At 70.1% G+C, this 94627-nt stretch carries 88 protein-coding genes (1 of these 88 running past the window's edge); 45 read left to right on the top strand and 43 right to left on the bottom strand.

The features are described from left to right. Positions 1 to 128: 128 nt before the first annotated feature. Positions 129 to 2276 carry a serine/threonine-protein kinase gene (locus ABT025_RS03205; RefSeq protein WP_350989231.1) on the bottom strand — a complete coding sequence of 716 codons (2148 nt, stop codon included), beginning with the start codon at positions 2274 to 2276 and terminating at the stop codon, positions 129 to 131. Between the two features lie 209 nt (positions 2277 to 2485). Beyond that, positions 2486 to 4153 carry a chitinase gene (locus tag ABT025_RS03200; RefSeq protein ID WP_502971882.1) on the bottom strand — a complete coding sequence of 556 codons (1668 nt, stop codon included), beginning with the start codon at positions 4151 to 4153 and terminating at the stop codon, positions 2486 to 2488. Positions 4154 to 4926: 773 nt separating this feature from the next. Between ABT025_RS03200 and ABT025_RS03195 the strand changes: the two genes are divergently transcribed. The 16 genes from ABT025_RS03195 to ABT025_RS03120 all read left to right on the top strand — a co-directional run bounded on the left by ABT025_RS03195 (position 4927) and on the right by ABT025_RS03120 (position 18184). Beyond that, the gene (locus ABT025_RS03195) at positions 4927 to 5787 is read left to right on the top strand and encodes a hypothetical protein (RefSeq protein ID WP_350989227.1); all 861 of its coding nucleotides are present in this window, start codon (positions 4927 to 4929) and stop codon (positions 5785 to 5787) included. A 169-nt stretch (positions 5788 to 5956) separates the two neighbouring features. Further along, a complete protein-coding gene (gene cpaB / locus ABT025_RS03190) occupies positions 5957 to 6667 on the top strand; it encodes a Flp pilus assembly protein CpaB (RefSeq protein ID WP_350989225.1) in 711 nt (236 codons plus the stop codon). Positions 6668 to 6674: 7 nt separating this feature from the next. Continuing rightward, a complete protein-coding gene (locus ABT025_RS03185; RefSeq protein ID WP_350989224.1) occupies positions 6675 to 7922 on the top strand; it encodes a CpaE/TadZ family protein in 1248 nt (415 codons plus the stop codon). Positions 7923 to 8040: 118 nt separating this feature from the next. Then, on the top strand, positions 8041 to 8511 hold the full coding sequence (locus ABT025_RS03180; RefSeq protein ID WP_350989222.1) for a TadE family protein: 471 nt from the start codon (positions 8041 to 8043) through the stop codon (positions 8509 to 8511). Next, a complete protein-coding gene (locus tag ABT025_RS03175) occupies positions 8505 to 8909 on the top strand; it encodes a TadE family protein (RefSeq protein WP_350989220.1) in 405 nt (134 codons plus the stop codon). Before ABT025_RS03180 ends, ABT025_RS03175 begins: the two co-directional genes overlap by 7 nt. Before the next feature lie 36 nt (positions 8910 to 8945). Further along, positions 8946 to 10286, top strand: coding sequence for a TadA family conjugal transfer-associated ATPase (locus ABT025_RS03170; RefSeq protein ID WP_350989218.1), 1341 nt, complete (start codon positions 8946 to 8948; stop codon positions 10284 to 10286). 61 nt (positions 10287 to 10347) lie between these two features. After that, positions 10348 to 11286, top strand: a complete 939-nt coding sequence (locus tag ABT025_RS03165; protein ID WP_350989216.1) for a type II secretion system F family protein — start codon at positions 10348 to 10350, stop codon at positions 11284 to 11286. Positions 11287 to 11314: 28 nt separating this feature from the next. After that, positions 11315 to 12202, top strand: a complete 888-nt coding sequence (locus ABT025_RS03160; protein WP_350989214.1) for a DUF5936 domain-containing protein — start codon at positions 11315 to 11317, stop codon at positions 12200 to 12202. A 53-nt stretch (positions 12203 to 12255) separates the two neighbouring features. Then, positions 12256 to 13626 carry a sensor histidine kinase gene (locus ABT025_RS03155; protein WP_350989212.1) on the top strand — a complete coding sequence of 457 codons (1371 nt, stop codon included), beginning with the start codon at positions 12256 to 12258 and terminating at the stop codon, positions 13624 to 13626. 65 nt (positions 13627 to 13691) lie between these two features. Beyond that, the gene (locus ABT025_RS03150; RefSeq protein ID WP_350989210.1) at positions 13692 to 14774 is read left to right on the top strand and encodes a response regulator; all 1083 of its coding nucleotides are present in this window, start codon (positions 13692 to 13694) and stop codon (positions 14772 to 14774) included. A 203-nt stretch (positions 14775 to 14977) separates the two neighbouring features. Continuing rightward, a complete protein-coding gene (locus ABT025_RS03145) occupies positions 14978 to 15211 on the top strand; it encodes a hypothetical protein (protein ID WP_350989208.1) in 234 nt (77 codons plus the stop codon). Positions 15212 to 15219: 8 nt separating this feature from the next. Continuing rightward, on the top strand, positions 15220 to 15813 hold the full coding sequence (locus ABT025_RS03140; RefSeq protein WP_350989206.1) for a pilus assembly protein TadG-related protein: 594 nt from the start codon (positions 15220 to 15222) through the stop codon (positions 15811 to 15813). 77 nt (positions 15814 to 15890) lie between these two features. Continuing rightward, a complete protein-coding gene (locus tag ABT025_RS03135) occupies positions 15891 to 16436 on the top strand; it encodes a hypothetical protein (protein WP_350989204.1) in 546 nt (181 codons plus the stop codon). Beyond that, entirely contained in the window at positions 16436 to 17080 is a 645-nt protein-coding gene (locus tag ABT025_RS03130) for an OmpA family protein (protein WP_502971880.1), read from the top strand. The genes ABT025_RS03135 and ABT025_RS03130 overlap by 1 nt, the downstream gene beginning before the upstream one ends. A 167-nt stretch (positions 17081 to 17247) precedes the next feature. Beyond that, complete coding sequence (locus ABT025_RS03125; RefSeq protein ID WP_350989202.1) at positions 17248 to 17583, top strand: hypothetical protein; 336 nt, start codon at positions 17248 to 17250, stop codon at positions 17581 to 17583. 88 nt (positions 17584 to 17671) lie between these two features. Continuing rightward, positions 17672 to 18184, top strand: coding sequence for a hypothetical protein (locus ABT025_RS03120; RefSeq protein ID WP_350989200.1), 513 nt, complete (start codon positions 17672 to 17674; stop codon positions 18182 to 18184). 64 nt (positions 18185 to 18248) lie between these two features. Here the strand turns inward: ABT025_RS03120 and ABT025_RS03115 are convergent, their stop codons facing one another. Together ABT025_RS03115 and ABT025_RS03110 are read right to left on the bottom strand one after the other, a co-directional pair. Continuing rightward, positions 18249 to 18440 (bottom strand): hypothetical protein, encoded by a 192-nt coding sequence (locus ABT025_RS03115; protein ID WP_350989198.1) that lies wholly within the window; start codon positions 18438 to 18440, stop codon positions 18249 to 18251. An 11-nt stretch (positions 18441 to 18451) separates the two neighbouring features. Further along, positions 18452 to 19303, bottom strand: coding sequence for a helix-turn-helix domain-containing protein (locus ABT025_RS03110; protein ID WP_350989196.1), 852 nt, complete (start codon positions 19301 to 19303; stop codon positions 18452 to 18454). Positions 19304 to 19614: 311 nt separating this feature from the next. Here ABT025_RS03110 and ABT025_RS03105 point away from each other — a divergent pair, with 311 nt between their 5' ends. Next, a complete protein-coding gene (locus ABT025_RS03105) occupies positions 19615 to 20055 on the top strand; it encodes a hypothetical protein (RefSeq protein WP_350989194.1) in 441 nt (146 codons plus the stop codon). Positions 20056 to 20296: 241 nt separating this feature from the next. Beyond that, complete coding sequence (locus ABT025_RS03100) at positions 20297 to 20566, top strand: hypothetical protein (RefSeq protein ID WP_350989192.1); 270 nt, start codon at positions 20297 to 20299, stop codon at positions 20564 to 20566. A gap of 132 nt (positions 20567 to 20698) precedes the next feature. Here ABT025_RS03100 and ABT025_RS03095 read toward each other — a convergent pair whose 3' ends face one another. Both ABT025_RS03095 and ABT025_RS03090 read right to left on the bottom strand, forming a co-directional pair. Then, on the bottom strand, positions 20699 to 21355 hold the full coding sequence (locus tag ABT025_RS03095) for a hypothetical protein (protein WP_350989190.1): 657 nt from the start codon (positions 21353 to 21355) through the stop codon (positions 20699 to 20701). Between the two features lie 44 nt (positions 21356 to 21399). After that, on the bottom strand, positions 21400 to 22122 hold the full coding sequence (locus tag ABT025_RS03090) for a TetR/AcrR family transcriptional regulator (RefSeq protein WP_350989188.1): 723 nt from the start codon (positions 22120 to 22122) through the stop codon (positions 21400 to 21402). Positions 22123 to 22243: 121 nt separating this feature from the next. On the opposite strand from ABT025_RS03090, the gene ABT025_RS03085 reads away from it, so the two are divergent. Then, positions 22244 to 23266, top strand: coding sequence for a glycoside hydrolase family 113 protein (locus tag ABT025_RS03085; RefSeq protein ID WP_350989186.1), 1023 nt, complete (start codon positions 22244 to 22246; stop codon positions 23264 to 23266). 17 nt (positions 23267 to 23283) lie between these two features. Here ABT025_RS03085 and ABT025_RS03080 read toward each other — a convergent pair whose 3' ends face one another. The 4 genes from ABT025_RS03080 to ABT025_RS03065 all read right to left on the bottom strand — a co-directional run bounded on the left by ABT025_RS03080 (position 23284) and on the right by ABT025_RS03065 (position 25135). Continuing rightward, complete coding sequence (locus ABT025_RS03080) at positions 23284 to 23580, bottom strand: hypothetical protein (protein WP_350989184.1); 297 nt, start codon at positions 23578 to 23580, stop codon at positions 23284 to 23286. Next, a complete protein-coding gene (locus ABT025_RS03075; RefSeq protein WP_350989182.1) occupies positions 23577 to 23981 on the bottom strand; it encodes a hypothetical protein in 405 nt (134 codons plus the stop codon). The genes ABT025_RS03080 and ABT025_RS03075 overlap by 4 nt, the downstream gene beginning before the upstream one ends. Continuing rightward, positions 23978 to 24796 (bottom strand): hypothetical protein, encoded by an 819-nt coding sequence (locus tag ABT025_RS03070; protein ID WP_350989180.1) that lies wholly within the window; start codon positions 24794 to 24796, stop codon positions 23978 to 23980. Before ABT025_RS03070 ends, ABT025_RS03075 begins: the two co-directional genes overlap by 4 nt. 186 nt (positions 24797 to 24982) lie before the next feature. Continuing rightward, on the bottom strand, positions 24983 to 25135 hold the full coding sequence (locus ABT025_RS03065; protein WP_350989178.1) for an NIPSNAP family protein: 153 nt from the start codon (positions 25133 to 25135) through the stop codon (positions 24983 to 24985). Positions 25136 to 25503: 368 nt separating this feature from the next. Here ABT025_RS03065 and ABT025_RS03060 point away from each other — a divergent pair, with 368 nt between their 5' ends. Further along, entirely contained in the window at positions 25504 to 26448 is a 945-nt protein-coding gene (locus ABT025_RS03060; RefSeq protein WP_350989176.1) for a YihY/virulence factor BrkB family protein, read from the top strand. Positions 26449 to 26451: 3 nt separating this feature from the next. On the opposite strand, the gene ABT025_RS03055 is transcribed toward ABT025_RS03060, so the two are convergent. Then, the gene (locus ABT025_RS03055) at positions 26452 to 26955 is read right to left on the bottom strand and encodes a DinB family protein (protein ID WP_350989174.1); all 504 of its coding nucleotides are present in this window, start codon (positions 26953 to 26955) and stop codon (positions 26452 to 26454) included. A gap of 438 nt (positions 26956 to 27393) precedes the next feature. Between ABT025_RS03055 and ABT025_RS03050 the strand changes: the two genes are divergently transcribed. Continuing rightward, positions 27394 to 27987 (top strand): hypothetical protein, encoded by a 594-nt coding sequence (locus ABT025_RS03050; RefSeq protein WP_350989172.1) that lies wholly within the window; start codon positions 27394 to 27396, stop codon positions 27985 to 27987. A 35-nt stretch (positions 27988 to 28022) separates the two neighbouring features. Here the strand turns inward: ABT025_RS03050 and ABT025_RS03045 are convergent, their stop codons facing one another. Next, entirely contained in the window at positions 28023 to 28658 is a 636-nt protein-coding gene (locus ABT025_RS03045) for a DUF7373 family lipoprotein (RefSeq protein WP_350989170.1), read from the bottom strand. 159 nt (positions 28659 to 28817) lie between these two features. Continuing rightward, positions 28818 to 29354 carry a hypothetical protein gene (locus ABT025_RS03040; RefSeq protein WP_350989168.1) on the bottom strand — a complete coding sequence of 179 codons (537 nt, stop codon included), beginning with the start codon at positions 29352 to 29354 and terminating at the stop codon, positions 28818 to 28820. A gap of 364 nt (positions 29355 to 29718) precedes the next feature. Here ABT025_RS03040 and ABT025_RS03035 point away from each other — a divergent pair, with 364 nt between their 5' ends. Continuing rightward, positions 29719 to 31341, top strand: coding sequence for a polymorphic toxin-type HINT domain-containing protein (locus ABT025_RS03035; RefSeq protein ID WP_350989166.1), 1623 nt, complete (start codon positions 29719 to 29721; stop codon positions 31339 to 31341). A 50-nt stretch (positions 31342 to 31391) separates the two neighbouring features. After that, a complete protein-coding gene (locus tag ABT025_RS03030; RefSeq protein WP_350989164.1) occupies positions 31392 to 31916 on the top strand; it encodes a hypothetical protein in 525 nt (174 codons plus the stop codon). A gap of 36 nt (positions 31917 to 31952) precedes the next feature. Here the strand turns inward: ABT025_RS03030 and ABT025_RS03025 are convergent, their stop codons facing one another. From ABT025_RS03025 to ABT025_RS03015, 3 genes are all read right to left on the bottom strand, one after another. Next, the gene (locus tag ABT025_RS03025) at positions 31953 to 32750 is read right to left on the bottom strand and encodes a hypothetical protein (RefSeq protein ID WP_350989162.1); all 798 of its coding nucleotides are present in this window, start codon (positions 32748 to 32750) and stop codon (positions 31953 to 31955) included. A gap of 105 nt (positions 32751 to 32855) precedes the next feature. Then, positions 32856 to 34052 (bottom strand): hypothetical protein, encoded by a 1197-nt coding sequence (locus ABT025_RS03020; protein WP_350989160.1) that lies wholly within the window; start codon positions 34050 to 34052, stop codon positions 32856 to 32858. A gap of 614 nt (positions 34053 to 34666) precedes the next feature. Next, positions 34667 to 35038, bottom strand: a complete 372-nt coding sequence (locus ABT025_RS03015; RefSeq protein ID WP_350989158.1) for a DUF192 domain-containing protein — start codon at positions 35036 to 35038, stop codon at positions 34667 to 34669. A gap of 104 nt (positions 35039 to 35142) precedes the next feature. Here ABT025_RS03015 and ABT025_RS03010 point away from each other — a divergent pair, with 104 nt between their 5' ends. The 3 genes from ABT025_RS03010 (at position 35143) to ABT025_RS03000 (ending at position 37490) form a co-directional block, all read left to right on the top strand. Next, entirely contained in the window at positions 35143 to 36048 is a 906-nt protein-coding gene (locus tag ABT025_RS03010) for a prepilin peptidase (protein ID WP_350989154.1), read from the top strand. A gap of 83 nt (positions 36049 to 36131) precedes the next feature. After that, positions 36132 to 36962 (top strand): class I SAM-dependent methyltransferase, encoded by an 831-nt coding sequence (locus ABT025_RS03005; protein WP_350989152.1) that lies wholly within the window; start codon positions 36132 to 36134, stop codon positions 36960 to 36962. A gap of 69 nt (positions 36963 to 37031) precedes the next feature. Further along, positions 37032 to 37490, top strand: a complete 459-nt coding sequence (locus ABT025_RS03000; RefSeq protein ID WP_350989150.1) for a hypothetical protein — start codon at positions 37032 to 37034, stop codon at positions 37488 to 37490. Between the two features lie 36 nt (positions 37491 to 37526). On the opposite strand, the gene ABT025_RS02995 is transcribed toward ABT025_RS03000, so the two are convergent. Together ABT025_RS02995 and mgrA are read right to left on the bottom strand one after the other, a co-directional pair. Beyond that, complete coding sequence (locus ABT025_RS02995; RefSeq protein ID WP_350989148.1) at positions 37527 to 38681, bottom strand: winged helix DNA-binding domain-containing protein; 1155 nt, start codon at positions 38679 to 38681, stop codon at positions 37527 to 37529. A gap of 438 nt (positions 38682 to 39119) precedes the next feature. Then, positions 39120 to 40160: an L-glyceraldehyde 3-phosphate reductase gene (gene mgrA, locus ABT025_RS02990; protein ID WP_350989146.1), complete on the bottom strand. Its 1041-nt coding sequence runs from the start codon at positions 40158 to 40160 to the stop codon at positions 39120 to 39122. Between the two features lie 194 nt (positions 40161 to 40354). Between mgrA and ABT025_RS02985 the strand changes: the two genes are divergently transcribed. The 4 genes from ABT025_RS02985 to ABT025_RS02970 all read left to right on the top strand — a co-directional run bounded on the left by ABT025_RS02985 (position 40355) and on the right by ABT025_RS02970 (position 45525). After that, entirely contained in the window at positions 40355 to 41116 is a 762-nt protein-coding gene (locus tag ABT025_RS02985) for an isoprenyl transferase (protein WP_148020469.1), read from the top strand. 417 nt (positions 41117 to 41533) lie between these two features. Further along, entirely contained in the window at positions 41534 to 42856 is a 1323-nt protein-coding gene (phoH2, locus tag ABT025_RS02980; protein WP_350989143.1) for an RNA 5'-3' helicase PhoH2, read from the top strand. Positions 42857 to 43244: 388 nt separating this feature from the next. Further along, positions 43245 to 43952: an aggregation-promoting factor C-terminal-like domain-containing protein gene (locus ABT025_RS02975; RefSeq protein ID WP_350989141.1), complete on the top strand. Its 708-nt coding sequence runs from the start codon at positions 43245 to 43247 to the stop codon at positions 43950 to 43952. Between the two features lie 136 nt (positions 43953 to 44088). Further along, positions 44089 to 45525: an AI-2E family transporter gene (locus ABT025_RS02970; protein WP_350989139.1), complete on the top strand. Its 1437-nt coding sequence runs from the start codon at positions 44089 to 44091 to the stop codon at positions 45523 to 45525. Between the two features lie 170 nt (positions 45526 to 45695). Here ABT025_RS02970 and ABT025_RS02965 read toward each other — a convergent pair whose 3' ends face one another. Together ABT025_RS02965 and ABT025_RS02960 are read right to left on the bottom strand one after the other, a co-directional pair. Then, positions 45696 to 46229 carry an alkyl hydroperoxide reductase gene (locus tag ABT025_RS02965; protein WP_018550318.1) on the bottom strand — a complete coding sequence of 178 codons (534 nt, stop codon included), beginning with the start codon at positions 46227 to 46229 and terminating at the stop codon, positions 45696 to 45698. A gap of 12 nt (positions 46230 to 46241) precedes the next feature. Next, on the bottom strand, positions 46242 to 46796 hold the full coding sequence (locus ABT025_RS02960) for a peroxiredoxin (protein WP_123461343.1): 555 nt from the start codon (positions 46794 to 46796) through the stop codon (positions 46242 to 46244). A 132-nt stretch (positions 46797 to 46928) separates the two neighbouring features. Here ABT025_RS02960 and ABT025_RS02955 point away from each other — a divergent pair, with 132 nt between their 5' ends. Then, positions 46929 to 47894 (top strand): hydrogen peroxide-inducible genes activator, encoded by a 966-nt coding sequence (locus ABT025_RS02955; RefSeq protein WP_350989136.1) that lies wholly within the window; start codon positions 46929 to 46931, stop codon positions 47892 to 47894. Positions 47895 to 47921: 27 nt separating this feature from the next. Here the strand turns inward: ABT025_RS02955 and ABT025_RS02950 are convergent, their stop codons facing one another. The 5 genes from ABT025_RS02950 to ABT025_RS02930 form a co-directional block, all read right to left on the bottom strand. Next, on the bottom strand, positions 47922 to 50318 hold the full coding sequence (locus tag ABT025_RS02950; RefSeq protein WP_350989134.1) for an ABC transporter permease: 2397 nt from the start codon (positions 50316 to 50318) through the stop codon (positions 47922 to 47924). Then, positions 50315 to 51001 (bottom strand): ABC transporter ATP-binding protein, encoded by a 687-nt coding sequence (locus ABT025_RS02945; RefSeq protein WP_350989132.1) that lies wholly within the window; start codon positions 50999 to 51001, stop codon positions 50315 to 50317. Before ABT025_RS02945 ends, ABT025_RS02950 begins: the two co-directional genes overlap by 4 nt. Further along, entirely contained in the window at positions 50998 to 51522 is a 525-nt protein-coding gene (locus ABT025_RS02940) for a PadR family transcriptional regulator (RefSeq protein ID WP_350989130.1), read from the bottom strand. Before ABT025_RS02940 ends, ABT025_RS02945 begins: the two co-directional genes overlap by 4 nt. A 164-nt stretch (positions 51523 to 51686) precedes the next feature. Then, positions 51687 to 51935, bottom strand: a complete 249-nt coding sequence (locus tag ABT025_RS02935; protein ID WP_327709086.1) for a type II toxin-antitoxin system antitoxin — start codon at positions 51933 to 51935, stop codon at positions 51687 to 51689. Beyond that, entirely contained in the window at positions 51932 to 52903 is a 972-nt protein-coding gene (locus ABT025_RS02930; RefSeq protein WP_350989128.1) for an SPFH domain-containing protein, read from the bottom strand. The genes ABT025_RS02935 and ABT025_RS02930 overlap by 4 nt, the downstream gene beginning before the upstream one ends. A gap of 222 nt (positions 52904 to 53125) precedes the next feature. Between ABT025_RS02930 and ABT025_RS02925 the strand changes: the two genes are divergently transcribed. Continuing rightward, the gene (locus tag ABT025_RS02925) at positions 53126 to 55426 is read left to right on the top strand and encodes a transglycosylase domain-containing protein (protein WP_350989126.1); all 2301 of its coding nucleotides are present in this window, start codon (positions 53126 to 53128) and stop codon (positions 55424 to 55426) included. A gap of 538 nt (positions 55427 to 55964) precedes the next feature. On the opposite strand, the gene ABT025_RS02920 is transcribed toward ABT025_RS02925, so the two are convergent. The 3 genes from ABT025_RS02920 to ABT025_RS02910 form a co-directional block, all read right to left on the bottom strand. After that, positions 55965 to 57878 carry a SpoIIE family protein phosphatase gene (locus ABT025_RS02920; RefSeq protein ID WP_350989124.1) on the bottom strand — a complete coding sequence of 638 codons (1914 nt, stop codon included), beginning with the start codon at positions 57876 to 57878 and terminating at the stop codon, positions 55965 to 55967. 386 nt (positions 57879 to 58264) lie between these two features. Next, a complete protein-coding gene (gene fomD / locus ABT025_RS02915) occupies positions 58265 to 58984 on the bottom strand; it encodes a cytidylyl-2-hydroxypropylphosphonate hydrolase (protein WP_350989122.1) in 720 nt (239 codons plus the stop codon). A gap of 44 nt (positions 58985 to 59028) precedes the next feature. Further along, a complete protein-coding gene (locus ABT025_RS02910; protein WP_350989120.1) occupies positions 59029 to 60444 on the bottom strand; it encodes a class II fumarate hydratase in 1416 nt (471 codons plus the stop codon). 104 nt (positions 60445 to 60548) lie between these two features. Between ABT025_RS02910 and ABT025_RS02905 the strand changes: the two genes are divergently transcribed. Beyond that, positions 60549 to 62066 (top strand): ricin-type beta-trefoil lectin domain protein, encoded by a 1518-nt coding sequence (locus ABT025_RS02905; RefSeq protein ID WP_350989115.1) that lies wholly within the window; start codon positions 60549 to 60551, stop codon positions 62064 to 62066. Positions 62067 to 62164: 98 nt separating this feature from the next. On the opposite strand, the gene ABT025_RS02900 is transcribed toward ABT025_RS02905, so the two are convergent. Beyond that, entirely contained in the window at positions 62165 to 63466 is a 1302-nt protein-coding gene (locus ABT025_RS02900; RefSeq protein ID WP_350989113.1) for a M18 family aminopeptidase, read from the bottom strand. Between the two features lie 1457 nt (positions 63467 to 64923). Next, the gene (locus ABT025_RS02895; RefSeq protein WP_350989111.1) at positions 64924 to 66591 is read right to left on the bottom strand and encodes a fumarate hydratase; all 1668 of its coding nucleotides are present in this window, start codon (positions 66589 to 66591) and stop codon (positions 64924 to 64926) included. Between the two features lie 206 nt (positions 66592 to 66797). On the opposite strand from ABT025_RS02895, the gene ABT025_RS02890 reads away from it, so the two are divergent. Together ABT025_RS02890 and ABT025_RS02885 are read left to right on the top strand one after the other, a co-directional pair. Then, complete coding sequence (locus tag ABT025_RS02890; RefSeq protein WP_350989109.1) at positions 66798 to 67463, top strand: DUF1707 SHOCT-like domain-containing protein; 666 nt, start codon at positions 66798 to 66800, stop codon at positions 67461 to 67463. Between the two features lie 174 nt (positions 67464 to 67637). Then, entirely contained in the window at positions 67638 to 68009 is a 372-nt protein-coding gene (locus ABT025_RS02885; RefSeq protein WP_350989107.1) for a WhiB family transcriptional regulator, read from the top strand. Between the two features lie 167 nt (positions 68010 to 68176). Here the strand turns inward: ABT025_RS02885 and glpX are convergent, their stop codons facing one another. Beyond that, positions 68177 to 69208, bottom strand: a complete 1032-nt coding sequence (glpX, locus tag ABT025_RS02880) for a class II fructose-bisphosphatase (RefSeq protein ID WP_250967899.1) — start codon at positions 69206 to 69208, stop codon at positions 68177 to 68179. A 193-nt stretch (positions 69209 to 69401) separates the two neighbouring features. Between glpX and ABT025_RS02875 the strand changes: the two genes are divergently transcribed. Then, complete coding sequence (locus ABT025_RS02875; RefSeq protein ID WP_350989104.1) at positions 69402 to 69920, top strand: DUF4245 domain-containing protein; 519 nt, start codon at positions 69402 to 69404, stop codon at positions 69918 to 69920. Positions 69921 to 70016: 96 nt separating this feature from the next. On the opposite strand, the gene ABT025_RS02870 is transcribed toward ABT025_RS02875, so the two are convergent. From ABT025_RS02870 to ABT025_RS02855, 4 genes are all read right to left on the bottom strand, one after another. Next, positions 70017 to 70607 (bottom strand): malonic semialdehyde reductase, encoded by a 591-nt coding sequence (locus ABT025_RS02870; protein ID WP_350989102.1) that lies wholly within the window; start codon positions 70605 to 70607, stop codon positions 70017 to 70019. 301 nt (positions 70608 to 70908) lie between these two features. After that, the gene (locus ABT025_RS02865) at positions 70909 to 71172 is read right to left on the bottom strand and encodes an exodeoxyribonuclease VII small subunit (RefSeq protein ID WP_350989100.1); all 264 of its coding nucleotides are present in this window, start codon (positions 71170 to 71172) and stop codon (positions 70909 to 70911) included. A gap of 103 nt (positions 71173 to 71275) precedes the next feature. Then, the gene (gene xseA / locus ABT025_RS02860) at positions 71276 to 72487 is read right to left on the bottom strand and encodes an exodeoxyribonuclease VII large subunit (RefSeq protein WP_350989098.1); all 1212 of its coding nucleotides are present in this window, start codon (positions 72485 to 72487) and stop codon (positions 71276 to 71278) included. A gap of 199 nt (positions 72488 to 72686) precedes the next feature. After that, positions 72687 to 74108 (bottom strand): APC family permease, encoded by a 1422-nt coding sequence (locus ABT025_RS02855; RefSeq protein ID WP_350989096.1) that lies wholly within the window; start codon positions 74106 to 74108, stop codon positions 72687 to 72689. A 74-nt stretch (positions 74109 to 74182) separates the two neighbouring features. Here ABT025_RS02855 and ABT025_RS02850 point away from each other — a divergent pair, with 74 nt between their 5' ends. Both ABT025_RS02850 and ppgK read left to right on the top strand, forming a co-directional pair. Beyond that, positions 74183 to 75172: a 4-hydroxy-3-methylbut-2-enyl diphosphate reductase gene (locus ABT025_RS02850; protein WP_350989094.1), complete on the top strand. Its 990-nt coding sequence runs from the start codon at positions 74183 to 74185 to the stop codon at positions 75170 to 75172. A gap of 92 nt (positions 75173 to 75264) precedes the next feature. Continuing rightward, positions 75265 to 76002 carry a polyphosphate--glucose phosphotransferase gene (ppgK, locus tag ABT025_RS02845; protein ID WP_350989092.1) on the top strand — a complete coding sequence of 246 codons (738 nt, stop codon included), beginning with the start codon at positions 75265 to 75267 and terminating at the stop codon, positions 76000 to 76002. 99 nt (positions 76003 to 76101) lie between these two features. Here the strand turns inward: ppgK and ABT025_RS02840 are convergent, their stop codons facing one another. Further along, entirely contained in the window at positions 76102 to 76761 is a 660-nt protein-coding gene (locus ABT025_RS02840) for a DUF6542 domain-containing protein (protein WP_502971879.1), read from the bottom strand. Positions 76762 to 77038: 277 nt separating this feature from the next. On the opposite strand from ABT025_RS02840, the gene ychF reads away from it, so the two are divergent. Next, positions 77039 to 78127, top strand: coding sequence for a redox-regulated ATPase YchF (gene ychF / locus ABT025_RS02835; RefSeq protein ID WP_350989090.1), 1089 nt, complete (start codon positions 77039 to 77041; stop codon positions 78125 to 78127). Positions 78128 to 78307: 180 nt separating this feature from the next. On the opposite strand, the gene ABT025_RS02830 is transcribed toward ychF, so the two are convergent. Then, a complete protein-coding gene (locus ABT025_RS02830) occupies positions 78308 to 79501 on the bottom strand; it encodes a permease (RefSeq protein WP_350989423.1) in 1194 nt (397 codons plus the stop codon). Positions 79502 to 79860: 359 nt separating this feature from the next. Between ABT025_RS02830 and ABT025_RS02825 the strand changes: the two genes are divergently transcribed. The 4 genes from ABT025_RS02825 (at position 79861) to ABT025_RS02810 (ending at position 84437) form a co-directional block, all read left to right on the top strand. Further along, positions 79861 to 80094 carry a hypothetical protein gene (locus ABT025_RS02825; RefSeq protein ID WP_350989088.1) on the top strand — a complete coding sequence of 78 codons (234 nt, stop codon included), beginning with the start codon at positions 79861 to 79863 and terminating at the stop codon, positions 80092 to 80094. Positions 80095 to 80932: 838 nt separating this feature from the next. Then, positions 80933 to 82645 carry a CDP-glycerol glycerophosphotransferase family protein gene (locus ABT025_RS02820; protein WP_350989086.1) on the top strand — a complete coding sequence of 571 codons (1713 nt, stop codon included), beginning with the start codon at positions 80933 to 80935 and terminating at the stop codon, positions 82643 to 82645. Positions 82646 to 82650: 5 nt separating this feature from the next. Beyond that, on the top strand, positions 82651 to 83367 hold the full coding sequence (locus ABT025_RS02815; RefSeq protein ID WP_350989084.1) for an IspD/TarI family cytidylyltransferase: 717 nt from the start codon (positions 82651 to 82653) through the stop codon (positions 83365 to 83367). Further along, positions 83364 to 84437 (top strand): NAD-dependent epimerase/dehydratase family protein, encoded by a 1074-nt coding sequence (locus tag ABT025_RS02810; protein WP_350989082.1) that lies wholly within the window; start codon positions 83364 to 83366, stop codon positions 84435 to 84437. Before ABT025_RS02815 ends, ABT025_RS02810 begins: the two co-directional genes overlap by 4 nt. 130 nt (positions 84438 to 84567) lie before the next feature. Here the strand turns inward: ABT025_RS02810 and ABT025_RS02805 are convergent, their stop codons facing one another. Both ABT025_RS02805 and ABT025_RS02800 read right to left on the bottom strand, forming a co-directional pair. Next, positions 84568 to 85377, bottom strand: coding sequence for an acyltransferase (locus ABT025_RS02805; protein WP_350989080.1), 810 nt, complete (start codon positions 85375 to 85377; stop codon positions 84568 to 84570). Between the two features lie 277 nt (positions 85378 to 85654). Beyond that, on the bottom strand, positions 85655 to 86701 hold the full coding sequence (locus ABT025_RS02800) for a glucose 1-dehydrogenase (protein ID WP_350989078.1): 1047 nt from the start codon (positions 86699 to 86701) through the stop codon (positions 85655 to 85657). Positions 86702 to 87005: 304 nt separating this feature from the next. On the opposite strand from ABT025_RS02800, the gene ABT025_RS02795 reads away from it, so the two are divergent. Beyond that, the gene (locus tag ABT025_RS02795) at positions 87006 to 88436 is read left to right on the top strand and encodes a sugar porter family MFS transporter (RefSeq protein ID WP_350989076.1); all 1431 of its coding nucleotides are present in this window, start codon (positions 87006 to 87008) and stop codon (positions 88434 to 88436) included. An 80-nt stretch (positions 88437 to 88516) separates the two neighbouring features. Here ABT025_RS02795 and ABT025_RS02790 read toward each other — a convergent pair whose 3' ends face one another. Next, positions 88517 to 89065, bottom strand: coding sequence for a MarR family winged helix-turn-helix transcriptional regulator (locus tag ABT025_RS02790; protein ID WP_350989074.1), 549 nt, complete (start codon positions 89063 to 89065; stop codon positions 88517 to 88519). Positions 89066 to 89114: 49 nt separating this feature from the next. On the opposite strand from ABT025_RS02790, the gene ABT025_RS02785 reads away from it, so the two are divergent. Then, on the top strand, positions 89115 to 90005 hold the full coding sequence (locus tag ABT025_RS02785) for a DMT family transporter (protein WP_350989072.1): 891 nt from the start codon (positions 89115 to 89117) through the stop codon (positions 90003 to 90005). Here the strand turns inward: ABT025_RS02785 and ABT025_RS02780 are convergent. The 3 genes from ABT025_RS02780 to ABT025_RS02770 all read right to left on the bottom strand — a co-directional run. Then, positions 89992 to 92592: a discoidin domain-containing protein gene (locus tag ABT025_RS02780; protein ID WP_350989070.1), complete on the bottom strand. Its 2601-nt coding sequence runs from the start codon at positions 92590 to 92592 to the stop codon at positions 89992 to 89994. The genes ABT025_RS02785 and ABT025_RS02780 overlap by 14 nt on opposite strands. Before the next feature lie 97 nt (positions 92593 to 92689). Beyond that, positions 92690 to 93793 (bottom strand): pyridoxal-phosphate dependent enzyme, encoded by a 1104-nt coding sequence (locus tag ABT025_RS02775; protein ID WP_350989068.1) that lies wholly within the window; start codon positions 93791 to 93793, stop codon positions 92690 to 92692. A 76-nt stretch (positions 93794 to 93869) separates the two neighbouring features. Further along, positions 93870 to 94627, bottom strand: partial view of a glycoside hydrolase family 18 protein gene (locus tag ABT025_RS02770; protein WP_350989066.1) — the 3' portion only. It continues 640 nt past the right edge of the window; the window shows 758 of its 1398 coding nt (coding positions 641-1398); its start codon lies off the right edge, out of view; the stop codon is at positions 93870 to 93872.

The raw sequence follows: 94627 nt of genomic DNA, 5'->3' as shown, positions 1-94627 counted from the left end.
GTGTCGCGGTGTCGCGGTGTCGCGGTGTCGCGGTGTCGCGGTGTCGCGGTGTCGCGGTGTCGCGGTGTCGCGGTGTCGCGGTGTCGCGGTGTCGCGGGCGCCCGGCCCGGGGCGCCGCGCGTGCCGGTTCAGGCCGCCGACGCGCAGATGATGCTCCGGCCCTGGTTAACCGGCCAGTACCAGAACCGCTCGCCGTTCACGGACGGACAGGTCCAGTTCTGGCCCGCCTCGGGGGCCCGGTAGAACCCGGTGATCCGCAGGATCGACTGGCCGGCCTCGGGGACGGCCGACGCGTCGCAGTCCCAGATCGCCGTCAGGTCGGCACTGGTGGCCCCTGTGACGTCAGCGGGGAAACACTGGCCCACCTGGTACACCCGGTCGAGGCAGAGCGTCCTTTCGACCCCGTCGTCACCGGACTTGCTCCACCAGGTGAAGCCCGCCCCGCTGTCGCAGGAACCGGAGCCGCCGGAAAGGGTACTGACTCCGTTGACGTGCATGTACGCGTTCGAGGCGCTGCAGCTCACCCGGATCGGGCGGTCCGCGCTCATGTCGTCGTGCCCGTCGTTGTACACGTTGAGACAGTCACCGGCGCTCACCGCTGCGAACGCCCGGTCGGTGGCATCCGGGGTGGGGGCCGGCGTGGGCGTGGAGGCGGGCGTCGGGGCGTCCGCGGTTTCGCTGCCGGGGCCGTTGGATCCGTCGGTGCTGCTGTCCGTGTCCGTGCCGGAGTCGTCCGAATGCGTATCGAGGCCGCTGCCGGACGACACGGCGCCGGAACTGCTGCCGGCGGACGAACTGCCGCTGCTGCCGGCTTCGTTGCCCGTGGTCCCCCAGGGCTGCCAGACGAACAGGGCGACGACTGCGGCCACGGCGATCAGCCGGCCCAGCCCCCAGGAGTTGCCCGAGGAACCGGAGCGCGGGGGTGCCGGGCGCGTGGTGCCCGGAGTGGGCGGGGCGGTGCCGGGGGAGGACGTCCGTGCCCGGGCGGCCCGACGGGACGCCTCGCGCTCGGCCCGCCGCAGGGCCTCCTGCTCGGCCTGTTCGCGCGTCGCGCGCTCGGCCTCCTGGCGCTGGTCGGCGAGCCGCTCGGTCTCCATGCGGGCTGCCTCGGCGCGCTCCCGGTCGGCGTGTTCCTGCTCGGCCTGTTCCGCCCGCTGCCGCTCCGCCAGTTCCGCGAGCGCCGCCAGGTCCGGCCGTGCCCGGTCGCGACGGGCACGGCCGCGGGCCGCGCGGGCCTGCCGCTCCGGCGGGTACACGAGCGTCGGGGGCGGGGGCGGCACCACGCGAGCGCGCTGGACGACGGTCGGGGCCGCCGGGCTCGCCTCCCCCGACCGGCTCTGCCGGCTCGCGCGGCGGTCGTTCGAGAGTTCCAGACCCTGGGTCGCGTACGCGCCGATCAGCGCCGTCCACCGCGGCGGCAGCCACCGGGCGCCGCCGCGGGACTCCGGCAGACCGGCCTGGGCCTCGCGGAAACGGGCCAGCAGCTCCGCCGGTTCGGGCCGCCGGTCCGGGGCGACGGACAGGCACGGCCGGATCGTCGCCACGAGCTCCTTCGGCAGCCCGCCGAGGTCGAGCTCGCCACGCTGGACGCGGGCCAGCAGCCGCAGGGTGTCCCCGTCCGTGCGGTAGGGCGGCCGGCCGGTGGCGAGCAGGAAGAGCGTCGCGCCCAGGGAGTAGACGTCGGACGCGGCGGTCGACTCCTCGCCGCGTGCCTGTTCGGGCGAGGTGAAGGCGAGCGTGCCGAGGGTGAGCCCGGTGAGTGTGAGGTCGCTGGCGTGCGAGATGCCGAAGTCGATGACCCGGGGGCCGTCCAGCGGAAGCAGCACGTTCTGCGGCTTCACGTCACGGTGGACGATGCCCACCCCGTGCAGGGTGACCAGGGCCTCCGCGGTCCCGGCGGCTATCCACCGTACCGCGGACGCCGGCAACACCCCGCAGTTCCGCACGAGTTCGGAGAGCGGCGGAGCGGCGATGTAGTCGATGGCCATCCATGGCCGCTCCGCGTCGGGGTCGGCGTCCCGGACCCGTGCCGTGTACGCGCCGGCGACGCGCTGCGCGACCGCCACCTCGCGCGCGAAGCGCCGACGGTCGGTGTCGCCGACGGCCCCCTCGGCCGGCAGCGTCTTCACGGCGACCAGGGCCCGCCCGCCGCGCTCGCCGCTGCGGGCCAGGTAGATCCGCCCCATGCCCCCGGACGCGAGTCGTCCGATCAGCCGGTACGGTCCGAGCGTCGCCGGATCGTCCCCACCAAGCGCCCGAACCCGCGCCCCGGCCATGTCGTTCCCCCTGTCGTTCCCTCCTGGCAACGGTGCCACGAGGCGGCCCGGACAGCCATGGGATGCGGCGGCTCCCGGGCACTCTGTTGCGGGTCCGATACAGGTCAGGGACCGTCGGACCCCGGACATGCAGCAGCGCCACCGGGGGAGCGGCGGCGCTGCTGGTCAGTGATGCCGGCCGGGTTCGACGGAACCCGGACCGTGCGGTGCTACGGCAGGGCGTGGACGTGCGGGCCGACCGCGTTCGACCAGGCGTTGCCGGACTTGGCGTCCCAGTTGGTCGACCAGGTCATCGCGCCGCGCAGGCCCGGGTAGGTCTTCGACGGCTTGAAGGTGCCGCAGCCGGTTCCCTTCGCGAGGCAGTCCAGGGCCGCGTTCACGACCGAGGGAGCGACGTAGCCGCTGCCCGCGCCACTGGTGGAGGCGGGGACACCGAGGCCGACCTGCGACGGGTCGAGGCCACCCTCCAGCTGGATGCACGCCAGCGCGGTGAGGAAGTCCACCGAGCCCTGCGAGTAGACCTTGCCGTCGCAGCCGAGCATCGAACCGCTGTTGTAGTACTGCATGTTGACGACGGTCAGGATGTCCTTGATGCCGAGCGCCGTCTTGAAGTACTCGCCCGAGGTGGACTGCATGTCGATGGTCTGCGGAGCCATCGTGATGACGAGGCCGGAACCCGCCTTCTGCGACAGCGAGCGCAGCGCCTTCGTCATGTACGTGGAGTTGAGGCCGTTCTCCAGGTCGATGTCGACGCCGTTGAAGCCGTACTCCTGGATGAGCGAGTAGAGCGAGTTGGCGAAGTTGGTGGCGGAGGCGTCGCTGTTGACCGAGACGGACCCCTTCTCACCGCCGACCGAGATGATGACGTTCTTGCCGGCTGCCTGCTTCGCCTTGATGTCGGCCTTGAACTGGTCGACGGTGTAGCCGTTCAGGCCCGCCGAGTCCAGGTTGAAGGTCACGGCACCGGGCGTGGTCGTGGCGTCGGCGAAGGAGACCGCGATGATGTCGTAGTTCGCGGGCACGTCGCTGAGCTTCTGCACGGTCGCGCCGTTGTTGAAGTTCTGCCAGTAGCCGGTGACCGCGTGCTTGGGCACGGACGTGCCCGGGTTCGGGTTGCCGGTGCCGGACGTGGCCGTACGGCCGCTGACGGTGGCGGACTTGACCGACTCACCGGCCGCGTTGGTGGCGGTCACCGCGAACTGGTACGCCGTGTCGGCGGCCAGTCCCGTGATCGTCGCCGAGGTCCCGGTGGAGGTGGTGGCCTTCGCGCCGTCCTTGTAGACGGTGTAGCCGGTCGCGCCGGACACCGAGTTCCAGGACAGGGCGAGGGACGAGGACGTGGCCGTGCCGACCGCGAGACCGGCGGGGGCCGCGGGGATCGTCGGGGCGGGGTCGGTGCCACCGCCTCCGTCGGGGCCGCTGACCGAGACGTCGTCGACGAGGTAGGCGGCCTGCCCGTACCAGCCGTGCGTGTACACGGTGACGGACGTGGTGCTGGGCCCGGTCGTGAAGCTCGTCGAGAGCTGGGTCCAGCTGCTGGAGCCGGGGGTCCAGGTCGACACGTCGGTGGTTCCGGTGCCGCCGGCGCCCAGGTAGGCGTAGCCGCCCTGGACCCAGGAGCTGAGCGCGTACGTCGAGTTGGGCTTCACCGCGACGGTCTGGGTGCACTTGGCGTTGTCCTGGCCGGCCGGGGTGGCCTTGAGCGCCGAGGTGCCGCCGTGCACGGGGGAGGAGACGGTGGCGCCGCTGCCGCCGGAACAGGTCCAGTTGGCGAGGCCGGACTCGAACCCGGCGTTCTTGGCGACGTTGACATCGGCCGCCTCGGCGCTGCTGACGAGACCGGTGAGGGTCAGCGCGCCCGCTGCGACGACGGCCATGGCGGAACCGAGGAGCGGGCGGTTGTGCCGTCGTCTGTGGCTGGTTGCGGGGGAACGTTCCACTTGCTGCCTCCGTGGGGGAGTCGGGGATGGCGGGGAACGGCACGGGGATGCCGGGGCCGGACACGGGGGTGCCGGGGTGTGGAGTCGAGGAACGGTGGCCACCGCTGGGCGATAAAACTGGTCCAGACCAATCAAGTTGTCAAGACCTCTGGCGTCGAACGGTCGCAACGCGCCCCCGTGGAGGGGCTGGTGGACGGAGGCGTGGGCAGGATTTCGCGCGGGCGCGAGGTTCCGGTTCGTCAGTTCCCGAGGGGGGTTGGGGGCGTCCCCTCGGGGGTCCCGGACGGCGAAGCCGCCGGTCGCGTCAATCTCGCCGATCGCTCTGGGCCCGGGGGACCCAATCCGGGCCCAGAGTTCACATTGGGCCCACCGGGAACACCGAGGGCTGTCGCGTGAATGCGCTCCCACGCCTCTGACGTGCATAAAGACTGATGAGGATCATGAATAACACACGTGGGGAATGGGTATTCGATTAAATGGTACGGACTTTAACAACTAGTCACTTGGGCTGATTTGTCACGCGAACGCCCCGTGAGGGGTCGTGGGCCCGTCCGTACTGGGTCCTGGAAGGTGTTCTCTACCTCGCATTACGTGGATAAAGTGCTGATGCGGGAGCGCCTGAGTGATGGAGCCCCTGACGTGAGCGATTGCGGCCGGCGGTACGCGGCGGCCGGAGCCGAACGGGGAACAGCGTGCCGACAGCAATAGCAGTGACAAGCGCTGATCTGGTGCTGTCCCCGGCCGATCAGCAGACGCCGACGGCGGTGGTCCTGCGTGCACCCGAGGACCAGTCGCTGGAACAGGCGGTGGGCGACATGCACCTCCTCCTGGAGCAGCACGGCTACGTCATCGCGGTCTATCCCGCCAGCATCAAGCCTGCCCATGAGCGGCGGATGCACGCGATTCGCGCGGTGATGGAGAGTGACCGCATTGCGCTGCTCAAGGTGGATCTGCCCCCCTTGGGGGTCGCCGTACTGGTGCGTCAATTGCGGCAGTTGTCCATCTGTGACTTCAGTGCCGGGGTCGTCGCCTCCGCGGCGAGGCTGCTCTCCCACTACATCCACTCCGGTGCGCTCCTGAACTCGGTCACCAAGCTCGACCGGGTGCCGGTCAGCCTGAAGACCCATGCGAAGTCCTGGGTCCCCGGGTCCCAGTTCGGCGTGCTGGCCAACCCGAGCCCCGAGCTGATCAAGATCGGCTCGGGAGAGCTCGCCGGACCCGAATTCGCCACCCATCTGCTGGTCGCGAAGGGGCAGTTGCAATCCGACTGGGTGACGACCACCCTCGCCCCGGCCTGGCAGGTGCAGGAGGTGCACGAAGCCCCGCTGCCCGCGGATTCGCCTTCCTGGTGGGGCACTTCGAAGATGGTCGAATTCGCCGCCTTTCTGCCCGATATTTCACTGATCTATCAGCTTGTTTCCTCGGTTCGCAGGGAGGTCTGTACCTGGTGCGGTAATGAACTCATCGGCGACCGCTGTGGTCTGTGCTCGGCCCCACTGAAACCACCGGAGAACCAAACACGGGGTTCCGGTGTCCTGAGCCAAGGAACACCGACGCACCACGGGTCGTGAGCCACCGCGACGGCGGTGCTCCCCTGCTGCACCCACAGCCCGGAGAACAGCGCACGGCACCCGCCCGTCCCTCACGGGCGACGCCACAGAGAGACCCGCGACGGCTCGATCCCGCTCCGCTTCCCAGTCCGCTCATCGGCCCACGTCTCCCAACGAGGTTGCTCCGCTCATGAACTCACGGCAACGCCGCGGCGTCATCCTTCTTCTCCTCTCGGTCCTCTGCGCCTTCGGTGCGTTCGCCGGTGTGCTCTCGGTGATCAGTGATGTGAACTCGAAGGTCGGTCCGGAGGTGACTGCCTACCAGGTGAAGTCGGACATAGCCCCCTACCGGCCCCTGGAACCCGGGCAGTTCGAGAAGGTCTCGATGCCGAAGCGGTGGCTGTCCAAGAACGCGGTCACTGATCTCTCGGTGCTGAGCGGAAAGATCGCCGTCACCAACCTCCGCAAGGGCTCCTTGCTCCAGGACGACATGATCGTCAAGCGTCCCAAGCTGGAGAACGGTCAGCAGGAGATCGCCATCATGATCGACGCCGCGACCGGCGTCGCCGGCAAGATCCGGCCGGGCAACCTCGTCAACATCTACGCGACCTTCGCGGGCCAGACCGACAAGGACAAGCCCACCTCACGCGTGATCGTCCCCAACGCCAAGGTGCTCGACGTCGGCCAGCTGACCTCGCTCGAACCCAAGGGCGACGACCGGGGCGGCCCCACCGAGGCGGTGCCGATCACCTTCGCCCTGGACACCACCGACGCGCAGCGCGTCGCCTACGCCGAGTCCTTCGCGGAGCACGTGCGGCTGGCCCTGCTGCCCGACGACAGCCCGACCACCCTCCGTCCCGGCGAGGGCAGTTACAACCTCGACGAAGACAAGAACAAGTGAGGACCGGATGAGCACTCGAATCCTCCCGGCTGTCGGCGACGCCGACGCTGCCCGATCCATCACCACGCTGCTCAGCCAGCTCCCCGATGCGGAGCCGGCCGCACCACTGGGTGACTCGACCACGCTGCTCGACACACTGGCCCGGCTCGCCGCCGAGTCACTCGACGAGCTGCCCGAGGTCGTGCTGGTGCACGAGCGGATCGGTCCGGTTCCGGCACTTGAGCTGATCCGGGAGGTGGCCCTGCGCTTTCCGGCGGTCGGGGTCGTGCTCGTCACCGCGGACATGAGCCCCGGGCTCTACTCGGCAGCCATGGACTCCGGCGCCCGCGGCCTGGTCGGCCTGCCCCTCTCGTACGAGGAGCTGGCCCAGCGCGTCCAGGCCGCCGCCGGCTGGTCCGTCGGAGTCCGCCGCCACCTCAGCGCCGGTGCCGAGATGTTCACCGGCCCCGGCGGCACGGTCGTCACGGTCAGCGGCGCGAAGGGCGGCGTCGGCGCGACGGTCGTAGCCGTGCAGCTGGCCCTCGCCTCGGCGGCGTCGGGCCACACGGTCGCCCTCGCCGACCTGGATCTCCAGTCCGGGGACGTGGCGTCCTATCTGGATGTGCAGTTCCGCCGGTCGATCGTCGACCTCTCCACCATCCAGGACATCTCGCCGCGCGTCCTCCAGGACGCCCTGTACAGCCACGACAGCGGGCTGGCCCTGATGCTGGCACCGAGCGAGGGTGAGCGGGGCGAAGAGGTCAGCGACCGGGTCGTACGCCAGACCGTCAGTGCCCTGCGGCACCGCTTCGAGGTCGTCATCATCGACTGCGGTACGCACATGAACTCGGCGAACGCCGCGGCCATCGAGATGGCGGACCGGACCCTGCTGGTCACCACCCCGGACGTGATCACCGTCCGGGCGGCCAAACGCATGGTCCGGCTCTGGGACCGCCTCCAGGTCCGCAAGGCCGAGGAGACGGTCACGGTCGTCAACCGCTACACGCGTAACACGGAGATCCAGCCACCACTGATCGAGAAGATCACGGCCACGAAGGTGGCACGGGTCGTGGTCCCCGCGAACTTCAAGGAACTCCATGCGGTGATCGACGCAGGCCGCTTGCAGGACCTGGAGGCCAAATCCACGGTGAAGCAGGCGCTGTGGGGGCTTGCGGCAGATCTCGGACTGGTGAAGAACTCCGAGAACGCCGACAAGCAGGGCAAGTTCAAGGGCGACCGCGGTTCGTTGGGCGGCCGGCGGGGACGTACGAAGTGAGCGGCGGCGGGTCGGTTGCGTCGGCCGGTTACATCGGTGAAGTGATCTGTGCAGCGAGCGGTGAAGTGTTCAGCGAAGCGATTAATGAAGCGATGAGACCGAGGAGGACCGTTGAATCATGAATCTTCTACGAACGGGCCGGCCACCGGCGGGGCCGGGCAGCGCGAGGGCTGAGATATCCGGCTCCGTCTCCGGCGGACGGCGCCGGCGCACGCGGAGCGACCGCGGGCAGACGGCCATCGAGTTCGTCGGCACGCTGCCGTTGATCCTGGTGACGCTGGCGGTGATGTGGCAGGCCGGACTGGTCTGTTACACGTGGGTGCTCGCGGGCAACGCGGCGGACAAGGGCGTCAGGGCGGCCGCGGTCGCGGAATCCAGCCCGGAGAGCGCCTGCCGGCAGGCCGTACGCGAGGACGTGCCCGACGCCTGGGACACCACCGCCCTGCGCTGCGGCGGCGGATTCGGTGACCTGGTCACCGCGAAGGTACGCGTCAAGGTGCCCCTCATCTTTCCTGGGGTGTTCAACGTGCCGTGGTACGCGACGGGCGACGCCAAGGCCAAGAGGGAGAAGGGCGGGTGGGGGTGGTGAGGCACACATGGGCGAGGAACCCAGGCACCGGACGCACGACCGCCTCCCGCTCGGACAGCCGACGGGGCCAGGCCGCCATCGAGTACGTGGGTGTCCTCACCCTCCTGCTCGTCATATCGCTGGCCGTGGTTCAGCTCGGCATCGCGGTATACGCGGCCCAGCAGGCCGGCACGGCCGCACGGGCGGGGGCGCGAGTGGGCTCGGACAAGTACCAGTTCGGGCGCGCACAGTCGGTAGCGCTGGATTCGCTGAGCGACTGGCTGGCCGACGGCGCCACAGCCGTCCCATCCGGTGGTGCGAACGACGTGACCGTACGGGTGAAGGTGCGCATCCCCTCTCTCCTGCCGATGTTCAAATTCGGATCCGTCACGAAGAAGGCCACCATGCCGCGCGACTGATCCAGCACTGCCGTAACACACAAGGGAGTTGAGGGCATGAGCCTGCGGGCGCGCATTACCAGTCCCGAGCCGGCGAACGGGCTGAGCGAAGAGAGTCGGCTGGTCCAGGTCTACCGCGCCAAGCTCCTGGAGGAGATCGACCTCGCCGAGATGTCCGCCCTCGCGGCGGCCGAGCGCAGGGCGCGGCTCGAACGCGTCCTGGGCCACATCATCAGCCGCGAGGGCCCCGTGCTCTCCTCCATGGAGCGCTCGCAGCTCATCCGCCGGGTCGTCGACGAGTCCCTCGGGCTCGGCATCCTGGAACCGCTGCTCGAAGACGCCTCCATCAGCGAGATCATGGTGAACGGACACGACCAGGTGTACGTGGAGCGGCGGGGGCGCCTGGAGCTGCTCCCGATGCGCTTCTCCTCCAACGAACAGCTGATGCAGACCATCGAACGCATCGTCTCCACGGTCAACCGCCGTGTCGACGAGGCGAATCCGATGGTCGACGCGCGACTCCCCTCGGGTGAGCGTGTCAACGTGATCATCCCGCCGCTCTCCCTCAGGGGCCCGATCCTCACCATCCGACGGTTCCCCAAGGCGTTCACGCTCCAGGAGATGATCGGGCTCGGCTCGCTCGACGAGCACATGCTGATGCTGCTCGCCGGACTGGTCCGCGCCAAGTTCAACGTCATCGTCTCCGGGGCCACCGGTACCGGCAAGACGACCCTGCTCAACGCGCTGTCCGGGCTGATCCCGAACGGCGAGCGCATCGTCACGATCGAGGACTCCGCCGAGCTCCAGCTCCAGCAGTCCCACGTGATCACGCTGGAGAGCCGCCCCTCCAACGTGGAGGGCAAGGGCCAGATCACCATTCGCGACCTGGTCCGCAACTCCCTGCGTATGCGCCCCGACCGCATCATCGTCGGTGAGGTCCGTGGTGGCGAGACGCTCGACATGCTCCAGGCGATGTCCACCGGTCACGACGGTTCGCTCGCCACCGTCCACGCCAACAACGCCGAGGACGCGCTGATGCGGCTTCAGACGCTGAGCTCCATGTCCGAGGTCGAGATCCCCTTCGTCGCGATCCATGACCAGATCAACAGCGCCGTCGACGTGATCGTGCAGCTGACTCGTCACGCCGACGGTTCCCGCCGGATCACCGAGATCGCGATCGTGGACTCGCACGGACGCGAGGACTACCGCATCGTCTCGGTCTGCCGTTTCCATGCCCAGCCGATGGCCGCGGACGGCCGCATCTACGGAAAGTTCGAGTACTACCCGCTGCCCCGCCGGGTGGCCGATCGCCTCTTCATGTCGAGTGAGGCAGCCCCGGCGGCCTTCGGTGTCGCCGAGACGGAGGAAGAGCTGCGCATGCGCAAATCAGCAGCCTGATTCCACTCTCGCGCCCCGCTACGTCCCCAGCCCGCCGCTCACCCAGAAGGCCTCGTCCGAAATGGATAATCTTCCGCTCCTGACGATCGGCGTCACACTCCTCGCCGGTCTGTTCGCCGTCATAGGCGCGCACATCTTCTCCTCGGGCAGAGCTCAGCAGCAGATTCTGGCCGACCGGATGTCCCAGACGGGCCAGCTCACGATCGGCGGCCGCAACCGTCGCTTCCGAGGCGTGGACCGGCGCCTGCGCAAAACGAATCTGGGGAAGCGGATCGAGCGGAAGATCGCGGCGACGGGCCTGGACCTCACGCCCGGCGAGTACTTCGTCTACGTCGTGGCGGCGCTGCTCGGCCTCTACTTCGTGGTCGGTTCGATCTTCGCGCCGTTCTTCGGACTCATCGCCGCGCTCATCGGCCTGTGGGGAGGGAACGCCTTCCTCAACTACCAGCGGGCCAAGCGCACCGAGGCGTTCATCAACCAGCTCCCCGAGCTGACCCGCGTCCTCGCCAATGCCACCCAGGCCGGTCTCGCACTCCGGACGGCCATCAGCATGGCGGTGGACGAACTCGACGAGCCGGCGCACGAGGAGCTCCGCCGGGTGGCCGACCGACTGGCCGTGGGGCACTCGCTCGACGACGCGATGAACGAGCTCGTCGAGCGGCTGCCGTCGCGCGAACTGACCGTGCTGGTCTCCACGCTCATCCTTTCCAACCGGGCGGGCGGCACGATCGTCTCCTCGCTGCGCAACCTCACGGGGACGCTGGAGGAGCGCAAGGAGACCCGGCGAGAAGTCACCACCCTCCTGTCCCAGGTCAAGGTGACCGCGGTCGCCGTCCCGATCCTCGGAATGGGCTTCCTGCTCATCATCAACAGCATGCGGGCGGGCGCGCTGGACGACATGACCGCCGCCACTCCCGGCCGGATCGCAGTCCTTGTTGCCGCAGGCCTCTACGCCCTCGGGTTCTTCCTCATCAGCCGACTCACTCGCGTCCGTATATGACGGCCGGAATCAACAAGGAGAGGACATCATGGATCTTCTGATCGCGGCCGTCTTCGGACTGGGCGTGTACGGAGCCTTCCACGGAATCCGCATGTACCGCGCCGAAGCCAAGCTCCCCGGTGACATGGAGCTCGCGCTGGAGATCGGCGCGAGCCGCACCACGGCCGCCGGTGGCCTGGCCGACCGCATGGGCATGCGCTACGCACCCCGAGTGCTGTCGATGATGGGTCCCAAGCGCGTCGACAAGGTGCGGCGCAAGCTGGACATGGCCGGAAACCCCGGGGGCATGACGGTCGACCGTTACGCGGCGCGGCGGGCCTTCTACGGCGGACTCGGGACGATCGCGGCCCTGGCCATGCTCATGAACGGCCAACTCATCCTGGCCATCCTCCTGTTCGTCTACGGCCTCTTCTGGACGGACGTGATCATCAGGTCCGCCATCTCGCGTCGCAAGGACGACATCGACCGGACGCTCCCGGACTTCCTCGACGTCCTCGCGGTCGTCGTCTCGGCCGGACTCGGGTTCCGGCAGGCACTGGAGCGGGTCGCGGAGAAGTACCAGGGGCCGTGGGCCGACGAACTCCGCATCACTCTCCGGCAGATGGACATGGGCGTCAGTCGACGCGAGGCCTTCGACCAGCTCCGCAAGCGGAACGAGTCCGAGCAGGTGTCGATGTTCGTCTCGGCCCTCCAGCAGGGCGAGGAGCTGGGTGCGCCGATCGTGGACACCTTGATCCAGATCGCCAACGACATGCGCCGGACCGACTCCCAGAACGCCCGCCGGAAGGCCTCGAAGGCCGTCCCCAAGGCCACGCTGATCGTCACCAGCTTCATGTTGCCCGGGACGATGATCCTGATCGTCGTCGGCTTCTACTACGCGTCTCAAGTCAACATCGGGGACGTTTTCGGCGGTTGATGCGCTCAGACGCGAGGAAGCGATCCGCACCGACGAGGAGGTGAGAGGACCAGATGGGCCCACGAACGACCGGTCCCGCCCTGACAGGCGGCCCCGACGCGCAGGCGCCGGAAAGTGCGCCCGGGCATGTTCCCTCCCTGCCCATCCAGCTGAACGCGCTGCAGGCGCTCTGTCGTCAGCTGTTCGGATTTCGCCTTGCGATGACCTTGCTGGCTACGCCCTTCGCGCTGGACGGCGTGCACGACGAGCTCGGCAGCTGGCTGGTGGGCGCGGCGGTACTGGTCACCGTCATGGTGTCCTACGTCCTGATGCGCGACTGGGAGCGCTTCGGGCCGATTCTCCTCAGGCATCCCGCACTGCTTGCCGCGGACATGCTCTTCGGCGCACTCCTGCTGTTCGCGGCGAGTCCCGGCTCGACGCTCTCCTACGTGACCGTCTGCACCCCGCTCCTTGCCGGGCTGGTCTACAGCTGGCGGGGCGGGGCGATCTTCGCCGCTCTTCAGGCGTTGCTGCTTGCCGGCGCCTACGGAGTCAGCCAGGAGGCCGAGGCGGACGCCTCGGCGCTTCTCGTGGTGGGGCTCTGCATCATGGCGGGAGCGGTCGGCAGCACGCTGCGCAGCCTCCTCCTGGGGTTCGGTGCAGCCTCCCAGGCGCTGACGGAGACCCGTGCGCGCCTCGCGGTCAGCGGCGCGGTCGAGAAGGAGCGTGCCCGCCTCGCCCGCGAGATGCACGACTCCGTCGCCAAGACCCTGCACGGTCTGGCCATGGCGGCCGACGGCCTGGCCAGCACCGCCGACCGGATGGACCCGCTGACCGTCAAGCACCAGGCGGAACTCGTCGCACGCGCGGCCCGCCGGGCTGCAGCGGAGTCCCGGGAACTCCTCTCCGACCTGCGCCGGGAGTCGGGCCTCGACGGCGGCGTGGACGTGGTGGGCGAGCTGGCAGCGCGCACCGCGGACTTCGATCGCCGCCACAGCATCAAGGCAGTCTTCCGCCGGCTCGGCGAGAGCCCCGTGCCGCCGATTCCGCACGCCGTGGCCCGCCAGGCCCTCACCATCGCGACCGAGGCCATGGAGAACGCCCAGCGCCATGCCCGTCCCAACTATGTGGAGGTCTCCGCCGGGCTGGTCCGCGACGTCGTGCGCATCAGCGTGTACGACGACGGCGAGGGCCTGCCCCGGGGTACGTCCCTGGCAGATCTGCGCAGGGCCGGGCACTTCGGCCTGGTCGGCATGGTCGAGCGCGCCGCCTCCATCGGCGCACGCATCCGGATCGGCAGGGGCATGGCGGAACGGGGTACCGAGGTCCGCCTCGACCTGTCGCTTGCCGCCATGAACCTGGCGCCACCCGCGTCTCCCACCGCTCCCGGGTACCCGCCGTTGCTCACGCAGGTACCCGGCCAACCCGCCCGGCCCAACAACTGAATCGGCACCACCGCTACTGAGTAACCCCCCACAGTCCCCCATCTTTGAGAGAGGAGGCCCGCACCATGTCGGACGAGATCTCCCGCAGCTCCGGAGAGCAGTGGACGCAGCAACCGCATGTCTCGCAGCACACGTCCCCGCATCCCAGCCCGCTCAGTTCGCCCCCTACAGGCGGTGTCCCCACATCCGATTCTCCCGGCGGATTCCCGGCCTTCCCCAGCCCCGAAGCGATGCCTGCGGCACGGCCGCTCAGAGTGGTCGTCGCCGACGACAATCCGGTCGTACGGGCCGGTCTGACCGTTCTCCTGCACGGACGCGACGACATCGACGTGGTCGCGGAGGCGGGTGACGGCCGTCAGGCGTACGAGATGGCGGTGCAGCACCGCCCGGACGTCGTGCTGCTGGACGTACGCATGCCCGGCGTCGACGGCATCTCGGCCCTGCCCCACCTGGTGCGGCTGGCCCCGGTGCTGATGATGACGTACAGCCGGGAGAGCGAGATCGTCCACGAGGCGCTGCGCCTGGGGGCCGGGGGCTATCTGGTGCACGGTGAGTTCACGGCGGACCAGCTGGTGGCTGCCGTCCGCGACACCAAGGAGGGCCGGGCCCACTTCACGTACTCGGCCAGCAGCGCGCTGCTGGAGTCGGTGCGAGGCGGCGGGGGAGGCCTGGGCGGGGCCGGCCGGCCCTTGCCCGAAGGCCTGGGCACGGCGTTCACCGGCCCCGGCTACCGTCCCATCGCCCCACCGGGGCAAGTGTCTGCACCCGCACATGACACACGCGGGCAATGGGGACCTGGTGGAGGAGTGAATCACCAGGTCGGGGGCGCTAGCCAGGAGTTGAGCGAGCACCGATTCCCACAAAAGGCTTCGCTTCCGCAATCATCTGTGGGACATTCATCCTCGGGGCTGCCTGTTGCGGCACCCCAGGGAGTACGGGCCGAGCTGAGCGAACGGGAGGTGGAAGTGATGGACCTGATCGCGTCGGGCATGACCAATCAGCAAATCGCGGCCACCTGTTTCATCAGCCAGAAGACCGTCAAGAACCACATCAACCGCATCTTCGCGAAGTTGAATGCCGGCAGCCGGGGCGAGGCCATCGCCGTCTGGCACCGCATGTCTTCCGGGGGGTCGACGAGGCATGGCTGAGCACTCGGTGAACCCGAAGACCCAACTGGCGAAGTGGGCCCGGAGTTGGGCCCGCAGGCCCATGCGGGTGGGTGTTGCCCCGACGTACGTTTCTCCTGTCGAAAGCGAGACCGGCCGGGAGGAAGCCGGAAGCGCGAACGACACGAAGACACACGTAGCAGTGTCGGCCGATTCCCGGTCGGCCGAACTCGGAGGGGAACACCATGTCGAACATCACCCTGAAGGCCGCCGCCACCACGCAGACCTACATCAACGGCTGGAAGAACACCGCCGTGGATGCCATGAAGCGTCGCAGCGACAAGGGTCAGGGCGCGATCGAGTACGTCGGCATCACGATCCTCGTGGTCGCGATCGTCGTGGCGCTGCTGCAGACGAACCTCGGTTCGACCATCGGTGCGAAGTTCACCGAGAAGATCAACTCGGTTCTCAACGGGTGATCCGTCGAATGAAGTCCGAGGCAGGGCAGGCCGCGCCGCTGTACATCACAGCGGTGACCGGCCTGCTCTTCCTTGCGTTGGTCTTCTTTGCGTTCGGTGAAGCCGATGTCAAGCGCAACGGGGCACAGACTGCGGCGGATGCCACGGCGTTGGCGGCGGCCAAGGACTCCCGGAAGTTCCTCAAGCTGGACCTGATGGCCCACGTCATGGACAGGAGCTTCTACGCCGAGGTGTTCAACTCCCCCTACGTCGGGATGGACGGCTGTGCCATGGCACGCACGTTCGGTGCGAGGAACGACGCCACCGACATCGATTGCCAGCCTGTGAGCGGTATGCGCTGGGGCTTCGAGGTCGAGCTGAAGTCGCGAAAGAAAATGAGCGCGAACCTCGTTCCGGGTACTGAGGGGAAGCAGGCGGAGGCAGAGGCTGTCGCCGTCCTCGACAATCGGGGTTGCACGTTCGTCCCGAACCCGATCCCTACGTCGCCGTCCATTGGCACGGTCGGCTGTCTCAGCGGGCTGGTGTGGGTGGTCAGCCCCCAGAGTCTGGCCGTCATGCCTGATATGACTCTGCTTTTCGACGTTCGCCTGGCCGAAGACTGACCTCGATCAAACGCAAAGGAACTGGACCGATGAGCTATCCGCACGTGAGGACCACGCGCCGTGCCGGGGGAGTTGCTGTGCTGGCAGCTGTCCTGGCGCTCTCGATGACCGCCTGCGGCAGTGATGACGGGAACAAGCCGAAGGACGCAGCGTCCCAGGCCTCTACCTCGCCGTCCAAGTCCGACGAGGGCAAAGGCGACGGGGAAACCGTCCCGGACACGAGCACCGTTCTGGTGACATCCAAGAACGATGACGGCATCGAGATGGCCATCAACTCGGCCAAGCGTGACAGCGGCGGGTTCCTCACGGTCACCGGACAGCTCAAGAACAATTCGGGCAAGAGCTACACCATCCCGATCGGCTGGAACGGCAAAGAGGTAGCCGTTGCACTCAAGGACCGCTCCTTGGCGGACATGACCCTGGTCGACTCGGTGGGGAAGAAGCGCTACTACGTCCTGAGGGACACGGACAACCGGCCACTGACGACCACTGGCTTCAACGCGTTCCTCGACGCGGGGAAGACCATCACGTTCTTCGCTCAGTTCCCGTCCCCTCCGGACACCACCAGCAGCGTCAGCCTCCTGTTCCACGGGTTCGCCCCGGCGCCGATTGAGATCTCCTGATGAGCGGCACCCTCACCACCCGCCGTCGGGTGTCCGGCCAGATGGCGAGCACGGTTCTTGCCGGTGTGCTCGCGTTCGGATCCATGGGTGTATCGCAGGCCTTCGCGGACGACAGCCCGTATCCCTCGGCGTCTGCGGAACCGTCCGTAAAGATCGATGCGAACGACACGGATCTGAAGCTCCCCGACGGGGCCACCCTCGCGCCGGCCAAGATCCTCGACATCAAGTCGGTCATCGAGGACATGGGCGGCGAGGAGCGCCGCGAGGACACCAACTCGGACATCAAGTTCGCGCTCCAGGCCGAGGTCCTCTTCGGCAAGGACAGCGCGAAGCTGAGCTCCGCGGCCAACGGCCGTATCAACGCCATTGCCGCTGAGATCAAGAAGCAGGACGCCAAGAAGGTCCGGGTGTTCGGCTTCACCGACAACCTGGGCTCCTCCGCCCACGGTGACGTGCTCTCCAAGCAGCGTGCGGAGGCAGTGCACAACGTCCTGGACAAGGCCCTGACCGGCACCGGTATCTCGTACGAGATCCGGGGCTACGGCGAGCAGTACCCGATCGCCGACAACTCGTCGGAAGACGGCCGCAAGAAGAACCGCCGCGTTGAGGTCTCCTTCGCGCGCGCGGAAGGTTCAAAGAGCTGACCAGCACTTCCGCTTCGTGACCTCGCGGCCGATGCCGTATGCACCTCGCATACGGCATCGGCCGCGAGGCTTTGCGGGTCGGGCCGTAGGGCCGCAGGCGGCGTAGGGCAGTCGGGCGTCGGGTGATGTGTGCTCCGCCTGTCAGTGGTGATCGTCATCATGGAGCCATGGCAAACAACATTGGCGTTGTCTGGCGGCTCCACCGCGGCGACCAGGAGATTGCCCGGCTGACCGTGACCGGCGCGGACATGCCCTGGACGCACGCCGACGTCGAGACCCTTCCGGGCTTCGAGGAGTTCCGCCCGGTCTTCCGTGAGCAGGAGCGAGCTGCCGAGGAGGAGGACTGGGAACGCCTCGACGGCTGCCACGAGGAGATCCGCAGCGCGCTCACCATGACGTTCCCCGACGGCAGCCCGGTTGCCGAGTTCATGCTGCACATCCACGAGGACGGCACCGCCGGCTGGCGCTGGCACGACGAACCGTTCGACGAGATGAACCCATGACTCCGTGGAGGCCTTGATCCCTTGCCGGGTAATGTCCGCTTGTTCGGATCGAGCCCCGGGGGATGGGGCCGTGAGAGGGAGGGCGAGCGTGAGCGGCACGGAGCAGGCCGGCGGCACCTGGAAGCTGAGCGAGGACGAGGGCGGAGTGCTCGCGGGCCGATGGTGGAAGTGGGCGCTGTCCGCCCCGGATGACATCAGCCCTGTCAGGGACGAGACGGGGGAGCACGCCGCATGGCGTCAGCCGAGTGACCTCTGGTTCCTCGCCGGTACGTACGGTGGCCGCGTGGTGCGGCGTTGCGCCATCCCGTCCGGAAAGCCGCTGTTCTTCCCTGTCCTCAACATGCAGCACGACAGGTCGCACTCGAAGGTTCCCAAGTCACTGGACGTGGTCGAGGCCTCGGCCTTCCTCAACGGTCTTCCGCTGCCTCTGCAGGAATTCTCGGCACCGTTCCGGACGGGGCTGATCCGACGTTTCGCCTGGGGGGTCTGGGGAGGCATCGGGCCGCTGGCACCCGGACAGTACGTACTGGAGATCAAGGGCAGGTCCACGAACGGCTTCTGGGTCGACACCTCGTACCACCTGGACGTGAAGGACCTCTGATCCGACGCCATGCGCCCGGCGCCGCGACCCGCTGCGGAGCGGGGCGGTGCCGGGCGCACCGCTGTTACAGCAGGTGGTCCGCCTTGCCCGCCTTGATGTCGCGGATCATCTGCTGGAGCGACTCGCGGCTGTCGGTGAGGTAGTGGTCCTCGGCGCCGGCGACGGCGATGTAGCTGTTGCCCTCGTCGTCCGTACCGAAGCGGTAGCAGCTGGCACCTTCGCCGCAGAATGGCTCTTCCCATGTGGCGTCCTGCATGGTGACTCCCCTCAGAGGTGGCGTGCGATGCCATGAATGAAGTCCCGAGACCTGCCCTCCGGCAGTGCGATGCGCTCCATCCAGTCGAGGTGCGCACGATACTTGCTCAACTGTGCTTCCTCGTAAAGGAATTCAGGACCATGCGTGCTGTCCACCTGGACGGTGTCGAGCTGAGGAACCGGCCCTTCCGCGTAATTGACCGTCTGCCCCGCGCCTGGGAACGCGCCTGCTTCGAAGGGGATGACGCGCAGCGTGATGCGGGGGCGCTCGGAAGCGGTCAGCAGGTGCTCGAGCTGCGCGCGAGCCACCTTGCGCCCGCCGAACTGCATACGGAGGGCGGCTTCATGGATGACGCCCACGTACCCGGGCGAGGCCGCACCTTCCAGTACCTTCTGCCGCTCCACGCGATGAGCCAGCCGCAGGGCCGCTTCGTGTTCCGGGAGGGCGGGGACGACCACGCGGAAGACGGCCAATGCGTGATCGCTCGTCTGGAGGATGCCGGGGATGTGGACGGAGTGCGCGGTGCGCATCCGGATTGCTCCGGCCTCCAGCTCCGAGATGTCCAGCAATCCGGCAGGCAGTGAGTCCCGGTACCTCTCCCACCAGCCCCGCTCCGTCGTTCTGGTCATCCGGGCCAGGGCCGCGACAAGCGCCTGATCCTGGCAGTCACATGCGCCGGCGAGCGCGAGCAGGCGTTCCTCGCTGATGGCCCTGATGCCCTGCTCGATGTTGGAGAGCCGGGAGCGGTCGACTCGGAGAATGCCGGCGGCAGCCTGGGCGGACACTCCGGCGGTCAGGCGCATCCTCCGGAGTTCGCGCCCCAGGCGCTTCTGGCGTTCGGTCGGCGCGATTCGCGATGCCATACCAGTCCTTCCGTGTCCTTCGCCGTGAAGTCTGCCGTGCCGCAGCCTTCTTGAGCCACGCAAGGGGCACATTTCCAGGACGAGGTGGCCAATATGACCCGTCGTACACTACATTCAGTAACGCACCGCTCACGCAACGCCGAGCAAGAAGTGCATCGCACGGCCCTGCCCGCAACCTCCTTCCCTGGGAGGGGCGGGTCCGTGTCAGGGAGACAGGCCACTGTTCGTCGTCCGAAACGCGAGAGCCATCCGTGCGCACCCACGAGGAAGAGAGACACCGCCAACTCGCCACCCGTAACGGGGAGTCAGCCATGCACTCATCTCCACTCGCCGCACTCTGCCCGGCCGTCGCCGAGACGTGGATGGCCTTCCCGGACGCGTACGCGCACTCCGCACAGCCCCACCCGCCTCAGCCCTGCCTCCGCCCGAAAGGCCGCCCAGCGCAACCCGCCCCCGGGCTCGCCCTGAGCTTCACCCTCCCCGGTGACATCCGCAGCGCCCGCATCGCCCGTACGGCGACCGCCGCCGCCCTGGAGGCGCACGGGCTCGCCCCGTACGTCTGGCCGGTGACGCACGCGGTCACCGAACTCGTCTCGGTCACCGCGCGGATGAGCCCCGGCCGCGAGCTCTACGTATCGCTGCGCCTCGGCCGGACAAGGGTGCCGGTTACGCAGAGGGGTGGCATTCCCGGCGTGCTGCCCCTTGGGCATGGGCCGGTTCCCGTTCTTGTACGGCCGGCAGGGCGATCGTAGGCTGATTCGGCCGAGGTTCCGGGCAGGCTGAATCCGAGGGGGAATCTTGCTCAAGCTGGATGCGCCGAGGCGTGGTTTCGAGGCACGTGTGATCTCCGATCACGACTACCCCGAGTCGGAGTTCGGGCATTCCGGCCCGGGGTGGAGCTGGATGTGGGTGTCGACCCCTTTCAACTCGCAGCACGTGCGCGGTCAGTTCACTGACCGGGTCTTCAAGAGGTGCCGTACGTCGCACAGGGACATGGAATCCTTCGTCCGCGAGAATCTCGGTGACAGCCACCGGCACTGGTCCACCGCGGCAGCCGCCGTGCTTCGGAGCACCACCGCGCAGGAGTTCGTCCTGGTCTGCTCCAGCGACTGGGCGATCGCCTCGTACGAGGTCCGCTCGGGCAGGAGCGCGGAAGCGGGGACGGCCTTCTACAACGGGTGGGCCGGAGCGATGAACGTGGATCCGCGACGCGCGTTCGCGGTGATGGGCTCGCAGGAGCCGGTGCTCATGCCTTGGGCCTGACCGGCCACCGCGACCTGCTGCGGTGCCGAGGCTGCGCCTGGGTGACCTCCGGTCACCGAACTGCGGAGGCGGCCGCACGGACCGGTCCTCCCGGCGGCCGGGCCGGGCTCGCGGGGAAGGGGCTTTCCGTCGTCAGACTCGCCAGTCGGCGCAGTACTGGACGTGCAGGAGGGCCGGCACGTTCCGGCGCGTCCACGGCTGCGTCCACGGGCCGGCCCTGAGCTCGGCGCAGCAGTGACCGGCCTTCGGGCGGCGGTGCGAGTGCGAGGGGGCCTCCTCGACGAGTTCACGCAGGGCCGTGCCGTGTTCGCGGAACGCGGTGGCGCTGCCCACGACGAAAAGGGTGCGCGCGGCGATGTCGAAACGGAGGTGGTCCCGGTGCGCGGGGTGTTGTCGTTGCTGATGGTCGACGGCGCTCTCGTCGGGGAAGTCGTCGTCCGGAGTTGCCGCGACCTGCGGTGTGCCGGGGCCGAGCCGTGCCCGTACCTCCTTCCATGATCCCGTCGGGAACTGGAGGCTGTGATGAAGCAGCACCAGGTCCAGCGGGGCCGGAACGCCGTCGCTCGCGACTCCGTCCGGGGCCGCGTTGGCCCGGATCGGCAGGTGAACCAGTGACCGGGCGGACCGGGCGGCCAGGGACCACAGGGCGACGAGTTGTTCGGAGCCCTTGCGGTCGGCGTGCAGCGACAGCCAATGGCCCTCGTCGCGCAGCGCCAGCCGGGCCGGGGGCGGGGCGGGCCGGATCACCCGGATCTCGTTGCCGCCCAGCCTGACCTTGTGTATGCGCACCCGCTGTTCCACATGCCCCCCGACCCGTTGCCTGCCGCCCCACCCTAAGGGCTGTCCCACGGCCCGGTCCGAGCCGATATTCCGGGGCTGCCCGGCAGGCCCTTCGGGTCCGGTGCGCCGGTGGCGTCGGGCGGCCGATTCCGGGTTCCGTCCGGCGCCGGGCCGCGGTGCCGGACCAGAGGCAGGTACACCTCGTCGACGATCTCCACGAGGACGTCGTCGGGTGCCGTGGGGACTCCGCGCACGACGAACTCGTTGCGCAGCAGGACCATCGCCACGGTGGCGACCCTGGGGTGGAGCGCCTCGGGGGGTGCCTCGCCGCGTGCGACCGCGCGGCCGATGACCGTGAGCCAGGGCGCGGCCGCGGTGTCGCCGGACTGGTCCTGGAGTTGGGCCAGGAGCTCCGTCGTGCCGCCGGCGGCGGAGAGCAGTTCGCGCAGGATCGCACCGAAGGGGGAGCTCCAGTTGCGGTTCGCCCGGCGCAGCAGCTCCAGGACGTCGCCGCGCAGCGTGCCGGTGTCGGGCGGCTGGACGGTCGTGGCCAGTTGCCGGTACGCGGCGATGCCGAGCGCGAGGCGGTTGGGCCAACGCCGGTAGAGGGCGTTCTTGTTGGTGCCAGCGCGGGCCGCGACCTTGTCCATGGTCAGCCCGGCGTACCCCGATGCGGTGAGCTCGTCCGCCGCGGCGCGCAGGATCGCCTCCTCGAGGACGGCTCCGCGTCTCCGCGTCTGCCCGGAGCCCGGTCGCTCCCTCGCGTCACCCGTCATGTCGGCGCCCTTCCGTGATCGGTACTGGTCGTACCCTCCCATTCTCCTGGCATGCCCCGGCGGACGGAAATTAAGGTACGGTCCGTACCGTAAATGTTTCCGCCAGGAGTGGAGGCGACACATGCGCGCCAAAGGCATCAGTTACGACACCGGCTTCGTCCGGGGCGGGATGACCTCCCGCAAGCACTTCGACCCCGAGACGGTACGGCGGGAGCTGCGCGTCATCCGGGACGACCTGAACTGCAACGCGGTCCGTGTGATGGGCGGCGACCCGGACCGAGTGGAGTTCGCGGCCGCCTGCGCCGCCGACCTCGGCCTTGAGGTGTGGTTCTCGCCCTATCCCCTTGAGCTGACCGTGGACGAGATGCTGGATCTGTTCGCCGACTGCGCCGAGCGCGCGGAGCGGCTCAGGCTGCGGGGTGCCGAGGTCGTGTTCGTCACCGGTGCCGAACTGAGCCTGATGAACAAGGGATTCCTGCCCGGCGACAGCACGGACGAGCGGGTCGCGCTGCTGAGCAGTCCGGACCGGGTGCGCGAGGTCATCGGTGAGGTCGGCGCGCGCGTCAACGAGTTCCTCGGCCGGGCCGCGGCGCTCGTGCGTGAGCGCTTCGGAGGCCGGGTCACCTACGCGGCCGTGCCGCTGGAACGCGTCGACTGGACGCCCTTCGACATCATGTCCCTCGACCTCTACCGGTCGGCCGAGGTCGCAGGCGCGTTCGCCGACGGCGTGCACGCCCTCGTCGCGCAGGGCAAGCCGGTGGCCGTCACCGAGTTCGGCGCCGCCGGCTACCTCGGAGCCGGCGACCGGGGCGCGCGCGGCCTGGAGATCGTCGAGTACGACAAGGAAGGTGCTCCCGTCCGGCTGGACGGGGTGTACGAGCGCGACGAGGCAGGACAGGCCGCCTATCTGCGCGAACTGCTGGAGGCCTTCGAGGCCGGAGGCATCGACAGCGCCTTCGTCTTCACCTTCGCTCTGTACGACCATGTGCACCGTCCCGACGGCGACCCCCGCGACGACCTCGACCGGGCGAGCTACGGCATCGTCAAGGTCTTCGAGGACCGGCACGGAACCACGTACCCCGGCCTTTCATGGGAACCCAAGGCCGCGTTCGCCGCCGTCGCCGGCCACTACGGAGAGCGCTGAGCGCCGGGCGGCCGTCGCTAGGCGAACCGCTCAACGGGTGTGCGCACCCCCGCCCGGAAGTCGGTCAGAGCAGCACTGAGGTCGCGCGCGGAGCCGGAGAAGAGCACCGACCGGTCGGCCGCCACGAGGATGGTCCCGCCGCCCCGCACCCGGTGCACGACCGCCACAGCGTCGTCCTCGGGCAGCAGCACATGGCCGAGATCGGCGCCCGGTGAGATGTGGCCGTACAGCGCCTCGCCGAACTCGAGGAGCCGTTGCTGCTCGGGCGTGGGCTGCGGGGCGTCCGCGGCTGTCCCCGTGCTCGCGTCGCTCATCCCGCCACCCCGTCCTCGCCGGAGGCCGCCGCGAGCTCCGCGATCAGGTCCGGGTCCCGCATCCCGGCCAGGGCGTACCCCTCGGCCTCGTCCCACGGAACGTCGAGATCGTCCATGTGCACGCGCCACCGCGCATCGGGCAGGGCCCGGCGCAACTCCGTCACGGAATCCAGCACATGGGCGATCACGGGCATCAGACGGCCGGGATCGAACGGCATCTTGGTGGACCCGGCGACGATCTCCTCCGGCTCGGAGGAACGCGGGTCCCACACGTACAGGCTTTCCTCGTCGGCGTACGGGAACGACGCCATGTGTGCCGCGACGACGCGCTCCACGGAGGCGGACTCGGTCTCGGTCAGCGGGGTCGCGCGGTGCGCGTTGTAGTAGAGGGAGACGCTCATGACGGGAGCGTACGACGAGGGTGTGACAACGGCGTCCGTGCGTCGGGAGAGCTGCCGGGCGCGGGGACAGCCGCCGCGGACCACGCCGGAGGCGCGGCCCGCCGGAGACGGGCCCGGAGCTCCTCCCCGGCCGCGTCGAACTCGGCGGGCAGGCCCGGCAGGAGGGCGAGGGCGGCGGTGACGAGTTCCGCCGGCGCCCCCGGGTCCGCACGTACCGCCCGGACCAGTACGTCCGCGTCCATAAGGGCCAGCCGGTGACGCCACGCGGGATGCGCGTGCGTTGCCGCGTAGTGGGCGGTCAGGACTTCGGCGGGGGCCAGCCCGGCCTCGTACCGGCGCAGGAACACGGCGAGGCCGTACTGGTTGACCAAACCGCAGATGTCCTCGGGCCGGGCCGAGTTGCGGCGGTGGGCGTCATGGATCTCGTAGACGATGGCGTACACGAGGTCGCGCTCCCGCTCCGTGTGCGGCACAGGGAACGGCTCGTCGCGAAACAGCGCCTCCACGTCCGCCGGACCGACGCATGGGCGACTGCCCGTGTCGCCGCCGACCGTCAGGCGTACGACGCCGAGCGCGACGGCCTCCTCCGAGAGCGTGCGCACGTACCGAAGGCCGTCGCCCGTCTCCGGCCCGGAGTCCGGACAGGCCGCCCGTACCTCGGCGACGGTCGGCCCGTCCGTCCACGCGAGCGTCCACGCGCCCAGGGAATCGCACCATGCGGCCTCGACCACCCCATGGCGGTGGCGGTCGAGGCCGAACCGTTCGGTGAGCGAACGGGCGAGTCGGTGAAGGCGCGTCGCGCGGTCGGAAGCCATCGGGGTCAGTATCCGCCGGGCCGGTATCGGGGTCGGCATCCGGCGCTCCCGGTCCGCAGGGGTTCTCGCCGGACACGGCCGGGCGGCCGGGTGCCCCGGCGGCGCGGCTCGTGACGCCTGCGACGGCCGGCCGGCCCGTGACGTCCCCTGCGACGCCCCGGCCCCGGCCCGTCCGCGACGCCCCGTTCAGCCCGTGACGTCCGTGGCTTCGGCCGGCCGCCGGATGGTCATCGGCTCGGCGAGTACGAGGTCCGGGACCTGTTCCACATGGCCGAAGTGCGCGGTCGTGAAGTGCCCGGCCAGTGCGGCGGCATCCGTCCACTCCTCCACGATCACCATGCGGGCGGGACGGTTGGGACCGGCATTCACGGACGGACGGACGGGGCCGGAGCCCGCGCCCGGTGACCCGAGACGCGAACGGTGATATGAGTGACGTCGGGTGCCGCGGACAGGCGCCCTGTGCCCGGAGAGACGTCCGCGACCGGAGAGACGTCCGGTGCCGGAGAGACGGCCGACCCGGCATGCGGGCCGACCGGAGAAGCGGCCGAGCCGTCGGCGGGCGCCACCCGCGCCCGCCATCCGGAGGAACCGGGTGTACCGGGCGGGAACGGGAGCAGAAGAGGATGGGCAGTACACGGCGTCCCCACGGCCTTCGCGCGCGAGGTATCCCACCGTGCCGAACCTCCTACATCCCCGGAGCCTCATCCGTGTTCAGCAAGACCAGCGCCACCGCCGCCGGGGCACCGCCCCGCACGGACGGCTGCCCCGAGACGAGCCGTCCGGAAACCGGGCACTCCCGGCCCGGCCGCCCCGGGACGCCACGAAGCTGGCCCGTCGCGCTGCGGCGGACGCCCGTCTCCCTGTGGAACGACGACCTGTCGGACTGGGCGGCGGCCCTCACGTACTACGCCATCCTCGCGCTGCTCCCCGCACTCCTGGTGACGGTGTCCGTCATCGGCCTGGCCAACCCCCATGCCACGCACGCGCTGATCACCGATATCACGGCCTTCGCCCCGGCGGAGTCCGGTGCCGCACTGCGCCAGCCCCTGGAGGCCGCCACCCAGCAGCGCACGGCGGTGTGGCTGCTGGTCGCGACCGGGACCGTCAGCGCGGTCTGGTCCGCGTCCAGCTATCTGGCCGTGTTCCGGCGCGCGCTGCACGCGATGCACGGTGTGCCGGACACCCGGCCCGCCCTGCGCAAGGCCCACACCATCGTGGCCTCCGCGGTCGGGCTGCTGCTGCTCCTGATGACCAGCGCGTTCGCCCTCGTGCTCTCCGGTCCGCTGGCCCGCTGGCTCGGGCACCGGATGGGGCTCGCGCATCTGGAGGACGCGGTGTGGGCGGTGCTCAAGTGGCCGGTGCTGCTCTGCCTGGTCGCCTGCCTGATCATGGTCCTCTTCCGGACCGGACCGGCATCCGCGCGCGGTACGCGGCAGGGGCTGCCGGGCGGGGTGCTGGCGGCTCTGCTGTGGCTGGTGGCCTCGGCGGGATTCGCGCTGTACGCGACGTACATCGGGTCCTACAGCAGGCTGTACGGGTCACTGGCCGGGCTGGTGGTGTTCCTGATCTGGGTGTGGTTCACCAACCTGGCGCTGCTGACCGGCGCCCAGTTCAACGTCGAGCTGGACCGGGCGCGGCGCAGCGTTCCGTAGCGCTCAGTCGCCCGTGGTGCCGTCGACGATCTCCCGGATGATGTCGATGTGGCCGTTGTGCCGGGCGGTCTCCTCGACGAGGTGCAGCAGGACCCAGCGCAGATCGGGGTGGCGTCCGTCCCTGCGCGGCTGCTTGGCCGGGGTGTCCAGGTCGTGCGCCGCGACGAGCTCGCGGTACCGGGCGCACTGCTCCTCGTACTCCGCCAGCACGACGGCGAGCGGCATGTCGACGGCGATGCGCATCTCGCGGTCGGGATCCTCGTCCGTCCACGGGCCCTTGTCCTCCCCGCCGAGGAACGCGACCTCGAACCAGAAGTACTCGACCCACCGGAGGTGGTTGACGAGGCCCGCGAGGGTCATCAGGGGAGAGCCCGGGAGCGGGGCCCTGACCGCGTCCTCCTGCGAGAGGCCTTCGCACTTGGCCACGGCGGTGGCGCGGGCGTAGTCGAGGAAGGTGATCAGCTGGGTGCGCTCGTCCCATGCGGGAGGCGAATCGGTGCGTGTCATCGCCGTACACGATCGCCGGTTCAACATGAGCCTGTCCAACACTTAACAGTCGCGTCGCAGTCGCCCCCGCCCAGCCGTGCCGCAGTCGCCCCCTGCCCAGCCGCGCCGCAGTCGTACCCCCGTCGCAGTGGCAGCCCCGCCGCGGCCGCGCGCTCGGCCGGCATGCGCGCGAAGGACCGGGGCTCCTGGCACGGCGCCCCGCGGCCCATTGGGGTCCGCCGGTGGGTCCGTGGGCCCACGCACCGGCCGACGGTGCTCATTACGCTCGTGGTGACCGACGTGAGCCCCCGGCAATGCCGCCCGACCGGCGGCCGGACGGGTGCGCTCGCGTGCACAGGGATCTTCACGCTCTACCCGACCAGCAGGGTGGCCACCTCTCATCCGGCGTGTGCCCGGGTGATCGGGGTGCCCGGACTTTCTTCATGAGGTGACGTGTCGATGAGTGACGGATTCTTCTACTCGTACCACCTGGGCTGGAGCCGCCCCGACGCCGAGTCGATACTCGGTGACCTGGAGGCGGCGGGCGTGCGGCCCGATCATCCGGCCACCCGGCGCATCACGCTGATCGGGTCGGGGCCCCGGCAGACGTGCACCCAGTCATGGGTGACCAGGGACCAACTCGTGCTCCTGACCGGTCTGCAACGGCTGGACCAGGTCGACTTCCTGCTCTGGCTGCGCAACGGCGCCGAGATCCCCGCCCGGGTCCGGCGGACGGACGACGGCACGGTGGAGGTGCAGTTCGCCCTCGGGGGCCTGAGCGGGGACGAGCGGGAGACGGTCGTCCGCGCGGTGCGGGAGGCGATCGGGAGGGCGTCGGTGCTCTGTGTCGGCTTCGTGGTCGACCGGGACGGCGCGTCGGCCGCCACCGACTGGAGGGGGTTCATCGACAAGGGGACGGTCTACTTCGACCACTGGCCGGACACGCTCGCGGTGCGGCCGGAAGTGGCGGCGCTGCAACCGCAGTTGTCCGGTGTGAACTCCTTCGAGCAGTCGCCCTGGGTCGTGTACGGAAGCGACGTGCCCAACCGGTAGGGGCGGGGCCGGCGAGGACTCGGTCCGGGCGCGGTTCAGGCGTCGGGATTCTCGCCCGCGGCCACCTTGAGTACCCGGTCGACCCGGCTCTTCGCGATCGGCTGCATGTCGGCGGTGTTCTTCAGGTCCGTCCCCCAGAGAGTGATGACGACCGATCCGGTCCGCAGGAAGACCTTGGCGCTGTAGTCGTCCTCACCGCGCTCTTCGGAGAGTGCGTCCGTGTACGGCGCCGCCGTCGTGATCCTCAGAGGCTCGGCGTCCGGGGATTCCTCGTGTTCGGCGGCTGCCATCGCCTTCACCGTGACCGCCGCGTTTTCCGCGGAGTCGAACGAGTAGGCCTTGATGTACATGGTCTGCCCGTCGTCGCTCGCCTGCAGCTCCTCCAGCGTCTGGTTCTCCAGCAGCCTCATCGCCATCGCCGTCAGCCCCGCGCATCCCGTCTCGGCCTCAAGCCTGCAGGCCGTCACGGCCTTCGGGCCCTCATAGACATCGGAACTGCGACCGCCCCAGTCCTCGGGGATGCCCTCGCCCCCGGAAATGGCCGTATCCAGCTGCGCCGCTGTCAGCACGGCCGGGGCCTTCTCTTCATGCCCTTCGAGGGAGTCGCCGTCCTGCCGACCGCTGCCCCCACTTCCCGCGGCGGACGAGTTCTCGCCGCCGCATGCGGTCAAGGCGGCCACGAGAACCGCGGACAAAGCCACCGCACGCACCACTGCACTCACTGCAACCCCCCGTGTATCGCGACTACTTGAAGCACAGTCAAGCGGACTTCGACGCCGCGACGCCACTGCGTTGAACGCGTGCCGCTCCCCGCGTGCGCCCGAAGGGTCCTAACCGCCGACCCCGGTGCCGGCCAGCACCGCGACGACGCCGGCGGTGACGCTGATCCCCCCGATGTACGCCGTGGCGCCGGCCCCGCCGTCCCGCCAGTAGTCCGGCGTCGCCTGCGAGGACTCCGCGTCGGTGTCCTCCATCAGACGGTCCACGGACAGACCCACCGCTGCTCCGGTCGCCAGGATGACCACAGGCATCAGGAACCCCTCGATGCCGGAGACCTGCCACTCCACCGCGTAACTGTGCCCGTAGCCGTACCCGTAGCCGAGGGCGGCCAGCGGGACGACCAGGGCGGCCGACAGGTACAGGGGCCGGGACCCGCGCCGGTCCTCGGGGAGGGTGCGGGCGGCGGCCAGCACGGTCAGCACGGTGGTGAGGACCGCGGGTACGTGCTGCAGCCCCAGCCGCCAGGCGAAGACGTCCAGCCGCTCGTCGGTGGCCAGCAGGTCGACGAGCCCGCGGGAGATCACGTATCCGGAGACGACATGGACGACGGCACCGGCGGCCCAGCACCGGACCAGTGCGAACAGCACGCCCTCACCGAACCGGCGTCCGCTTCCCGCCCGGCTCCCCGCCCGGCTCCCCGCCCGGCTTTCGGTCCGGCCTCCCGCCCGGCCCCGACCGTGCTCCGGGGGCCGGCGTCCCCCGCTTCCGGTTCCCCGGCCGTCTCCACCGTTCACGGTTTTCTCCCTCTCCGGCGCTCGTCCCGCTGTCTGTGCCCGTACTGCCGAATCCGGCTGTGGCGTGAGCGTACGGCTGGAAAAGACGCCTGACCCGGGCCCGCAGCCCCAATGCCGGGCCCAGGATGCCCGCCGGGTGCGTGCGCGCTCGCGGGCGGGCGGTATTTGGGCCCGCGGGCCCAAGACGCCTGGCCGGAGGGGTCGTTACGGTCGGCCTATGGCATCCATGGGGGAGTTGCGCCGACGGTTTCTCGGGGTGCGGCGCGGGGTGCGGCGTGCCGTGCCGCGCACCGGTGTGCGGTTGCCGGGGGCCCGTGGGCGGCGTGACCGGGGGCAGGGCGCGCTGGAGTACGTGGGGCTGACCCTGGTGGTCGTGGCGATCGTCGGCGCCCTGATCGCCACGGGGGTCGGGGCGGATCTCGCGCAGAAGATGGGCGTGGAGGTCTGCAAGGTCACCGGCGGCGGGAACTGCGGCGGTGACGACGGCGGGGAGGCACAGGACGGTGCGAACCGTCCGGGTGACGGGGACCCTGCATCGGACGAGAACCAGGACGGGTCGCCGAAGTCGCCCGAGCAGACCGCGTACGACAAGGCCCTGAAGGATCTCCAGGACGCGCAGAAGGACGAGAAGTCCAACAGCGACAAGGCGATCGAGGCCGCGAAGGAACTCGCGAAGATCCTCGCCGACGAGCTCGGCATCACCGACGCCCTGGACTGCATCACCAAGGGCGACATGGGTGCCTGCACCGAAACCCTCATCAACGTCCTGCTCAGCCTCGTCGGCGGCGCGGTCGGGAAACTCGCCGCGAAGTACGGGGCGCCCTGGAAGTGGAAAAAGGCCTACAAGCTCATCCAGGCCCTCAAGAAGCACGGCGGCGACCTCTACGACGGCCTCAAGGGGCTCATCAAGAGCCGAAAGAAGGTCAAGGACGCCGAAAAGGCGTTGGAGGACGCGGGAAAGAAGCTCGACGGCACCAAGAAGCCCAAGAAGGACGACAAACCCGACGAGAAGAAGCCGACCACCTGCCCCGCGAAGCACAGCTTCCTGGCAGGTACCCCGGTGCTCCTCGCCGACGGCCGCACCCTGTCCATCGAGGCGGTCCGCCCCGGTGACCTGGTGACCGCCACCGATCCGGTGACCGGCGGGACCGGAGTCCGACGGGTCGAGCGGACCATCACCACCTACGACGACAAGCACTTCACCCGGCTGACCGTCCGGACCGGCGGGGCACCCGGCCGTCTGACCGCCACCGACAGCCACCCGTTCTGGGTTCCCGGCGAACGGCGCTGGACGGAGGCGGGCGACATCGGCCGCGGCGACACGCTGCGCAGCGAGACCGGCGGCACGCTGACCGTCACCGGAGTCACGCGGTTCACCCGGCGGCAGACGACGTACGACCTGACGGTCGAGGGCGTCCACACCTACTACGTCGGCATCGGCACCGCGAACGTGCTCGTCCACAACAACGACTGCGACATGGCGCCGGAAGAGGTCGACGCGGCGCGCAACCCCGGCGTGGGCGAAGGGGACCCCAAGAAGTTCAAGGACCACTTCCTGCGTCACAAGAAGGTGGTCGAGGACGCGCTCGGCACCAAGTACAAGAAGCTCAAGGAGGACGGTCCGCGGTTCCGGGAGGACATCGCGAAGGCCGTCAAGGACGGCACGTTCAAGCTGGTCGGCAAGGGCACGTTGAAGAAGGGCGAGCCCGAGGGGCTGATCTATCGTGGCAACGGCGTGACGATCGTCCTCAAGGAGAACGGCGACTTCTGGACCGCGCTCAAGAGCGGCGAGGGCATGGACACCGCCATCGAGATCACCAAGAAGGTGCCGGTGAAGTAGCCGGCACGGCAGGCATCCGGCCGGTGGCCGGGCGGGAGCGGGGAGCGGACATGAGCGGTTGGACGACGGCCGAGACGGCACTGCGCGACCACTCCGTCCGCGACGTCCTCGTTCCCGGACTGCTGGACCGTGACGGGGAGTTCCCCGAGTTCCGCCCGCAACCCCTCGCCGTCTGGCTCCGGTTGGACGAGGGACTGCTGCGGTTCGAGTCCGTCGGCCAGTACGACCGGCTGGACACCGCGTCGGTGACCGGCATCGAGTGGGACGGCATCGACGTGCTGGCCGACGCCGAGGACGAGGTGATCGTCGCCTCGTACGGCGAGCAGCTCTTCGGCGACGGACGGGACACGCTGCGCTGCACCCGCCTGCGCGTCTACCGCGTGCCCGGTGCCGACGACACCGCATGCACCTGCCTGGCCCTCGACTTCGAGGGCGGGCACACCCTGTTCCTCGACCCGACCTGGACCTTCGGCATCAGGATCGGCAACGCGTCGGACGAACAGCGGTGGCTCACGCTGTACGGCGCAGAGGGAGAAGCCCTCGTCGCCGAGGTGGACCTGTCCGAAAAGGCCTGACAAGGCCCGACGGGGACGAGAACGCGGTTCCCGGGATCAGGGGAGCTTGGCGGCCTGAGCGGCGACGAGTCCGGCCGGGAGCTGCGGGGCCCTCGCCGTGAGGAAGTCGGCCACGTAGAACGTGACGACGGTCGACCCGGTCCGCACCAGCTGGAAGACCAGCGGCACCTTGTCGCCCTCGATGCTCCCGGTCACCTGATAGGCGATGCTCTCCTGGCCCGCCGGAGGCAGCGGGAGCTGCTTGACCTCGCTGTATGTGGAGGGGCCGTCCTCGCTCGACGTACGGAAGCCGCCCGCGCAGGCCCGGACCGCGTCCCGGACACTGCGCATGAGCTGCGGCGCGGCGTCCCCGGCGTGCGAAGTGAGGATCTCGGTGACGACGGTCTGGTCGTCCTTGCCCTCCTCCGACGTGTCCATGACGGTACGGAAGACAGTGGCGGCAGGGCCGGTCCCGGGGGCGCCGTTGATCACTGCGGCGAGCGGCTGGCAGTCCTTGTTCTCGGAGCGCTCCGTGCCGGTCTCCTCGCCGCCCTGCAGCGGTGCGACCTCGTAGCCCGCCACCTCGCCGGTTTTGAGCGCGATCCCGGCCAGCCCGGTCTTGTCGAGGACCTCGCCGGTGCTGGTGGGGGTCGATGTGGGGGACGGGGCGGCGGATTCGCCGGCGGCAGGATCCGAGGCGGGCTTCCCGCCCGGCTTCCCGCCCGGTTCAGCGGTCGTGCCCGCGGCCTTTCCGCCGTCCCGCCCGGACGTCCCGCCGTCCTGCCCGCAGGCGACGGCCGCCAGGCAGAGCGCTGCTGCGGTGGCCGCGATGGCTGCCGTACGTGCCTTCGTCACTGACCTGCTCCTGACCGGCGAACCGCTGCTGCCGACGCTGTTCCCGCACGGACTTGGCACGGTAACAACAGGAGCCCACCGGATGCTTGGGCCCACGGGCCCAGGTCACGGCGGTCCGGAGCCGAGCAGCGTCCACGCCCCGTACGCCGCCGACGCCACGGCGAGCACCGCGACGACGGTCGCCGTACGGGCCGTGGAGCGCACCCGGGCCAGGGCGACGGCGGGCGGCAGCAGGAGCGGGAAGGCGGGCATCATCAGCCGCGGCCGGGAACCGAAGTACCCGGAGCCGATCAGTGAGATGACGACGACGGCGACGCCGTAGACGAGTACGGGCAGCGGCTGGCGCTGCCGCACGCACAACGACACCAGCCAGCCGAGGCCGGCCAGCGCCGCGCACAGCCCGAGCATGCCGGGCAGCGGCAGGCCGAAGATGAAGGAGGCGAGGGCCGCTCCGCCGTCGATGCTGTTGCCCCACTGCGCCTGGACGTCGAAGTAGGCGAACGGGCTGCCCTCCCGCACCGCGACGAACACCACGTACGCGAGCCAGCCCAGCGGCGCGATGACCACCCCCAGCAGCATCCGGCCGTTACGGCGGACGATGCCGTCCGCGGCGCCGGCCCGGTACTCCCGAACGAGGGTGACGGCTGCCGTGACCGCGAGGGCGGCGATCAGCGCGGCGGCGGAGGGGCGGGTCAGCCCGGCGAGCACGCACAGGGCGCCCGCCACGATCCACCGCCGGGTCAGCGCGGCGTACAGCGACCACGCGGCGAGCGCGGTGAACAGGGTTTCGGTGTACGCCATCGACTGGACGAACGCCGTCGGATACACCCCCCACAGCGTGGCCAGCACCACCCCGGCCCGGCGCCCGTACAGCCGCGCCCCGATGGCGAAGATCCCCCAGGCGGCGAGGAGTCCGGCAGTCCAGGCCACCAGCAGCCCGGCGCCTGCGAGGCCGAGCGGGGTCACCTCCTCTATGCCGCGCTCCAGCGCGGGCAGCAGCGGGAAGAAGGCCAGGTCGGAGTGGACGCCCACGTCCGGGAGCGTGACCGTGTACCCGTAACCGTTCTCGGCGACCCGCTGGTACCAGACGGAATCCCACCGCTCACCGAGCAGATGCAGCGCGTCCTTCCCGGCGGCCGACGCGGCGGCCCAGAAGACGAGGAGCCCGACGACCCGCACCGCGGCGTACGCGCCGAGCGCCGGTGCGGCCACGGCGAGGGCGGCGGCGGCCCGTCCGCGGATCGGGCGGTGCTCAGGGTGCGGCCGGGCGGGGGTGACCTGGGAGGAGGGTGCGGCGGGCATACGGCCGATTATCTCTGCCGGCCCGCACGTCTGCGGGCGGGGTTCCGTGGTGCGGGGGTTCTGTGGTGCGGGGTTCTGTGGTGCGGGGTTCCGTCCTCAAGCGCCGGACGGGCTGGGTTTGTGCGGGTGCCCCCGTGGGGTGCGGGGTTCGCCATGTGCCGTGGGTGGGGTCCGGGGCCCCTCCGGGGCGTCTCCTCAAACGACGAACGTTCCGCCGGTACGTGATGTGGTCCGGGTATGTGTTCGTCGTCCTGCGGGGACTCCCCTGCACGGCCCCGGACCGGCCGTCCTGCGTCTGCGGCAGTCGCTGGGCCGGTGTGCAGACGCGGCTGATGCAGGGTGGGGACGTGCAGGGGAGTCCCCGCAGGAAATGGCGTACGACCCGGGTTCATCACGGCCCCGGGTGCACACGCCATTTCTGAGGAGACGCCCCGGAGGGGCACCACCCCCACCCACCGGACACGGCGCACCCCGCGGGGACACCCGCACCCGAGCCCGTCCGGCGATTGAGGACGGAACCCCGCACCACAGGACCCCGCACCACAGGACCCCGCACCCCGCAAGGGAACCCCGCACCCCGGCCGGGGGCCCCGTCGGCCTCGGCCGGAGCCCGGTCAGCCGGTCTGCGCGATCCGTACCTGAGTACCGGGCCGCAGCCCCCACTTCGCCATCGCGCCGGCATCCGACTCGATCACGTGCCGGGCCCGCAGCCGGGGCAGGCCCAGCCGCCCGGGCTTCATCGTGTGCACGGCCACGACGTTGAACTTCCGGTCCAGATAGGCCACATCGATCGTGAACCGCATCCGGAAGGAGTGCACGCTCCCGCAAGGCGTGATCATCAGCGCGCCGTCGACCCCGTCCTGACCGAGCAGCCCACGGGTCCGGTGACGGTACGAGGCCGCGATCCGCAGTGGCACCACGGTCTCCCGTTCCCCGTCCCGGTCCGTGATGGTCAGCGTTCCTGTTCCATTGCGCCATCGAGCCATGGCCACGACGGTAGCGCCACGTGACGGCCTCTGGGTCCGTATTGGAGCGGAGTGGGCCCCAGGGCCCATGGCCGGTGTCAGCGGGGCCGTCTAGGGTTCATGCCGTGTACGCCATGCTGATAGGGATCGCCGCCCTTTGGGGGGCCGCGACCGGACTGCTGGTACCGCGCGCCGCCTACCGGTTCTCCGTCGAACCGGACGACGCGTGGCGGGATGCCTGCCCGGCCGGCCACACTCTCACCGGGCCCGGCCGCGGCTGGCTCGGCTCCACGCGCTGTACGACCTGCGCCGAGGTGGGCACGGCAGCCGGGCCTGGGCTCGCCGGGCCCGATCCGGTGGACGACGCGGGGCCGGACCCGGCCGGCGATGCGGGCGACGGAACCGGCGAGGCCGACGGCCCGGCCACCGCACCCCCAGTCACCGCACCCCCAGTCACCGCACCCCCCGCACCGCGCCGGAGCGGTGCGCGCTATGCCCCGCACATCGTGGCCCCCGTCGTCACCGCCCTCGGCTGTGCCGCCCTCGCCGCGACCACCGGGGCGCGCCCCGAGCTCGCCGTCTGGCTGCTGCTCACTCCCGTCGGCGTGCTCCTCGCGACCATCGACCGCCGTGTCCACCGGCTGCCGGACCGGCTGACGCTGCCGGCCGCCGCCGTGGCCGCCGTGCTCCTGGGCCTCGCGGCCCTGCTGCCGGAGCACGGTGGCGCCTGGCTGTCCGCCCTGCTCGGCGGAGCCGCCCTCGGTGCGTTCTACTTCCTGCTCTTCCTCATCAACCCGAACGGGATGGGCTTCGGTGACGTCAAGCTCGCCCTCTCCCTGGGCGTGGCCCTCGGCTGGTACGGCTGGGCCGTCGTGTTCGCCGGGGGGTTCGCGGGGTTCCTGTTCGGTGCGGTGTACGGGCTTGTGCTGGTGGTCATGCGGCGTGCCGGGCGGAAGACGGGCATCCCGTTCGGCCCGTTCATGATCGCGGGCGCGCTGCTGGGCATCCTGTTCGGCGGACTGGCCGCCTGAGAGACGTCCCCGGACGGTCTCCGCCTCTCCGGCGCGCCGTAAATGCGGTCGCGGTCGGCGGTGCCGGCTGCCACCATCCCCGTATGACGGCAACCCCCGATGACGCGCAAGCAGCCGAAGCGCCGGCAGCGGCAGAAGCCGCGGCAGCCGAGGAACGGGCCCGGTTCGAGGCCCTGGTCGCCGAGGCCGACGCCGTCTCCCTGGCCGGCTGGGACTTCTCCTGGCTCGACGGCCGGGCCACCGAGGAGCGCCCCTCCTGGGGGTACGCCCGCGCCATGGGGGAGCGCCTCGGCCGGGCGAGGGCGGCGCTCGACATCCAGACCGGGGGCGGTGAAGTGCTTGCCTCCGCGCCGGAGTTGCCGCCGCTGACCGTGGCCACCGAGGGCTGGCCGCCGAACATCGCCCGCGCCACCGCCCTTCTGCATCCGCTGGGGGCCGTGGTCGTCGCGGACGAGGACAAGCCGCCGCTGCCGTTCGGCGACGCCGCCTTCGACCTGGTGGTCAGCCGCCATCCGGTGACCACGTGGTGGGAGGAGATCGCCCGGGTCCTGGCCCCCGGCGGCACGTACTTCTCGCAGCAGGTCGGCCCGGCCAGCGTCTTCGAGCTCGTCGAGTACTTCCTCGGCCCGCAGCCGCCGGAGGTGCGGGGCGGCCGCGACCCGGAACAGGCGCGCGCGGCGGCCGAGGCGGCCGGTCTCGACGTCGTCGACCTGCGGATGGAGCGGCTGCGCACCGAGTTCCTCGACATCGGCGCCGTCGTCTACTTCCTGCGCAAGGTGATCTGGATGGTGCCCGGCTTCACCGTCGGCGCGTACCGGAACCAACTGGCCGCGCTGCACCACCGGATCGGGACCGAGGGGCCGTTCGTCGCCCACACCACCCGCTTTCTGATCGAGGCCCGCAAACCCGGGTGAGCCCGAACACCCTTCCCGCGCCCGAAGGGTGGCACCCTGGGGGCTGAGCGCACGGGGAAGGAGCAGGCCATGAGGGTCGGCAACGACGAGGATGCCGCGCGCGGCCCGCGGCAGGGGAACTCCGAATGGCTCAGAGGCGCCCGGATCGTCGGCGTCCTCGGCATCTTCTACCGGCCCGAGGGGCGCATGGGCGAGCCGGAGGCCGTCGCCTTCCTGCTGGCCGACGGCCAGTCCGTGCTCCTGACCTGCGCGTCCGACGGCACCCTGCACGTCGGTGCCGGTACCTGGCCGCATCTTCCCGACTGGTGCGTACCCGCCGCCCAGTGGGAGTTCGCCGAGATGGCACGGCTGCCGCAGCCGCCCGACGGTGGCTGGACGGTGCTGCGCACCGAGGAGCGCAGGGACGAGCACGGCGAGGTGCACGAGGCCGTCATCCGTTGCGAGGGCGGCCGCTTCGTGGTGACCGGCGGCGACACCGTGGGCATCCGCTTCACCCGGGGCCACCGGGGCGCCGCCGCGACGACCTGACGGCGCGCGAGGCGGACCGGGTCCGGCGGAGCCCGCCTACGCGTGCCCCCCGACCGTAACCTCGCCCACCGTCAGCTCCGGTTTTCCCTCCATCACCTCACCCACCCGCTCCACCTGCCGCTCCAGCTCCCGGAGCTGTCCGGCCGTCAGCGGGGACAGCGGTTCCACCGTCACCGCGATCCGCCGGCCCGAGCGGCGCTGGTGCCACACCCCCGCCACGGTGCCGTCGATGAGCAGCACCGGGAAGTTCCCCGCCTGGCCGCCCGCCAGTGCCCGGGTGGAGGCCGCGCCGGGGAAGAGCCTCTCGCGGGGCTGGGACGCGATGACGAACGCGTCGAAGTAGGGGAGCAGCCGCACCCCGCGCACCGGCTGCGAGGGGAAGCCGGTGTCGCCCGCCGCCACCCAGGCCGGGCTGCCGTCCTCGTGCACCACCGTCTCGATCTCCCCGGCGGCCGCCAGGCCCGCGAACAGGTCGGATGCCCAACGAGAGGGGGCGGCCAGCCATTTGGCGAAGTTCTGCGGGGTCGCGGGGCCGTACGCGTGCAGGTAGCGGCCGACGAGCGCGGCGAGCGCCGCAGGTCCGTCGAGCGGGGTGACGTCCGGGCGCGTGTACGTGACCTTGCGGCCGCGGTCCTGGCCGAAACAGAGGAGTCCGCGGTGGGACGCCAGGTGTGTCACCTGTCGCCAGCGCGGCCACAGGGTCTGGAAGGCGGGCACCACCGGCTCGCCGGCCCAGGCCCCGGCGCGGGCGATGACCGCCTCCGTGAGCTCGTCGACGGTCAGCTCCGCGCCGGTCAGGGCATCGGAGATCGCGGCGAGCACCTCCTCGGTCTGCTCCGAGGTCATCCGAACCCCTTCCGGCTGGGTGTTACGGCCCACCGGCAGTGCGGACAACGCTCCTGTCCACAGCGGCAGTTCGGCTCCGGAGACCAGATGGACCGTGCCGCGCGGCCCGAACGTCTTGATCAGGGTCCGGTCCGACCACAGGGCCTTGCGCACATCGGCACGGGTCAGGTCCCGGCTCCGCAGCCCCACGGAGAGCTCGGCGGCGGACAGGACCTGCGCGTGCGCGGCCGGCATCGTCCCGACCACCGCCGCGGGGGCGGCGGCGAGTGGGTCCGTCAGGCCCTGGCGCCCCATCCGGCGGGCGTTCGCTCCGGCCCAGGTCGCGGTTGCGCTTCGCGTCGTCATGAATCGAAAACTACCGGCCCATCAGGTCAGATCCTGTCCTCATGCCCGGCTCCGCCCGTGGCCTCCGCGTGAAGTCGGAGGGCCTCCACCGCGGACCCGGGGCCGCGGGGCGCCGCCACCCGCGACCGGAATGTGCACATCCTGTGCACGTCCTGCGGGCGCATTCGGCGTCAAGGTGGCGCCGTCGGACGTTTGTGCAGCTCCAGGGCCTGTGGAGCACCGGATTCCGTGCCCGTGGCGGAGCGCGTCACTCTCGGAGAGTGATTATTTCGTGGCGTGGCACGCAGCAGCACTTACGAAGGGTTATGGTGGAAACCCCCCCTCGGGCCGGTCCGTAACCCCCCCCCACGGACCGGCCCGTTTTTTTGTGCCCCGGTACCGCAGGGCCCGTACCGCCGGGTCCGTACCGCAGGCGCGGTCGTGAGCCCGGCAGTCCTCTCAGGCCCGTCCGGCCCAGATGTTGGTGCCGGCGGTGTCCACGGCGAAGGTGTCGATCTCCTTCAACTCCTCGGCCGACAGTGCCGGTCCGGCCAGCGACGCGATGTTCTCCTCCAGCTGCCCCACGCTCGACGCGCCGATCAGAGCCGACGTCATACGGCTGTCGCGCAGCACCCAGCCGATGGCCAGCTGGGCGAGCGACTGGCCGCGGCGGCGCGCGATGTCGTTCAGCCCGTTCAGCCGGCGGACCACCTCGTCGGAGAGCAGGTCCGGGTTGAGGGACTTGCCCTGCGTGGCACGCGAACCTTCCGGGATGCCCTTCAGGTACTTGCCGGTCAGCAGCCCCTGGGCGAGCGGCACGAAGGAGATGCAGCCCATGCCGGCCGCCTCCAGCGTGTCCAGCAGCCCGTCGTCCTCGGTCCAGCGGTTGATCATCGAGTAGGACGGCTGGTGGATCAGCGCCGGCACGCCCATCTCCTTCAGCAGCCGGGCGGCCTCGGCCGTCTGCGCGGAGTTGTACGAGGACACCCCCACGTACAGCGCCTTGCCCTGCCGGACGGCGGAGGCCAGCGCCCCCATCGTCTCCTCCAGCGGAGTGTCCGGGTCGAAGCGGTGCGAGTAGAAGATGTCGACGTAGTCGAGCCCCATCCGCTTCAGCGAGGCGTCGAGCGACGACAGCAGGTACTTGCGCGAGCCCCACTCGCCGTACGGGCCGGGGTGCATGTCGTACCCCGCCTTGGTGGAGATGATCAGCTCGTCGCGGTAGGGGGTGAAGTCCTGCCCGAAGATCTTCCCGAAGTTGAGCTCGGCGGAGCCGGGCGGCGGGCCGTAGTTGTTGGCCAGGTCGAAGTGGGTCACGCCGAGGTCGAAGGCGCGGCGCAGGATGGCGCGCTGCGAGTCGAGCGTGCGGTCGTCGCCGAAGTTGTGCCAGAGGCCGAGCGAGACGGCCGGGAGCTTGAGGCCGCTGCGGCCGGTGCGGCGGTACTCCATGGAGTCGTAGCGCGAGGCGGCGGCCCGGTAGGAGGAAGAGGAATCAGTCACGTTTCCCTCCTTATCACGGACTTGTGACAGGCCGGGTTGGGCCGGTGCACCGCCTGCGCAGTAATGTGGCGGCTTCGGGACTGCACGGCACGGCGGGGCGATCGCCCCCTTCCGGTGCGGCGATCCCCGGTGGACGATCCCGGACCCCGGGCAAAGGGGCGGGCGTGCCCGCACGGAACCGAGAGGTGGACTCAGTGAACTTGCGCGACCTGGTGTACGGGCTCTACGCACGCCGGGTGGAGGCCCGCCTCGATCACGCCCAGGTGCCCAAGCACATCGGAGTCATCCTCGACGGAAACCGGCGCTGGGCGAAGGCGTCCGGCGGCACCGCGGCGCAGGGGCACCAGGCCGGTGCGGACAAGATCAAGGAACTGCTCGGCTGGTGCAGTGAGACCGATGTCGAGGTCGTCACGCTCTGGATGCTCTCCACGGACAACTTCGACCGGCCCGAGTCCGAGCTCATCCCGCTCCTCGGCATCATCGAGAACACCGTGCGTGACCTGGTGGCGGACGGGCGCTGGCGCGTCCACCACGTCGGCACGCTCGACCTGTTGCCGGCGCACACCCAGACGGTCCTCAAGGAGGCCGAACAGGCCACGGTCGGGGTCGACGGAATACTGGTGAACGTCGCGGTCGGTTACGGCGGGCGCCAGGAGATCGCGGACGCGGTGCGCTCCCTGCTGCTCGACCACTCCGAGAAGGGCACCTCCTTCGAGGACCTGGCGGAGATCGTCTCCACCGACCTGATCTCCGAGCACCTCTACACCCGGGGACAGCCCGACCCCGACCTCGTGATCCGTACCAGTGGCGAGCAGCGGCTGTCGGGGTTCATGCTCTGGCAGAGCGCGCACTCCGAGTACTACTTCTGCGAGGTCTTCTGGCCGGCGTTCCGCCGCGTCGACTTCCTGCGGGCCCTGCGCGACTACGCGGCCCGCCATCGCCGCTACGGCGGCTGAGGACTGTCCCGTAGTTCCTGGGGGATCAGACCTCAGGGCTTCAGGGCTTCAGGCCCCCTCGTTCCGATCGCGCCGGCCTTGCGGCATCAGGCCCTGAGGCCACCCGGCCGACGGCCGACGGGTGACGGCTTCGACCGGAACCGGCCAGGTCGGCATGGCTTGGCGTGTTCAAGGGCATACCCCTGACAGGTCGACGTCCGGTCACCAACCAGGCGGACGTCGTGTCCAAGTGAGCGGCATGGAGTCCGCTCGCCCGGGAGGCCCTTTGCACACGAAGGACCGTACATACAGTGCGGCCGACGCGGAGGGCCGGCGCTCGGCCCGCGCAAGGTGGCCGGAGCCCGGCCCGTCCTCTCCCATTGGGATGCTCCGCGACGCCGTCGCACCCCAACCTCGTCCGAGGGGGTACGTCCTTCCGTGGTGACCAGCACAAAGCGCCGCATGCCCGACAGGCGCACCTATGTTCTCGACACCAGCGTCCTGCTGGCCGATCCGAACGCCATGGCCCGGTTCGACGAGCACGAAGTGGTGCTCCCGATCGTCGTGGTCACGGAACTGGAGGCCAAACGGCACCATCCCGAGCTCGGGTACTTCGCCCGGCAGGCCCTGCGCCTGCTGGACGACTTCCGGGTCCGGTACGGCCGACTGGATGCCCCGATCCCTCTCGGGGATCTGGGCGGGACGCTCCGCGTCGAACTCAACCACTCCGATCCCGGCGTCCTTCCCGCCGGCTACCGGTTGGGGGACAACGACTCACGGATTCTCGCGGTCGCACGCAATCTCCAGGCCGAGGGGTACGACGTCACGGTCGTCTCCAAGGACCTGCCGCTGCGCATCAAGGCGTCATCGGTCGGCCTCCTCGCCGAGGAGTACCGGGCGGAACTCGCCATCACGGACTCCGGCTGGACCGGGATGTCCGAACTGTCCCTCTCCGCCGAACAGGTGGACCTGCTCTTCACCGAGGAGACGCTGTACGTCCCCGAGGCCGCCGAGCTCCCCGTGCACACCGGCCTGGTCCTCCAGTCCGAACGGGGCAAGGCGCTCGGCCGGGTGACACCCGAGGGCAGTGTCCGGCTCGTCCGTGGCGAACGGGAGGCCTTCGGCATCCACGGGCGCAGCGCCGAGCAGCGCATCGCCCTGGACCTGCTCCTGGACCAGGACGTCGGCATCGTGTCGCTGGGCGGCCGGGCCGGCACCGGCAAGTCGGCGCTGGCGCTTTGCGCGGGTCTCGAAGCGGTGCTGGAGCGAGGACAGCACAAGAAGGTGATGGTCTTCCGTCCGCTGTACGCGGTGGGCGGGCAGGAGCTCGGCTATCTCCCCGGCAGCGAGGCCGAGAAGATGAGCCCCTGGGCCCAGGCCGTCTTCGACACGCTCTCCGCGGTCTCCGGCCGTGAGGTGATCGAGGAGGTGCTGGGGCGCGGAATGCTGGAGATCCTGCCGCTCACCCACATCAGGGGCCGGTCCCTCCATGACGCCTTCGTGATCGTCGACGAGGCCCAGTCGCTGGAACGGAACGTCCTGCTGACCGTGTTGTCCCGGATCGGGGCGAATTCCCGCGTCGTGCTCACGCATGACGTGGCCCAGCGGGACAACCTCCGGGTCGGCCGGTACGACGGAGTGGTCGCCGTGGTCGAGAAGCTGAAGGGGCACCCGCTCTTCGCGCATGTGACGCTCACGCGTTCGGAGCGCTCCCGCATCGCCGCACTGGTGACCGAAATGCTGGAGGAAGGCCAGATCTAATACGGATTGGGACAGTTGATGCCGCCCGGCGAGCCAAGGAGCTTAGCCGGGCGGCATCGTGTCGCGGCACCATTTCCGTAATTCACTTGCTCCAAACGAGGTGTGAGCTTTCACACGCAACAGAGAATTGCCTACCGGCGTCCCGTTCCGGCAGAGTCTTGCTTCCGTCAGGCCCCGCATACGGCACACCGGCACCTCCAGAGGTGCCACGCACCACACAACTCAACAATCGCCGTCCGTATGCCGCCCGCGAGTACCACGCGGCGCTCCCCCGGGAGTCGCCCACCGGGCCCGTGCCTCCCGTGACCCAAGCAGTAGGGAGGCCAGTGTCAGGGGCACGATTGCGCCCGCGAGGTCACCTAAGCGGGCGATGCTGGAAGGACACCGTGTGAGCCGGATCTCGGTCCGGGGGTTCGCCGTGGCATCTGCCACAGCGGTAACCACCGTTGGCGCCGTCGTAGGCGTTGCAGCAGGCAGCACTCCCGCTGTTGATGACAACAACTTCGAGGCGACCGCAGCCGACACCACGCTGCTCGCAGACATCCCCGCGGGCCAGCAGGCCCAGGTGCAGACCGTATCGCTGACGCAGCAGGCCGACGCCCAGGCGTCCGCGGCCGACGCGTCGGCGAAGAAGTCCGCCGAGGAATCAGCCCGTGTGCAGGCCGCCAAGGACGCCAAGTCCAAGAAGGCGGCGGCCGAGGACAGGCTGGAGAAGGAGCGTCAGGAGAAGAAGGACGCTGCCGAGCGTGCCAGCCGCTCCGAGGTACGCAGCGCCTCCGCGTTCGCCACGCAGGGCTCGTACACCGTTGCCGAGGTCCAGGCGATCGCGCGGCAGATGGTGCCCGCCGACCAGTTCCAGTGCTTCAGCAACATCGTGAACGTCGAGTCGAGCTGGAACTACCGGGCGAGCAACCCGTCCTCCGGTGCCTACGGTCTCGTCCAGGCGCTCCCCGGCTCGAAGATGGCCTCGGCCGGAGCCGACTGGATGACCAACCCGGCCACGCAGATCAAGTGGGGCCTCAACTACATGAACAGCGGCCGCTACGGCAGCCCGTGCGCCGCCTGGTCCTTCTGGCAGGCCAACCACTGGTACTAGAACCTTCCGAGGTTCAGGTCTCAACCTCACGAAGCCCCTCGCCGTCCTACGGTGGGGGGCTTCGCGCGTGTACGGTCGGGCGGAGCCGTTCCCGGGGGGAGCGGTGGGGAGAGCGGACGGGGGTAGAGGAACCGTTATGTCGAAACTGCCGGGGTGGCTCGGACAACTGGGTGCTGAACTGACCAGGCTGGGAGAGCGCCTGGACGAACGGCGGGCCGAAGCGGCTGCCGAGGACGACGACGTCGCGCACGAGGGGGCGCCCGATACGGCGGCCGCCGGGCGCGCGCCGGAGACCGGGACCGCCAGGACGTCGGCCGCGGCCGACCACGTACCGCCGCCGCCCGCATACGCCCCCTCCGTCTCCGCACGCCCCGATCCGGTCGCGGCCATCCCCTGGGGGATGCGCGTAGCGGCCGAGGCGGGCTGGCGGCTGCTGGTGCTCGCCGGCACCCTCTGGGTGCTCATGCGGGTCATCAGCGCGGTCCAGCTGGTGGTGCTGGCGTTCGTCGCCGCGCTGCTCGTCACCGCGATGCTCCAGCCGACCGTCGCCCGGCTGAAGCGGTACGGGCTGCCACGCGGACTGGCCACCGCGGTCACGGCGATCCTGGGCTTCGTCATCATGGGCCTGGTCGGCTGGTTCGTGGTCTGGCAGGTCATGGACAACATCGACACCCTCTCCGACAAGGTGCGGACGGGAATCGACGACCTGAAGAACTGGCTGCTGGACAGCCCGTTCCATGTGACCGACAAACAGATCAACGACATAGCGAAGAACCTCAGCGACACCGTCGGCACCAACACGGAGGCGATCACCTCCGCCGGACTGCAGGGCGTCACCGTGATGGTGGAGCTCCTCACCGGGATGCTGCTGGCGATGTTCTCCACGCTCTTCCTGCTGTACGACGGAAAGCGCATCTGGCACTGGGTGCTCAGGCTCGTGCCCGCGCAGGCCCGGCCGGGTGTCGCCGGTGCCGGTCCGCGGGCCTGGCGGACGCTGACCGCCTATGTGCGGGGCACGGTGATAGTCGCCCTGATCGACGCCATCTTCATCGGCCTGGGGATCTTCTTCCTCGATGTGCCGATGGCGGTGCCGCTGGCCGTCTTCATCTTCCTGTTCGCCTTCATCCCGCTCGTCGGGGCGGTCGTCTCCGGGGCGCTGGCCGTGGTCGTCGCCCTCGTCACCCAGGGCGTGTTCACGGCGCTGATGGTGCTGGCCGTGGTGCTCGCGGTGCAGCAGATCGAGGGCCACATCCTGCAGCCGTTCATCCTGGGCCGCGCGGTGCGCGTGCATCCGCTGGCCGTGGTGCTCTCGGTCGCCGCGGGCGGCATGATCGCCGGCATCGGGGGCGCCGTCGTCGCGGTTCCGCTCGTGGCGGTGACCAATACGGTGGTCGGCTATCTACGGACGTACGGGCAGGAGGAGTCCCGCCGCCACTCGCCGCCGCCGCACGGCTCGACCTCACTGGACGCGGCACCCAAGCCCGCGCCCGGCTCGCCTCCGGAGGAGTTCGACGACGGCAGCGACGATGAGCCGGCGGCGGACGCGCCGAAGGCGATCCGCTCGGACACATAGGAGCGGCCCCGGAGGAACGGTGGCCCCTCGGAGGGTCCGGATCCGGAGAAGGACTCCCGGAGGTCCGGGCTCGGAGGGCGGACCACCCGGAAGGTCCGGACACAGAAGAAGGGCCCCTCGGACGGTCGGTCGTCCTCGGGGCCCTTCTCGTATCAGGGGTACTGCGGGTGCTACTCGGCGAGGACTGCCTCGGCTTCGAGGGTCACACCGACCGCCTGGATCACCGAGGCAATCTTGACGGCTTCCTGAATGGTCTCACGGTCCACGCCGGCCTTGCGCAACACCTGCTCGTGCGAGTCCAGGCACTGGCCGCAGCCGTTGATCGCGGAGACGGCGAGCGACCACAGCTCGAAGTCGACCTTCTCCACGCCCGGCTTGCCGATCACGTTCATCCGCAGGCCGGCCCGGAGGTTGCCGTACTCGGGGTCCGACAGCAGGTGCCGGGTCCGGTAGAACACGTTGTTCATCGCCATGATGGCGGCGGCCGACTTCGCGGCGGTGTACGCCTCCGCGGAGAGGTTGGCCTTCGCCTCCGGCTCCAGCTCGCGCAGCACCTTCGGCGAGCGCGAGGCGATCGCGCAGGCGAGGACGGTGCCCCACAGCTGCTGCTGCGGGAGCTCGCTGTTGCCTATGACCGAGCCGAGGTTCAGCTTCAGGTCCTTGGCGAAGTCCGGAACGGCGGCCTTCAGTTCGTCGAGTGCCATGTCGGTGTCAGCTCACTCGCCCGAGAGGAGCGCGACCGGGTCCAGGGTGGTCTCGCCCTTGGTCCAGTTGCACGGGCACAGCTCGTCGGTCTGCAGGGCGTCGAGGACCCGCAGGACCTCCTTGGGGTTACGGCCCACGGAACCGGCGGTCACCATCGTGAACTGGATCTCGTTGTTCTGGTCGACGATGAAGACGGCGCGCTGCGCGAAGCCGTCCTCGCCCTCGATGCCGAGGTCACGCATGAGCTCGTGCTTCGAGTCGGCCAGCATCGGGAAGGGCAGGTCGGTCAGGTCCGGGTGGTCCTTGCGCCAGGCGTGGTGCACGAACTCGGAGTCACCGGAGAAGCCGAGGATCTGTGCGTCACGGTCGGCGAACTCCTCGTTCAGCTTGCCGAACGCGGCGATCTCGGTGGGGCACACGAAGGTGAAGTCCTTCGGCCACGCGAAGACGATCTTCCACTGACCCTCGTAGGTCTTGTGGTTGATCTGCTCGAACTCCTTGCCGCTCTCCAGCGAAACACAAGCGGTCAGGTCGAACTCGGGGAACTTGTCACCGACAGTGAGCACGCGCTCTCCTTGCAGCGTAGGAATTCCCTTTTTGGGGGAGTTCCTGAGGGTTGGACGGTGTCCACCTTGGCACAGAGTGCATTGATCACGGAAATAGCTACACTCGGTCGTGATGATCGGAGGTGCCTATCAGTGGCCCAGAGTAATCAGGGCATCCGCCCCAAACAGCCCAGCCTCTCGCAGCTGCGCGCCTTCGCCGCCGTGGCGGAGTATCTGCACTTCCGGGACGCCGCGGCCGCAATCGGGATGAGTCAGCCCGCACTCTCCGGGGCCGTGTCCGCGCTGGAGGAGGCACTGGGTGTCCAGCTCATCGAGCGTACGACGCGCAAGGTACTGCTCTCGCCCGCCGGTGAACGGCTCGCGGTGCGGGCGCGGGCCGTCCTGCACGCCGTCGGCGAGCTGATGGAGGAGGCCGAGGCGGTCCGGGCGCCTTTCACCGGAGTCCTGCGGCTCGGCGTGATCCCGACCGTCGCCCCGTATCTGCTGCCGACCGTGCTGCGGCTGGTCCACGAGCGCTACCCGGACCTCGATCTCCAGGTCCACGAGGAGCAGACCTCCTCGCTGCTGGAGGGGCTGGCCGGGGGGCGGCTGGACCTGCTGCTTCTCGCGGTGCCCCTCGGGGTGCCGGGTGTGACGGAACTCCCGCTCTTCGACGAGGACTTCGTCCTCGTCATGGAGCGCGACCACTGGCTCGGCGGACGTCAGGACATCCCGCGCGAGGCGCTGCGGGAGCTGCCGTTGCTGCTGCTCGACGAGGGGCACTGCCTGCGCGACCAGGCGCTCGACATCTGCCGTGAGGCGGGGCGTACGGAGGGCGCGCCGGTCACCACGACCGCGGCCGGGCTCTCCACACTGGTGCAGCTGGTGGCCGGAGGGCTCGGGGTGACGCTGCTGCCGCGGACCGCGGTGACGGTCGAGACCGCCCGCAACGACGCGCTGACCACGGGGTACTTCGCGGACCCGGCCCCCGCGCGGCGGGTGGCCCTGGGGATGCGGACCGGGGCGGCCCGGCACGAGGAGTTCGAGGAGTTCGCGGCGGCGCTGCGCGGGGCGATGGAGGCTCTGCCGGTGCGCGTGGCTCCGGCCGGCCGGACCTGAGCACAGGTCCGGCCGGTTGACCCGGTGCTACTCGCTGCGCAGCCCCTCGGGGCGCATCATGCGCCACAGGGGCGGCAGGGAGAGCAGGGTGACCAGGACGATGAGGCCCGCGCCCGCGCCGACCAGTGGCAGGAACAGGAACCAGCCGGTCACCTCCTTGCCGACCATCCAGCACAGGGCGGCGCCGAGGGCGAGGCCGCCGGCCACCGCCACCGCGAGCCCGATGGCCACCGGGATGGCGGTCTGCCACAGCACCGACCAGCCGAGAGTGACCCGCTTGGTGCCGAAGGCGACCAGGACCGACAGCAGCCGCTTGCGCTCACGCAGTTGTTCCAGCTGGGAGACCAGCATCGACGCGGCGATCAGCAGCAGGGTGGCGGTCGCGCCGACCTGGAGGCCGGTCTGGATGCTCGCGTACTGCCGGTCGCGCTCGACCGAGTTCAGGGCCACCAGACGCATGCCGGGGTCCAGCCGTGCCGCCGTGTTGCGTATGTACTCGGCGGCCTCCGGGACGTCTTCGTCGAAGCGGATCTGCGAGATGGTCTGGGCTCCCGGCAGGGTCCGCGCGTCAATCGCTCCGGGCGTGACCAGGATGCCCGAGCGCTCTTCGCCGTACGGGTCGGTCCGGGCCGCGACGGTCCGGGAATCGGCCGGCAGCGTCCAGTGCAGCGGCTTGCCCCGGGCGTAGGTGTCGAACTCGACCACCTTGCCCTTGCGGGCGGTCTGGTCGACCCAGTCGGCCTGCCCCTTGTCCCTGGGGTGGGCGACGAAGGTGTCGCCGTCCCGGCAGCTCGTGATCCGGGCGATCTCGCGCAGGGTCGCGCAGTCCCCGACGGTGAACGAGGTGGTGGGCTGGATCTCGTCGTCCGTGTACGTTCCCGGCTTCGTCGCGTACGCCTCGACGGTCCCGATGACCTGGATGACGCCCTTGGTGGCGCGGAACTCCTTGATCGAGTGCACGGCGGCGTCGCCCCGGACGATTTCGGAGGCGGCGTAGAACTGGGCGCGGGACGGGTCCTGGCCGGTGACCTTGTTGAAGTCGTCGTTCATCGCGGCGAACAGCATCTGCAACGCCACCGCGCCGGCCACGGCGACGGTGACGCCGCTGACGGCGCGGGAGGCCGCCCCGCTGCTCAGCTGGAGCCGGCGGGTGGCCAGCTGCCAGGGGACCGGGCCGCCGCGCAGCCGCCCGACGCAGGCCTCGACCAGCCAGGGCAGGAGCAGCGCCAGTCCGACCAGGACCAGCACCGCACCCCCGGCGACCGGGTACGGGTTGACGGGGCCGTACTCCTCGACCTTGCCGGTGATTCCGAAGACCGCGAGCCCGGCGACCGGCAGCAGCAGCCGCCACCAGAGGCGCCGCTTGCGGCTGCGGCTGTTGCGTACGACGCCGAGCGGCTCGATGACCACGGACCGCATGGCCGCCAGGGTGACCAGCACCGCGGTGACCGGTACCGCGAGGGCGATCAGTACGCACAGCCGGGCGTCGGGGGCCAGGTCGGAGGGGAAGGCGCTGACGTCCCAGATCTCGACGTAGCCGACGAACTGGCGTCCCGTCACGAACACGGCCAGTCCGATGAGGAGGCCGAGGACCGAGCCGAAGAGTGCCTCACCGGCCGCGATCCGGCGGGTCATCCGGATGTCCGTACCGACCAGGCGCAGTGCGGCGAGCCGGCGGTCGCGTCGGTCTCCGCCGAAACGCACGGCGGTGGCGATGAAGATGGCCACGGGTGCCAGCAGCACCACGCAGATCATGATGATCAGCACGATGAGCATCGGTGACAGCGGATCGGCCGGTCCGGGGTCGCCGTACCCGGCGATCCGGTGGCCGCCCGTCGCGCTGGTCAGGGTGTCACTGCCGACGTAGAACCACAGCTCGCCCGGCGAGCGCAGCCCCCTGTCCCCGATCGTGCCGGTCACCTTGTACGGAAAACGCTCCTTGAGCAGCGCGTTCTCAGGGGCGTCGAGGAGTTCCCCGAGCGCGGGGGAGACCACCATCTCGCCGGGGGCGGGGAAGGCGGTGAGGCCCGGGGGGACGACCGGATGGCGGCCGTCGGCGCGCATCAGGAAGCCCGTGACGGAGCGGTCGTGGTACTCGGTGCTCGCCTCCTTCCGCAGGACCGTGCTGTCCGACTTCTTCGCCGAGGCGTCGGGGTAGCCCGAGACCTTGGTCTCGGAGCGAGCCTGGTCCCGGGCGGACCGCTCGTCGAGCATGTGCGGCACGGAGGAGGCGGTGAGCAGCAGCGCCACACCGAGCCCCACGCCGACGGCGGTGAGCAGGGTGCGGATCCAGCCCTCCCGGCCGCCGCCGGCGGCGAAGCGGATCCCGAGGGCGAGATCGCGCAGCCAGGGAGCGGTGCGGGAGGGGGCTTCGGGAGGAGACACCGGGCCGGCCGGGGGCCTCTTCTCGTCGAGCAGCGTCATACGGCGTGCTCCAGATCGCGGGCCCGGCCGTCGCGGACGGTGATGTCGCGGTCGGAGTAGGCGGCGACGCGGGCCTCGTGGGTCACCAGGACCACGGCGACGTTGGAGGAACGGGCCGCGTCGGTGAGCAGCTGCATGACCCGCTCGCCGTTGAGGGAGTCCAGGGCGCCGGTCGGCTCGTCGGCGAAGATCACCTTCGGGGACGCGGCCAGTGCGCGGGCCACGGCGACGCGCTGGCCCTGGCCGCCGGAGACCTCACCGGGGCGCTGGGCGCCGATGTCGTCGACCTCCAGGCGCTCCATCCATTCCAGGGCGGTGCGCTCGGCGGCCTTGCGGCGGGTGCCGTTCAGCCGCAGCGGCAGAGCGACGTTCTCCACACAGGTCAGCTCCGGGACGAGCTGGCCGAACTGGAACACGAAGCCGAACTCGCTGCGGCGCAGGGCGCTGCGCTCGGCGTCGGACATGGCGGACAGCTCGCGCCCGGCGTAGGTGATGGTGCCGGAGTCGGGGGTGATGATCCCGGCGAGGCAGTGCAGCAGGGTGGACTTGCCGGAACCGGAGGGGCCCATCACGGCGACGACCTCGCCGGGGTGGACGGAGAACGAGGCGCCGTCGAGCGCGGGGGTCGCCCCGTACGTCTTGCGCAGATCGTGGGCGGAGAGCAGCGAGCCGGCGGGAATCACGGGGCCACCACCTTCGCGAGCTGGCCGAGTCGCGCGGCGGTGAGCTCCAGCCAGCGCAGATCGGCTTCGAGGTGGAACAGCGCGTGGTCGCAGATCAGCTGGTCGGCGAGGTCTCCCTGCCGCTTGCGGTCGGTGAGGATGCGCATCATGCGCAGGTGCTCCGAGCGCTGGGTGTCCAGCACGTCGGCGGCGCTGCGGCCGGTGAGCATGGCCAGGACGACCTTGGTGTACAGGGTCGACTGGAGATACGGCTCCGGCTTCTCGGGCTGCGCGAGCCAGGTGGCGACATCGGTGATCCCGGCGTCGGTGATGGCGTAACGCTTGCGCTCCGGGCCGCCGTCGGTCTCCACGCCGTCGACCTCGACGAGGCCGTTCTTGAGGAGCCGGGACATCGTCGAGTAGACCTGTCCGTAGTGCAGGGGGCGGTCGTGCCCGAACTTCTCGTCGAACGTCCGCTTCAGGTCGTAGCCGTGGCGGGGGCCGGACTCCAGGAGCCCGAGCAGGGTGTGGCCGATAGACATGCCGACGACTGTACACGGTGTGTATACCTGGTGTGTATACCGACCTGATGAACGTCACCCCTTCGAGTGGCCGGGGGCAGGGGCGGGAGTGAGGGCCGGGGGCAGGGACCAGGAGTCAGGAGCCAGGAGCCGGAGGTCGGTCGTCAGTCACCGGTGCCCGGTGGTCACTCCGGGTCCGGCGCCTTCGGTGGTCGTCCCCGGCGGGGGATCGGAGCCGCACCGCCGGGCAGGCGTCCCGCCTCCGCGAGTGCCCGCCGCAGCAGGAACTCGATCTGCGCGTTCGCGCTGCGCAGCTCGTCCGAGGCCCAGCGCGCCAGCGCGTCGTGCACGGCGGGGTCCAGCCGCAGCAGCATCTGCTTGCGCTGCTGCGGCCCGGACTGCGGCGCGCGGCGCCGCGGGGTCTGATCCGTCACTGGTAGAGCGTGCCCGTGTTGAGGACCGGCTGCACCGCGCGGTCGCCGCACAGCACCACCATCAGATTGCTGACCATGGCTGCCTTCCGCTCGGGGTCGAGTTCGACGATGTCCTGCTCGGCGATCCGGGACAGGGCCATTTCGACCATGCCGACCGCCCCTTCCACGATCAGCTGCCGGGCCGCGACCACCGCACCCGCCTGCTGGCGCTGGAGCATCGCGGAGGCGATCTCGGGGGCGTACGCGAGATGACTGAAGCGGGACTCGATGATCCGTACGCCTGCCGCCCGGACCCGTGCCGTGAGCTCCACGGCCAGCTTCTCGGTGATCTCCTCGGCGTTGCCCCGCAGCGAGAGGCCGCCCTCGTCATGGGCGTCGTACGGGTACTCGATCGCGATGTGCCGGACAGCGGCCTCGGTCTGGGTGGCGACGAACTCCAGGAAGTCGTCGACCTCGAAGAGGGCCTGCGCGGTGTCCTCGACCTTCCAGACGACGATCGCGGCGAGCTCGATCGGGTTGCCGTAGGCGTCGTTGACCTTCAGGACGGCGGTCTCGTGGTTGCGGACCCGGGTGGAGATCTTGCGGCTGGAGGTCAGCGGGTTGATCCAGCGCAGGCCGTCGGTGCGGATCGTGCCCACGTACCGGCCGAAGAGCTGGATCACCCGCGCCTCGCCCGGTGCGACCATCTTCACACCGCCCATGCAGAAGAACGAGGCGATGACGAGCAGCACGCCCAGGATGCAGACCGGGATGCCCACGCCGTTGTTCCCGTTCGACCCGATGACGCCGCCGAGGATGGCGAGACCGACACCGACGATCACCCCGATCACGGTCAGCAGGAGTCCGAGGCCGCCGGCGATGCTGTGTGCCGTCGTCTCGCGGACCTGCGGTTCCGGCATTTTGGGCGCGTCGGGCGTGAGGTCGGCCTGTGGCCCGGCAGGCACGTGCGGGTTGAGCGGTTCAGTCATGGAATCCCCCGTTTCGCCTGGCTAGCTGTTCGCTAGCAATGTGATTACACATTAATGGTTTTCGCAACCCTGCGCACCTCTCGTGAGTCGGTTCCCATGGGAACGGGTGCTGATTGTCACGTCCGGAAAATGCGGGATCGCTCGCTTTTTGTCCTTGCCAACGGTGTTAGCTGGCATGTCCGAGCTGATCCGGTCGAGCAGAGAAACGGGAGCAACACAGCAATGGGTCGAGCGGATGCGCGACGAGCCCAGGGGCGCGGGTCGCGACGGGCCGGGAAGAGCGGCGGCATACGCAGGCTCTTCACCTGGCGGAAACTACTGGGCGCCACCTTCACCGTCTGCCTGCTGGGCATGGGTGGCTTCGCCGTGCTCTACATGCTCGTGGACGTCCCCGAGGGCAATGCCCGGGCCAAGCTGCAGAGCAACATCTACAAGTACTCCGACGGGACTCTGCTGGCCAGGACGGGTGAGGTCAACCGGGAGATCGTGGACCTCGCGCAGGTGCCCAAGGAGGTCCAGATGACCTTCGTCGCCGCCGAGAACAAGTCCTTCTACGACGACCAGGGTGTCGACTTCAAGGGCACGGCGCGCGGCCTGCTGAACACCGTTTCCGGCAAGGGCAAGCAGGGTGGCTCGACCATCACCCAGCAGTACGTCAAGAACTACTACCTCGACCAGGACCAGACGGTCACCCGCAAGCTCAAAGAGCTGGTCATCTCGCTGAAGGTCGACCAGAAGCGGACCAAGTCGGAGATCCTCGCCGGGTACATCAACACCAGCTTCTACGGCCGGCAGGCCTACGGCATCCAGGCCGCGGCGCAGGCGTACTACGGCAAGGACGCACAGGAGCTGGACGTCGCCCAGGGTGCCTACCTCGCCGCCCTGCTCCAGGCGCCCAGCCAGTACGACTGGGCGGTCGCCGGCCCGAAGGGGAAGGCGCTCGTCAAGGAGCGCTGGAACTACGTCCTGGACAACATGGTCCAGGAGAAATGGCTGGACGCCGGCAAGCGCCAGGGCCTGAAGTTCCCGGTTCCGCAGGAGCCCAAGCCGCTGAACGGGGTCGCGGGACAGAAGGGGTACATCGTCGAAGCGGCCCGCAAGGCGGTGCTGGAGGAGACGGGCCTCAGCAGTGAGCAGTTCGACCTCGGTGGCTGGACGATCACCGTCAACATCGACAAGAAGAAGCAGCAGCAGCTGGAGAAGTCGGTCGAGACGAAGCTGATCGACAACCTCGACACGAAGAAGCGCAAGCTCGACCAGGACGTCCAGGCCGGTGCCGTCTCGGTAGATCCGAAGACCGGCGCGGTGATCGCCCTGTACGGCGGGCGGGGCCAGAACGAACACTGGACGTCGAACGCGGCCCGCACCGACTTCCAGCCCGCCTCCACCTTCAAGCCGGTCATCCTCGCGTCGGCGCTCGACCAGGAGTCGGTGACGCAGGACGGCCAGGAGATCACCGCCAACACGCGTTACGACGGCACCAGCGAGCGCCCGGTCGTGGGCAGCGACGTCGCCTTCGCGCCGGAGAACGAGGACGACCAGAACTACGGCTCGGTCACCGTCCAGACGGCGATGAACAAGTCCATCAACTCCGTCTTCGCGCAAATGGGCGTGGACGTCGGCATGGACAAGGTGCTGCAGACCGCAGGCGAGCTGGGCATGGGCGTGAAGGGCCTTCCGGCCGTGCCCGCGCAGACGCTCGGCTCCATGGGCGCGAGCCCGATGGAGATGGCCGGCATCTACGCGACGCTCGACAACCACGGCAAGAAGGTCACCCCCCAGATCGTGAAGTCGGCCGTGCACCAGGGAGAGGACCCGGTGCGGATGCCTGACGCGATCGGCGACCAGGTGATCAGCCGCCAGGCCGCGGACTCCGTGACCTCCGTGCTGACCGGTGTGGTCGACGACGGTACGGCCCACGCGGCGGTGCGCAACGCCGAGGGGCTCTCCGACCAGCAGATCGCGGGCAAGACCGGCACGTCGGACGACAACAAGTCGGCCTGGTTCACCGGCTACACGCCCGATCTCGTCACCTCGGTCGGTCTGTTCGGCGAAGCGGCCTTCGCCCGTACCGGCGACGACGGCAAGAAGATCAACAAGAACGACCAGGTGACCCTGAAGGGCGCCGGTGGCGGCGGACGCGTCAACGGCGGTGGCTTCCCGGCCCAGATCTGGGCGGACTTCACCGCGAAGGCCATGGGCGAGCCGAGCAAGTTCGTGCTCGACACCGACATGGGCGCCGCGGTCACCCCGCCGCCGGACACCAGTTCGCCGAGCGCGACCACGTCGCCCTCCGAAGAGACCGAGCCCTCCGACGAGCCGACCACCGATGGCCCCACGACCGAGCCGCCCGCGGAGACCGAGTCGCCGGTGACCACGCCGCCGGCCACCCCCACCGGGGAGCCGACGACCGAGCCGCCCACCGGGCCGTCGACCGAGCCGGGGCCGTCCACCACCCCCGAACTCCCGCTGGACCCCGGGGACAACAACCGGCCGGACGGCGAGAACGCGGTATCGCGCTGACCGGCTGACGCGACCGGTCACCGAGACGGGCGGTGTACGAGGAGAAGTCCTCGTGCACCGCCCGTCTTCCGCGTTCCGGACACACGGCGGGACTCCCGGAACCTGTGGATCGGCCGGACGGCGACATCGCGGGCAAGCGGGGCTGCGATGATCCTGAAGGCATCGACAGGACGGTGAAGGCCCCGGGGTGACGGGGACTTCCCCTGCGACTCGGAGGAACCGGATGCGTCGGCCGCGAGACTTCCGTCCCGACCGTGTCGGTACGCGACCTGAGTCCAGGCGTTCACGCGTGCCGTGCCGGGGTGCTGAGCACGCATGCCCACTGGCAGCCCCGGGAAATCGGCGGGATGGGCCAGAGCTCCCGCCGCTCTCGTCCTCCTGGTCCTGATTCCCCTGGTGATCCGGTTCCTGGTCTCCTTCAGGAATTCGGACGCGTTCCCCTGGTGAAGACGCCGGCCTCCCACGCTTTCGGCCGACGGCACCTGGCCGCCCCGGGTCCGGGCCGGGGGGCACGGACCCGGGGCGACGGGGACTGCGGTCACTGCCCCCGGGTGGGCATCTCGAACCAGACCACCTTGCCGGTCGACAGACGCGTCGCGCCCCACCGCCGGGCCAGCCGGTTCACCAGGAACAGACCGCGGCCGCCCTCGTCCATGTCACGCGCCCGGCGCTGCCGGGGCAGCTGCGGGGAGTCGTCGCCCACCTCGCAGCGCAGGATGTCGGTCCGCAGCAGCCGCAGGGTCACCGGCCGCTCCGCATACCGCACGGCGTTGGTCACCACCTCGCTGACCAGGAGCTCCACCGAGTCCGAGAGGTCGTCGAGCCCCCACCGGCTGAGCGCCCGGCGGGCCAGCCTGCGTGCCCGGCCCGGGGCGGAGTCCTCCGGTTCCAGGAACCAGTACGCCACGTCGCTCGGCGCGATCCCGTCGAAGCGGGCGGCGAGCAGCGCGATGTCGTCGTCCCGGTCGCCCGGGCCGAGCATGTCCAGCACGTCGTCGCAGAGGGCCTCCAGCGGCGGCGAGTGGTCGGGGCCGGTCAGCCGGGCCGTGGTGGCGAGCCGCTCGCGCAGCTGCTCGATGCCCGTCCACACGTCCCGCAGCCGGGACTCCACGAGACCGTCGGTGTAGAGGAGCAGGGTGGCGCCCGCGGGCGCGTCCAGCTCGACCGCCTCGAAGTCCACTCCTCCGACGCCGATCGGGGCGCCCGGCGGCACCTTCAGCACCTCGGCACGGCCGCCGAGGTGGAGCAGGACGGGCGGCGGGTGGCCGGCGTTGGCGATGGTGATGCGGTGCGCGACCGGGTCGTACACCGCGTACAGGCAGGTCGCCATGCGGTCGCTGCCGAGCCGCTGAGCCTGCTCGTCGAGATGGTGCAGCACCTCCTGCGGCGGGAGGTCGAGCCCGGCCAGGGTCTGGGCGGTGGTGCGCAGCTGGCCCATGATCGCGGCGGAGGTCATGGAGTGGCCCATGACGTCGCCGACGACGAGGGCGACCCGGCTGCCGGGCAGCGGGATGGCGTCGTACCAGTCGCCGCCGACCCGGGCCGTCTCGGCGGCGGGGAGGTAGCGGGAGGCCAGCCGGACGCCGGTGGGCTGCGGGAGCGAGTCGGGCAGCATGGTGCGCTGGAGCTCGTCGGCGATGTACGCCTCGCGGCCGTACAGCACGGCCTTGTCGATGCCGAGTGCGGTGTGCGTCGCCAGCTGGGCCGCGACCAGCAGGTCGTTGGCCTCGAAGGGCGGGCGCTCGGTGCCGCGCAGGAAGACCGCGGCGCCGATCACCCGGCGCCGGCCGCGCAGCGGGGCGAGGATCGCCCGGTGGCCGGACGGCACGGTACGGTCCGCGCCGAGCAGTTCCGGCAGCGCGACGCGGGCCGCGGCGGAGTCACCGAAGACCGGCCGCACCCCGCGCAGCACCTCGGCCAGCGCGCCGCCGGCCAGGACCTCGCACAGCTCGGACGCGGGCGTCAGATCCGCCTGCGGGTCGACGGCGGGCAGCCGCAGCCGCTCGGTCTCCGACAGGTGCTCGGTGTCCTCGTCGCTCAGCCGCAGCCGGTCGGAGCGGCGCAGCCGCAGCACGAACGGGTTGACGGGCCGCTCGTCGCCGACCGGCAGAGGGTCGCGGAGGTAGACGAGTATGGCGTCGGAGAACGTCGGCACACTGGCCCGGCACAGCCCCAGAACGATCTCGTCCAGGTCTATCCCGCGGGCGATACGCCTGGTCGCGGCCCCCACGAAGCGCAGCCGGTCGCCCTCGCGACGGGCCGCGGCCTGCGGGTCGGGGCCGGCCGCGGGACCCGTGCCGGCCACGGCCGGGCCGGGGCTCTTGGCCGGGGCGGGGATCGCCGCGGTGGCAGGCGCGGCCGCCGCGGCGTCGCGCTGCCGCGGCCGGGTGCGTTCCTGCGGCCGGGCGGCGAGAGGCTGCCGGCCTTCGTGGGAGGTGGGGTGCTCCGTCACGCGTGGGGTTCCGTCCGTCCGGGCCGGTTGTATGAGGCAATCACCTCGTGGAGCGCTACTGTGCCCCGGCATGAGCGGCAATCACAACGGCTGACATCTCGTGCCCCGGGACACGGGGCCGAAACCGGATGTCCGCGCCGTACGTCGTTGACAACGTTTCCGGCGTCCGGTCGGCGGCCAGCGAGCACGTCTCCACCCCCTCGTCGTGACTCATGCGATTCAGGCAACTCGTGCGACTCGTACGACTGATGCGATTCATGAAGCGTGCAACGTCTGCGATGGCTCGGTGATTGGTGGTCAGGTCGTGTGCGGCGCCCGTCGGTTGGGGCGGAGCCGATCTTCTCGGGACGATCCTACGTTTGCCCCACTGGGGTGCATCAAGGGTCTCACGACGTCATGGTGGAGGGGGTGCGGTCCCAGTCATCCGGCAGCCGGTCCCAGTCTGCGGGCAGCGTGGGAACCCGCCAGTGCGGATCGGGCCGCCAGTCCTCCCAGCCGTCCCGGAACGGCGCCCCCCACTCGCGGATCACCCCGACCGCCGCCCGTCCCGCCGCCCGCACCTGCCGGGCGGCGGCCGGGGTCATCAGGCCGACCTGCTGGGCCTGGGCGAACTCGTCCTCGTCGCGCCAGAGCCAGCTGTGGTCCGGGTAGACCGAGATGTCGAGGAAGTGGTCCTCGGAGTCGATGCCGCCGGCCCAGCGGGTCCGCGGTTCCTCCAGGTTCACGTACCAGCTGCGGAACTCCCAGCCCTGTTCCCAGAACAGCCAGACGGACCACGGTTCGCCGGGCCGGGCCAGCTTCAGCACCCCGTTGCCCAGCCAGGGCGAACGGGCGGTGGTACGCGGGGCCGTGTACCGGGTGGCGAGCGGCTCGGCGTGCACATCGGTGCCGTCCGCCAGCACCGGCTTCACGCACTCGGTGCCGGGGGCGACCCAGACGGCGAGCAGTTCGTCGGTGTCCTGGACGACGGTGACGGGGCGGCAGATGTGTACGGGGTTCGGGGTCCGGCCGGGCCCGGGGCCGTGCCGCAGCGGTCCGTTGCCACGGTAGCGCCACAGGATCTGATCACCCGGCGCCCAGCGCTCGGTCTCTCCGGTACCTGTCATGGAGAGATCTTAGAGATCGCACCCCGCTCCCGCAGCGATGCACGTCACGGGCGGGTCATACGCAGCACGTCCAGCGCCTCGTCGAGCTGTTCCACGGTGAGGTCACCGCGCTCGACATAGCCCGAGGCCAGCACCACTTCGCGGATGGTCCGGCGCTCGGCCAGGGACTTCTTGGCGACCTTCGCGGCCTCCTCGTAGCCGATGTACTTGTTCAGCGGGGTGACGACGGACGGTGAGGACTCCGCGTACTCCCTGGCCCGTTCCACGTTCGCCGTGATCCCGTCGACGGTACGGTCCGCGAGCAGCCGGGAGACGTTGGCGAGGAGCCGGACGGACTCCAGCAGGTTCTTCGCGATGACCGGGAGCATGACGTTCAGCTCGAAGTTGCCCGCGGCGCCCGCGACGGCCACCGTCGTGTCGTTGCCCGTCACCTGGGCGGCGACCATCAGCACGGCCTCGGGAATGACCGGATTCACCTTGCCCGGCATGATCGAGGACCCCGGCTGGAGGTCGGGGAGGCTGATCTCGGCCAGTCCGGTGCGCGGACCCGACGCCATCCAGCGCAGGTCGTTGGAGATCTTGGTGAGGGAGACCGCGATCGTGCGGAGCTGGCCGGAGGTCTCGACGAGCCCGTCCCGCGCGCCCTGCGCCTCGAAGTGGTCCCGGGCCTCGGTGAGTGGCAGCCCGGTGACGCGGGCGACCTCGGCGATGACGGCGGCGGAGAAGCCGGGCGGGGTGTTGATGCCGGTGCCGACGGCCGTGCCGCCCAGCGGCAGCTCGGCGAGGCGGGGGAGCGAGGCGCGCAGCCGCTCGATGCCGTAGCGGATCTGGGCGGCGTACCCGCCGAACTCCTGGCCCAGGGTGACGGGGGTGGCGTCCATCAGATGCGTACGCCCCGACTTCACCACCTCCGCGAACTCGGCGGACTTGCGCTCCAGTGCCGCCGCCAGATGGTCCAGGGCGGGGATCAGCTCCCCCGTCACCGCACCGGTCGCGGCGATGTGGATGGAGGAGGGGAACACGTCGTTGGAGGACTGCGAGGCGTTGACGTGGTCGTTGGGGTGGACCTCGCGGCCCAGGCGCTCGGTGGCGAGCGTGGCCAGGACCTCGTTGGTGTTCATGTTCGAAGAGGTGCCGGAGCCGGTCTGGAAGACATCGATCGGGAAGTGGGCGTCCCAGCGGCCCTCGGCGACCTCCGCCGCGGCCTCCTGAATGGCCCCGGCGATCTCCGGGTCGAGCACCTTCAGCTCGGCGTTCACCTTGGCCGCGGCCGCCTTCACGCGGGCCAGGGCCTCGATGTGGGCCCGCTCCAGGCGCTGTCCGGAGATCGGGAAGTTCTCCACGGCGCGCTGGGTCTGGGCCCGCCACTTCGCGTCCGCGGGGACCTTCACCTCACCCATCGAGTCGTGCTCGATGCGGTAGCCGTCGCCGGCCGTTGCGGTCTTTCCCTCGTCCGTCATCGTTCAACCTCCTGAAAAAGATGAGCACTTGTCTTGTTCTGTGTATTCCCAAGTTGTCTACCGACCAGTAAATACCGGGGGTAACCACAACCTCGGGAGGCGCAATGAGACGCACCGGATACCGACTCCGATGTACGGTCGCGGCCGTCGCGGCCATGGCGGCGGCGTTGGGCGGCATGACGGTCGCCGCCGGGCCGGCAGGGGCCGCCCAGCCCGGTACCACCAGTACCGCACTGCCGCCCGACCTGGAGGCCATCCGCGCCGCCGAAGCCACCAAGCTGTACGGCAACCCGGCCGAGCGCCCGCTCGCCGACCGCAAGACCGGACTCATCTCGCTCGGCGACAGCGAGATCTCGGGCGAGGGCGTCGGCACGTACGAGGCGGGCACCAACGGCCCCGACAACTGGTGCCACCGCTCACCCGACTCCGCCATCCACCGCACCGGGATCCCTGCCGACGTCACGTACAACGTCTCCTGCTCCGGCGCGTACACCGGGAACATCGTCATCGGCGGCTCGAAGCAGTACGCCGACGAACTCGTCCAGAGCGACAACCTCGCCATCAAGGCGCGCAACACCCGCATCAAGATGATCGTGCTGGTGGCGGGTGCCAACGACGACCTCCAGTTCGGCCCGGTCATGACGGACTGCGTCACGCGCTGGGTCCTCAGCCAGGGAACCTGTGAGCCCAAGTACGACGGCGGCTGGCAGGCCCGCGTCGACGGACTCGTGCCCAAGGTCGAGAAGACCGTGCGCGACCTGCGGACGGTCATGACCGGCGCCGGTTACGCCGACGCCGACTACAAGCTCGTCGTCATGGGCTACCCGAGCCCCATCGGCCCGGACTTCTACGACAACCCGAACTTCCCCGGCAAGCTTCCCGGCGGCTGCGCCGGATACGACTCCGACGCCGCCTGGGGCCGCAACACCGCCGTGCCCGCCTTCGAGCGCGGTATGCGCAAGGCCGCCGCCGACACCGGAGCCGTCTACCTGGACAACTCCCGGCTCTTCCACGGCCACGAGGTGTGCAGCGAGTCGACCTGGGCCCGCGGCCTGTTCATCGACCTCTCGCACTTCCCGCCGGACTCCAACTCCGTCCGGCAGTCCTTCCACCCGAACGCCGCCGGCCACGGCGCCTTCGCCTCCTGCCTGACCCAGATCTACGACTCGGGCCTGCGCGAGGCGAGCTGCGCCGACCCGGCGAGCACCGGGAAGCCCGTGCTCCAGGCGGCCGCCTGGGACGACGCCTTCAAGCCCCTGCGCGGCGAGGCGACGGGCAGCTGCCTGGACGTCCCCGCGTCGGTCACCCGCAACAACACGGGCGTCACCGGCTGGGAGTGCCACGGCGGGCGCAACCAGGGCTGGTGGTACGACTCCGCCACGAAGAACCTCCGCACCGAGCTGAGCCACGACCGCTGCCTGGACGTACCGGGCGCGAACTACAAGGCGGGCGCCGCCCTCATCCTCTACAACTGCTCGGGCGCTGCCAACCAGCAGTTCGTCCGGCAGGCGGGCACCCTGCGCCCGGCCGCCTCGACCGGGCTGTGCGCGACCCTGGCGGGGGCCCATGACCCGCTGAGGCTGCAGCCCTGCGACGGGAGCGCGAACCAGCGCTTCGCATAGGAGCCTGCTCCATGAGTACGGGGAGGAGCCGCACCCGGTTCCTCCCCGTACCCGTGCCCGTGTCCAGGGTCAGCCCGCGGTCACGAACGCGCCCAGGGTCAGCCCGCGGTCACGAACGCGCCCAGGATCGCCGCCAGGTGCCCCGGGTCGTCCGACCCGCACATCTCGCGCGCCGAGTGCATCGACAGGCCCGGCACCCCCACGTCGACGGTCTGCACGCCCAGCCGGGCCGCGGTGAGCGGACCGATCGACGTACCGCACGGCATCGCGTTGTTGGAGACGAACGGCTGCCACGGCGCGCCCGCCCGCTCGCAGGCCGACGCGAACACCGCGATCCCGGTCGAGTCCGTGGCGTAGCGCTGATTGACGTTGACCTTGACCGTGGGGCCGCCGTTGGGCAGCGGGTGGTGGTCGGGGTCGTGGCGCTCCGCGTAGTTGGGGTGGACCGCGTGCGCCATGTCGGCCGAGACGCAGAAGGCGCCGGCCAACGCCCGCGACCAGTCCTCGGGACTGCCGCCCCGGGCCGTGACGGAACGGCTGAGGACGTTCTCCAGCAGAGGGCTCTGCGCACCCGTGTCGGAGCCGCTGCCGACCTCCTCGTGATCGAAGGCCGCCAGGACCGGGATGTACGCGGGCTCCTCGGCCGAGGCCGCCGCGGCGGCCAGCGCCGTGACCCCCGCGTGCACCGACACCAGGTTGTCCAGCCGTGCGGACACCAGGAACTCCCGCTCCGCGCCCAGGTACCCGGGGGGCTGGATGTCGTGGAGCATCAGGTCCCAGCCGAGCACCTCGTCCGGCTCGGCCTTTGCCGCCGCCGCGACCCGGCGCAGCAGCGCCCCCTTCTCGGCGGTGCCGAGCGACCAGACCGGGGCGATGTGGCGCTGCCGGTCCAGTGCGAGGCCCTCGTTGACGGAACGGTCCAGGTGGATCGCCAGCTGGGGCACGCGCAGCAGCGGTTCGTCGATCTGGATGAGCCGGGAGTCGGTCCGGCCGCCGGGTCCGCGGAGGGCCAGTCGGCCGGAGATGCCCAGATCGCGGTCGAGCCAGGTGTTGAGCGGCACCCCGCCGTAGATCTCCACCGCGATCTGCCGCCAGCCGGCGGAGCTCGTGTCGGGGGTGGGCTTGATCCGCAGGTTCGGCGAGTCGGTGTGGGTGCCGATGATCCGGAACGGTGCGTGGGAGGGCGTGCCCTCGGGGGCGTACCAGGCGATCAGGGCGCCGCCGCGGACGACGAAACTGCCGCCCGTGGTGCCCGTCCAGTCGTCGGTGCCGCGCAGCTCACGGAAGCCGGCCTTCTCCAGGCGCTGGGCGGCGCTCGCCACGGCGTGGTACGGGGAGGGGCTGGCCCTGATGAAGGAGAGCAGGTCGTCGTTGTGGCTGCGGTGAGGGACCGGCGTCATGCGGTGTCCGCCTTTCCGGCAGTGGGACGGTGAGAGTGGCTCGGGCGTGAGGGGTTCGGAGGACGGGGTGTCGTGCTCCCGGCGTCCGGGCTGGGAGGTGGGGTGTTCGGGGGTGTGGGGGTGGGGGTGGGGGGTGTTCCGGGGTACGGGGGCGGGGGCGCAAGTCGCCGGGGATTTTGGACAACTCACCGCATCGGCCCGGTGTCCCGCAAGCCGCGTCGACGTCCACCTGCGCGAAAGCGGCGGTGCGGCCACCGCCTCGCGGGGTGGTGCGGAACCGTCCGGAGCGGCAGTGTGCGGTCCAGACCGCACGTCCGGGGGAGCGGCCTCGGGCGCCGCCCCCGCGTCCGAGGCGTGATCCGGCCGCACAGGTGGTGCGTGAGCCATCGGGCGGTGGTTCGTGAGATTGGCCGAATTTAGTCGTACGTGGAGCCGCTGCGCGGCCCGTCACGGCGTAGGCGGACTCGGCGCGGCCCTGCGCGGCCCTGCGCGGCCCTGCGCGGCCCTGCGCGGCCCTGCGCGGACCGGTCATTCGGACCGGGGACACCGCCGCCACCAGCAGGGTCGCGCCGTGGGACGGCCGAGGACGGTCAGCGGGCCGACGCGGTAGAGGGGCATCTCGACGAGGTCCGTCCCGGTGCCGAAGCCGAGGTACTCCACCGTCGCGGTGAGACCGAAGGCATGGGCACGCAGTCCGCTCCCCGCACCACGCCCCCTGCAGCCCGCAGCGTCGGCGGACGCGACGTGTACGAGACCTCCTTGAGCCGGTCGGCGGCTCGGGCGACCAGAGCCGTCACGGCTGCGGCGACCGGTAGACCTGTCGGCCGCCTGCCGGACATTTGTCCAGGGCGTGGCGCTTTTCCCGGTGAGCCGGGCGAACGGACCACCCCCGGCCCGTCATCTCGTGGACAAACAGGTTGAGAGAACAGGTCGAGAGAACAGGTCGAGCGAACGGGTCGGGCAAACAGGTCGGGCGCGGTCGTATTCAGGAACACGCCGTACGGAGAGACGGCGTAGCCGGTCACCCGAAATCGATAACGTCGCTTCCCGTGCGGGAAGTTGAACGATTCGGTGGTGGGCCGGTCGACGGAGTGACCGGTGCCGGCAGTCGCCTCTCCACGTTGTCGCGGGGAGCGGCTCTCCGCCGTCGTCCCGTTTACGCAAAGGCAATGCGCACACGAGTGAAGGGCGGTCATCCCGCCCGCGGGGCAGGCGATTGCCACGAATCGCCGGTGTCGCCTGCGGACGGTCGCTGGACCGTCCACCGAAGGGCGCCGCACGCTGCGTGCAACCGCCACCACGCTCTCCGTCTTCGGGACACGGGCGGAGGCCGCCGAGCACTGGCTGGCACCGGCTGCCGTGCCCGAGCCGGCCGTCTCGTCGCGGCCTCGGGGCTGCCGGACGGCTGAGGGGCGTCCCGGCCGCGGCCGGGACGCCCCTCAGGACCTGTCTGGCCGTCAGCCGAGGCCGGGGCCGCGCACCGGGATGCTGGTGAACGTCGGGGCGGGGGCCGGCTCGGTGAAGAAGTCGTTGCCCTTGTCGTCGACGACGACGAACGCCGGGAAGTCCTCGACCTCGATCCTCCAGACCGCCTCCATGCCGAGCTCCTCGTACTCGACGACCTCGACCTTCTTGATGCAGTCCTGGGCGAGGCGGGCCGCCGGGCCGCCGATCGAGCCGAGGTAGAAGCCGCCGTGCGCGTCGCACGCGTCGGTGACCTGCTGGGACCGGTTGCCCTTCGCCAGCATCACCTTGGAGCCGCCCGCCGCCTGGAACTGCGCGACGTAGCTGTCCATCCGGCCGGCCGTCGTCGGACCGAAGGAACCGGAGGCGTAACCCTCGGGCGTCTTCGCCGGTCCCGCGTAGTACACCGGGTGGTCCTTCAGGTACTGCGGCATCTCCTCGCCCGCGTCCAGCCGCTCCTTGATCTTGGCGTGCGCGATGTCGCGCGCCACGACCAGCGGGCCGGTCAGGGAGAGCCGGGTCTTGACCGGGTACTTGGTCAGCTCGGCGAGGATGTCGTCCATCGGGCGGTTGAGGTCGATCTTCACGACGTCCCCCGCCTCGTCGAGGTGCTCGTCGGTGGTGTCGGGGAGGAAGCGGGCCGGGTCCTTCTCCAGCTGCTCCAGGAAGACGCCCTCGGCGGTGATCTTCGCGGTGGCCTGGCGGTCGGCCGAGCAGGACACGGCGATGGCGACGGGCAGCGAGGCGCCGTGCCGGGGGAGACGGACCACGCGCACGTCGTGGCAGAAGTACTTGCCGCCGAACTGCGCCCCGATGCCGATCTTCTGCGTCAGCTCGAAGACCTTCTCCTCCAGCTCCTTGTCCCGGAATCCGTGACCGGTGGGGGAGCCCTCGGCGGGCAGCTCGTCCAGGTAGTGCGCGGAGGCGTACTTCGCGGTCTTCAGCGCGAACTCGGCGGACGTACCGCCGACGACGATGGCCAGGTGGTACGGCGGGCAGGCGGCCGTGCCCAGGGAGCGGATCTTCTGCTCGAGGAACTTCATCATGGAGGCCTCGTTGAGGACCGCCTTGGTCTCCTGGAAGAGGAACGACTTGTTGGCCGAGCCGCCGCCCTTTGCCATGAAGAGGAACTTGTACGCGCCTCCGTCGGTCGCGTACAGCTCGATCTGCGCCGGGAGGTTCGAGCCGGTGTTCTTCTCGTCCCACATGTTCAGCGGTGCCATCTGCGAGTAGCGCAGGTTGAGCTTGGTGTACGCGTCGAAGATGCCGTGCGACAGCGCCTCCTCGTCACCGCCCGCCGTCAGCACGTTCTGCCCGCGCTTGCCCATGACGATCGCGGTACCGGTGTCCTGGCACATGGGCAGAACACCCGCGGCGGCGATGTTCGCGTTCTTCAGCAGGTCGAGCGCGACGAACTTGTCGTTGGACGACGCCTCGGGGTCGTCCACGATCCGTCGCAGCTGCGCCAGGTGCGCAGGCCGCAGATAGTGCGAGATGTCGTGCATGGCCTCGGCGGCCAGGGTGCGCAGCGCCTCCGGCTCGACCTTGAGGAACGTCCGTCCGTCGGCCTCGAAGGTGGACACACCCTCGGCGGTGACCAGGCGGTACGGCGTGGTGTCCTCTCCCAGGGGGAGCAGATCGGAGTACGCAAACTCTGGCATTACGGCCATTCCTCACTCGGCAGACAGCGGCTGACCTCCCTTGGGCAGCGCACCCACCAGGGTAGGACCCCGCGGGCGCGGTGGGTCTGTGAGGTAGGGCTCACCGGATCCGGACGCGCGCCCGGCGGAACGGATCGCGATACACGTGCGCGCCGCGCCCGGCCGCCCACTAGTCGCGATCTATCGCGTTTGGGTACGCTGGGTCGGTGGACCTCGAAAAGCACCCCCAACAGCCCACCGCGCGGGCGGAATCCGACGTCATCCGCGCCTCCGACGCGGACCGCGACCGGATCGCGGACATCCTGCGCGATGCGATGGCCGAGGGCCGGCTGACCGCCGACGAGCATGCCGAGCGGGTCGATTCCGTCTACCGCGCCAAGACCGTCGGGGAACTCGAACCGTTGGTACGGGACCTGCCGACGCCGGGCGGCACCCCCAGGGCCGTCGGTGCCACGTACAGCAGCACCCCTGAGGCGCCGACGGGTCCCGTCGACAACCTCGTGGCGATCTTCAGCAGTGCCAGTCGCAAGGGGCGCTGGCGGGTCAGCGGGCGGATGAACGCGTTCTCGTTGTTCGGCAGCGTGGAAATCGATCTGACCGAGGCTCTTTTCGGCCAGCGGCTCACCGTGATCAACGCGACCTCCATCTTCGGAAGTGTGGAGATCAGGGTTCCCGAGAACATCTCGCTGCGTGGCAACGGCTCGGGAATTTTCGGCAATTTCGAAGTCGTCACACTGGAATCGGTGGACCCGGAGGCCCCTGTGGTGGCCGTCAACGGATATTCGGTGTTCGGCAGCGTCGAGGCGAAGCCCAAGCGTGGCAAGTTCCTTGCGGATCTGCAGGACAGGCTGCGCAAGCATCTCGGTCACTGAGGCGGGAGTGCGACGGCGCGCAGTGGTGCGAGGGGGCGTGGATTCGGACGGAAATATGCTCGACCGCAATTCCGCGGTCCGGAACTGAGTGCCACTCAGTGCATAGGCGTGCGTACAGCGGGTAGGGAGTGCTGCATCGTCTCTCGCTCGCGAAGCCGTCGTCAGGAGTGGACCGTGCTGCAACTGCCGCATCAGCCCCTGCAGGTCGCCGCCATCCCTCCCCAGCGGATCCCCGCTAGGGAGGACCAGGCCGGCCCCTGGCACTCGGAGGCGGTGTGCCGCCGGGATGAAGCCGGGCTGTTCTTCGCCCCGTCGAAGGAGCCGACTGCTGCCCGACTGTCGCGCGAGGAGTCCGCGAAGCGGGTCTGCGCGCGCTGCCCCGTGATGATCGAATGCCGGGAACACGCCTTGGTGCAACCGGAGCCCTACGGAGTGTGGGGCGGCCTCACAGCTGCCGAACGCCGGGTGGCGCTCGCCCGCCGAAGGCGGCGCGAGGCCGAGCTCAAGGCATCCGGCGCGACCGGCCACATCGCCGCGGCCGGCTGACAGGTCCGGTCGGTCACTCGCTCTACGCCCGTCCCCGTCGTCGTCCACCCGGCCCGGACCCGCCTGCTCGAAGAGGCGCCCCCACCGCACATGGGGGGCGCCTCTTCGAGCGGACGGGCCGGGGCAGGAGGGCGGGCGCGGTACGCACCCGGGCCCGGGAAGGGGTGCTACTTCGCGCGGTCGAAGTCGATCGCGCTGTAGGCGCGCAGCTTCGACAGCCGGTGGGTGGAGTCGATCTTCCGGATGGTGCCCGACTTGGAGCGCATGACGATCGACTCGGTGGTCGCCGTCTCCGCGCGGTAGCGCACGCCACGCATCAGTTCGCCGTCCGTGATGCCGGTCGCCACGAAGAACACGTTGTCGCCGCTGACCAGGTCGTCCGTGGACAGCACCCGGTCCAGGTCGTGACCGGCGTCCAGGGCGCGCTGCCGCTCCGCCGCGTCCTTCGGCCAGAGCTTGCCCTGGATGACACCGCCCAGGCACTTTATGGCGCAGGCCGAGATGATGCCTTCGGGCGTGCCGCCGATCCCCATGAGCAGGTCGACGCCGGTGCCCTCGCGGGCGGCCATGATCGAGCCCGCGACGTCGCCGTCGGAGATGAACTTGATCCGGGCGCCGGTCTCCCGGATCTCCTTGACGATGCCCTCGTGGCGGGGGCGGTCCAGGATGACGACGGTGACGTCCTCGGGCATGGAGTTCTTCGCCTTGGCGACCCGGCGGATGTTCACCGAGACGGGGGCGTTGATGTCGACGAAGTCGGCGGCCTCGGGGCCGGTGACCAGCTTGTCCATGTAGAAGACGGCGGACGGGTCGAACATCGCGCCCCGGTCGGCCGCGGCCAGCACGGCGATCGCGTTCGGCATGCCCTTGGCGTTCAGGGTCGTGCCGTCGATCGGGTCGACGGCGATGTCGACCTCGGGGCCGGTGCCGTCGCCGACGCGTTCGCCGTTGAACAGCATGGGCGCTTCGTCCTTCTCGCCCTCGCCGATGACGACGATGCCGTTCATCGACACGGTGGAGACGAGGGTCCGCATGGCCTTCACGGCGGCACCGTCGGCGCCGATCTTGTCCCCGCGGCCGACCCAGCGCCCGGCGGCCATGGCGGCCGCCTCGGTGACCCGGACGAGCTCCAGGGCGAGGTTGCGGTCGGGGGCCTCCGGGGAGACTTCGAGCTGGGACGGCAGATGATGCTCGGACATCGGAGCGCACCTTTCTGTACGACGACGACCGGATGAGGGTGATGTGACTCTATCGTCAGGTCGATAAAATGAGCAGACCGGGTCACGAATGAGCGGCCGCGCTCGATCCGATCCCTCGATCCGATCCCTCGATCAGGTCTCTCGATCCGGTCCCGCGATTCGGTCGCGAACGGGCTGATGCGACGATGGGCGCGTGGCAAGCAAGCGAGGCAAGCAGACAGTGCGGGACATGTTCCTGTCGTTGGCGGTGATCGCCGCGGTGGCGGGGGTCGTCTACATCTTCGTTCCGCACGACGACAAGGCCGATCCGGTCAAGGCGGTCGACTACCGGGTCGAGCTCCTGACCGCGCGGCGCGCGGCCCCGTACCCGGTGGCCGCTCCGAGCGGTCTGGCACAGGACTGGAAGCCCACCTCGGTCGGTTACGACCGTGCGGCGGGCGACAGTTGGCACCTGGGCTTCCTCGACCCGGACGGCAAGTACGTCGCGGTGGAGCAGTCCACGTCCCCGGCGAAGACGTACGTCACCGAGGTCAGTCAGAAGGCGAAGGACACCGGCCGCACGCAGCAGGTGGCGGGGGAGACCTGGCAGCACTGGGAGGGCCCGAAGTACGACGCCCTCGTGCGCCAGGACAAGGGTGCGACCACGGTCGTGACCGGGTCCGCCTCGACGGAGCGACTGGCGGAGATGGCTGCGTCGCTCAAGACGTCCTGACTGCCGCACTGCGGCGGGTGCACATGAGGAAGGCCCTGGAGCACCTGCTCCAGGGCCTTCCTCATGTGCCGCGCGTGCCCGTGTGGGCGGCGGGGCTCAGACGGTCTTGACGACCTCGTCGAACGCGAGACGCGGCGAGCGGGGGAACCATGCGTCCTCGCCCGGCTTGCCGATGTTGACGACCATCAGCACGTTGTGGTCGCCGTCGAGGAACTCCTTCTCGATGCCCGCGGCGTCGTAGCCGGTCATCGGGCCTGCGGCCAGGCCGGCGGCGCGGACGCCGATGATGAAGTAGGCGGCCTGCAGGGCGGCGTTCAGCGTGGCGGCCGACTCGCGGACCGGGCGCTCGGAGAAGAACATGTCCTTGGCCTGCGGGAAGTGCGGCAGCAGGGCCGGGAGCTCCTCGTGGAACTCGTTGTCCGCGGCCAGGATCGCGACCAGCGGAGCGGCCGAGGTCTTGGGCTGGTTGCCCTCGGCCATGTGCGGGACCAGGCGGGCGCGGGCCTCGTCCGAACGGACGAGGATGACGCGCAGCGGCGACTGGTTGAACGCGGTCGGGCCGTACTTGACCAGGTCGTAGATCGCCTGGACCTGCTCATCGGTCACCGGCTCGTCGGTGAAGGTGTTGGCGGTGCGGGCCTCACGGAAGAGGAGGTCCTGGGCGGCGGGGTCAAGAACGAGGGACATCTTGCGTATTACCTTCCGGACGTACACGGGGGATCAAGCAACATCGATCACGGTACGGGAGAGGTAGGTTAACTTTCAACTAAAGCGGGATGGGAGTGACTCACTCCACAGCGCGGGCGTCTTGCGTCGTTTCGCCCGTCTGTGCCGACGGGCCCCTGCCCCTGCCCCTGCGCCAGAGCCACGGCGCCGCGCATCCGGTACCGCACCTCTCGGGCCGCCCCGCCGGGCCCGTGCCTCCGGCCCCATATCTGTGGGGCCGGACCTGTGGGGCCATACCTCGGGGCGTGCTTCCGCGCGTACGTCAGCCCGCGTCGTCCGCCGTGTCCCCGGCGTCTCCCGCAGGGTCGGCAGGTCGTGCCAGTGCCGCGTCGAGACGGGCGCGCGCGCCCTCCAGCCAGTGCCGGCACACCTTCGCCAGCTCCTCGCCGCGCTCCCACAGCGCGAGGGAGTCCTCCAGCGAGGTCCCGCCCGCCTCCAGCCGGCGCACCACTTCGATCAGCTCGTCGCGCGCCTGCTCGTACCCGAGCGTGCCCGTGGCCGCAGCCGTCGTCCCGTCGTCCGTCATGTGATCCACCTTATGCGTCGGCATGTCCGTCACTTCCGGCCCCGGCCGGCCTTCGGGCGCCCGTGCACGCGCCCGGAAGGTGTTGCGCGCTCGGCGATGTCGCTCACTCGGCGACCCGCACCACGAATTCGCCGCCCGACACCCGGGCCCGCAGCGCGTCCCCGGCGGCGCCCGCGTCGGCCGGGTCCCGGACCACGTGCCCGTCCGCCCGCTGGAGCACCGCGTACCCGCGCTCAAGAGTCGCCGCCGGCGACAGCGCGACCACCCGGGCCCGGGTGTGGGCGAGCTCCGAGTCCGCGCGGTCCAGCAGATGGCCCAGCACCCGCCGCCCGCGCCCGATCAGCGCGTCGATCTCCGAGGCGCGCTCGTCCACCATCCGCTGCGGGTGCTCCATGGAAGGCCGCCCCAGCGCGTGGGCCAGGCCCCGCTCCTCCCGGTCGAGCAGCCCCCGTACCGTCCGCAGCGCCCGGTCCCGCAGCTGCTGCACCCGGTCCAGCTCCTCGCCCACATCGGGCACGATCTTCTTCGCCGCGTCCGTGGGCGTGGAGGCCCGCACGTCGGCGACGAGGTCGAGCAGAGGGGAGTCCGGCTCGTGCCCGATCGCCGAGACGACCGGGGTGCGGCAGGCGGCGACCGTACGGATCAGCTCCTCGTCCGAGAACGGCAGCAGGTCCTCCACACTGCCCCCGCCGCGCGCCACGACGATCACGTCCACCTCGTCGACGGCGTCGAGCTCCTTGACCGCGCGGACCACCTGGTTCACCGCGTGCACCCCCTGCACCGCGGTGTTGCGCACCTCGAAGCGGACGGCGGGCCACCGGCGGCGCGCGTTCTCCAGCACATCGCGCTCGGCCGCCGACGCGCGTCCGCAGACGAGCCCGATCAGCTGGGGCAGGAAGGGCAGCGGCTTCTTGCGGTCGAGCGCGAAGAGGCCCTCCGAGGCCAGGGATTTCTTGAGCTGCTCCAGCCGGACCAGCAGCTCGCCGATGCCGACCGGCCGGATCTCCGTGGCCCGCAGTGAGAGCTGGCCGCGGGGCGCGTACCACTCGGGCTTCGCGAGGACGACGACCCGCGCCCCCTCCGTCACCACGTCCGCGATCCGGTCGAAGGCCTGCCGGAAGCACGTCACGCTCACCGAGATGTCGTGCGACGGGTCGCGCAGTGTCAGGAACACCACTCCGGCACCCGGCCGCCGCGACAGCTGAGTGATCTGCCCCTCGACCCAGACGGCGCCGAGCCTGTCGATCCAGCCACCGATCAGCCGTGACACGTCACCGACGGGCAGCGGAGCTTCCGGGGAAGTTTGGAGGGCCATGCGAGCGAGCGTATCCGTCGGCACCGACAAGAGGGCGGCCGCGCGGCAAGGACCGGGCCGGGCCTCGCCGCACGGCCGCGCGGCCGGGACCGGACAGCGCCCCGCACGGCCGCGTGGCGAAGAGCATGCCCAGTGCCCCGCACGGCCGAGCCGTCCCTCACCGCACGGCGGGGGCCGGGCCCGAGCCGTTCCTCGTCCCTCACGCCATCGGGCCCGAACCGTCCCTCACGTCACCCACCCGGCGCCCGCGTTGCAACACCAGCACCACCAACCCCACCGCCAGCCAGCACGCGCCCACCACCTGAGCGCTCGTCGTCGCCTCAACGATCACCGCGATCAGCACCCCGGCACCCACCACCGGGATCAGGACGTGCCGCCACCAGACCGGCGGCCCCTCCATCCGCCGCACCGCGAACCAGCCGACCACCGACGCGTGGAGCAGGACGAACGCGGTCAGCGCCCCGACGTCCACCACCGACACCAGGTGATCCAGACCGTCGTCCCGCCGGGCCGCCCACACCGCCGCGACCAGCGTCACGACCGCCGCGATCAGGATCGCGATCCGCGGCACCCCCGAGCTCGGATCGACCTTGGACAGCAGCGCGGGCAGTCGGCGCTCCCGTGCCATCGCGAACAGCAGCCGCCCCGCGGCTGCCTGCCCCGCCAGTGCCGCGAACGCCGCCCCGATCGCCTTGCTGACGGCCACCAGATCGTGCAGCCAGGACCCGACCGCGGAATCCACCGTGTCGTAGAACGCCGATCCCTGCGCGGCCGGATCGGCGGCCAGCTCCGCCGACGTCATCGGCTCGAGGAGCGCGGCCAGATATCCCTGTGCCACGAACAGCACCCCCGCGAGCACCAGGCAGAACAGCACCGCCCGCGCCACCTTCTCCGAACCGCCCGTCACCTCCTCCGCGAACGAGGCGATGGCATCGAAGCCCAGATACGAGAGCACCGCCACGGACACCGCGCCCAGCACCGCCGCCGCGGAGAACCCGGAATCCCCGGTGAGCGGCGTCAGCCAGCCGCGCTGCGCCCCGTCCTGTACGAGTACCACCACCGCGGACACCATGAACACCAGCAGCACCACGATCTCCATCGCGAGCACCGCGAAACCGACCCGGGCCGCGGCCCGCACGCCCCAGAGGTTGAGCAGGGTGGTGAGGACCACCGCCAGCGCGGTCCACACCCACCGCGACACCTCTGGCACCAGCGAATTCATCGCGATCCCGGAGAAGAGATAGGCGACCGCGGGGATCAGCAGGTAGTCGAGCATCGCCATCCACCCGGCGATGAAACCCGGCCCCTCACCGAGCCCCTTGCGCGCGTACGCGAAGACGGAACCCGCCAGGGGGGCCACCCGCACCATCTGGGCGTAACTGAAGGCGGTGAAGGCCATGACGACGGTCGCGGCGATGTACACCAGCGCCACGGCCCCGTCGGACTTCGCGTCGAGGGTGCCGAAGACGCCGACGGGGGCCATCGGGGCGATGAAGAGGAGCCCGTAGACGACCAGGTCGCGGAATCCCAGGGTCCGCCGCAGCCCCGCGCGGTCCGTGGTGCTGCCGCTGTCGCCGCCGCCGCTGCCGTCGCCGCCGGAATCCGTACCGCTGCCGGCCATGAGCCCTCCGTTGGTCGCGTGAAGATCAGTCTCCCGACCCCGCCGTCCCCGCGCCTGTTCGGTACGGCCTTACGATGGGACGCATGACTGCTACGACACCCCGCCGCGTCCTGCTCGCCGCTCCCCGTGGCTACTGCGCGGGCGTGGACCGTGCCGTGATCGCCGTGGAGAAGGCCCTGGAGCAGTACGGCTCCCCGGTCTACGTTCGCCACGAGATCGTCCACAACAAGTACGTCGTACAGACCCTGGAGAAGAAGGGCGCGATCTTCGTCGAGGAGACGGCGGAGGTCCCCGAGGGCTCGATCGTCATGTTCTCCGCGCACGGCGTCGCACCGACCGTGCACGAGGAGGCGGCCGAGCGGAAGCTCGCCACGATCGACGCGACCTGCCCCCTCGTCACCAAGGTCCACAAGGAGGCCGTCCGCTTCGCGCAGGACGACTTCGACATCCTCCTGATCGGCCACGAGGGCCACGAGGAGGTCATCGGCACCTCCGGCGAGGCCCCCGACCACATCACCCTGGTCGACGGCCCCGAGGACGTCGCGAACGTCGAGGTGCGCGACCCCTCCCGGGTCGTCTGGCTCTCCCAGACCACGCTCTCGGTCGACGAGACGATGGAGACCGTCGGCGCGCTCAAGGAGAAGTTCCCGCTCCTGATCTCGCCGCCCAGCGACGACATCTGCTACGCCACGCAGAACCGCCAGATCGCGGTGAAGCAGATGGGTGCGGACGCCGACCTGGTGATCGTCGTCGGCTCGAAGAACTCCTCGAACTCGGTCCGTCTGGTCGAGGTCGCGCTCGGCGCGGGTGCGGGCGACTCCCACCTCGTCGACTCCGCCGACGAGATCGACGAGGCCTGGCTGGAGGGCGTCTCCACGGTCGGGGTCACCTCCGGCGCGTCCGTTCCCGAGGTGCTGGTCGACGGGGTCCTGGCCTGGCTGTCCGAGCGGGGCTTCGAGGACGTGGAGATCGTCAAGGCGGCCGAGGAGTCCATCGTGTTCTCACTGCCCAAGGAGCTCCGCCGCGACCTGCGCGCGGAGGCGGCGGCCCTGTCCGCGGAATAGGGCCTGGCGGGGCGTTCGCGGGAGCAGCACGCGTCCGTCCGGTTTTCCGTTCCAGGAAGTGAGCGGCGCCCGGTGCCCGTACCGTGGATCACATGGAGATCTTCGGCGTGGATATCGGCGGATCCGGGATCAAGGGTGCTCCCGTGGACCTGGACCGCGGAGACCTGGCGCAGGAACGCCACAAAGTACTCACCCCGCACCCCGCCACTCCCAAGGACGTGGCGGCGAGCGTGGCCGAGGTCGTCGGCCACTTCGACTGGAAGGGGCCGGTGGGCATCACCTTCCCGGGTGTCGTCACCGACGGCCTGACCCGTACCGCGGCCAATGTCGACAAGGGCTGGGTCGACCTGGACGCCCGCACCCTGCTCGGCGACAAGCTCGGCCTCCCGGTCACCGTCCTGAACGACGCGGACGCGGCCGGTATCGCCGAGATGACCTTCGGCGCGGGCCGGGACCGCAAGGGCACGGTCATCGTGCTGACGCTCGGTACGGGGATCGGCAGCGCCCTATTCATCGACGGCCGGCTGGTGCCCAACACGGAGCTGGGCCATCTGGAGCTGCACGGCCACGACGCGGAGAAGCACGCCTCCACCAAGGCCAAGGAGGACGAGGACCTGAGCTGGCACCACTGGGCTCACCGGGTGCAGAAGTACCTGGCCCATGTGGAGATGCTGTTCTCGCCCGAGCTGTTCATCATCGGCGGCGGGGTCAGCCGCAAGGCCGAGAAGTTCCTGCCGCTCATCGAGCACGTGCGGGCCGAGATGGTGCCCGCGGAACTGCAGAACAACGCGGGCATCGTGGGTGCGGCGATGGCGGCTGCGGGCCGCTGAGGCGCCTCGGGTCCTCCGGTCCTCGGGCGGCCCTCGGGGACAGAGGCGGCTGCGGGCTGCCGAGCTGCCTCCGGCTTCTCCGGTCCTCCGGGGCAGTCCTCAGCGCTGGGACGGGCGCCGCGGGGTGCGTCCGGCGGGCCGCGGCGACGGTGACGGCTGCCCGGCCGGCCGCGCGGTCTGCGCGGCCAGCAGCATCCGCCGCTGCCTGGCCCGCATCAGGCGGACCTTCCGTACGGTCGCGATGAGACCGGCCACGAGCGTGCCGCCGTACAGCCAGCCGGCGTGGACCGCGAGCGCCGTGACGACAGCCATGGTCTGTCCGCCGAAGCCGCCCGTGCCGCCGGAGATCGGGATGATGCCGACGGCGAACGCGATCGGCACGCTGATCGGCGCGGTCACCAGGTCGGCTGGCCGCACCCAGAGCGCGGTCAGCGCGCTGACCGGCAGGAACAGCACACCGAACACGGCGGACGAGGCGTCGAACAGCAGCCAGTCCGCGCAGCCGATCACGAACATGACGGCGGCCGCGAAGAGCCCGGCTCCGATACCGGTCAGCCGGGGATTGGGCAGCCGCCGCAAGGCGAGCACGGCAGGCGCCACCGGGCGGGCCCGGCCTGCCGGCGCCCTCGTCACTCGGTAGACGGCCGCGCTGTCGGCGACTGATCCCTCGGATCCCCCGGCTTCCTTCGTCCCGAGCGGGGACAGGGGGGCCGGCCGGGTCTGCCTGCGCTGCGGGGGACGTGTCCTGTGCTGCTCCACCGGGACAACGTAGGTCGCCGGACGGGCGGAAGCGGGTGCGGGACACGCGCTTTGGTCGACCTTGGCGACGAGTTCGATGCCACACGGCCCAACGGGAACCGATTCCGCCCTGATTTCCGCCCCCGCCCCTCACCTGGACCGCCTACGGGACCGGCACCGATTCCGTACCCGCCCCGACCCGTGACCGGCCGCCCGCCCCCGCCCGTAAACTGGAGAATCGGCCCACCCGGGCCCGACGTCCATTCGAGCCCGTCCACCCCCTAGGGAAGTCGCCACCGTGTCGCTCACGATCGGAATCGTCGGTCTGCCGAATGTCGGCAAGTCGACCCTTTTCAACGCCCTGACCAAGAACGACGTGCTGGCGGCCAACTACCCGTTCGCCACGATCGAGCCGAACGTCGGCGTCGTCGGGGTCCCCGACCCGCGGCTGAACACGCTCGCGAAGATCTTCGGCTCCCAGAAGCTGCTCCCGGCGACGGTCGACTTCGTCGACATCGCGGGCATCGTGCGCGGTGCGAGCGAGGGCGAGGGCCTGGGCAACAAGTTCCTCGCGAACATCCGTGAGTCGGACGCGATCTGCCAGGTCATCCGCGCCTTCAAGGACGAGAACGTCGTCCACGTCGACGGCAAGGTCTCGCCCAAGGACGACATCGAGACGATCAACACCGAGCTGATCCTCGCCGACCTCCAGTCCGTCGAGAAGGCCGTCCCCCGCCTCACCAAGGAGGCCCGCCTCCAGAAGGAGAAGGTGGCGGTCCTGGCCGCGGTCGAGGAGGCCCAGAAGATCCTGGAAGCGGGCGACACCCTCTTCCACGCGGGCATCACCGCCGGCACCGAGAAGGGCCGCCTGCTCCACGAGCTGCACCTGCTGACCACCAAGCCCTTCCTCTACGTCTTCAACGTCGACGAGGACGAGCTGGTCGACGAGGACTTCAAGAACGAGCAGCGCGCCCTGGTCGCCCCGGCCGAGGCCATCTTCCTGAACGCCAAGATCGAGTCCGAGCTGATCGAGCTCGACGACGACGAGGCCCTGGAACTCCTCCAGTCGATGGGCCAGGAGGAGCCCGGCCTCGCCACCCTCGGCCGCGTCGGCTTCGACACCCTCGGTCTGCAGACCTACCTCACGGCAGGCCCGAAGGAGACCCGCGCCTGGACGATCAAGAAGGGCGCCACGGCCCCCGAGGCGGCCGGTGTGATCCACACCGACTTCCAGAAGGGCTTCATCAAGGCGGAGATCATCTCCTTCGACGACCTGGTCGAGACGGGCTCGGTCGCCGAGGCCCGCGCCAAGGGCAAGGCGCGCATGGAGGGCAAGGACTACGTCATGCAGGACGGGGACGTGGTGGAGTTCCGCTTCAACGTGTGAGCGCGTGAAGCAGCGCCGCGTCGGCTGTGTGGCGTACATGCAGGTCGGAAGGGGCCCGATTCCTTGGAGTCGGGCCCCTTCGCTTCTTCGTACGGGGATGGCCTGCCCGGCCGACGGCGGAGTGTCCCGCCTCGCGCAGGTCCGCCCCGTGGAGCACCGGAGGATGCCCGTCCCGTGGTGTCAGTCCTCGCGGCCGCTCATCCCGCAGCCGTGCTGCGCATGTTCTGCGCCGTCGGCTTCGGGCGCGCCGCCCATCATGCGGAGCATGCCCATGCCGCCGGTGCGGACGAACCGGATCAGGAGTGCGGCGGCCAGGGCCAGGAAGACGATGTTCAAGTAGGTCGTGTAGTTCCAGGTGATCCCCCCTCCCTCCCCGGGGATCCTGGCGTCGGCCCGGTCGGGTACGAGGCCGAGGCCGCCGAAGACGAGCTCGACGATGTATCCGGCGATGACCATGGCGACGTAGAAGGTGCCGAAGAGGAACAGGGCCGTCCTCGCCCCGTAGTACTTCCGGTAGATGTTGAGGATCGGCAGGATCAGCAGGTCGCCGAAGATGAACGCGATGACGCCTCCGAAGCTGATCCCGCTCTTCCACAGCACCAGGGCGAGCGGCACATTGCCGACGGAGCAGACGGACGAGACGCTCGCGACCAGCGGGCCGATGAGCGGGCCCCACAGTTTCGAGGCCAGCGGGTGATCCTCGAAGAAGAAGGCGCGCCAGAACGAGTCGGGGACCCAGGCGGCGACGGCGCCGGCGATGAGCAGCCCGATCACCAGGTCGCGCAGGATCGCCGCCCATTCCATGACGAAGACGTTGCTGGTGGCGGTGAAGCCCTCGCGGGACAGCAACCGCTGTGAGAAGGACCCCTTGCGCTGGACGGACATGTCCATCGCTGCGTGGCCCTCCATCGAACCGGCGAGTCCTCGGTCGGCCTGCTCGCGTGCCTGGCGAAGGAGCCGGTCGCGCAGGAACAGCCGGAACAGCACGGCCACGAAGACGATCATGAGGGGGCCGCCGACGAATTCCGCCGCGGTGAACTGCCAGCCCATCAACAGGGCGAGGATGACTCCCAGTTCGATGACCAGGTTGGTGGAGGCCAGTTCGAAGGCCATTGCCGCGGTGAAGTTCGCGCCCTTGCGGAACAGGGAGCGGGCCAGGGCGACCGCGGCGTACGAGCAGGAGGAGGAGGCCGCGCCGAGGCCGGCGGCGATGGCGAGAGTGCGGGGGCGGTCGTCGCCGAGCAGGGAGACGACCGTGGATTTTCGGACGACAGCCTGGACGACGGCGGACAGGGCGAAGCCCAGGATCAGGGCCCAGGCCATTTCCCAGGCCATGGAACCGGCGACCGTCAGTGCGTGCAGCACGGCGTGGATCATCCCTGAACCCTTCCAAGGCGGCAGCGTCGGAGGGCTCACCGACACGTGGCGCCGGAGCGGTGTCGTGGAGCGGGCGGGCGTGGGGGCGCCACATGGCTGAGCCCCCGTGGGCCCGATCGGGGCGCCGCCCGTGCCCGATCGTGCCGCCCGTGCCGCCCGTGCCCGCCCGTGCCCGCCCGTGCCGCCCGTGCCCGCCCGTGCCCGCCCGTGCCGCCCGTGCCCGCCCGTGCCCGCCCGTGCCGCCCGTGCCGGACGTGCCGCCCGTGCCGCCCGTGCCCGCCCGTGCCCGCCCGTGCCGCCCGTGCCGGACGTGCCGCCCGTGCCGCCCGTGCCCGCCCGTGCCGTCCGTGCCGTCCGTGCCGTCCGTGCCGTCCGTGCCGGACGTGCCGTCCGTGCCGGACGTGCCGTCCGTGCCGCCCGTGCCGGACGTGCCGGACGTGCCGTCCGTGCCGGACGTGCCGGACGTGCCGGACGTGCCGTCCGTGCCGCCCGTGCCGGACGTGCCGCCCGTGCCGGACGTGCCGCCCGTGCCGGACGTGCCGCCCGTGCCGGACGTGCCGCCCGTGCCGCCCGTGTGTCGCTCGCCGTAGCCCGTTCCCGGGGGGTGAAGATGGCGGCGCCGGCCGCCCCGGGGAGCGGTGCTCCGTGACGAGGCCGACTCCACCGGTTGCAGCGGCTCGGACGGGTGTGGACGGGTGCGGGGGGTCCGCCGGGACCGTGTGAACTCCGCCACTTCGGCCGGTGTGGCGGAGTTCACTTCGGCCAAGTGCGCCGTCCTGGACGGCGGCTTGTGCGGGCGGGAGGGCCGTGCCGTCGGCCGAGGTGCGGTGCCGGGCGTCGGTGGGTTCCGTCTCGGGGAGCGGGACGGGTGGCACGCGTAGCGCCTTGAGCTGGTGCGTCGTGGCTTGCGGAAGGGGCGCGAGGCCGGCCCGACCGGTGTCGGCCGGGGGCAGGTCGCCGGGTGGGCGCACTTCCCCGGCTCCGTCGAATGCCGCCTCGGCCGGGCCGCCTTCGGGCGGACTTCAAAGCCGGGCGAGGGATGAATGCGCGCTGCTAAGAGTATGCGGTTCGTTACGGTGCGAAATCGCCGATGCGGTGCCCGGAAGGAAGCAACTGTTGTTCGCAGTACGGTAAAGGGGGTTTATCCAGGTATATAGCCGCAGGCAAGCCGTCGACGCACCAGTTGGTGTTGCCATGCGGAGTCCGGACCGTTGTGTGACGAAGGCGGCAGCGCAGATGGAGAAGGCCCTGTGGGAAGGGCGGGATGGGCGTGCTCGGCCGTGGTTCCGGGGCGGTGGCCGCCCGTCTGGGCTTCGGGCTGGCGTACGTCGGTACGCTATGCTCCGATAACCGTCTCATCTGACGCCGGCAGGCTCCGTAGCCGTCGCGCATGCCTCGTAGAAGGCACGACGGTTCACGAACGGAAGGATGACGATGGCGCGTTGCTCGATAGCGGCGATTTCCTGGGAGCGTGTGCACCTCACGCTCGATGTGACGGTCTCGGACTTCACTGGAGATCCTAGTGCTCTCCGCTTCCTGATTGTTGACAACGAGCGCGAATTCCCGGTGAACGCTCGGCAGATCGACGCCGAACAGCATCGCCTGGAGATCAACGTCACCAACTTCGAGAACCGGCGTCAGGTGCCCAACGGCACATGGCGGATCGTCCCGGTGATCGGTGATGAGCGGCTGCCTGCCGCTGACTTCGACCTCACGGCCACGGACGAACTCGACGTCTGTTCCCGTACCTTCCTCTACGACCGCAACCGCTCCGTGTACGTCATCGCGTTCGGAATTTCGGATGACTTGGACAGTCCCGACTTCCTTATGCGTACGTACCAGTTGTTCCGCAGCGCGGGGCCGGGCAAGAAGCCGGCGAAGAAGAAGCCGCTCGGCAAGCGAATAGGGCTGAAGGTATTTCCGCGGGCACGACGCCGCAAGATCGCTCAGCGCTTCTACTGGACCGCGCGCCGCCTGAATCCGCCGCGTGGCAACCGGATCCTGTTCGCCTCCGAAATGCGCACCGGCCTCGGTGGCAACCTGGCCCGCGTCCACGACCGGATGATCGAGCGCGACCTCGACAAGAAGTACGAGTTCAGCCACTCGTTCCGAATACCGGCGACGGCGAACAAGTGGAGCACGCTCCGCCTCATCTATCGCCTGGCGACGTCGGACACCGTGCTGATGGACGACTACTTCGGTCTTCTCGGAAATCTGAGCATTTCGCCGGAGACGAAGATCATCCAGCTCTGGCACGCGGGAAGCGGCTTCAAGGCCGTCGGCTACAGCCGGTTCGGCAAGTACGGTTCGCCGAAGCTCTCCAACGCCCACCGCAAGTACACCTACGTCATCACCGGGTCCAAGCACCTGGTGCCGGTGTACGCCGAGGCGTTCGGCATCGAGGAGTCGGCCGTCGTGCCGACCGGTCTGCCGCGCATTGACACGTTCCTCAACGAGGAGCACTCCCAGAAGGTCAAGGACGACTTCTTCGACTCCTACCCGCAGCTCCGGGGCAAGAAGATCGTGCTGTTCGCGCCGACCTTCCGCGGGAAGAGCATCGGGGACGCGCACTACGACTACGACCGCATCGACTGGGAGAAGCTCTACGAGGTCTGCGGCGACAAGTACGTCGTGCTCTTCCGGATGCACCACTTCATCACGGAGGCCCCGCCGATCCCGGACGAGTACACGGACCGGCTGGTGAACTTCGCGTCGTTCCCCGACACCAACGACCTGCTGCATGTGACCGACGTGCTCGTCACGGACTACTCGTCGGTCATCTACGAGTACACGCTGCTCGACAAGCCGATCCTGTTCTTCGCGTACGACAAGGACACGTATTCGGTGATCCGCGGATTCCACCGGGACTACGACTCCGTCGCCCCCGGCACGATCTGCGTGACTTTCGACGACTTGCTCAAGGCCCTGCAGGACGAGGACTTCGACCTTTCGAAGGTCGAGGAGTTCCGCCGGGAGAACTTCGACTACGTCGACACCAACTCGGCGGACCGCGTGATCGACTGGCTGGTTGTCGGAGATCACGGTGGCAGGGAGACGGGTGGCCAGCATCGCTGGCTCGACCCCGTACCGGACGACACGACGGTGGCTGACCAGCCGCTCAGCGACCAGTCGGAGGAATAGACACAATGAACGTTGCTTTGCTTTTTGCCGGCGGTATCGGCTCGAGGATGAACTCCCGTGCCCTCCCGAAGCAGTTTCTGGAGGTCAACGGCAAGCCGATCATCATCCACACCCTCGAGCACTTCGAGTCGCACCCCGAGATAGACAGCATCGCCATCGCGATACTCGCCGAGTACCGCGAGTACATGGAGAAGCTGCTGAAGCGGTACGAGATCCAGAAGGTCAAGTGGATCATCGACGGCGGCGCGACCGGTCAGGAGTCGCGGCACAAGGCGCTCTCGACGGTCGCCGCGGAGTGCCCCGACGACACCGTCGTGCTGATCCACGACGGCGTGCGGCCGCTGATCGACGCGAAGCTGATCACCGCCAACATCGAGACGGTGCGTGAGCACGGCTCGGCCATCACCTGCACCAAGTTCAACGAGACCGTGGTGTCGAGTGAGCACGAGCACATCGACGACGTGATCCCGCGCGACCACATCTACGCCGCGCAGGCCCCGCAGAGCTTCCGGCTCGGCGAGATCCTCTCGCTGTACGACCGGGCGGTCGCGGAGGACGAGCACGACACCATCGACTCGTGCTCCCTCATGCACAAGTACGGTCGCAAGATCTACCGCGTGGTCGGCCCCCGCTCGAACATCAAGATCACGACGGCCGAGGACTTCTACCTCTGCCGGACGTTCTTCGAGATCCTTGAGAACCAGCAGATCGTGGGTACGTGATTCCATTGACCACCGTCTCCAGCCCGGTCGTGGCGCACGACCTCGACGAGATCCTTGACCGCGACCTGCCGTGGAGCGAGCTGTCCGGCCGCACCGTGCTGGTCACGGGTGCGAGCGGCATGCTGCCGTCGTACGTCGTCTACACCCTCCTCGCACTGAACGACCGGCACGGCGCGGGCATCACCGTGCACGGCCTGGTGCGGAACGAGGAGAAGGCCAGGCGGCTGCTCGCGGACGTGCTCGACCGCCCTGACTTCCACCTCGTGGTCCAGGACGTGTCGGCTCCGCTGGAGCTGCCCGGTCCCGTCGACTACGTGATCCACGGGGCGAGCGCCGCGCGGCCCGCCCTGCACGGCAGCCAGCCGGTCATGACGATCAAGGCGAACCTGCTGGGCACGTTCAACCTGCTCGACCTCTGTGTGGAGAAGGCCAGCCGCGGATTCCTGCTGATGTCGTCGGCGGAGGTCTACGGTGCCCAGGCCCCGGAGACCGAGCTCATCGACGAGCAGAGCTACGGCGGGTTCGACATCCTCAACCCGCGGGCCTGCTACGCCGAGGGGAAGCGCGCGGCGGAGACGATCTGCGCGACCTACCAGGCGCAGTACGGCATCGACAGCCACGTCGTCAGGTTCGGCCACGTCTACGGGCCGGGCATGGCGCTCGACGACGGGCGCGTGCAGGCCGACTTCGCGGCGAACGTGGTGGCCGGCAAGGACATCGTGCTCAACAGCGACGGTTCCGGCGTGCGGACCTACACCTACGTGGCCGACGCCATCGCGGGGCTGTTCTACACGCTGCTCCGTGGTGACCAGGTCGCCTACAACGTGGCGGACCCGGCCGGTCTGGTCTCGATCCGGCGGCTGGCGGAGCTCTTCACCGAGGTGCGTCCGGAGCGTGGGCAGCAGCTCCGCTTCACCAACGAGTCCGACGCGCGCTCGTACAGCCTGACCAAGAAGCAGGGCCTGGACAGCACGCGGCTTGCGGCACTCGGCTGGAACCCGGTGGTCGATCTGCCGACCGGTCTGAACCGCATGGTGACCCATCTGGAGTCGAGCGCCCCGGGCCTCTAGAGGATCCGCGCCGGTACGCCACCGACACGGATCTGCGGAAAGCGCCAGGACGCACATGCCTCGGGCCCGGACGGAAGTCCGGGCCCGAGGCATGTGGCGCAATGTCACTGAACTGCCGGAAGCGGGCACTTCAGGAAGATCGAATTTTCCTGGCCAGTCGCCGCACCGGAGCCGGAAGGAAACGGGTCAGCCGGCGCTGCTTCGCCTTCGGCAGCGGCCGTACCACCATCTTCTCCGAAACGCTGTCGTCGTCGGTGAGGTTCCAGTACTGCGTGGACTTCTCGCCCTTGCGCGGATACAGCTCGTTCGGGCGGCGCGGAACGACCTCGGGACGCTCCCAGGCGATGTTCCGCCGCACCACTCGCGCCGGTGATCCCACGGCGGTGCAGTTGTTGGGAATGGACTTCGTGACGACGCTGCGGAAGCCGATCACCGAGCCGTTGCCGATGGTGACGCCGCCCATCACGACCGCGTGCTTCGCGATCCAGACGTGCTCGCCCACGACGATCGACTGGGACGGGTTGACGCGCTTCTCTGTACGCACGTCGAAGATCGGGTGGGTGTCGTCGCCGCGCACCTCGATGTTCTTGGCGAACATCACATCGGCGCCGATCGACACCGACACGCCTTCGACGGCGGAGATGAAGGTGCGGCCCGCGCAGCCCACGTTCTCGCCGATCCGGATCCGGGACTCGTGCCCGCAGCGCAGTTCGAAGCGGAGACCTGCGCGCTTCTTCGTGGTCTGCTCGACGTCTATCTGACCGTTGTCTCCCGAGAAGGTGACGAGTAGGTCCTGGATATCCGCTTTGGGGCTGATGACGAGTTTGTTGTTCGACCCCTTGAATCGGATATCGATCTTCTCTGTACGGATCTCTCCGTCATAGACGATCTCGTTTCCCTGATCGTCCTTGTAACGCTCGAGTTTGCGCACTTGCAGCATTTTGATCTGAGGGATGCCCTCGACCGGTTCAGGGTCGGACCTGCCCCTCGTACCTCCATTCCGGCTTGGGATCTCGGGTTAAGTTATCAGATGACCCTGTTACTTAATCCTGGCGTGATCGGACCAAACGCGGCCGTGGCATCGGTCGTGACGGCACCTGTCGGATCGCGAGCCCCTGTGCCGAGCGGCTTACATTCTTCGTATTTCAGGGCATATCGATTCAAATGCTGTCGGCCGCGCAAGGATGCCCCCTGGGGCGGTCCCCGGGCCGTGGATATCAGGCCTGCAGGTCGACGACGACCTTCACGTCGTCGCTGCGCTTGTGCAGGGCGTCGGCGAAGCCGCTCAGCGGTACCCGGCGGGTGATGAGGCGGTCCAGCCAGGCCGGGTCGGCCGCGGCGAGGGCGGCGGCGGCCTGTTCGTAGTGGCGGCGGCCGGCGTTGACCGTTCCGAAGACGACGGTGTTCTCCAGCACCATGTCCCGGGCGGTCGCTTCCAGGTCCACGGTGACCTTCCGGCTGCCGGAGGAGATGCCGGTCAGGCAGATGACGGCACCGGCGCCGACGACCTCCGTCAGTCCGTAGACCAGCGAGCCGGCACCGGTGCATTCGATGACGAGGTCGGGTTCCAGGCCGATGTCCCGGACGTCACCGGTGTGGAAGGTCCCACCCAGGCCGGCGACGAGTTCCGGCTTGGGCCCGCTGTCGTTCAGGTCGAGTACGTGGACCTCCAGGCCGCGCTGGACGCCCAGCATGGCGGCGAACAGGCCGATCGGCCCGGCGCCGGTGACGAGCGCGACCTTCGGCTTCCAGGAGGAACGGGTCAGGATGCGTTCGGTCTGTTCCCATGCCTTGGCGAGCACGGAGACGGGTTCGAGCAGGACGCCCCGGTCACCGAGGGCGGGGTCGACCCTGACCACGTACTGCGGATCGCTGCGCCACCGCTGGGAGCCGAAGCCGTTCAGCTCCTTGATGCCGCGTTCGGTGTAGAGGCCGTTGTGGCAGAAGTCCCACTCGCCCACCGAACACGGCCCGCAGGGTACGGGGTCGGGGCGTCGCACGATTCCTGCGACCAGGTCTCCCGGTCGCAGGCCGCTGCCCTCGGGTGCCTCCAGCACCCTCCCCAGGGACTCGTGCCCGACGATCAGCCGCTCCTGACCGGGCGGGGCCGCACCGTAACCCTTGTCGACGATGTCGATGTCGGTGCCGCAGATGCCGAGGAGCAGCCCTTCGACGAGCAACGAACCCTGCTCCGGGCCGGGTTCGGGGACATCGAGGATCTCCACCCGGTCGGGCCTGCCGGGTACGACGGTGATGGCCTTCATGTCCACGACCTCCTGGCGTTCGCAGCGTCCCGTGAGTGCTGAGTGTTCAGTGACCGGACGGGGGCAGCCGCATGGGGTAGCCCATTGGAATGACCGCCGGGAGGGGCGTGGTGCCGGCGGTGCGGAGGGGGCTGCCGGCGCGGGCGGCCCCCTCCTGCAAGACCGGCGGAGCACCTCGTCGCCCCGGGGAGGAACGGCCCTGGTCCGATCGGATCGCCAGGCGGGCAGTGCGCTCCGGGGTGTGATTCTCTTCGTCGGAGAATGGCTCGCAGGTCCGGACGCCGACACATGACAGGGATGCGAAATGGTCCAGGCGTATTCCAGGGAACCGGGGACGGGCGGGCCACTGTCGGACATTCGCCCGGAGGGCGTACGGAAGATTCGCCTGTGGGCGTTCTGCATCGCGCTCGGCGGATTCCTTTTCGGATACGACACCGGTGTCGTATCCGGGGCGCTGCTCTACATCAAGAGCGACTTCGATCTCAGTTCCTTCGAACAGAGCAGTGTCGTCAGCGTGCTGCTCATCGGCGCCATGATCGGGGCGGTGAGCGCCGGGCGGATGGCGGACCGGCTGGGCCGCAGGAAAACACTGGCGGCCGAGGGGCTGGTCTTCATCGGCGGGACGGCGATTCTGGTGTTCGCCCCCGGCTACGGTGCGCTCCTGATCGGCCGCGTCGTCCTCGGCGTGGCGGTCGGGGCGGCCTCGGCGACCGTACCGGTCTATCTCTCGGAGGTGTCCCCGACCGAGTTGCGCGGGCGGTTCCTCACGCTCAATCAGCTCATGATCACGACCGGCATCCTGATCGCGTACCTCGTCAACCTTGCCTTCTCCGACGGCGGTCAGTGGCGGGCGATGTTCGCCGTGGGCGCGGTCCCGGCGCTGCTGATGGTCGCGGGAACGGTGTGGCTGCTGCCCGAATCGCCGCAGTGGCTGGTGCTCAGGGGCCAGGTGGACAAGGCCCGCGCGGTCGTCGAATCGGTCAGCGGCGAAGCGCGGGCGACGCACGTCGTCGAACAGGCCATGCGGCGGCGGGAGGACGAGAAGCGGGGCGGGCAGAAGACGGACTGGCGGGTCCTGCTGGCGCCCCGAGTCCGGCCGGCACTGATCGTGGGCCTCACCCTGGCGGCCGCGCAGCAGTTCGGCGGAATCAACACGATCATCTACTACGCGCCGACGCTCATTCAGAAGACCGGGCTTTCGGCATCGAATTCAATCTTCTATTCGGTGGCGATCGGGGCCATCAACCTGATCATGACGGTGGTGGCCATCAGGCTGGTCGACCGAATGGGTCGACGCCCCCTGCTGCTCATTTCCCTGACGGGGATGCTGGCCATGCTCGTTCTGCTGGGATTCTCCTACGTGGTGGACCTGGGACCCGTTCTGTCGCTGCTTTTCATGGTGATCTACATCGCCTCCTTCGCCGTGGGCCTCGGTCCGGTGTTCTGGGTGCTCATCGGTGAGCTCTTCCCGCCCTCGGCCCGCGCCGCCGGTTCGGCCGCGTCCACGGCGGTGAACTGGGCGTCGAACTTCGTGGTCAGCCTCGCATTCCTGCCGCTCGCCGATGTGATCGGGCAGGGCGAGACGTTCTGGATCTTCGCCGCGGTCGTCGCGTTCACCCTGTGGTTCGTCGGCCGCTATGTGCCCGAGACCCGCGACCGCGAGTTCGACGAGGTGGACACCGCTCTGCAGGGCCGTTTCGGGCGGAGTCCGCAGGCCGGTCCGGCTCCGGGCTGACGCCGGCCGGCCCGTGCTCGGCCGCTCCGGGCTGACGCCGGCCCGTGCGCGGTCGCTCCGCGCTCAGCGCCCCTCCGCGCTCAGCCGCTCCGCGGCGGTTCCACCCGCTCCAGCCATGCTGTCAGCAGCGGCTCCAGTGCTGCCGCCTCGTCCGCGGTCAGGGTGTCGAGGAGGCGGCGCTCGTTGCGCATGTGCTCGGTGAAGGCCCGGTCCATCAGGTCGAGTCCGGCGGGGGTGAGGGCGACCACGCGGGCGCGGCCGTCGCCTGCTGCCCGGCGGCGGGTGACCAGGCCGGAGCGTTCCAGGCGGTCGATGCGCTTCGTCATCGCGCCGGTGGTGACCATGGTGTGCGTGGCCAGTTCGCCCGGGGCCCGTTCGAACGGTTCTCCGGCCCGGCGCAGCGCGGCCAGGACATCGAACTCGCCCTCGCTCAGACCGAATCGGCGGTACACCACGCAGAGCTCCTCAGTGAGCAGCCCGGCCAGCCGGTGCAGGCGGCCGATCACGCCCTGGGGGCGCACATCGAGATCCGGGCGCTCGCGGGCCCACTCGGCCTGGATGCGGGCCACGTGGTCCAGGGGCCGTGGGGCGGCGGAACCCGGCAGGCCTTCGTTCGGCGCTTCGCTCATTTCCTCATCATAGCTTCCAAGGAAGGTATCTCCGGGTATATTAACTTCCATGGAAGCTACTTTGCGATGGGTGCTGATCACGGCGATCGCCCCGGTGGCCTGGGGCACGAACTACTACGTCACCCACGCCTACCTGCCCGCCGAGACCCCGCTGTACGGCGCCGCTGTCAGGGCCCTGCCCGCCGGGCTGCTCCTGCTGGCCGTCCGGCGCGAACGGCCCCGCGGCTCCTGGTGGTGGAAGGCCGTGATCCTCGGCGTCCTGAACATGGGCGGCTTCTTCGCCCTCGTATACGTCGCCGCGCAACTGCTCCCGACCAGCACCGCCTCGACGATCATGGCCGCCTCGCCGGTGACCATGATGCTGATCGCCTGGGCGCTCGTCGCCGAGCGGCCGGGGCTGCTGCCCCTGCTGGGGGCCGCCGCCGGCATCGGCGGGGTATGCCTCATGCTGCTGACCGGAACCGTCTCGGCCGACATCCGAGGGGTACTGGCCTCGGTCGCGGCCCTGCTGATGTCGTCCCTCGGCTACGTCCTCACCAAGCGCTGGGGCGCGGGGACCGACGTCCTGGCCTCGACCTCCTGGCAGCTGATCGCGGGTGGCCTTCTGCTGCTGCCCCTCGCCGCGGCCGTGGAAGGCGCGCCGCCCGCACTCGACGGAGCGGCCGTCCTCGGCTTCGGATACGTCACCGTGGTGGCGACCGCCCTCGCCTTCGCCGCCTGGTTCGCGGGCCTGCGCCATCTGCCGGCCGCGACCGTCGGCCTGGTCGGGCTGCTCAACCCGGTGACCGGAGTGCTCCTCGGCACCGTGCTCGCCGGGGAGTCGCTCACCCTCCGGCAGATCTGCGGGCTCGTCCTCGTGCTGGGCGGGATTCTGCTCGGCCGGCCGGTGGCGCGCCGGCGGCCGGCCGAGGTCCGCCGCACCCGCCCTAATCCTGCGTGACCCGCAGTTCCCGTACGCCCGTCGGCTCGGCCGCATCCGCCGAACGGACCGTCACCCGCACCTCGCGGGCCACCGCGCCCGCCCGGTAGGGCTGCCAGGTCCTGCCGTCCGTCGAGGTCTCCAGGCGGGACGACGCGGGGGTCACGTCCGTCCACGCGGGCGCGATCGACGTCACCGGGGCCGACCGGCCCAGGTCCACCGTCAGCGAGCCCGTCTCCCCGTCCGGGGACCAGGCGGTCGCCGTACTGCCGTCGACCGCCGCGGCCGCGTACAGGCCGGGGGTCTCGGACGTGGCCGTCGCCGGGCGGCAGCGGGCCGCGTCGGTGGTCGGGGCCAGGTCCGGGCGGCGGGTGGGGAGAGTGAGGGCGGTGGACAGGGAGCGCGGACCCGACGGGGTGTGGAGGGTGAAGGGGGCACCCGAGGTGAGACGGACCTCCGTCGTGCGCGGGCCGATCGAGACGTCGTACGTACGCCCCTGGTAGCGCAGACCCGTCAGCTTCACGCCGTCACTCAGCTGCGGCGGCAGCAGCGGGTCCAGGCGCACCCCGTCCTCCCGCAGCCGCAGGCCCGTCAGCCCGTGCGTGAACACCTGGAGGAAGCCGCCCTTGCCGGTGAGGAAGTCCTCGGCCGGGAATCCGGACAGCGGATCCTGCGCGCCCGCCTTCGCGCCGCGCGCCTCGCTGAAGAGGGCGTACGGACCCCGCATGAAGGGGCGCACGGCACGCTGGAGATACGTGTACGTGGCGCAGCCCGGCTCCCCGATGGCGGCCGCGTCGATCGCATGGACCGAGTCAGTCATCGCCGGGCCGTCAGGATCGGTGCGCGCCGCGTAGTAGTCGAGCGTGGCGGCCGCCGCACCCGGCTCCATCGGCCACTCCAGGGGATAGACCAGCAGCACGGTGTCGGCCTGCTTGATCGTCGAGCCGTCGTATCCCGCGTACTGGAGGAAGAGCTTGCGGTCCGGGTCGTACGGGATGCGCAGACCGTCCGCGACCTTCGTCCACTCGGCGGGAGCGGGGTGCCCGAGGAGCTGCGCCGCGCGGGTGGCGTTGCGCAGGGCGGTGGCCGCGACGGCGTTCGTGAACACCGCGTCCGTGACCCCGTTGCTGTACTCGTCCGGGCCCGCCACCTCCTTCACCGAGTAGCTGCCGTCGTCGTTCGCGGTGGCGCGCGAGACCCAGAAGTCGGCGATGCCCTGAAGCATCTGCCAGCCGTGGCCGGCCAGCCAGTCACGGTCGCCGGTGGCCAGGTAGTACTGCCAGACAGCCAGCGAGACATCGCCCTGGAGGTGGTTCTGGGTCACACAGTGCGGCGGGTTCCAGCTCTGGCACTCGGACCAGAGATTGCCCCTGCTCGCGCTCGTCCACGGGTAGAACAGTCCCTTGAACCCGAGCTTCTCGGCATTCGTCCGGGCCTCGTCGCGTGTCCGGTAGCGGTACTCGACCACCGAACGGGCCAGTTCGGGCCGGGTGGCGAGCAGCCCCGGGTACATCCAGGTCTCCGCGTCCCAGAAGACCATGCCCGCGTAGTTGTCGCTGGTCAGCCCGGCCGGGGCGATGCTGTCGCGGGAGCCGGTGCGGGTGGAGGCGAGGAGCCCGTACTGGGCGGAGCGCAGCCACTCCTGGAGTTCGGGGCTGCCCGGCACGGACACGTCGGCGGACCAGTCGCGGCGCCAGACGGCGGCGTTCTCGGCGAGGACGGCGGACCAGCCGCGCCGTGCCGCGCCCCGGGACGCCTCGCGGGCGGTGGTGCGCGGGGCGCGTGAGGTGAGCGCGGTGTCCACCCCGACATACTTTTCGAACGTGTACGTGCGCCCGGCGCTCACCCGGGACACGTGTCCGTTGATGCCCGCCGGGCGCACGGTCTGGACGATCGCGCCGGCTGTCCCCGTGCCCCGGGTGCGGAACGTCCCGTCGTCCTCCAGTGCGATCCGGCGCGCGCCGCGAGGGTCGAGGCGGCCGGTCACCGTCGCGGTGCCGGTCCAGTGCGGGGTCATCCGCAGGCGTACGGCACCGGTGTGCACGTCGGACCGGTCGGCCAGCACCTCGTACGTCAGGTCGGTCGCGCGGCCGTCGGCCGTGGTCCAGCGCAACGACGTCACCACCAACCCGCAGCGCATGAACACCGTCTGGCGGTACCGGGAGATCCGGCCGGCAGGTGTGGCCGAGCCGTACGTCTCCTCGCCCACGCGCACATCGAGGTTCGTCCAGCTCGGCAGCGCGGCGGCCACCTCGCGGCCGGCCGCCAGATCCTCCTCGCGGCCGAAGAGCCCGGAGACGAACGCCCCGTCGTAGCGCGGGGTGAAGAGCGGCCAGCCGGTCTTCTCGTCGCGTTCGGCGTATCCGGCACCGGCCGCCGGTACCCGGTGGCCCAGATAGCCGTTGCCGACGTAGGGGTCGTAGCCCGCGGCCTCCCCGAACGTGGTGGACGTCGGGGCCCAGGCGGGATCCGTGTCCCGGCCGCAGGCCACGGCTGCCGGGGCGGGCGGTCGCTGATCAGCGGCGTACGCGACGGGCGACAGGGGCGACGGTGCGATCAGGGCGCACGCGACGAGGGACGTGAGAAGAGAGGTACGCGAGAGGCTCACGCTACGAACGTAGGTAAGGGGGCAGGGTGCGGTGGTGCGCGGCGCGCGGGGTGAACGGCTGACACGGGGGCGTGCGCGCGGGCCGGCGCGCGGACGCTCAGGCGGCGAGCCCGGTCTTGAGGCCCGCGCCGCACAACGGCACGACGACGCTGCGGTCCGTCCAGCCGCCCACCGCCGCCCAGCAGGCCACGCCCGTCGTCTCCACGTAGAAGCCCCGGGTGGCCAGATCCCGCTGCGCGGTGCGGATCCGGTCCTCGGTCACCGTCAGGAAGGTGCCGCCCGACTCCCGTACCGCGGCCAGGATCGCCCGGGCGCGCGGCGGGCGCGGGATGGCGATGCCCTCGGCGAGGGTGGGGGAGGCGGTGGTACCGGCCGGGGCGTCGAGGAGGTCGTGCGCCCCCGCGTGGAAGGCCGCGGCCAGCGGCGACACGGCCTCGGCCTGGACGGCGATCAGCGCGGGGCGGGTGTCGATCAGGCCCTGGGCGAGGAGTTCCGCGGTGGCCAGGGCCGCGCCGAGCAGCAGGGTGCCGTTGCCGACGGGGACGGCGATGGCGTCGGGGAGCCGGCCGCCGAGGTCCTCCCAGAGTTCGTACACGTACGTCTTAGTGCCGTGCAGGAAGTACGGGTTGAAGACGTGCGAGGCGTAGAAGGTGCCGGGCGCGTCGGCAGCGGTGCGGGCCGCCCGTGCGGTCGCCTCGCGGTCCCCGGGGACGATTTCCAGCCGGGCTCCGTGGGCCCGGATCTGCTCGGTCTTCTTCGCGGACGTGCCCTCGGGGACGTACACCGTGCAGGGCAGTGCGGCGCGGGCGCAGTACGCGGCGACGGCCGTGCCCGCGTTGCCGCTGCTGTCCGCGACGACACGCTCGGGTGAGAGGCGGCGGGCCAGCTCGGCGAGCATCACCGCGCCGCGGTCCTTGAACGAGAGCGTCGGCATCAGGAAGTCGAGTTTGGCCGAGACCGTGCCGGTGAGCGGGACGAGCGGGGTGCGGCCCTCCCCGAGGGTGGTCGCGGGGGAGGAGAGCGGCAGGACTTCCTCGTAGCGCCAAAGGGAGTTGACCCGGCCGGGCAGATCGCCGGGACGCAGAGGGCCCGCGCCCTCGAAGTCGAGGTCCCACGGGCCGCGGCAGACGGGGCAGCACCAGGCGAGCGAGGTGACGTCGGCACGGGTGCCGTCCTGCGGGCAGCGGTACGTGGTGGCCATGGCGCCAGCATGCCAGCCGCAGGGGCGGGACGGAGTCCGGGGCGGCCGCGTCGTCGCAGCCGCCCCGGACAGGGGCCTAACGCCGGGAGAGTCCGCGGTCGACGGCGGTCATCAGCTCGCCGTCCTCCGTGTCCCCGTCCAGCGACCAGAACATCGCGCCGCCGAGCCGGTGGTCGCGGATGTACGCGGTCTTGGTGCGCAGCACCTGCGGGTCGTCGTACGTCCACAGCGTGGTGCCGTCGAACAGCCAGGCGCTGCCGTCACGGACGTTGCGGTGGACCTTGTACGTACCGGAATCAGCCAGCTTCTTGAGGGCCTTGTAGTCCTCGTAGCCGGCCGCCCAGGTGGCGGGCGCGGGGGCCGTGGCGGGTTGGCCGAGGCCGTTGCCGCCACCGGTCACGCCGGTCCAGCCCTGACCGTAGAACGGCATCCCCATCACCAGCTTGCGGGCCGGGGCGCCGCGCTTCAGCCAGTCGTGCACGGTCTGGTCGACGCTGAAGTCGCCCTTCGCGTACAGCGCGGACTGCTGGGCGGTGGTCTTCTCGCCCGAGACGTGGAAGTCGTAGCCCTGGAGGTTGACGAAGTCGAAGTCCCGCATGATGCGAGGGACGTCGAAGCCGGCGTCGATCTTCTCGGGGGACGTGGGCACGAACGCCGAGAGGTCGTAGTGCTTGGGCTTCGATCCGTGGTGGCCGCCCCTGCGCTGCGCGGCGCTGCTCTTCGCGTACGCGTCGAGCTGGGTGCGGAACTCGTGGACCAGCGCCGTGAAGTTCTGCTTGTCCTCGGGGCGGTACACCGTGTCGGTGTCACCGGCGGATCCCGGCCATTCCCAGT

The organism is Streptomyces sp. NPDC002809, assembly GCF_040295435.1.
Lineage (GTDB): Bacteria > Actinomycetota > Actinomycetes > Streptomycetales > Streptomycetaceae > Streptomyces.
Note: the sequence above shows the minus strand (reverse complement) of the source record. Positions and strands in the feature narration are given on the sequence as shown.

What these genes read in the sequence shown, in the direction of transcription:
- ABT025_RS03205 (WP_350989231.1), bottom strand. Translation starts at nt 2,276, where the DNA reads ATGGCCGGGGCGCGGGTTCGGGCGCTTGGTGGGGACGATCCGGCGACG.
- ABT025_RS03200 (WP_502971882.1), bottom strand. Translation starts at nt 4,153, where the DNA reads ATGGCCGTCGTCGCAGCGGGCGCGCTGACCCTCACCGGTCTCGTCAGC.
- cpaB (WP_350989225.1), top strand. Translation starts at nt 5,957, where the DNA reads ATGAACTCACGGCAACGCCGCGGCGTCATCCTTCTTCTCCTCTCGGTC.
- ABT025_RS03185 (WP_350989224.1), top strand. Translation starts at nt 6,675, where the DNA reads ATGAGCACTCGAATCCTCCCGGCTGTCGGCGACGCCGACGCTGCCCGA.
- ABT025_RS03180 (WP_350989222.1), top strand. Translation starts at nt 8,041, where the DNA reads ATGAATCTTCTACGAACGGGCCGGCCACCGGCGGGGCCGGGCAGCGCG.
- ABT025_RS03170 (WP_350989218.1), top strand. Translation starts at nt 8,946, where the DNA reads ATGAGCCTGCGGGCGCGCATTACCAGTCCCGAGCCGGCGAACGGGCTG.
- ABT025_RS03165 (WP_350989216.1), top strand. Translation starts at nt 10,348, where the DNA reads ATGGATAATCTTCCGCTCCTGACGATCGGCGTCACACTCCTCGCCGGT.
- ABT025_RS03160 (WP_350989214.1), top strand. Translation starts at nt 11,315, where the DNA reads ATGGATCTTCTGATCGCGGCCGTCTTCGGACTGGGCGTGTACGGAGCC.
- ABT025_RS03155 (WP_350989212.1), top strand. Translation starts at nt 12,256, where the DNA reads ATGGGCCCACGAACGACCGGTCCCGCCCTGACAGGCGGCCCCGACGCG.
- ABT025_RS03150 (WP_350989210.1), top strand. Translation starts at nt 13,692, where the DNA reads ATGTCGGACGAGATCTCCCGCAGCTCCGGAGAGCAGTGGACGCAGCAA.
- ABT025_RS03145 (WP_350989208.1), top strand. Translation starts at nt 14,978, where the DNA reads ATGTCGAACATCACCCTGAAGGCCGCCGCCACCACGCAGACCTACATC.
- ABT025_RS03140 (WP_350989206.1), top strand. Translation starts at nt 15,220, where the DNA reads ATGAAGTCCGAGGCAGGGCAGGCCGCGCCGCTGTACATCACAGCGGTG.
- ABT025_RS03130 (WP_502971880.1), top strand. Translation starts at nt 16,436, where the DNA reads ATGAGCGGCACCCTCACCACCCGCCGTCGGGTGTCCGGCCAGATGGCG.
- ABT025_RS03125 (WP_350989202.1), top strand. Translation starts at nt 17,248, where the DNA reads ATGGCAAACAACATTGGCGTTGTCTGGCGGCTCCACCGCGGCGACCAG.
- ABT025_RS03115 (WP_350989198.1), bottom strand. Translation starts at nt 18,440, where the DNA reads ATGCAGGACGCCACATGGGAAGAGCCATTCTGCGGCGAAGGTGCCAGC.
- ABT025_RS03110 (WP_350989196.1), bottom strand. Translation starts at nt 19,303, where the DNA reads ATGGCATCGCGAATCGCGCCGACCGAACGCCAGAAGCGCCTGGGGCGC.
- ABT025_RS03105 (WP_350989194.1), top strand. Translation starts at nt 19,615, where the DNA reads ATGCACTCATCTCCACTCGCCGCACTCTGCCCGGCCGTCGCCGAGACG.
- ABT025_RS03100 (WP_350989192.1), top strand. Translation starts at nt 20,297, where the DNA reads ATGGAATCCTTCGTCCGCGAGAATCTCGGTGACAGCCACCGGCACTGG.
- ABT025_RS03090 (WP_350989188.1), bottom strand. Translation starts at nt 22,122, where the DNA reads ATGACGGGTGACGCGAGGGAGCGACCGGGCTCCGGGCAGACGCGGAGA.
- ABT025_RS03085 (WP_350989186.1), top strand. Translation starts at nt 22,244, where the DNA reads ATGCGCGCCAAAGGCATCAGTTACGACACCGGCTTCGTCCGGGGCGGG.
- ABT025_RS03080 (WP_350989184.1), bottom strand. Translation starts at nt 23,580, where the DNA reads ATGAGCGACGCGAGCACGGGGACAGCCGCGGACGCCCCGCAGCCCACG.
- ABT025_RS03075 (WP_350989182.1), bottom strand. Translation starts at nt 23,981, where the DNA reads ATGAGCGTCTCCCTCTACTACAACGCGCACCGCGCGACCCCGCTGACC.
- ABT025_RS03070 (WP_350989180.1), bottom strand. Translation starts at nt 24,796, where the DNA reads ATGGCTTCCGACCGCGCGACGCGCCTTCACCGACTCGCCCGTTCGCTC.
- ABT025_RS03065 (WP_350989178.1), bottom strand. Translation starts at nt 25,135, where the DNA reads ATGGTGATCGTGGAGGAGTGGACGGATGCCGCCGCACTGGCCGGGCAC.
- ABT025_RS03055 (WP_350989174.1), bottom strand. Translation starts at nt 26,955, where the DNA reads ATGACACGCACCGATTCGCCTCCCGCATGGGACGAGCGCACCCAGCTG.
- ABT025_RS03050 (WP_350989172.1), top strand. Translation starts at nt 27,394, where the DNA reads ATGAGTGACGGATTCTTCTACTCGTACCACCTGGGCTGGAGCCGCCCC.
- ABT025_RS03035 (WP_350989166.1), top strand. Translation starts at nt 29,719, where the DNA reads ATGGCATCCATGGGGGAGTTGCGCCGACGGTTTCTCGGGGTGCGGCGC.
- ABT025_RS03030 (WP_350989164.1), top strand. Translation starts at nt 31,392, where the DNA reads ATGAGCGGTTGGACGACGGCCGAGACGGCACTGCGCGACCACTCCGTC.
- ABT025_RS03020 (WP_350989160.1), bottom strand. Translation starts at nt 34,052, where the DNA reads ATGCCCGCCGCACCCTCCTCCCAGGTCACCCCCGCCCGGCCGCACCCT.
- ABT025_RS03015 (WP_350989158.1), bottom strand. Translation starts at nt 35,038, where the DNA reads ATGGCTCGATGGCGCAATGGAACAGGAACGCTGACCATCACGGACCGG.
- ABT025_RS03005 (WP_350989152.1), top strand. Translation starts at nt 36,132, where the DNA reads ATGACGGCAACCCCCGATGACGCGCAAGCAGCCGAAGCGCCGGCAGCG.
- ABT025_RS03000 (WP_350989150.1), top strand. Translation starts at nt 37,032, where the DNA reads ATGAGGGTCGGCAACGACGAGGATGCCGCGCGCGGCCCGCGGCAGGGG.
- ABT025_RS02995 (WP_350989148.1), bottom strand. Translation starts at nt 38,681, where the DNA reads ATGACGACGCGAAGCGCAACCGCGACCTGGGCCGGAGCGAACGCCCGC.
- ABT025_RS02970 (WP_350989139.1), top strand. Translation starts at nt 44,089, where the DNA reads ATGTCGAAACTGCCGGGGTGGCTCGGACAACTGGGTGCTGAACTGACC.
- ABT025_RS02965 (WP_018550318.1), bottom strand. Translation starts at nt 46,229, where the DNA reads ATGGCACTCGACGAACTGAAGGCCGCCGTTCCGGACTTCGCCAAGGAC.
- ABT025_RS02950 (WP_350989134.1), bottom strand. Translation starts at nt 50,318, where the DNA reads ATGACGCTGCTCGACGAGAAGAGGCCCCCGGCCGGCCCGGTGTCTCCT.
- ABT025_RS02940 (WP_350989130.1), bottom strand. Translation starts at nt 51,522, where the DNA reads ATGTCTATCGGCCACACCCTGCTCGGGCTCCTGGAGTCCGGCCCCCGC.
- ABT025_RS02930 (WP_350989128.1), bottom strand. Translation starts at nt 52,903, where the DNA reads ATGACTGAACCGCTCAACCCGCACGTGCCTGCCGGGCCACAGGCCGAC.
- ABT025_RS02925 (WP_350989126.1), top strand. Translation starts at nt 53,126, where the DNA reads ATGGGTCGAGCGGATGCGCGACGAGCCCAGGGGCGCGGGTCGCGACGG.
- fomD (WP_350989122.1), bottom strand. Translation starts at nt 58,984, where the DNA reads ATGACAGGTACCGGAGAGACCGAGCGCTGGGCGCCGGGTGATCAGATC.
- ABT025_RS02910 (WP_350989120.1), bottom strand. Translation starts at nt 60,444, where the DNA reads ATGACGGACGAGGGAAAGACCGCAACGGCCGGCGACGGCTACCGCATC.
- ABT025_RS02905 (WP_350989115.1), top strand. Translation starts at nt 60,549, where the DNA reads ATGAGACGCACCGGATACCGACTCCGATGTACGGTCGCGGCCGTCGCG.
- ABT025_RS02900 (WP_350989113.1), bottom strand. Translation starts at nt 63,466, where the DNA reads ATGACGCCGGTCCCTCACCGCAGCCACAACGACGACCTGCTCTCCTTC.
- ABT025_RS02895 (WP_350989111.1), bottom strand. Translation starts at nt 66,591, where the DNA reads ATGCCAGAGTTTGCGTACTCCGATCTGCTCCCCCTGGGAGAGGACACC.
- glpX (WP_250967899.1), bottom strand. Translation starts at nt 69,208, where the DNA reads ATGTCCGAGCATCATCTGCCGTCCCAGCTCGAAGTCTCCCCGGAGGCC.
- ABT025_RS02870 (WP_350989102.1), bottom strand. Translation starts at nt 70,607, where the DNA reads ATGTCCCTCGTTCTTGACCCCGCCGCCCAGGACCTCCTCTTCCGTGAG.
- ABT025_RS02865 (WP_350989100.1), bottom strand. Translation starts at nt 71,172, where the DNA reads ATGACGGACGACGGGACGACGGCTGCGGCCACGGGCACGCTCGGGTAC.
- xseA (WP_350989098.1), bottom strand. Translation starts at nt 72,487, where the DNA reads ATGGCCCTCCAAACTTCCCCGGAAGCTCCGCTGCCCGTCGGTGACGTG.
- ABT025_RS02855 (WP_350989096.1), bottom strand. Translation starts at nt 74,108, where the DNA reads ATGGCCGGCAGCGGTACGGATTCCGGCGGCGACGGCAGCGGCGGCGGC.
- ABT025_RS02850 (WP_350989094.1), top strand. Translation starts at nt 74,183, where the DNA reads ATGGGACGCATGACTGCTACGACACCCCGCCGCGTCCTGCTCGCCGCT.
- ppgK (WP_350989092.1), top strand. Translation starts at nt 75,265, where the DNA reads ATGGAGATCTTCGGCGTGGATATCGGCGGATCCGGGATCAAGGGTGCT.
- ABT025_RS02820 (WP_350989086.1), top strand. Translation starts at nt 80,933, where the DNA reads ATGACGATGGCGCGTTGCTCGATAGCGGCGATTTCCTGGGAGCGTGTG.
- ABT025_RS02815 (WP_350989084.1), top strand. Translation starts at nt 82,651, where the DNA reads ATGAACGTTGCTTTGCTTTTTGCCGGCGGTATCGGCTCGAGGATGAAC.
- ABT025_RS02805 (WP_350989080.1), bottom strand. Translation starts at nt 85,377, where the DNA reads ATGCTGCAAGTGCGCAAACTCGAGCGTTACAAGGACGATCAGGGAAAC.
- ABT025_RS02800 (WP_350989078.1), bottom strand. Translation starts at nt 86,701, where the DNA reads ATGAAGGCCATCACCGTCGTACCCGGCAGGCCCGACCGGGTGGAGATC.
- ABT025_RS02795 (WP_350989076.1), top strand. Translation starts at nt 87,006, where the DNA reads ATGGTCCAGGCGTATTCCAGGGAACCGGGGACGGGCGGGCCACTGTCG.
- ABT025_RS02790 (WP_350989074.1), bottom strand. Translation starts at nt 89,065, where the DNA reads ATGAGCGAAGCGCCGAACGAAGGCCTGCCGGGTTCCGCCGCCCCACGG.
- ABT025_RS02785 (WP_350989072.1), top strand. Translation starts at nt 89,115, where the DNA reads ATGGAAGCTACTTTGCGATGGGTGCTGATCACGGCGATCGCCCCGGTG.
- ABT025_RS02775 (WP_350989068.1), bottom strand. Translation starts at nt 93,793, where the DNA reads ATGGCCACCACGTACCGCTGCCCGCAGGACGGCACCCGTGCCGACGTC.